The organism is Bradyrhizobium sp. CCBAU 51745 (assembly GCF_028128715.1).
Classification (GTDB): Bacteria; Pseudomonadota; Alphaproteobacteria; order Rhizobiales; family Xanthobacteraceae; genus Bradyrhizobium; species Bradyrhizobium manausense.
Window position 1 is genome coordinate 402,468 of record NZ_LBJP01000093.1, and the last position, 115,343, is coordinate 517,810.

Genomic DNA, 115,343 nt, shown 5'->3' on the forward strand with positions numbered 1-115,343 from the left:
GAGAAGCTCGAGGCAGCCTTCAACAAGGTCATCGAGGCAACCGGGCAGCGCGTTCAGTCCCTGGACATCGATGTGAAGAATCTCGAGCAGCTCATGGCCAAGGGCCTGACCACGCGAAAGACGCTGGAGGATCGTCGTCTCGAGTTGACCGAGGCGCAGCAGCGGCGAACGGATTCGCAGAACGAGATCCTCAAACTGCACGCGCAGCAATCCGATCTTGAAACTCAACGCGAGCACGAATTGCAACAAGCCGAATTCGCGGCCAACAATGCGCGCCGCGAGATGCAGGCACTCGCCGGGACGCTGGGGCGCAATTCGCAGGTTATCAGCCCGATCACGGGTCGCGTGCTGGAGATCAAGATATCGACCGGTTCGGTCCTCGCCGTCGGCACGCCGGTCGTTGCGATCGAAGATGAGGGCTCGAAGCTCGAGGCCGTCATCTATGTCCCCGCCGAGCAAGGCAAGAGCGTCAAGCCAGGCTCGCAGGTGCGCATTGCGCCCAGCACCGTCAAGCGGGAGGAGTTCGGCATGATGATCGGGACGGTCTCCAGCGTGTCGGAGTTTCCCGTGACTCCACAAGGAATGACCGCGGTGCTTCACAACGATCAACTGGTCAAGGTGTTCTCCCACGACGGCGCGCCCTATGCCGTCACCGTGTCCCTGGAACGGGACGACTCGACGACGAGCGGCTATCGGTGGGCTGTCGGCCAGGGACCTCCGGTTCACCTGACCAGCGGCACGCTGGCCCAGGCCGAGATCACCACCCGCAACCGGCGCCCGCTGGATCTCGTTGTTCCTCTTATCAGGAAGTTGACCGGGATCGATGGATAGTTTTGCCAAGCCTAGTACGGGAGTGAAGAAAACACCCACCGTCCTGCAGATGGAGGCGGCGGAATGCGGCGCGGCCTGCCTCGCCATGGTGCTGGCGCATTATGGCCGGTGGGTACCACTGGAGCAGTTGCGTGTCGAATGCGGCGTATCGCGAGATGGCAGCAAGGCCAGCAACGTCGTCAGGGCCGCGCGGCGCTTCGGCCTGTCCGCCAAGGGATTCCGTCAGGAAATAGCGACGCTGCCCACGACACCGACGCCCTGCATCATCCACTGGAACTTCAATCATTTCGTTGTTCTCGATGGGATCGATGGAAAGTTCGCCTACATCAACGACCCAGCCTTTGGGCGCAGGCGAATTGGCCTCGACGAGCTGGACAGGAGTTTTACCGGGGTCGTGCTCACTATGGAGCCGACGGCGGCGTTCGTCGCCCAAGGGAGCAAGCCTGGCGGACTGCGCCTATTGGTCCGCGAGCTGCGCGGCTCAAAGGCGGCAGTGGGCTTGCTCGTCCTGCTCAGCTTCGTGATGGTCCTTCCGGGCCTCGTCGCCGCGAGCTTCTCAAAAATCTTCATCGACGACGTGCTGATCCAGCATCTCGACGGGTGGCTGCGTCCGCTCCTGGTCGGCATGGCCGTCACCGCTCTGATCCGCACGATCCTGACGCTGCTCCAACAATCGCTGCTGCTGCGGTTGCAGACCAAGCTGTCGGTGGTCATGATCAGCCGATTTCTCTGGCGGGTGATGGCATTGCCGATGGAGTTCTTCACTCAACGCCACGCCGGCGATATCGCAACGCGTGTTGCGGCCAACGAACAGATTGCACGGCTGCTTGCGGGCGGCATTGCGGCCAACGTGCTCAACCTCACCTCGGTCGTGTTCTTTGCGTTCGCGATGGTGGTCTACGATCCGTGGCTTGCCGCGATCTGCGTCGCCCTGTCGATGCTCAACGTCCTGTCCTTGCGCCTGTCGCACCGGCGCCGGGAGGACCTCAGCCGCGGGCTCTCGCAAGAACGTGGAAAATCTTTGGGAGCGGTGGTCAGCATCGTCAGGACCATCGAGACGATCAAGGCAAGCGGTCTCGAGGACGAGGCATTCGGACAATGGGCCGGTGTCCATGCCAAGCTTCTCAATGCCGAGCGCGAGCTCGCCTCCTCGTCAATCCTGCTCGACATGATCCCGACTCTCATCTCGGGATTGAGCATGACGGCGATACTCATCCTCGGAGGCTTGCGGGTGATCGAGGGCTCGCTGACGCTTGGCAGCCTCGTCGCCTTCCAGTCGCTGATGGCAAGCTTCTCGGAGCCGGTCGCAACGCTGGTCAATCAGGCGAGCTCCTTTCAATTGATCCGGGGCGCCCTCGATCGCCTCGAGGATGTCTACAACTATCCGCTGGGCGATAAACCGAAGCGATGCGGATCTGAAGGACACCTTCCCGCCAAGCTTGCGGGGCGCATCGAACTCAAGAATGTGCAGTTCGGTTATTCACTGCTTGAGCCTCCCCTTATCTCCGAGCTTTCGATCGACATCCGTCCGGGATCACGCGTGGCGATTGTTGGCGCGTCCGGAAGCGGCAAATCGACGCTCGGACGCCTGATTTGCGGCCTCAACAAGCCGTGGGCCGGAGAGATCCTGATCGACGGGGCTCCGCTTGCGGACGTTCCACCCGAAATCCTCGCCAACTCCATCGCTTACGTGGATCAGGATATCTTCCTGTTCGAGGGCACCGTGCGCGACAATCTCACACTCTGGGATCGGACGACGCCGGACGCCGATCTCACCAGAGCGCTGAAAGACGGGCAGATCCAGGACGAGATCGCCATCAGGGCCGGCAATTACGACTCCTATGTGAGCGAGGGTGGAACGAATTTCAGCGGCGGGCAGCGACAGCGCATCGAGATCGCGCGCGCCCTCGTCGGCCGTCCCTCCGTTGTCGTTCTCGACGAGGCCACGGCTGCGCTCGACCCGGTCACCGAAAAGGCAATCGACGAAAATCTGCGCCGCACCGGCTGCACCTGCATCATCATCGCACATCGTCTCAGCACGATCAGGGATTGCGACGAGATCGTCGTGTTGAGGCAGGGCAAGATCGTGGAGCGCGGGAGGCATGAGAGCCTGCTGGCCCGGCAGGGCGAATATGCGAGGCTGGTGTCCCAGGAATGATCCCTTCGGCTGAAAACATTGTGTCCGGTGCGAGCCTCGTCAGGCCGGCGGAACGTCCGATCGAAGTGACGCTCGATGGTCGCAGGCCCATTTTGCTCGATCACCATGGCTACGTGTTCGAGGTCGTTGCCGGTCATCTCGATATCTTCGCGGTCGATGCCGACGAGGGCGAATACGGGAAGAGACACCATCTGTTTCGGATCGAAAGCGGCGACGTCGTCGCCGATCTCCCGGAGATCGCCGTATCGACAGGACGCAGCGCAAGCTTCATTGCGGTCGGGACCGAAGGCACGCGGGCGTCCGCACGGTCCAGATCCGATCTGACGCCAGTCCAGGTCACGCGCTGGATCGAACGGCTCGCGCGCTTCGTCGCGGGGCCGGCACCGCTGTGGCAAATGACCGAGCTGCCGGAAGGCAAGGCCGAACTTGCAGCGAACGAAGGCGGCCGCGGACCCATGCGTGGTCTGCTGTGGCTGACCGTGGAGCGCGGCGACCTCAGGCTGATGGGCGTTTCCGCTCCATACGCGGCCGGAAGCCAGCCTCTGCCGCTCACGTCAGGCTTGTGGATCGAGGCGGGCGCGGAAGGCTGCGGCGTAGTCGCCGACGGCGCAGCGCCGGCCGCGATCTGGCCGGCGGTCGATCAGTTTCACCGGAGCTTCGCTGCCTGCGTCGAACGCATCCTGGTTCACGAGAGGCAGAGCGAGAGCGAGCGGCTGAAGAGCCGGAGTGCGCTTGCGGCATCGCAGTCCATGGAAGCCTTCGATCGCCTCTCCGGCATTATCGTGCGGCGCTTCGATCATGACGCGGTCGATGCATCCTATTCCGATCGGCTGGCGGGCGCCTGCCAGCTCGTCGGAAGCGCGATGCGCATGCCGGTCGCGATTGCCGGTCGGGTCGATGGTAGCCGGCAGGAATTCACTGGGCTGACGCAGATCGCGCGGGATTCTCGGTTGCGGCTCCGGCAGGTGCTGCTCAGATCGGACTGGTGGAGAGCCGATGCAGGCCCGCTGGTCGGCTGGTTCGGCGAGAAGCGCGAGCCCGTCGCCCTGGTCTATGAGACACGGCGGGGCTACGTCATGATCGATCCACTGACGAAGGCGCGCCGGCTGGTCAATCGCACCGTGGCGGCACAGATCGCACCGGAAGCAGCGATGTTGTATCCGCCGCTGCCGTCAAGCTCGCTGAAGTTCAGGGAGCTTTTGCAATTTGCCTTGCGCTACGCACGTGGCAGCGGACTGCGCATCGCGCTAGTGGTCGTGGTGATCGGGCTTCTGTCTTTGGTGACGCCCTTCGTCACCAATCTACTGATCAGCTCGATCATCCCGAGATCGGAGCTCGACCAGCTCGTCTTCTGTGCCCTCGCGTTGGGCCTGACAGCCCTGGCGGTCGCCGGCGTCCAGGTCATGCAGGGCCTTGTCATGCTCCGCATGGAAGCCCTCATCGACTGGCGATTGCAGTCGGCGATGATCGATCGCATGCTCAGGCTGCCAACTGCCGTCTTCCGGAAATTCACGACGGGCGAGCTGGTCGACCGCGCGATGGGCATCGACGCCGCACGCCGTGCCCTGACGGGCCATGCGCTCCGCGGCATGATCGCCGGCCTTTTCTGCATCTTCAGCCTCGGCTTGATGATCTACTATAGTCCGAAGCTGGCGCTGCTCGCGATTGGGCTGACATTCGTCAGGGCGGTCGCCATCATCTCGACCAACCTGTTGCGGTTTTATTTTGAGAACAAGCACTTCAACCAGCAGGGCAAGGTCAGCGGTTTCGTCCTCCAATTGCTGACGGGCGTCGGCAAATTGCGGGTGTCGGGGGCAACCGGGCGTGCGCTCGGGATCTGGTCGAGGCAGTTCGCGACACAAAAGCAGTACTTCGTGTCGTCGCAGCTCGCCAGCAACGGCCTTGGCGCGTTCGAGACGGCTTTTCCGACGATCGCGACGCTGATCATCTTTGCCTATGCATCCTATTCGAACAGCAACCTGCTGACGGATCTCGGCAGATTCTTCGCCTTCTTTTCCGCCTTCGGGCAATCCATGGGTGCCGTCGGCTCATGGGCGGGCGGCGTCAGTGAAGCGCTGATCGCGATACCGCCACTGCTCCGGTTGCGCCCCCTCATCGCCAGCCCGACGGAGATCTCGGACGACCAAAAAGCGCCGGGAGAGCTGTCTGGATCGATCGAGCTTGCGCGCGTTTCGTTCCGGTATCTGTCAGGCGGCCCTCTGGTGCTCGACAATGTCTCATTGAAGATCACGCCGGGCGAATATGTTGCGATCGTCGGGCCGTCCGGAAGCGGCAAGTCGTCCTTGTTTCGGCTGCTGCTCGGCTTCGAGTGGCCGGAATCGGGTGCGGTGTTCTACGACGGAAAATCAATCGAGACGCTGGATGTGAGCGCTTTGCGGCGCCAGCTCGGCGTTGTCTTGCAGAGCGCGCGGCTCGCGAATGGGAACATCTACGAAAATATTTGTGGTGGACTTCGGCTTCCGCTCGACCAGGTGTGGGACGCCGCCCGACTTGCGGGAATTGAGGAAGACATCAAGGCCATGCCAATGGGCATGCTGACCCAGATAGCCGAAGGGGTCAGCACCCTCTCTGGAGGACAACGCCAGCGCATCATGATCGCACGCGCCATCGCGCGACGTCCGCGCGTCCTGCTGTTCGACGAGGCGACGAGCTCGCTCGACAACCGATCCCAAGCCATCGTCAGTGATGCGTTGGAGAATTTGAACGTCACCCGAATCGTCATCGCTCACAGGCTGAGCACCGTCAAGAATGCGGATCGGATCATCGTGCTGGTTGACGGCAAGATCGTCGAGGCCGGGACGTTCGAGGAATTGACCGCCGCGGCTGGCGCTTTTGCAGCGTTTGCGCAGCGGCAGATGCTTTGATCCGTCGCAGACCCGCTCTCCACTCACCCAAGAAGCGAGTCGAACCAGGGCGTAGGCCTCAGAGCCTGACTCACAGCGCGTCCTTCCGAGCCTTTACAGGACAGCATCCGCCGGAACTGCGTGAGGAACCGTGCCGTCATTGGCGCAGGAAAAGCCGGTCTCTGGCCTCTGTGACCCGTCTCACGGTCTAAGCGCACGGGCCGCGATACTCCTGTGGTCACGAGATGAGAGGGAATGGACCCTCCACAACAGCGGGAGACACAAATGACCGAGCGTAGCAATCGAGACCGTAAAGAGTTGGACGAGCGCGAACTGAGCTCCGTGTGCGGCGGCTTCATCAATGACGGTGGCTGCATCGGGCCCTGGATCGTGGATGGGAAGATCACGACCCACCAGCCCATGGGTCCGAACCCCTGGTTGCCTGGCGGCATCTTCCATCGCTGAGACCTGCGCCTTCGAACAATTCATCACATCCATCATTTGAAAAGGAGCGACTAACATGCTGAATCTGGAACGTGCGAAATCGGAAATCATCGAACTGAATGATGCAGAACTCGAGGCGGTTGTCGGCGGCAACTGGCTCGGAGACGCCTTCCGTGCCATTGGCAGCGCCATCAAGGATGCCGCCGAGTGGGTCGGCGGGTTTATCCTTGGCGCCTTGCAGGGCCCGGGCAACCTGCGCGGCCCGTTTGGCCCGGGCTCAGGACCGGGGCAGCCGCCCTTCTGAATTCTCCAGCCCAGAGCTGCTCGCGAGTGGAGGCCGCCTCAATTGGCGGCCTCTTTCACTTCGACAAAAACATTTCCGGCACATGACATGCACCGAGGCCTGCAACCAGGCTCGATTTAGGCCCCGCGGCGTAACGTTATTCAGATTGTCGCCTCTCAAACATGTCCCAACGGGAGCGGGATCACTGCGGATGGGTCTTGTTGGTTAGTCTGCCGAAGTGAAGCCACGCAAAGAATTCAAAGCGACTCTCGCACCTCGGCGGCGCTTAAGGCGATCCCAGATCAGGGTTATCCCAAAATAGGGTCGCATGAACTCCGCTCGACTTCCGGCGCGAGCAGAGCGAAGTGGGCCATTCATTGGCAAATAGGATGAGCTCCGGGCAGGGGATGAAGCTGGGGCCGATTAGGGGCGCCCTCTTGGGAAAGGCATCGGGAAAAATCGACAACTCCGCAAAGCGTTCCCGGTCTTCCGTGTCTTCCGCCGGCGTCTGCCATTGCTCGGGCTGAAGTTTCCAAATTGGATTTGTAATTGACCTGGAATGCTTGCTAGCATCCCGCTTGGCAACCCTCCCTTAAATGAGGGGTGGCTAACGGGGCTAGAAGCTATGCCCATCAATCGTCTATTGGGGAATGCCAGCTCGGCAGACGCTGAACGACTCCGTCAGGCGTTCGCTGTCACGTTGAAATCACTAGATTTGGTCAATCGCAACGATCCGGTCAGCGAGATAGTCGCGCGGAAGGTAATCGAGATCGACGCCGCGGGCACTCATGACCCGGACGAGATCGCGAAGAGGGCCGTGAAAGAATTTGGCCCAATTGATTGAGGCCGCCCTGCAAGGGGGCCTGTCCCTTCAGAAAGATTACCTGTCGCTAGTCGCGGTGCTGATGGTGTTCGTGGTGCTCGTGCCGGACGCCTCCGACTCCGGAGTGCGCAATTGCGTTTGACATGAGGGAGGTCGACAGCAGCATGGTCATGGCAGGCGGTGTGGCCGCTGCGAATTTTCCGCAAGTCTTCAAAAACTCACGCCGATCTTCGTCTTCCGAGGTCATGGGAACCACCCTATGATTGCTAGGCGACAGATATTAAATACCTCAGCTGCATAAATTAAAACAATTTAATTGGTTCCAATCGCGAAATATATCGCGTCTCGTCCTGCCGTATACCCTACAGATGCTTTGCCATGTCGAGGGTCGACACGATCCCTATTCCCGCCTCACAGGTTTCCTCGGCAATCGTACTCCGAGGGCAGCGACATTTAGCGCAGCGTCGATTGTCATAAGCTGCGTTTCTTTTTTGCCGCGCCTTGGTGTCGATGCTCTAGTGATTAGCCACAAGCTGCTAGCACAGCCGGCACATTCGTAGAGCTTTAGCTCGCATCCTTCAGCCACCGGAAAAAGCGCTATCAGCGTTCTGGCTTGGCAGCAAACGATGCATCCAGCTTCGCCGTGCACTTTGGCCCCCATTGAGACAATTCCGGCTGGATGAAGAAGCCTGAGTCTGGAATCGGAAGCAATGGTGTGCGGCTAGTAGTTCAGCGGCGTGCTCACCGTGCAACATCGAGAGGTTCCAAAATGGAACCGACCTGTGAGCCCGGTTAAACGCGAAATTTTTTGAAAGCGTCGTCCTAACGGGCAACCCATTCTTCGTCTTCCGCGGTATGTTCGAAGTATTTAGATCGCGACGGATATTTTTCATGGGCAGGATCGGATTTGCCATCATCATCGCCGCATTCCTTGCGTACGAGGCAGATACGCGTTGGAACGAGCGCCATTACACCGACAGCACCTTGTCGGTGCTTCGCCATCTACAGCGTACGATCGGATTGTAGACCTCTCGCCTCAGCTGCACGACCCAATGGTGATTTGCAAACACGGAGGCACAGCATGACTGCCGTCCTCGTTTTCAAAGTCGCTATCGTTGGATTAAGCGTTTTTTCGGCTGCTCTCGCTTATTCGGTCATTCAGAGGAGCTTCTAAGAAAACGGCCGCCTCAGTTGCCGACCTGTCTCGTTCTGCTCGACGCAATCTTGCAATGACGGAAAGCACGCTGGTCGCGTCCGCCTCCGGCGGCTTCCTATTCAGAATTGCGCTTCGTTGCGCGTCATCACCTTTGGCTTCATCTGCGATAGCACTGTGAACCACGTCACAGCATCGGCGCACAGATTGTCGTGGCGGCTGCGCCGGGTCAGCAGCGCGCTGTCGGACCCCGGCAATCAGGATCGCTGCTGGTAAAGGCGCCGTCTGGAAGGGGTTCGCGCCGAGCGTGCGCCGCGTCTTTTCGCTCTGCGAGAATGAAGCTCATCTTGAGGCGTTTAAAGGGAGGCCGCCGCGTCGAATATAATGGCCCGGCGGCCTCGCCAGTGGGACCGGACTAAGGGCAATGTCCGGTAATCGAAAGGCTACCGCCATCTAACTTCGGTGCAAATCGAAGACGCGGATTAAGCTTGATGTCGCCGCGAGAGGTTAAATCTGGAACAAGCGAACGAAAAGAAAAGGCCGCCCGGAGGCGGCTAATTGTGGCTTCTTTCTTCTTATTTCTTGAGGGCGTCAGCGGCGTCCCGCGCGGCGTCCTTCACATCTCCAGCGGCATTGTGGGCAGATCCCTTAGCCTTATCGATCTTACCTTCGGCCTCCATGTCCTTGTCGCCAGTGAGCTTACCGGCACCTTCCTTGATTGCGCCTTTTGCTTTGTCGGCAACGCCCTTTACATGTTCTCGGTCCATAATCGTCTCCTCTCGTGTACCTTAAGACGCAACAACAAATGCGTTGGCAGCCTGTTCCCAGGGGAACGGGCAATCTTGCTCACGAAAGCTTCTGATCTAACCCGTTCGGATATTGACAGCGCTGACACATCCGCTCAACAGGCTTGAGCGGAAGCGCGCGGTGTCAGGTCAAAACCGACGCGATTGACGCAGAGCCGACTGGAGGCGGATGGCCGGTCGAGGCTGGACTTCCGGTATCAGCTGGAATGACTCAGGCGGTTTCAGTCGCCCTTCGCAGGCGACGGGAGGTTGGCATGAAGCGTATCGGCCGGCTCGGCCTCGTGATATCGAGCGCAATGTTGTACCTGGTACCGTCGTCCTCGCCTTTGGCTCAGGACGTTCTCTCGAAAGGCGCAGAGCAACAGGTGTTCAACAACGCTTGTCGAACTTGCCATTCGATCCAAAAGGACGACAATCGTCTTGGTCCTAACTTGCACCAGATTATTGGAAGGAAAGCGGGATCGCTGCCGGAGTACAATTACTCGGCAGCGATGAGGAACAGTGATTTCATCTGGGATGAAGCAAAACTCGCGCGCTTCATAGCCAATCCAGATGAGGTCGTTCCCGGGAACAAAATGGTTCCCTACGGAGGTCTTTCGTCCGTTGAGGATCGAAAGAAGATCGTGCTTTTTCTGCGGTCGATGCGATCCCAATAGGGCTGTCACTCACGTGCAAGCGCAAAAAAAAGCCCGCCGAAAGCGGGCGCAAGATGCCACGTCATCCGCGGGATCACTCAGAGCCACACGGTGCCTCACCAACGCTTCTGCTCCGTCTCGCCACGCCAACGGTGAGCAGACTGGCATCTGCTGAAGCCTCGACAATTTTTCTTGTTTTTGGGGGCCTCGTCAGAATCTCGATCTGACTGGGAGAAGCCGGCATCCCGGCTAACATGAGCGTCGGTGTAGCCGCACTCTCCTCCACCTGGGCCGAGCCCAGCACCGCTACTTGATGCCCGGAGATCGGGAAACCTGTAACTTCAAAAGTTGGGCGCTGTAGTGCGCATCCGTTGGCGTGATTGACGGCCACGCTTCCAGTGATCGAAATGGCGGTCACCATCAGAAACATTCTCTTCATGGGATTTCCCCTCTCTCGGATTAGAAGATATTCCCACCACAAATTCCACATTCATCCTAATCTTGGTCTACTTGAAACCATGTGAACTGCTTAACTGTTGGTCCGAGGCATTCCGCAAAGGTTCAATTGCGTTGAGAAAGGTCAGCGTCGTTGCACTTTCACAGAAGGCCCGTAGCCGCGCCGAACTGACTTCAGGTTGAACTGGCGGAAAACCATTGCTACGTTTCGAGGCTCCATCGTTTCTTCTAGTTGTGATGGGGCAGGCGATCAGGCCTACTGACTGTCAACCCGTTCAGTTGGAATAGGGAATATTTGGGCCAGAGCGCCCCGTCTCCGGGAGATGTCGTTGATGCATTTCCCTCCGTTCCCATTGCCCCGGAGGCGAGTTTATTACTCGGCGTGATCGCGTTCAAACAATTGAATTTTGAGCAGGGGGGCTCTTATGAGAGCCCGGTTGCAGAATACCCACACCGTAAGATCGATGATGGTGGCATTGCTGCTGATGTCCACCCCCGTGGCGGCTCGCGATCCAGAGGGCAAATACGCGCAGGTCGATCCGGAAATGCACAAATGGTTCGAGCAATTGAAATCCGAAGGAGGGGAGGCCTGCTGCGCTCTTTCCGACGGAAATACTTTGCGGGACACAGATTGGCGAAGCCAGAACGGGCATTTCCAAGTCTTTCTTGCGAACGAGTGGATTGACGTTCCGGACGTTGCGGTCGTGAAGGGACCCAACCGCTTCGGGAGAACGGTTGTCTGGCCCTACTATGAGGACGGCCATCCCACTATTCGCTGTTTCATGCCAGGCAGTATGATTTAGAGGCGCGTGGTAGTCCGGAAATGGCCCTTCAGCGACTTGCGAAACGTCCGCTTTCTCGCAGCTGTTAGGACTCGAGCGGCCATCGGACATCCAGCGGCCAGCCGCTCAATGAGTACGCAGCCTCGATCGGAGTTAGCCCCGGCCGGCATTTCTCGCCGGCTTCGGCGCCGCCTCGACGCAGCAACGGTGATCCTCCAGACGCCCGGCTATTTCCTCGATGAGGGGGGCAACTAAATCGGACACGGCCCCGCAGCCGTGTTAAAGGCGGGGATGACAAAGCTCATTACCATCGTTGCGCTTCTCACCATGGCTCCGGCTTTGGCGCAGACGGGCGTGCCCTCCACCAAGCCGCCTCTGACCGATCGAGAGCAAGTCAAAGCCGATCGCGCAAAAGCCGCAGAGGACGACAAAGCCGCAACGACGGCCCGCCCCTGGGATCGTGATGCGGACGGCAGACGCCCCTGGGAGCGAAGCCGGTAAAGCCCTGACTGCAAAAGCGTCCCTATGACGAGCTCGATCGGCTGACTGCAGTTTGGGACGATAAGGGGTGAGGCTGGGTAGCAATCCCAACTGGCCGGCCCTCGATCGATCCCGAGTTGATGATCCGGATGCTTCTGATCGGCTATGCTTCGGGATCAGATCGGAGCGGCGTCCGTGCGATCTTAGTTTTGGCCTACCGATGGTTTTGCTGGCTCAGCCCGGGCGGCGCGGTGCCGGATCACTCGACGTTCTCCAAGAACAGGCATGATCGCTTCCGGGAGAGTGATCTCTCCGTCTCGGGTTTGTCTTGCCCCGCTGCATCGAGGAGCGGCTGGTCGGCGGTGAAGGATTTGCCGTCGATCCAAGCCTGATCAAGGCTGACCGCTAACCGAGTCGATTGGACTTTGCTGGCCGTATTTCCTGAAGAATGGGTTGGCTTCGCCTTAACGGAGCCATTCCAGCCGCTGATCTGACGAAGCCGCAACGCCCTGAGAGGAGCAGACACTCCCCTTGCAGCAACCTCTTCCGGTCTGCTCGTTGCCGATGGTAGCAAACGCGATGCCGCGAGGCATTGGCCGTCCTGCCTAGGCGAGCCACTTCACGCACGTCCAAGCCGTTGAGCTTGATAGCCTCTGTTCAGAATACTTTGCCACCATGGCTTGTTCTCGATGTACCAACATACAGTCTTTTGAATACCGCTTTCGAAAGACTCGCCGGCGCGCCAACCAAGTTCTCGCTCAAGCTTCGATGCGTCAATGGCGTAGCGACGATCGTGCCCGGGGCGATCGCTCACGAAGGAAATAAGCTGACGATGCGAGCCACTTTCACTCGGAGCAAGATCATCGAGTAGATCGCAAATTGTCCGGACGACATGCAGGTTAGTGCGCTCGTTGCGACCACCAATGTTGTACGTTTCGCCGACCTGGCCTTGTTCCAACACCAGCGTCAGCGCTTTGGCATGGTCCTCGACATAGAGCCAATCGCGGATATTTTGACCATCGCCATAAACGGGAAGAGGATCGCGGGCCAACCCCCTGATGATCATATGAGGGATCAGCTTTTCGGGAAAATGATAGGGCCCGTAATTGTTGGAGCAGTTGGTCACCAAGGTGGGCAGCTCATAGGTTTCCCGCCAGGCGCGCACCAGATGGTCCGACGATGCCTTGCTGGCTGAATAGGGCGAGTTCGGCGCGTAGGGGCTGGTTTCGGTGAACAAGCCGTCGGCGCCGAGCGAGCCGAACACCTCGTCGGTCGAGATGTGCAGGAAGCGAAAGCGCTCCCGCTTCTCGCCGGCGAGGCTGCGCCAGTGGCGCACCGCCTCCTGGAGCATGGTGAAGGTGCCGACGATGTTGGTCTGGATGAACTCGCCGGGGCCGTCGATCGAGCGGTCGACGTGGCTCTCGGCGGCGAGGTTCATCACCGCGTCGGGCTGGTACTTGTCGAACAGTTTTCGAAGACCCGCGCCGTCGCAGATGCACTGCTGCTCGAATGCGTAGTGCGGATTTCCTGTCGCGCCGGGCAGAGACTCGAGATTGGCAGCGTAGGTCAGCTTGTCGATGTTCACCACCCGCGCTTGGGTATCGCGCAAGAGGTGCCGCACCACGGCCGAGCCGATGAAGCCGGCGCCGCCAGTGACGAAGATCGTGGAGCCTTTGAACCGCATGCTCGGTCTCCGGTTATGGTTTAGCGCGCGAAGGAGCGCGCTGCCGATCCTGGAACGATCCGGCGATCGGGATCAAGTGGGGCGTCGAAAGCCCCTCGCTGTCGCCCAAGGATGCCGACGCGCCGCTGTTGTCGGAAGTCCAGAATCTTCCTGTGTATGGACAAGCTTGGCGCGAATCCTGACGGCTGCATTCCGCCCGGATCGGTGATCTCGTCATCCCCGAGATGCGATCTTGGTCATTACTTGAGATATGCACTCCCGCCCAACAGTGATGAACGAAATGCCGCAGAGACCTCCAGCCACTTTAACCAGCGCGTCCGTGAGCTGACCATGTCGATCAGGAGTGAGCAGCTGTAGGGCTTCCAGGATAATCGCGCTGCCGATCACGATCAGGGTGGCCAGCATCATGCGATTTGGGTAGGCCAGCACGAATACGAGCCCGAGCACGAAAAATGCGGCAAAGTGCTCGAAGTGAGCGGGCGCAATCGTCGGCCGATCGGAAATGGGGGCGAGCGTCACGAAAGCCACCAGAGCGAGAGCCAACCATCCCGCGGCGCGAAAGAACCTAACCATATCTTTCATTATCTAGAGTCGTGGTCGGGTGCAATGAGCAGAACGGTGCAAACATTTGGCCTTGTGTGCTGGCTGGGCGGGTGATGGCGCATGGTGGCAGCTACGGCGATCAGGCAAACCGCCCGCTAGTAAGCAATGTTAACGGCAGCCTCAGCGATACGTATCCGGCTTGCCGTTGGGACTGCCGTCCCCGCCGCCATTGCCCCAGCCGTTGTTGCCGTGCGCCAAGCCGCCGCCGGATTGCGCAAGGGCTGGGCTGGTTAGCGACGTCGACAGCAGCGCTGTGATAGCGGGCGGCGTAACAATCGCAAACTTGCCGCAGATCTTCAGAAATTCACGCCGGTCATCATCTTGTTGATCTATCATCGCGCCCTCCGCAACGAAATCAGCCGTATTCTATAGGCTATCTAATGATTAAACGAATTGGAATTCGATCGCGAAGTGCGACAGATGGCCGCCGCTAAGCCGACGCTCAGCGCAATTTCCCAAAGTTGAACACGGCGCACAGCGCGAGCGGGTGCTCCCTCCCAAGCACAGCTGAAGAGAACTCGATCAGTTCTTGAAAGTCAGGAAAACTATGCAATCTTGAGACAAGCGTAGGGACATTTGGCAGGGTTCAGCTCCGGCGCGGTGCATCAAGAGGTCGCTCGGCTGATCAGATATGCGCTCGGCCACACAATTAGCGATGCCGCGGGCGAAGGCCGCGACGGAGCCTAGCCGTACGGCAGTCACCTCATTCATAGGCTGAGACGACTCCTATCGGCTGGATTCGGCTGCTCTCGAAATCCGTGTGTTAGCGCCGGGGCAATCGGTCCTTCGTTTCTCCTCATCCTCTTCGTCTGCGCAATCGACCCCACCCTGTGCGCTTTGCATTCCCGAGCCGCCGGCTGTCGCGAACGGCCCTTTGGCGGTTGCGCCAGCACCGCCCCCCGCGCTACCGCCGGATCCGCCGCCACCACCAGCTGTCCCGGCATGAGATGACCCGGCAGGGCGACCGCCAGGTGCTCCCCCACCCCCTGATGACCCGCCGGCGGAGCTCCGCGGTCCTGCCGCAAAGGACCGATCGTTCTCGAAGAACGACCGGCCGCTATCGTTCTGCGTCGCTGCAGGCAGGCCGCCTGAATGTGCGATGGCTCGTGAAGTCACGGAAGTGGACAGAAGCAGCGTCATGGTAGGGGATGTCACGGCTGCAAATTTCCCGCAGGTTTTCAAGAACGCCCGCCGGTCATCATCTTCGTTGTCGACCCGCATCACGATCAGCCCTCTTTCATTTAAAATCTCGCTTATCGTATTATATATTAAATTGACATTCAATCGTCATTTTCTTGTCGTGCCGAAAGTGACCGAGCGCGCGCCACGGCAGGCTACCGGCAATTCCCTCGCCCTTCTCTTCACTTACTCAGCGTGCGTCTGTGCGATCCATGGCTTCGGGTTTGCATTCGATATTAAATATGGTTAATTTTATATTTAACGGGTCGAGCTGGGCCCGGCCGCAATGGATTATTGCGATGTCCCCGCAAGTGTCGGTCCATCCGCGACGTGGAGACCTGGAGGGCGAGCAGCCGGTCCCAACACCTAGCAGCTGCCCGCCGGCGGGTTACTTGAGACAGGAGATGAAAGAGCAGGGGTGGCGTCCCCACCTTAGCGCGGATAGACCCTCTGCCCCGTCTTGGCGAGATCAGCATTTAGATGGTCAGATGCAACTCCCGGCGCGCCAGTTTGTCCCTACCTCCTCACGGGCCAACATCGTTCGAATCTGCCTGCCGCGCATGCCGGTTATCGCCTCCACTTCAGCTCGCGCGTCACCGCCAGAACGTGATCCACAGCATCGCCGCGGGGTGCGCCGATTCTCCGATCTTGTGGCATCAAAGAGGCCGCCTGTGGGAAGGCGGCCTCTTGCAAGTCTAAGGCCGCCTAGTCGCGGTCCCGGTGATGATGGTGGTGCTCATTATCGCGGTGGTGGCCCCCTCCGCCTCCAGAATGCGCAATTGCCTTTGACGTGAGCGAGGTGGACAGCAGCATGGTCATGACTGGGGGCGTGACCGCAGCAAATTTTCCGCAGGTCTTCAAGAATTCCCGCCGGTCTTCTTCTTCCGAGGGCATGCTACATTCTCCCATGGTTGATATGAAAATACTAAACTCCTCACAAATTAAATACTTTAAACCATGTTACAGGTTCCAAACAAATTGGATGTCAGATGTAGCTTAGTCTCCAAGCCTGGCTCGTCGAGGATCGGGGCAGGGGCCCTATTCTCAGGGCGCGTCCGAGCCGAAGCTGTCTCAGCCACCCCAATTGGCGTCTGTCCCTTGACGTCATAGGCCGTTTGGACTGCGGTCTATGTTCTTGAAGGCGGAGCGAGGAAAATTCGGATGATCACAGCTCTCGACAAGGGTCCGCCAAGAACCGGTCATCGTGCAATGGTGTAGAGCGATGGATCAAGGAGGCCGTCGACGAGGCGGCTTCCCCGCGAGGACCAGGGCGCTTGCGCGGCTTTCCCTATAAGAATAGCCTGTAAAATCGCCGCACCGTCAAAATGCCGAATGGGGGAGGGCGCAGCCTCAGGAGCGCATGGCGTCGATCGCGTGGGCGATCAAGATCGCGACGCTAACGGTGATGAGGAAAGCTACCAGCAGCCAAGTGATCACGTTCGTCTCCAGCGATGGAGTTGAACGCGCTCATCCGCGCACAGTCAAAAACTCAAGCCGAAGTTTTTCAATTTCGGCCATTGGCTGAGGATTCAAAGCAACGGTTGTGGCCGCTGTCGGTCCTATAAGCGGAATGCCAGGAACAGAAGAACCCCAACAACGCATGCCGCCAGTAACAGCAAGTAAATACCCACGGCAACTCCCCGACTCATTTCAGATTAGGGATTTAAGTGAGAGCTTACGCCATCCCGGTGGCCAAGCTCAATTTTCCCCAGAAATAGCGCGGAACTGCCTCGGACCGTCGGCCCGGGACTAAAAACTTCAAACGGAGCCGACGGTCCGGTGGGCAGGGCGCGTCACGCGGAGTGCCTGCGCTCGCAACAGTACTTTACCTCTAAATGATCAAAATGAAAGAATTTTATTGCTGCATTAAATCGAATTAATCATGCTTAATTTCAGTTTCGAGCGGCTGAGTGCACGCGGGCGTGTAGCCAAGGCACTTGGCTCGTCGTCGCAACATTGGAGCATAGCCATTCAGGCTGAAAGCTTGGTTTCGCCGCCGGCGCGCTGCAGGGTGAAATATGGCGCCCGCCTAAACTTTGGACTTCGGCGCGTCCGTAGCTGGATCAGTCCGGGTCGGAGACCTTTATCTCTCATCGAGGGTAGCCAAGACTCCCCGAGGCTTACGCGCTCGACAGTGCATGGCGAGGCCCCGCCGCTTTATTCATTGGCGGATCCAAGCTCCCGAGAAATACCCAAGTCAAAAAGGCCTTCGCGTCGGGAGTAAGTCTTCCCCAGGATTGGCGACCTCAGACTCAAGCCGAGGCCGTTTGTCTTGGATGCAAAAGGCTCTCCAAAGCCGCTTGCCAAACCGACCCCGTGCTCCCCGCCTTCCCGGTTTTCCTAGTTGCGCATTAGTTCGGATACTTTGAGCGCAGCCAAGCTGTGGAAATTGGTACAGCGATCGACGGCCAGGTTCGCCACATCAACTTTGGTTGTTGACGGATAGGACGACAGCAAAAACGTCGCACCGAGACAGCCAGCGACCGCCACTGCGATCAAGATCGTGCGCATAGGAAACCTCCTGGTCCCCCGATTTGAGGGTTGGTCCAACCGCCCGGTGAAAGGTTCAATGGATGGGCGATCGATCGTGCTTCACCTTGTGGTGGAGGTATCGCGTACACGCCGCGGGACACAATTGTTCACCAGCAAGAGATGAAGGGAGTGCGTCAGAAGCCTCATTTGAAACTCAACAGACCGAGTTGACTGGTACAAACAACCATTCAATTTAGGTTATTGGTGAGCTGCATAAGCGGATTTTGCGCGTTCATAGCAAGTGATGAGGTGTTTGTGATACGGATACAGAAACACACCTCCCTGCGCGAATCGGCTTCCAAACCTGCTTTCATACGCTCGAAATGCTTCCTCATCGTCATGTAGAAACATGATGTCGTGTAACGTCATATTGCGGATTGCCACCAGAGGAACCGGAGATCGCGAGATTGCGTTCCACTCAGGATTGTGGATCGCTTCTTCCCGGCAGCTCGGATGAAACTGACCAATCATCAAACCAGACTTGACGATCTTCGGCTTGATGGTCCGGTGGCACTCGTCGAGCGCCCCTAGGAATTTCTCCTCGATATTCGGGAATACGATGAGCAGCGCTTTTAGCGCCCGCTCATGCCGCGCAAAGGGGGGCGCCTCCTTGAAGGGATTGACGTATCCCAGGATTACGTCGGCAATCGACGCGGCATCTTCTCCGTTCAATTCGTTATGAAACACCATGTAGAGGGAGTTCGCTTTAATCGAGGCCTCCACATAGGGACAAACCGTCTGAGGCGGATAAGGACGCCTGACCTTTTCTTCCTCCTGTGCAAGATAGTTCCTGGCCCAGGCAAGGACTCGACTGGCGGAGATAACGTCTTCAGTCGTCACAAAGCTCTGAATCTTCGGCATTTTCCTTCAATCCCCGCGTACGGTGCCCGGTCAGATTTAAAGCGCCCTACATTAATACCTGGGGGATTTATTAATTCAACAAAATCATATATTGAATTTTCTCTAGATTACATTTAATCGCGTGGAATGACAATTGAAGATCGCAAACCATCGGCAAGGCAATCCAGCCGGAAGGTTCAACACAGGTTCGCCAGCCTGTCCTCAGCTGCCAATGAGCATGATTGAAGACGTGTACGCGCTGTCGCCCCTACAGCAAGGCATGCTGTTCCACAGTTTGTCGGCTCCCGGAACAGGGGTCTACATCGAGCAACTGCTCTGCGACTTGCACGAAGCAGTTGATGAAGCCTCTCTGCGGCGCGCCTGGAGAATGGTGGTCGCTCGTCATCCGGTTTTGCGAAGCCAGTTTCGCTGGATCGACGTCAATGAACCGCAACAGCAGGTGCAAGCACAGGTCGAGATCCCCTGGCAGCAACAGGACTGGCGCGGAATTCCAGATTCCGAACAGGATCGACGAATGGCTGATCTATTGGAGACGGACCGTCGTCGAGAATTCAATCTAGCGCGAGCGCCGCTGCTTCGTCTAACCCTGGTACGTTGTGGCGAGGCGAAGAACCGCCTCATCTGGACGTTTCACCACGCGCTGTTGGACGGCAGATCATTCCCGGCAATTCTTGGCGAAGTCTTCTCCTACTACGAGGCTCTCCGCGCTGGCACAGCAATAACGCTAGAGTGCCCCAGACCTTATCGGGACTACATCAAGTGGCTGCAAACACGGGAGTTCTCCAAGTCCGAAACGTTTTGGAGGAGCACCCTTAAAGGCTTCACGGCGCCCACTCCGCTGGTGGTGGATCGCTTGCCGACCAACGAGCGGAACGTCGACGTCCAGGGCGGCAATAAGGAGATCTTGTTGTCGCGTGAGATCACCTCCGCACTTCGTTCGCTTGCTGAGCAGAATGAGCTGACTCTCAATACGATCATCCAGGGTGCCTGGTCGGTGCTGCTAGGCCGGTATAGCGGCGAGGCGGACGTCGTGTTCGGAGTGACCAGGAGTTGTCGCCGAAGCACGATCGAGGGCGCTGAAGCCATGATCGGCTTGTTCATCAACACATTGCCGTTGCGCGTGTACGTGGACCGCGACGCCGCACTCATTCCTTGGCTTAAGGAAGTACGCTCGGCAATTGTGGCGATGCGCGAACATGAGCATACGCCGCTTGAGAAGGTGCAGGCTTGGAGCGATGTGTCAGCGGGCAGGCCGTTGTTCGAAAGCATCGTTGTATTTGAGAATCATCAACTGAACTCCCTGCTGCAAATGCGGGGACGGTCTTGGTCCACTCGGAAATTCCATCTCTTTGAGCAATCCAATTATCCGATCACCTTGGCGGCTTACGACGGGACCGAGCTATGCCTGAAAATTGGATTCGATCGCGGTCGATTGAATAGCGCGACGGCTGGCCGAATGCTCGGCCACTTACAAACACTGCTTGAGGCGATGGCAGAGAAGCCGAAGCAACGGCTCGGTGATTTGCCGCTATTGGGAGCGGCTGAGCGTCACGATCTGCTGGTCGCGTGGAATGAAACACTGGCAGATTACCCGAAGGATGGGTGCATCCATGAACTCTTCGAGGCGCAAGTCGATCGAACTCCGGACGCCGTGGCAGTGGAATTCGGCGAGCAGCGCCTGACTTATAGCGCGCTCAACCATCATTCAAATCAGCTTGCCCATCATTTGCGCGAATTGGGGGTTGGTCCCGAGGTTTTGGTAGCTATCTGCTTGGAGCGGTCGCCGGAGTTGATCATCAGCTTGTTCGGCGTTCTCAAAGCTGGAGGCGCTTATGTGCCAATAGATCCATCCTATCCACCGGCACGCATCGCATTTATGCTGAAGGACGCCAACGCGCCCGTTCTACTCACGGAGCGCAAGCTGAGCCGAATTCTGCCCGATCTTAAAGCGAACGCCGTCATTTTCATGGATGACCCTGCAGTCTGTGCGGGGAGCGTCGGCAACCCCAGCCGCGCTGCGAGCGGCTCGAGCCTTGCCTACGTAAATTATACCTCGGGATCTACAGGCAATCCGAAGGGGGTCATGATTCCTCACCGAGCGGTCAGGAATCTGATGACCTGGATGCAATCGATGTTTCCCTTGAACGAGGGCGATCGCGTATTGCAGCAGATTTCATTTAGCTTCGATCCCGCGGTCCTGGAAATCCTGGCGCCGCTCTTTGTGGGCGCGCGTCTGGTCCTGGCGCAGCCGGGCGGACATCGTGACCCAGCGTATTTGGTCCAAACGATCATTCGATGCCGGATTACTGTCATGCACCTCGTGCCGTCGACGCTGCGCTTGCTTCTGAAGATACCGGAACTCAAGGCCTGCCGAAGCCTCCGGCATGTCTTCTGCGGGGGCGACGTATTGACTGGAGAACTCGCCGGAGAGTTTTTTGGAATGGTCGGCGCAGAGTTGCATTATTTTTACGGACCAACCGAGGCCACAATCACCTCACTGTTTTACTCAGTCCCGCGTCAGCACGCTGACGACGTTGTTCCCATTGGCTTGCCAGTAGCCAACACTCAGGCTCACGTGCTGGATGCTCATATGCGGCATGTCCCCGTCGGCGTCCCTGGCGAGTTATATCTGGGTGGCATTCAGATAGCTCGGGGCTACCACAATCAGCCAGAATTGACGCGTGATCGATTCATTGGCGATCCTTTCAGCAAGGCGCCTGGAGCGCGGTTGTACAAAACCGGTGATATGGTTCGACGACTGCCGAATGGCATGCTTCAGTTTCTTGGTCGAGTGGATCATCAGGTAAAAATTCGTGGCCATCGCATTGAACTGGGCGAGATTGAGACGGTCGTGACCATGCATCCAGCGGTGCAGGAAGCGACGGTTGTGGCGCGAGAGAACTCAGCGGGGGACAAGAGACTGATAGCGTATGTGAGGCCGGCGATCTCGTCGGCTGGCCTAGGCGCCGAACTACGGAGCCTGTGCCGAGATCAACTGCCGACTTATATGATTCCTGCGGACTTCGTCTTCCTGGATGCATTTCCCACGACCCCTAACGGTAAACTGGACCGCGGGGCATTGCCATTGCCCGGTGTGAGGTCATCTCAGTCCGAGGAATTGTATGTGCCGCCAAGCACTCCGATGGAAGAAGCGCTTATCAGCATATGGTGCGAATTACTCGAGCTGAAGAAAATCGGTATCAAGGACGATTTCTTCGAATTGGGTGGACATTCGTTAATGGCTGTGCGGATGATCAACCGTATCAAACAAGTAACGAACGTAACCCTTGGGATTTCGGATCTCTACAAAAGTCCGACAGTGGAAGAGCTATCAAAGGTCATTGCTACCCGAGGGCTAGCGACACGACCGCCGGTAGTTGAAATGCAGAAGGGCAAGGCGGAGCGCCCGGTGTATTTCGTTTACGCGGGGCCGGATGAATTCGGGCTCGCCGAATTGCTGGATAACCAGGTGTTCGGGATCGATATGCGTCCTTGGCCCCTGCAATGGCGTGCCGCGGTCGCAAACAACCGGAAATCCGCCTTCCCCACAATCGAACAATTGGTTGCGCCATATGCAGCAGCCCTGAGTGCCCATTTAGCTTCGTCATCGTGTGTGCTCGCGGGGCACTCCTTCGCAGGGATCATTGCCTTCGAAATGGCTCATCAATTGCAAAAGCAAGGTCGCCGGGTAGATCTGGTGATGTTGTTCGATACCTCTGCGACATATCCAACTACGCGTGAAGTTGCTTGGCGGAAATGCCGACAAATTTGGAAGCAAGCTCCGAACGAGCTGTCCTCGCCATCAATCGCATCGCGCTTGCAGCGCTCATGGCAGATCGTCCACTGGATGCTCGATGAGGAAGCGCGGAAGTGGTTTCGAGGCATCTGGAGAGGACGAAGCACTTTTACCACCATGGTGGACGAGGACGGGGCTCCGTTGCCCACGAGGCTCGTAGAACGATTGTATACGAGGATCCTGCGGTCTTATCGCCCGCGCCTCCTTGACACTCGGGGGGTTCTTTTTCGGTCAGAATCGGGGGGCGGTATGCGGGGTTTGGATGACAGCCTGGGCTGGAAGGATCTGTTTCTTTCGGGTCTGGAAATCATACCCGTGAATGGAGATCATTTGTCGATGTTCCGTGAGCACAATCGAACGCTAGCTCAGAGGATCAACGCAACGCTGAAGCGATTTGGCACGATCTCGGAATGTGCCCAGATTGGGCCTCTACGTACGGGCCGAGCAGCAAGCACACAAGAGGGTAGTGCCTTCGACAATTCGGAGCCTGACACCCATCTCATTGATCAACATCGACCGGAGCATCACGAGGGCTTCGCCGATTGCGGAGGCGCTGATAACAGCGACGCTGCACGCCAGATTGCGTCCCGGCGGCAGGAAGTGGAAAGAAGGGCTGGCTAGGACGTTGGCTGCAAGTGAGCTGTGGGCGTGTCACCATTGCGCGTAATCGCGCGTGGTGAATTGCGGATTGCCCTTATCGTCGACCGAGCAGCCGTCGTGCAGTCCGGGTTGATAACTTCCCTCTTCGCCGCATTGTCCTTGCCTCCGCTTGACGCAGCCGAAAACGAAGTCCTTCCAGTTCTGTAACAAGTGCGATTAGACCCTGTACTCGGTCTCTCAGAATGGCCGAATAGTTGTAAACCTGACTTCGACTACTCATCAGCAGTTCCTAGAAACAATGGCCGAAATGACCGCGGCGCTATCGGGAAAACTATGCAATCGCAAGTAGGCGCATGATGCAAGGCAAAAAGGTTAAAGAGGCCTACTAATGTAGTGTGAACGAGCGTGCGCTCCTTTCGCTTTGGTTTCGGATCGAGTTTCACCTGAACCCTGCAGTTACAGCGCTTGCCAATCAGCCCTCAGCGTTCCGGACGAGAAGCCAAAAGGGTCCGGATCGGTGGGGCGAAATGCGGCTCGGAAATCCTGCGCCGATAGGAGGGTGGAAAGACCGCGGGCGTTTCATGGCGGACCCGACGCGGCTCGGCATCGAAAGCCACGAGTTCAGGCGTCTATAGCGAAATGGCCACACGTACAAAGGTTCCGCAGCTGCTGAAATGGATTTGGTGCTGCATCAGGCAGCCATTCGATTAGGATGGCGGAGTCATTGGATGGGATCGCCATGCGGTACAAAGCCTTCCTGGTGGACAGTAGCCGGCACCCGATCTGTGCCGCAAAGCTTGATTGCATCGACGAGCAGAGCGCGAGATATCGGGCCGAGCAAATGTCTGGCGAGCACGATGTCGAGCTTTGGGAAGGCGATCGGCTCATTGCGGTCTTTCGAACCCCCGGGGGACGTCGGGACAATTAGACGCTGAGCGACATCGGCTACATTGTTCGTCTGGAACGTGAACTATGTACGCTCCTGCGAAATCAGCTGCTATGGTTGTCGCTTAGCCGTCGTCGGCCGGCAGCGCATCTTTAATCCATCCGTCGCAGGATCTGCGCGATGCGCGCGAATACCACATCTTCGTACCGATCTTAACTTTTTGCACCAACATCAAGCTTAACGAGCGGCTCTGGTTGCGCAACGGCAATGCCCTGTTACGCTTTGGGTGCATCATGGCTGCGTGTTTGCGATGATCAGATATTCATCCTACGGCACGACAAACTTCTCGAGGCGATCTCCTGCGGTCGAGGATTGCGATCCACTTCGAGCGGCGTATGACGAGCTGTTGAAGTTACGCGAGAGCGTCGCCATCGCCGAAGCTAAAGCGGCGAAGCAGTCTCATGCCGGCTGGAAGGCAAATTGATCAAAAATGGCGGCTAAGCCGTTCAGGCAAAATGGTTCAGGCTTGGTCTGAAGGCTGGTTTCGCCCCTTTCGTATCTTGCCGCGCGCGCTATCTGCTTCTCATCGTGCTTGTCGCCGGATCCGGCTGAGGGACAGTCATGATCCAGCGGGCAACAGCAGGACTGTAATTCCGACCTTGAGCACTCCAGCGGCTGCACACTACGCAAACGGCTACTCCGGTCATGGCGCTTCTCTCGAAGTCGCCTAGCGAACAAATACTGAGCAATCTGAGTCTCCGCCTAGAGTCGTGGCATCGGAAATGGCGCCCATTATTTATATTAATATGAGAAAATTTAAATTGATAATAATTAAAAATTAAACTATAAATTTAAAGGAAAAAGCGGACGGTGGGCTTGTCGGGGCAACGACACCTACCGGCAAGCAGCAGGCCTGGCCGTTGGATATGGTGCGGATGTCAGAAGCCAGCGGAGGAGGGCAGCATGAACCCGCAGCGACTGGAGGATTGGTCCATTGATTGAGTCGTGGACGCTGCACGTAGAGGTCGATGGAGCTCTGGCCGCGAGCCTAATTCTAGAGTGAACGAACTTGAGAATCGTCGCGCGAAACTTGGGACTTTGGTATCGCCAGTCGGACAAGAATACTGATTCCCTTCGGTGATTATGCTTTTCAGGCTCCTGCTTGTCATCTGACAGAACTCCAAATTATTCGAGGCAGGATCTTGGACTTCGAGGAGAACACCACGCGCTGAGATAAGGGTACGTGGACACGACGACGAGAGGCCAGCCTGCCGCGCGAACCTAACACTGAGCTTTCCCAATTGTGAATGGGGGCTTTCAATGTCAAACTTCGTCGAAGATCTACAGATGCTCCGCTTGATCAGAGCATTTCAGAAAGTAACGGACCCGGCTGCTCGGCGTACGATCGTGATATTCGTAGAGGAGCAGGTGCAGAAGCAGGGCGCGAAAAAACCCGAGGATCGCATGAGCGGGCCGGCCTAGCTGGCGGTGCCTTGCCGGACTGTCTGGTTCGTTCGGCCTCCGTCGGCCTCAAATGAATGTTCGCTCGATAGTTATGCGATTTCGTCTCGACCCGGGGATCCGGGCAGCGCGTCGCCAGTCTTTCGTCCGTGCGATGCGCATTTGCCTGACTGCCTTCGAAGACACATCGTCGAAGTTGCTCGGCTGGTCTCAATTATGCAGCGCGGCCTTTCGGAAAAATCCGCCCCCGCGCCTTGCCTCAAGCTGAGGCCCCGAAAACCTCAATGTCTCAACAAGGTCTAAGCCGCAGCCGCGCTGCGGTTCACGGTTCAGAAGAACGCGGGTTGCCTGAGGTGACGAAACCGACGCGCCCGACGATTCCGCTTAGAGGGCTCTGCTATCAGTCAGAGGGCGGAGCAGCTAAAGGTAAGCCCGGTCGCTCCCCAGCGGTCTCAAGGGAGCAACAGTCTTGCTACCGCCGATTGGTTGCACTTTCCATCGCATGCGCCCACCCTATCGACGTCGTGATTCGGGGAATCATGTATCAGGACCAGTTCGAGAGAATGTCGATGGACGAGCTGTGGGAGCTCCACAGCATGGTCAATGCCATTCTTGCGGAGAGGCTGATTGCCAAAAAGCGCGCGTTGGAGACGCGGCTCAAACAGCTTCGATCGGAGAGCGGTGCCGCAGGCAGTTCATCGCTGAGGCGGGATCAGTGAGTGACGATGCATGGACGTCCGATTGAGCTGTCCGTGTCGTTGAACGGTTCTTCATTCGATAGAGATGTCCGCGTGCGCTGCGATGGCGGACATCGCCGAATGTGAGAAGGGCTTTCGGTCGCGGCTATACAGTCGAGCAACGTGCATCCGCAACGCTAATATCCCGCCGCTGCGGTTTTGCTTTGATTTCGATACACTTGACGTTGCGGAATGATAAACGGGCCCTGTGCTGCCCGGCATATTGACGAGAACCACGATTCCATGGCCGTTCGGCGGCGCTTTGGTGTCGTGCGCTCAGGCTCGCCTGCAGGCGTGCTTAGCTCCGTCGGATGGGTCCGCCCACGAAACGGTAGTCTACGGTGCTGTTTTTGGTCCAACCCCTTTGAGTACTGCATGAAGAAAGGCGCTTGCGTGGTCATACTTCGCCGCGCGATCGACCGCCTGACCGCTTGGGCCAAACGCGCGGCCGCCACTTATTGGATCATACACCCCGGCGGGATCTGATGCGGGATCGAGGAGGTCTTCGCAAGTGCTTCGAGTGGGCACAAAAAGCTTGTGCAGTCGAGATGCGTCGTAATGGTTTTCGTTGTGGTCTACAGCCGATAAATATAGCGCAATAAAGTCACGGAAATCGGCGCGAAATGTTGCTCGCTGGGCCATGAGTATTCTCTCCGCCCCGATCGATAACTCGAAAATCAAATCAAACAATACATGATTTGAAATGGGAGGGCGACGAGAAAATTGCAGTCCGCTTCGCGCGGTCGAGCGTTCCGAAGCCGAGCGACAGGGCATCGGAGAAAAGATACCGCGGACCGGTCGCACTAGCGTTGCGCTGTGGATCCTAACGTGCCCTCGCAACTCACTCAGCGGCTTCAGAGCTGGTCAGCTCTACCCGATCACCTTCGCGGCTTGCGATGCCCCTTGCGACGAGCCGATCAACTACCGCGTCGCTGATCCGCTTGGTCCCGAACCGCCAGCCGCCGCGGACGCGCTTGTTAAAAGGTCCAAGTTGCAGCAGCCGAATGTAACTACGATCCTCTGGCGAGAAAGTCATATTTGGCCCCCGGAAATTTAACACCACCCGCAGCTCTCCCCTATATTAAGAATAATCAATCGATCGCGACAAGTCTTAGCGATCACGGCCGAGGGGTATTTAAATGCCGGATGCACGAACCGCCGAGCTAAGAAGCTGTAAATCGTGGTGTCTTGGCCGAATAGGGTGCACCGATTGACGCGGGCGAGTGCCGCCCCTTGGGGAGATCAACGGGGTGGCTCAAGGGTACAGATGCCGATGTTCGTGGTGCGCTGCGGCTTTGTCTTCCTCAAGTACCGCCAAGAGGCACTGTGGACAGACCGAGAATTGTTTTTCAGTCACCGCCCTACCCAACGCGGATCAAGCAGGTTTCGATGTGCCATGCGCGTTCGGGGCGTATCGCCTCGCTCGCGAGGCGGCACGTCACAGACCGAGCGATGTTCTTCCGGCTCGCTGTACCGAGAAGCAGCGCTACGATGAATGCTCCCGTCTATGGCTTAACATAGGTCCAGCCCTGCTCTTCCAACTCCATCACCCGCACGACGCCGGACTTGACCACTTCAGCCTGGGGGATAATCGGGATGTCCTTGTTCTCAGCCTTCCGCATGTTCTCTTGGGTGTTGCCGCAGGCCTTGAACGAGACCTCCGGCGTGCTGAGCGCCATCGTTTCGATCCGCGCTTTCACTGGCGAGGTGTCTTCGCGGAACATGTGCAGCCCGGGACCGAACGCGATCACTTCGATCTTCACCTTGTCGCCGACGTCCTTGTAATATTGCGTGACGTTCATTGCATTGTTGAGCGTGAGGTTCATTGCTGCGGGATCATTTGTATTCACCTGGAGGACCAGATGGTGCTGCTTGCTATTCGCCATGGCGTGGCGATCCGTCCGGGGAGACGCCGCTTGATGGCGCGTCCGCGCACTCGCGGGCGACGTCGCACGCGTGTTTATGGTGCTCATCCCTTCCGTAACTGCCTGCTTTGGCGCCAGCCACGGACGGGTGTACTCTTGCCCAGCAGAGAACGACGCGCCAAGCAGGAGTGCGGCGATGCAGACGATGGCTATTCTTAGCATGTATCGAAACTTGCTCATGTTCCAATCTCCTATCTGAAAAGAAGTCTTCTATCGCTCACTAGTTGTTGGGCTTCGCGATCGCTTGCGGCCATTTGCATGTAGCGGCGATCTTCGCGCGCACCCTGTCCAGTCCGGTCAAAAAGAAAGAGGCGTCTAGAAATGCTTGTGTCGACCGGGAAAGTTGCACGTCAAGCTGGCCCTGGCTAGGAAGCGATTGTATCAAGGCCGCCGCATCAGTCTTGAACGCGACACCGCCTCCAAATGCTGGAGCAGCCGCAGGCAGCTGTATGACCTGGCCGCCATTAACCCGATAGGAAATGGCGTAGTCCTCACCGCGACCCGAAACATCAGATCCTGCGACCACGAGTTCCGTGCGTCCAGCGCGGCATCGGATCGAGAGCCGCATCGCACTGCCCACATCTTGGCGCGATGATATCGTCGCGGTGGCGATCGGTGAGAAATCGACGGGTGATCTCGTCTGGCCGACAACCCAGCCATCCTCGTTGCGCCCCAGAGGAATAGCAGACCTGATGGCCTGGGAGAGCTCGTCAAAGCATTTCAGCCGCTGCGCGCCTGCCATCCCCGAGCAGGCGCGAAGCTGTGCCGTCGGATGGTCCTCCCCCTGCGCTAAGGCTACGCCGCTCACAAACACGAGAACGGCTGAGTCGAATACGACGGCCCGTTTCATTGCGATGCCTGTGTCGCGGGTGGATGGGCATCCAGCCATGCTTGTGCGGCGGGGAAACGTGAAAGCCCAGGAACCGTCGCCGCAAGATTGATCGATTTCCACTTCGGATCGAAACCCGCGACCTGCAAGCTCTCAATCCGCGAGAACAGTCGATCGACAAAGCGCGCGACGCGCCCGAAGCGGTTCGACTTCGGAGCCCAATTGAAGGCGACCAGCGCCGTCGGCACTGCGATCGTCGGCACGCGCTCGCCTGGCTTGATCAGGCTGGGATAATCGCTCGCGTCGAGAAAGGCAGGAACATAATAATCCTCCAGCTTGCCATCATAGAGGACGGGAAGGAACTTGAACCCTGGATCCCAGTGACCGCGCACGAACGCGTCGACCGGCTTCGATGTGATGAATACAACTGCGGCGATATCGCCCTTGCGCATCTGCTCCAGTGCAACCTGATGTGGAATGAATGTCTGCTCAACGTCGAGGCCGAGACGACTGAAGATCAGCGGACCCGAATAGGCCGCGGCGGTGCCCTGGGTATTGAAATTCACCTTCTTGCCGACCAGATCGCTCAGCTTGGAAACCTCCGGTCGCACGAAGATGTGTAGCTCGGATGGAAATAGGTTGAGAACGTAGGCCAGCCTGCGCTGGATGTCGGGCACCTGGCTTCTGTACTCTTCGAGTACGTCGGAATTGATGATCGCAGCGTCAACACCGCGAAGGTAGAGCAATGAATTGACGTTTTCGGTCGGCCCCCGCGTCACGATCGGCAGGACGTGGAGATTATCTCCGTCATCGACGACGCGGGCCATCTCGGCGGCGAGTCGGATGGGGGCGCCTTCGATGAGGCCTCCAGCAAGACCGATCGTCCAGGCGTTCATCGTATCTTGCGGTTTAGGCGCCTGATGCACGCTAACGCCCTGAGCCTTGAAGCTTTTGGTACGCGCCTCAACCCAAGCCGGCCGTACGGTCAGCAACAGGGAAATCGAGGCAGCGAAAGCAAACAGCGTCCATCGACCGAAAGAAGAGTTCATTTGCCAGGCCCTCCGATGGATCTCCAATTTCTGTCCGCGCCGCCCCTCCTCAATCGCGGGTCAGCGCCGCGACGCGTCGAGCCGCTCTTCCGCTTCCTTGATGCCGCCGGCCCGTGCTCTTGCGTAGAGATCTCGCGCTTTCGCCGCATCGCCGACCGTCCCATACGCGCCCCATTTGCGAAGGACGATCGGGTCATAGGTCTCCGCAAGTGCGAAGCTTGCGTGCGCATCCCCGATCTCGGCGGCACGCTCGAGCACCGCGCGCGCCGAGGCGATATCACCCTGACCAAGCAAGACACTTGCCCGGGCTACGAGTCTTGCCACCTCTGCAGCATTCCCCGAATCAGGCCTGGCGTTCGTTCGCGTGGCGCCTAGGGTTGTCTGGGACGTCGCAACAGGCCTGATCGCGTCAGCCTCGAGCCGTTTGTCCTGCACGCCCCGACGCTTCGTGGTATCCCCGGACGCAGCATTCCGCTGCGATGCAAGCTCCCGTTCCAGCTGTGCGGTCTTTTCGCGCTCCTGCTGAAGCAATCTCAAGGAGACCGCCGACGTGTCCGCGGCAACCTGCCTCAGCCGAGTAGCTTCGGCGCTCGCCTGGGCGGCCTGCAACTCAACTTCCTGCCGGGCCGCCTCGAGATCATGCGCCAGCCGCTCGCCGCGTTCTTGCTCGTGTTGCAAGGACCTCCGCAACTCTGCGGTGCCGTTCTCCGACGCCTCCTGGGGAGTAGCCGCCCGATCAGCGGCCCTGCGGGCCTGAGCCTCATACGCGTAGATTGTGGCGTGCGCCATCGACAGATCGTTCTCGAAGGCCTCGGCCCGCTCGTGCTCTTTCTCCAACGACAGCTTGAGCTCCGCAGAGCTCTGCTCCGCTGTCTGCTTCATCCGGTTTGCTTCATCGATCGCTTTGGTCGCCAGCGCCGTTTGAGCTTCCACCTCACGCCGGGCCGCTGCCAAGGCTGCCTCCAAGCGGCTTGCGCGCTCTTGTTCGTGTTGCAGGACTTTGCGGAGCTCCGCCGTGGTGTCGTCCATGACCTGCTTGGCTCCGCTGGCGTCGTCTATCCCCTTTGCGGATGATGCCGTCTGCCTCTCGGCGTTGCTGCTGGCCGTTGTCAAAGGCCGTTCCAGTGGCCCGACATGCTCCTGTTCTTGTGGTGGGGAATTGGAGGTGCCAGAGCCGCTGTCCCACGCCGCATCGTTTCCTCTTGGGACCTTTTCGGTCTCAACCCTGTTCTGTTTTTCACTCTGAGCGAGCACCTCTGTGAGCCGCTTCTGTTCTGCCGCCCCGGCCTTTGCAAGACATGCGCTTACTTTTTCGCTGACGCCTGCAAGAGCACACCAAGCCTCATCGGCCAATTCCCTACAAGATTTGAAGGCGCTCAATATGTTGCCACCGCACGAGGACCGGTAGAGCACGATGTCGTCGCTCTTGGCTGTTCGATTTTTTTCGGAGCACTCCCGGCTCTTCTGCGCTGCTGCATGGGCGTAGTCGATCTGCTGCCGCTGATAGGTGGTGCACTCTTGTTGTGATTTCGGCTCCGCCGGCGGAATTGGCTGGTCGTCGGCAAGCAAGTAAGAAGCAGGGACGACCAGCGCTGGCAGCAGAAGCGTTATTGCTAAAGGACTTGAGCGAAACATCTGAGGACCATCGGGACAGCAGGGCAGTTCCTGGATTGCGTGGGATAAGCCCGTGAAATGGGTCGCCTCATGCCAATGAAGCTCCATCGAAAGTGTGTGCAGTATGGACAGTTCATCGATCTGTCGTTCAATTGCTTCCCACTATCCCAGCCGTGAAAAATGGCTCCGGCTGGATGGGGCTGGGCCACAATGCCCGAGCCAGAAGAGGCGCGGCTGGCGCGTTTAAGGCCTTTCGAACCTTCAGCCGTAAAACCCAATCCAGATTTAATTATTATATACATATCGAATTAAAGCAATATTTAATTGTCATGCTGGATACGATCCTACTGATGATGGGAATTGGAGCGAACCCCCTTGCCGTTCGCGTTCTGGGGCGTGCACAATCAGATCGGACGGAACTAGGGCGTCCGAGGTTCCGAGCGAAACTGGTAGCTCTGGTTCTGAAAAGAGCTGCGGTTCACGCTTTCGCAGCGCTGCTGTTCCCACGCGCGCTCCGGCAGGGCCGTCGGCTTCCTTTCCAAACCCTTTCCATCCTCAGTGCTGACCGGGTGCCTTGAAACTGCGTTAACAGTCCGCTCGCCAGCAAGCGGATGATGCTGCGCAATGGACGCGCCGTTGGTCTTTTCTGCGAGGGCCCAGCGTAAGGCGAACTAGTTAGTCTTGATCCTGAATACTTCAGCGACCATGCGACTAACGATCCTTGTAAGCGATTTCACTCGCTTCTCCATGACGACGAAGAGAAGCATCAGCCAAGTCGCGAGAGCTGAGCACCACAGCAGGGCTTCTAATGTTCTGGGCATAGCGCGACTCCCAAGATGCTTCTGAAATCACAAACAGCGTTGGCCGGACCGGTGGTCCTGGCAAGTCCTCGTAAAAGTAGCGGCGCCTTGACCCACTCGGCAAACGACACAACGCGGCAAAGGCGGAAACGAGAGCGCCCGAGAGCCGACAGTTGGCAGGACCGGCGCCCGCTCAGAGCTAACGGTTGCTGCAACAAAGCCATCCCAGAACCGCCGATGCCCTCGAACTCCATACGTTCGAAGGAGTCCTTCGCAAGCTCTGTCCTGATCGACTGTGTCGGCGAAGGACCTCGAGATCGCCCTTCTCGCCAGAAATAATCCTTACCGAACCGATTGTGCTTAGCCGCGCTCAATCGCGCCGACAGCCGCTCCGCACGAGGCACCGAGCGGCAAGGAAACGGCCCGGCACCCTTGGGGGCGTAAGCAGGGGGGCAGGAGGATGCCGGGGCCGTTTCTCGCAGGTCCTTGGCGCGTCCATCCGGCGCCAGCGACCACCAATCCTACCTCAAATTAAAATCATGTCCACAAATAATGTCGATTTAAACTTGATTATAAATCGACCGCATGAGTAAATAGCGAAACAGTCGAAATGATGCAGTTATCGAAGTCCTTTAGAGGTTCTGGCATGACCCGCTCCCCATCCATAGTGCCTCTCGTGGCGGCAGATCAGGACGTCTATCTTGTGCTTGAGGATTTCGGGAGCCGACTTGGGAGAGCTTGGTGCGAGACGGCCGAAGAGGACACCTCCCGCGCGACACTGGTGCGACGTTTGATCGATGGTCAGTACGAGCATCCCAGCCGCATCGTGGCGTTCAACACGGCGGAAGGATGGTCCCGTGATGTCACCACGGACATCGCAGATGAGCTGCGTCGCCGCTTTGTCGAGATCGACGAAGTGACTCCGGCGCTGCTGGAATTCTTGGAGAGAGCGGCGAGACATTGAGGCGGAATCGCTTTCGTAAACACTCTCTGTGTGGGGTGATGCGCCATCATATGCGAGCCGAACTCGTCTCCTCGCGCCGAAGGTGGTGCGCTGCCAACAGCGGCCCGGGACCGACTGATCGCAGGCCTCGGCCTCGCCGCATCGATGATCCGCAAGGCCGACTGTCGCGTCAATGCAGAGGTTATTCTGCACCTCGAGCCGAACCAGCCCGCAATCTCTGCTCAGGTAAGCTAGCGAGGGTGTTGGCCCGCTGCCCCCTATCAGACCTAACCAGCGAGACGCCAAAATATGCCACGCCCTGAATGCCCGCCGAGTCACTCTCTTCCCGGTGGGCGGACCATCCCGAGGGAAGATTTGCTTCGAGCGGTCGCGTTGGCGACCCTTAAAGCGGCGTTCTCCAGCCGACTGCTATGCTCGCTGAAAACCAGAATAAAGTACCCTCTGCCTATATAAAATAGTTATTAAATGTAATCATAATGGCTTGGACGTAAAAATGGAATTAGACTTCGAGAAAATAATACCAAGGGAGGAGTGGATGGACACCGTACGCCGCTTGCGCGCGATGGCACAGCTGTGCCGACAAACTGCAGCTCATCATCCCGATCGAAGTTGGAAGCTGCTCGCTGAGGCCGAGTATTGGGAGCATTTGGCCGACGGCGTACTTCTTGCGCGATCAGAGCGATGCGAAACGGGGTGCGCCACCATCAATTGAGTATTCCGAACGTAGCGCCGCGGCAGCTTCATGCTTCGGCGCTAGTCTGATCTGCTCATTTTGACGAAATGATATTCAAACCGAGTGATTGTCGACTTTCGGGCTCATGAATGAGATTGAACACCCCTGCCTATCCTGGCGGCTGACCGTTTGTAACCTGCGCGCAGCCTTCAACCCGACATCGGATTATAGAGGCATTGCAATCGCGCTATTTGGAATGGGCATGCTCGCCCAGCTCGATCGCGCATTTTCGCGCGTCAGGGTGGGCGAATCCGGGAGCGGCGTACGTCATGCTGCGTGCGGATTGACCACTGTGTAGCCTCGCAGCGAACGCGCGTGAATCCTCGTCGCGTGGCCTCCCGAGTTTGCATCATACGCCAGCCAAATATCGCCACCGATGTGCTGTTCCAAGACGAAGACGTGTCCGTGTCGCGCTGCCACCATACCGGGCGCTGGCGACGTCCGCGGGAAGCGCAGCCAATTGGCTGCGAGATTCAGTTCTGGCACGATGCGGCCAAAGACACGCATAGCCGCACCGCAGCCGCAGAAGGATTGAGGACAGCCCGCAGGGCGACCTCCAACGATTCGAGCGACTGGGACGTCTACTCTGCCCGCAGACATAGCCAATCTGTCAAACGGCCTTCGCTCAAGAACATGCAGTCCATAGGAAGATCGAGACAATCGCGCCGCACCTGGCAGTGAATAGGAAAAATCGCACGGCATTGTCACATTACATTCTGGCGGCCGGCTCGTGCGGAACGGGCGAGCTTGCGAGGAGATGGGCTCAATTGAAACAAGCAGGGACACAACAATTATTTGCTTAAACATGCAAGACTCCGGGGTTTAATTGGTCCTGCCCCGGAGATAAAGACCAGTGCCATTTTGGCCAAATTTAGTCACGCAGTGCGAACCGGAAGGTGGAATTCGTCAGGATCGGACTGCGAATTAGGCCAAATTAAATGCGGATCTCATTGGCCCTGGTATTTGCGCAGGCGGGTAGTCGGAAGGGGGCAAGCGCATACCAAATGCAACTTGGATCTCCCGCTATGCGCGATTTGGCAGCTACGACTTCTTCCGTGGCTTCCCGTCCGCCAAGCCATATATCTGTGCTCGCTATGGTTAGGTTGTCAGCGACGTATGCTGCGGCAACAAGGGTGCGCCGCGGTCAGCCGCCTCAATCGGCGGCGTGCCAGCTGCGTTGTTGCAGGGAGTCGTTCTCGCCGTGAGTCTGATCAGCCGCGCCGTGACCTTCGTTTGAAGGCTTGGCGCTTTCGCCGGCGAGCAAAAGCAGTTTTTGCATTTCAGCAAGGCGGGCGCGGCAATATTCGCGATAGAGCAGGTCGAATATGACGAGCATGGTCGCCTCCATCTTTGGAGCGCGCACCTATAGGAAATTCCCGCAAGTGCGGCGACGCACCTTAGCGCTCTCGTTTCAATTCCGTTGTGACCCCGTTCACAGCGGCGGCTGCTTTCCCGCAGGCAAACCGATCGTCCTTACTGTTCATGAAAAAGAGCAGGGCCGGTGACCAAAGTTCGTTGCACGAGGCAATCGGCGAGAGGCCCCGCTCGACTCCGCGGAACCATCTAAACAATTGATTGAACGCTTTTCGCAGCACGAGAGCCTGCAATGGTCAGAGGATACACCAAGAGATCGCTGCATTGAATTCAGTTAATGGTCCGATGATAGACATTGACCTCCCATTTAAATGTGGTCTATTTAATATCATTTTGATCACGCCAATCGAAAGCTGCATGGCGACTCAAGAACTGTCCGCAGCCCTGGAGCTTAATGATGGCCGAGATACGCAGTTTCAGGTCTGGAGAGCGGGAGGGAGGTGGGGACAGTAGCGCGCCGCGCCGTCTCGCAGCGATCATCGTCGGTGATATCGCCTCCTATAGCCATCTCATGCAGTTGGACGAGGAGGGGACCCACAAGCGTGTCAAACGCATTCAGCGCGATTTGGTGGAGCCGAGCATAAGCGAACACGAGGGGAGGCTCGTTAAGACGACCGGAGACGGCTTTATCGCGATTTTTGACAGTCCGGTTGAAGCGGTGCGTTGCGCAATCGTGATTCAGCAGAACTTGCTTGGCCGCAACGTCCCTTTGCCGAAGCATTCAAGAATCGAGTATCGGATTGGCGTCAACCTGGGTGACGTCATCGTCGAGCCGGACGACATTTACGGCGACGGCGTCAACATCGCCACGCGCATCGAAGGTCTTGCTGAACCGGGGCAGGTCTTCATCTCCGGCGCAATCTACGAGCAGATCAAACACAAGCTGGTCTGCGGCTATGAAGCGTTGGGAGACCGGCGCGTCAAGAACATCACCGATCCTGTGACGATCTACCGGGTCCTCCCCGATGCACAGGCAGTTGCAGGTCGACGGAATCGTCGCGAGACGATCCTGATCTTGCTGCTGGGCGTCACAAGTCTGGTCTTGGCGAGCAGCGTGCTGTGGTACCTGGTCCAGCAGCCGAAGGGTGGAGAGGGGCGGCAAGTTTCGGTTCCGTCTTCGACCCCCGTCGCTCCACTCACGCCGACAACTCCCAGTCTGGCTCAGTCTCAGCAGAGCCCGGAGGCGCCGGCATCGTCAAGCGTCAACGCGCCAACCATCGTGGCGAAGTCGAGCACACCCGTTCCGCAGGCGTCTCATGAGCCTACTCCGCGCGAGCCCGAGATGGTCCCGATTCCCGGTGGTGCGTTTGCAATGGGCAGCAACGATGATCCGACCGAACGGCCGATCCATCAGGTGACGGTGCGACCCTTCTCAATTGGCAAATATCCAGTGACGGTTCGAGAATGGAATGAATGCGCCGCCGCCAAGGCGTGCACCGTTACCGCAGCGGGAGACGACGAGGCGCCAGCGGGCAACCTGAGTTGGACGGATGCACGACAATATGTGACATGGCTGGCCAAGGTGACCGGCAAGCCATATCGGCTGCCGAGTGAAGCGGAGTGGGAATATGCGGCGCGCGCAGGCACTCAGTCCAAGTATTGGTGGGGCGATCGGATGATGCCAGGGATGGCGGGATGCAAGGATTGCGAACCGTCCTCGTCCACGGCTCCGGTCAAGGTGGGAAACTATCCGCAAAATCGGTTCGGTCTGTACGACATGGGAGGGACGGTCGATCAATGGACCGATGACTGCTGGCATAAAAATTATCAGGGCGCGCCGACAGATGGCTCACCCTGGATTACAGGGGACTGCGCCTCGCGCGTTATTCGGTCCGGCTCTTGGAAAAACGATGCCAGATACGTGCGTCCCTCGAACCGAGACAGCTATGACACTGGTGTCAGATATCCGACGCACGGCCTGCGCGTGGCCCTAGGTTCCTGAGAACTGGCAAGGAGGTACCGGATGAGGATTGTGGGTATGGTTGTCCTTGTAGCGCCGCTCTTGCTGACAGAAATGGCGCATGGGCAAGGTAAATCGGCTCCGAATGACGCGAAGCTGTACTTTATCTCGCCCGTGGATGGCCAGAAAGTCAAAAGCGGCTTTTGGGCCCGGTTCGGGCTGCGAAACATGGGCGTGACGCACGCGGGCGACGACTACGCGAACAGCGGTCATCACCATCTTTTGGTGGACGTTGACGAGCCGGTCGATCCCAAGGAGCCAATCCCGCAAGACAAATCTCACTTGCACTTCGGCGCCGGACAGACCGAAACGTATCTCGAACTTCCGCCTGGAAGGCACACTCTCCAGCTCGTTCTGGGCGACGCCAAGCACTACCCATTCGATCCTCCGGTCGTATCGGACAAAGTCACCGTCCGGGTCGGAGAGGAGGCTATCAAGCGGCGTCGCTGGCGTCGTCTGCACTAGGCGGCTCCTGGCTCGTGGCCGAAAATCTCGCGATACAGGCTCGCAAATTGTCCACGAACGACCCAAGAAAGCGTGCAACCCCGCGAGCCAAACTCCGATCGTGAGCCTTGCTGTTGGCAAGCGGCGAGGTTTGTTAATTAAAACCGAGAGCGCTCAGTTCGTAATAATTCCAGAAGCCTGTCAGCTCCGGGCGGTTCGCCTGCTTCGACATCGCCTAAACCGCGCTATTTTCATTGTATGCGGCGCTCGAACGAATTTTTGGAAGTAGATTTTTTATTTAACCGAGTTGGAGACAGCGATGCGACGACACGTCGTGAGACCGTGGAGCTATCAAGATCTGGCCTTATTGAGGACGCTAGCGCGAGAATTGCCCACCCGAGAACTTGCGTTGAGGCTTGAACGCAGTCCAGCTGCCGTCATCTCGAAGGCGCGAGAACTTAAGCTTTCCCTAAAAATCCCGAGGATGAGAAAGGGCAGTCTAGTCTAGCTACTTTAAAAAAATACACAAAATTCCTTGGCTTGAAATATATCCGATTGAACCCTTGGATTGTTTTGCTAAACTGACGAATAATTTCTTTGAATACGTCTCTCGATCCGATCCTTGTATCTTTCATTCTCCGGGGGGCACGATGTTTGATGCCGCTACCACTGCCCTGCTACGTGCAGTTCTGAACGAAATCTGTGATGGCGTTTCGCCTCACGAAACCGGTGCCCGTGCACATGTGGCATCCAAAATTCTCGAGGCCGCGACGAAAGGCGAAACATCGGCCGATGGCCTGATGCAGGTCGGCCGGAAAGCGCTGAGTGACGCTCCTACTATGTGGCGGTAGCCCCGCCCACGGTGCAGGGTTAGCGCAGCCCGGAGAATGATGCCAAGGGCTTTGGGCCAATCATCAGTTGGTGTGGTCTCCCCGGCTCGAGAGTCCTTCGGCGTGAACTTGCCGGAGTTTGCCCGCATCTGTCACCGCTTCGTAGAAGCGGAGTTAGCAGCATCAACCGCGCAGGCCCGGGAATTTCCGCTGGAGATGCTCCGGCGCGGGAAGGGGGCCCTAAACTGGCGGTGCTCGTGCCAGGTCCCGCTCAAGTCCGGCTGTGAGCGCCAGGAGTCGGGGCTTGACGGCTATCGCGAACCTGAGAGGTTGGAGACTATAGGTGCTGCCATCGAGTTCTGCTCATCTCGTCCTATACGTCTGAGCAGACCAAGGCCTTCTCGGCCTCCGCAAACATCGTGAATGGGGATGCATCGAGCATCGAGCTCCATGGCGCCGCGCTTTCGTAAAGCGGCCTCCAACTCGCCATATAGCCAGGGCGATCATAAAACCTGGGACCATCGATGCTCTCGAGGCTGACCACAAAAGCAAGGCCGTGAGTGCTTGCACTCCATATGTCCATGTGCGTGACAGAGCGACGGAAATGCAGTGGCATCGCAGAAACTCCTCAGCAGTATGGATGGTGGTATTCAAAACGAGAATGCTGGCAAGATCATATTTAAAATTGAAGACCTGCATCCATTTGAATTGCGCTGCTCGATGATCTGTTCAAGGACGGTCGGCCTGACCATTGCTGACGATTGAACCACGCTGCAGATGGACCAGCCTGCATTCGGCGGCGAAAACCCAGGGTAATGATAATAATGTGGATTATATCGCCCAACTCTTGCCGGTCACCCGGAGTAGATTAGATTGCCGCTTGCAGCGCAAACACGGTGTCTTGCTTTGGGGAGCTCATGACAAGTGACGACTTTAGATCCATGTGCACAGATGATCTGTGGATTTTGTATCAAGAAATCACGGATGTTCTGGCTGAAAAGATAGTCACCAAGAAAGCCGCATTAGAATTGCGCCTTTGTGAACTCGACACTGCCGAGAGGATGAGGGGTGTGCGAAAACGCCGCTCGTACCCGCCAGTTTTCGCCAAGTATCACAATCCAGATAATCTGGTGCAAAGTTGGTCAGGCCGTGGCAAGACACCTCTGTGGCTCAAAGCACAGCTTATGGCTGGAAATAGGCTGGAGGACTTCCTGATCGACCGTCCACGCGGCGAAGGCCGACGCAGGAGCGGATAAGGCCTCGTGCCTTCCCTCGTCATCCTCACGCTTCGCGCCAAGCGCGGCCACGAGGGGCTGCTTGCTCGCGTATCAGCACTATCAACGGAGTCCTTCATTACTGCCGATGGTGCGCCCATCACTGTCCATTAGGACAGTACTCAACACGCCTCATTCGGCAAGGCGGCCTTCACCAGACGGATACAAGTGCATGCTGGTGCGGGTCGGAAGAACTGGCCGCATGAGAAGGCCCAGATTGTCGCGGAAAGCCTCGAAGCCGGGTGCGATTGTAACGTATCCATCAGGTATGGCGTTTCGCGGTCACTGCTGCTGCGATGGCGACGCTCGTTTCGGCCGGAGCCGAAGGATGCCGCCGATCAGCCTGGCTTCGTACCGGCGGTGGTGGTCGCGGAATCGGGGCCGACGCCTTGTCTAGCAGCGGCGGGGCGATCGAGATCGAGTTTGCGACCGGAGCTCGGATGCGGATCACGGGTGCGGTCGACGCGGCGACGCTAAAGGCTGCCGTGGCCGCGCTGGCAGATGGACGCCTCCGGTGATCCCCATTGCGTCGGGCGTGCGGGTGTGGATTGCGACCGGCCACACTGATATGCGTCGCGGCATGAACTCGCTGGGTTTGCTGGTGCAGGAAGCCTTCAAGCGAGACCCGCACGGTGGCGACCTCTATGTGTTCCGTGGCAAAAGCGGCAAGCTGATCAAGATCCTTTGGCATGATGGGCTGGGCATGTCGCTCTATGCCAAGCGGCTGGAGCGCGGCCGCTTTCTCTGGCCGTCGTCGGCTGATGGCGTGGTGACGATCACCCCAGCCCAGCTTGGCTACCTGCTTGAGGGCATTGACTGGCGGATGCCGCAACATACGTGGCGGCCGCAGACGGCCGGCTGATCGCTGTGATTTGAATCGACGGCGCGACCAGCAGTCCGGACTGAGAGCGTGTCCGTGGCGGTGTGCATCCGGAGCAGCATCTGGCGGGCTATGCCGGACTGATGCAGGCCGACGCCTACGCCGGCTTTGGCAGGCTCTATGAGGCCAATCGCAAAGGTGGCCCGATCATCGAGGCCGCGTGCTGGGCGCATGGCAGGCGCAAGTTCTTTGATCTCGCGCGGCTCAGCAAGGCGCCGATCGCGGCCGGGGCGGTCAAGCGCATCGATGTCCTGTTCGCCATCGAGCGCGAGATCAACGGCCTTGCTCCGCAGGAGCGTTTGCGTGTGCGCCAGAAGCGCGGCCGCCCGCTCGTCGTCGAGCTGGAGGCGTGGTTGCGCGAGCAGCGCGCCAAGCTCTCCAGGAACAATGACACGACCAAAGCGATCAATTATTGCCATCAGCCGATGGGATGCATTTAGCCGCTTCCTTGATGACGGACGGCTTTGCATGTCGAACAATGCTGCTGAGCGCGAGCTACGGGCGGTCGCCGTGGGTCGAAAAAATTGGACCTTTGCCGGGTCCGACGAGGGCGGCTGGTGTGCGGCCGCCATCTACAGTCTCATCGCCACCGCCAAGCTCAATGACATCGACCCGCAGGCCTGGCTTGCCGACGTGCTGGCGCGCCTACCAGATCACCCCGCCAAGCGCATTGACGAACTGCTGCCTTGGAATTGGCAGCCTCAAAGCGTCGCCCACGCCGCATAGCACGATCAGCCTTCCGCCAAAAGCAGCCTAGCGCATGTTGTTTTTTTCCGGAATCGGGATTCCCACCGGCGGCAATATCTGATTCAAACTCCATGCTGGGGAACCGGTGCCAGCATGGATGACGCGACCCTATTCGGAAGATCTTAGCGCACTCGCTCTGGCGAGGGCTGACGCGGGCGAGACGGTTCGTTCGATTGCAGAGGCACTTCAGATCAGTAGCCGGCGGCCCGACCGCAAGCTCACGTCCGGCATGCCAGCAGCAGCGAGCAGCGGGCGAGACGATGGAAGGCGCGAGCGGGATCAGGCGATTTCGAGCGAGTGCTTGAAGTAGGCAATGGTCTCCTTCAGCCCGTCTTCGAGCGCAACCTTCGGCTCCCAGTTCAGGACTGCCTTCGCCTTGGTGAGGTCGGGCTGGCGCTGGCGCGGATCGTCCTGCGGCAGCGGCTTGAATTCGAGCTTGGAGCGCGAGCCAGTGAGCTTGATGACATTCTCGGCGAGCTCGCGGATCGTGAACTCGGAATTGTTGCCGAGATTGATCGGGCCGGTGACCTCTTCCGCAGTCGCCATCAACCGCATGATGGCCTCGACGAGATCGTCGACATAGCAGAACGAGCGGGTCTGATCGCCGTCGCCGAACACGGTGATCGGCTCGCCCTTCAGCGCCTGGACGATGAAGGACGAGACCACGCGGCCGTCATTGGGCTGCATGCGCGGGCCATAGGTGTTGAAGATGCGCGCGACCTTGATCGGCAGGCCGTGCTGGCGCCAGTAGTCGAAGAACAGCGTCTCGGCGCAGCGCTTGCCCTCGTCGTAGCAGGAGCGGATGCCAATCGGATTGACGTTGCCCCAGTAATCTTCGGTCTGGGGATGAATCAGCGGATCGCCGTAAACCTCGCTGGTCGAGGCTTGGAAGATACGCGCCTTCAGCCGCTTGGCGAGGCCGAGCATGTTGATGGCACCATGCACCGAGGTCTTGGTGGTCTGCACGGGGTCGCGCTGGTAGTGGATCGGCGAGGCCGGGCAGGCCAGGTTGAAGATCGCGTCGACCTCGATGTAGAGCGGGAAGGTGACGTCGTGCCTGACCGCCTCGAATAGCGGATTTGCGATCAGATGGGCGATGTTGCGCCGGCTGCCGGTGAAATAATTGTCCGCCGACACCACCTCGGCGTCGGCATCGAGCAGTCGCTCGCAGATGTGCGATCCTATGAAGCCGGCGCCTCCCGTTACGAGGATGCGGCTATTCTTGTAGCTTTCAAACGGCATGATCGGTTCCATTGTCCGCGCGGCGGGGGCGGGCTGAGTGGTATCGGCAACGGTCGGACTGGCCAATAGCGAAGTGGGTTTGGGTTGAGGTATTTAATCACCCCTACTGTGCAGGGGTTGTTTTCGCATTTTCTTGCAGCCGGGGCGCGCGGCGATGCGCGGCTAGTCTAGCCGGGGCCTTCGCCGGATGCGTACATTGTAACCGATGTCGCCCGCCGCTATGGCTGCCCGGCCCAGCAGGTGCGTGACAGGCGGTGCCCGGCTGCGGTTGCGCGGCTCTTGAGCGCATCGCCCAACGTACGCAGTTGAAAAGCGCTCCGCGGCAGTCCCATCAGCGAAAAAGCTCGAGCTTGCAACGCAAACCGCCGCTGCTCGGTTGCCCCGATGTAGCGGCGGTCGTTGTTCGAGCGTGACTTGGCTTAGCTAATCACTCCGGTGCTTACCGAAACCAAAATGGCCACCAACCACGACGAGGGATCGGCTGGGCCTGTGCCTTCATGGCTTGGACCTCTTCGACGGGACGAAGCTGCGGGCCATAGACCGCGGGGGGATAGACGTCGTCCCAAAACACATAGCCGGTCTGGACGTAGGCCGCGCGATGGTGCGATGGGGCAAGCGCCAGTTCTGCGGCCGGAGCCATGGTTGTACTCATGGCGATGCCGAGTACGGAAAGGGCAATCGATGGAACAAGGGCACGGAGGCTCATTGCATGGAATCCCTATTAAAATGAGACGGGCAATAATGCTACGGGTTCCGAAAGGTTGCAAGGGCGCGCGGTCGCACCAAATGCCGCGGACAATCTGTCTTCGGGGCATGGAGCCCGTGCGCAGTCGTGATCGGCCGGATCAGAGCGCCGAGCGCCATATCAGGAATCGTCGTGCAACTCCGAAGGGATAAGTGCAGGTGTGCGGTGAAGATCGAGTCCGACGCTGCACACCAAAGATCTCACGTGATCAATCTTTCGGCGCCAGAAATCATGATGTCGACACACTACTCACTCTTGATGAGTGTCAGATTCCTCAGGACGCATTCAATGGTTTCTGCCTCTGTCTCCGCATCGTTCTTCTGCTCCGGGCTAGCGTTGGGATACGCATTACGCGCCTGGCGTGTCCGCCGTAAGTTGGCAAACTTGTTCCCCTCCGCCTCACGCTCATCAGCGAGACCTGCTCCGATTTCGACTTTCGGACATACGCGACGGGCTTTCTAGGATCGCCCAGTCACGCCGTAGACGCGTTTCGTATCAATCCAGGGGACGACGACATGAGCGAGCCAAAGAAGGATGCTCCGCGGCGCTACATCAAGGACGGTGCCGGCCAACGTGTTCTGGTCGGCCTGACGATTTCCGAGACAATCGAATTCGAGACTCTCGAGAGTGGGCAAGGCCGCCCGGGCGCTGATCTGCTCGCCAATGGGTCTGGGATTCGTGAGCACAAGCATAACGAGCGTTGGCTCGAGCTCTACGTCAAACACGAGCAGGCCTGGAGCCATTGGATGGCCGAGACCCGCACTCGGCTGACGACTCACTTGCTCAACTAGTCCATCGGCTCGTTCGCATCCGATGTCACACCGCCAGCATTCTGCTTCCCTGGATGCTCATCAAGGTCAGATTGCCCGTGGCATAGGCGCCCGTATCGATGTTGACGCGGTTCGCCAGAAATTCGGCGCTCCGGACCGGCGTGTGGCCATGGACGATATATTTTCCGAACTGCTCGTCGCTTCGCAGAAACTCCTCGCGGATCCAGAGCAAATCGCGCTCGGTCTGCTCGGCCAGCGGAACGCCCGGACGACCGCCGGCGTGGACGAAAAAGAAGTCTTCGCAACTGAAGCTCAACCGCAGATTGTCGAGAATTCCAGATGTTCGGTCGGCATCGCGCGAATCAAGTCGCGCAGGATCGATGCCGGCTCGTCGCGCTTGAGCGAGCCCGTAGGACATCAACGTCTGGGTCCCGCCGAAGGCAATCCAGTCCTCGAACTAAACGAGCGAGTTCGAGGCGCTGGACAGGCCGGACACACGTCCCGGCGCCGACCTGCTCGGCGAGGCGGCGCGCGTCCGCCAGGCCAGGCATGGCGAACGTTGGGTGGAGCTTTACGTCAAGCATGAACGCGCCTGGAGTGACTGGATCGCCCAGACACGTATGCGCCGGGAGAGAGCGCTGCGGCTTAACTAGAGGTTGATTGATGCGACCGCCAGCCGTTCCAACCTTGGAAGCCGTTTCCCGCGTGGCAAGCGCTTGTCGCCATGTCACACCGCGAGCATGCTGCTTCCCTGGATACTCATCAGAGTGAGATTGCCGGTAGCATAGGCGCCGGTGTCGATGTTGGCGCGGTTATACCGTACGTCGGCGCTGCGCACCGGCGTGTGACCATGCACGACATATTTTCCAAAATGCTTTTTGCTCTCCAAGAACTCCTTACGAATCCACAAAAGATCGTTCTCTTGCTGTTCGGATAGCGCCACGCCGGGTCGAACGCCCGCATGCACAAAGAAGAAATCCCCGCACGTAAAGCTAAGCCGCAGATTGTCCAGGAATTCCAGATGCTCAGTCGGCATTGCGCGAATCAAATCGCGCAGGATCGACGTCGGCTCCTCGCGCTTCAAATCCGGCGGGGCGAGCCCGTAAGACATCAATGTCTGCGCCCCCCCGACCGCAATCCAGTCCGCGAACAGTGAAGGGTCTTCGAACACGCTCACCAGAAATGCCTCGTGATTACCCTTGAGGAAGACCGCATTGCCCCGGCGACTACGCTCGACCAGGATGTCGAGGGTGGCGCGCGTGTCCGGGCCGCGATCGATGTAATCGCCCATGAAAACCTCGATCGCATAGTGCGGGCGGCTGCGAGCCACGTCGGCGTCGATCACCCGCAACATCGGCTGCAGCAGATGCGCACAGCCGTGAATATCCGAGATCGCATAGATGCGAATCCCGTCGGGCAAGTGCGGCTTGTGGATTGGCCGACGTGGTCGGGCGAGAGATATCATGGAGCAAAATCGATCAGGTGGTCGAGAAATTTCCCCAAGTCGCCGGCGCCTGAGAACTCCCCATCTGATACGAACAATGTGTGGTGGATGGAGTAGGTCCTCGTTCTCCGGCTTGATCACGCCAAAAGAAGGGCGGAACTTCTTGCCTACCCTTGCGACGGGTTCCAGCAGTCCGCGGAAATTGCAGCGCTGAACTGCATAGCAAAGATGCATGCCTCATTCCAAATCTCGTGATGCAGCCGCAGATTGAAATTCATCTGTATTCCCGCAAGTGACTCCTCGCGCTCTCGCGACAGATGAGCGCCTCAAACCTCAAAGATGAGCGAAGACGCGCTCGCGTGACCATTAAAGCACGCCGAGGATATGGAACTTGATTCAAAATGCGGCAGCGCGTCGCCGATATGTCAGCACCGTGACGAGATCTTCAGCGCGGGTCGAATTGTCGATGCGCATTTCGACGCGACACATCATTCGTGCATCGCAAAAGTTTTGCATGCAGCGCCACAATGTCGCTGCGATCACTTAACACCCTTCGTTTGGAAGCGGTAAATCTTCAGCATCACAATGACCGCCAGGCACTCTCCACACGTAGAGGATCGAATGGTTGTTGCCACTTATGGCTCCGATAGCACCTATGCCACGTCCTCCGCACGGGGCACGGCTCTTCAGAAGCCTTTTCAGCTCCTCGTCATCGCGGCCGACCTTTTGCTGATCTTGCTCTGCTATGCGCTGGCGTCGGAACTTTATAGCGTCGCCGCGCCGTCATCTGGAGACGGAGCGCCCATCGGCGCCGGACTGATCGTCAGCGCAGTGTTCGTTGCAATCGCCTATTTTCAGGGTGTGTATGCAACGCACCGTTTGCTCAGTCTGGTCTGGCAATTGCGCAAAGCGGTGATCATCTGGCTGGTGTCACTGACGATCCTTGCGGTCGCGGCGTTTCTATTGAAATCGTCGGACAATCTCTCCCGCGGCACGTTTCTCGTCTTCACCGGAATTGGCGGCCTTGGGTTGCTCAGCCTGCGCTTTGCGTGGCAGTGGGTGCTCGGCACGAACTTTGCCAAGGGCCGATTGGTCGATCGCAAGGTTGCCTTGCTCAGCTTGAAGCCGCTTGATTTCACCTCGAGCCGTTTCAAGGACCTGCGCAAGAACGGATTCGACGTGGTTCGCCATTTCGTGCTTCCCGCGAACAACCATGGGACCAACTGGGAGAGCCAAATTCGCGATGTCATTCTCCAATCCCGTGCAGCGGATGTCGAGGAGTACCTGTTGGCGGTTGATTGGAATGAGCTGCCGTTGTTGCAGCAACTCGAACTTCACTTGCGCGCTGTACCACAGCCGATCCGTCTCTTGCCGGATAATTCGATCGCTGATCTGGTATCGCGCCCGTTTTTGCCGGTCAGCGGCACGGTGGCAATCGAGATTCAGCGACCACCGCTCAGCGTGTTTGAACGTCTCCAAAAGCGCTGCCTCGACATCGGTCTGGCGTTGTTTTCGCTAGTGGCCCTGGCGCCGGTGCTGATCACCGTCTCCATTCTGATCAAGCTGGATTCGCCTGGAAGCGTGATCTTTCGACAGTCGCGCCGCGGCTTCAACGGCAAGCCGTTTGACATCTGGAAATTTCGCAGCATGTACGTGTGCGAGAATGGTAACTCGATTACTCAGGCAACCAAGAGGGACGCGCGCGTCACGAGGATTGGGCGCTTCCTGCGCATGACCAGCATTGACGAGTTGCCCCAGCTCTGGAACGTGCTGCGCGGCGACATGTCGTTGGTCGGACCACGCCCACATGCGCTTGCCCACGACAACTATTATGACGAGCTCATCAGCAATTACGTATACCGCCACCACATGAAGCCGGGCCTCACGGGCTGGGCTCAGGTTAACGGCTTCCGGGGCGAAACGCCGACCATCGACCTGATGGAAAAGCGGGTAGAATATGACGTTTGGTATGTAAGGAATTGGAGCATTTGGCTCGACCTGAAAATCATGGCGCGCACGGCGGCTACCGTCATTTCCCAGGAGGCGTACTAGGTCAGCGCGGGCGGCCTTGGCGGGGCGCGGCGCGGACTCATTCATATGCGCTGAGCTAGATGCGGATTGAGGCGAGAGCTCCTTTTGGAGCCTTTGAAGCAGGTCGTCGCGCTCATCACCAAGTTTTAGGCCTTATACCTACGCGTCCTGTTCCATAGCCGCACGATGACCTCCCGTATTGCGATCACCCGGGGCATCAGGACGAAAAAGACTCCCGTCGCGAGTGATCCGAGAGCGTGGCGAAGGGAGAATGTTTCGTTGCTATCGAGCTGGTCTTGATTCTTTTCGATCGGGACCGGCGCAAGGATTGTTCCCGACCTGTTGAGCCGCGATCGCGACCCGCGGGGAGGAACCACGATGAGCACGAATAAAACGTTGAGCAGCAGCCAGATGCTTAATATGGCAAGTATCGTCATCCAGTCCCACCGAAGTGCAGCAGTATGGGATCAAGTTAACCGTCGGAACCGCGGAAGGAAAGGGTACGCAGCGCTGTTGCAGCGTCAGCTGGCTCCTTTCAGCCGACGAGTTCCCGAGATTGTCTCGATCACCCCACGACCGCCCCACGACCGCCTTCGTCAATCCCCGCAAACATCGGTTACGACAATGACCGTCGTTTGTGGACTCGGTTGGCGCTGGACTTATGGATCGCGCGCGAGCGCTAGGTGAGTTCGCCGGCGGCGGGAACCGCCCCGTATAGCGCAAGAGAATTGATCGTGAAAAGAAAAACGCCCGGCAACGCGCGCTTTTCCTGAACGATCGAAGTTCTGTAACCTATGAACGAACCGGTCAACTACGGCATCACCCGGTGCCGATGGCTCCCCGCACTTCATCAGGAGTGCCCTGTCCGAATTCAACCGCGCAGTGTCGCCAGGAAGGACGGGTCGATCGATTCAACGGCATCCTCCAGGAAAGCTTTGCCCAGTTTTGATGCCCTCCGATAAGCGGACACGAGTGCCGATCTCGACCCAGATCGGCGTATCAGGATGAGCCGAATGTCATTGCGTACGAGGTCCTTGACATCGGGAAGGGCGAGTGCGTCGAAGTGGGCCACCATGTCGATCCGCACCGGCATCAATCGCGCGTCGTTTGGTGCGACGAAATATGCCATCTTCAGGGCCTCGACCACGACCGGATCGTGCGGGTCGCGCTGGACCTGAAGCAGCGCCAGCGCCAGCCATAGTTCAGGATTGTAAGGAGAAGTCGACAGCGTCCGCCGGACTCGGCTGAGAGCGTCGGTATGCGCTATTGATCGTAGGATCGTGGGCCCTAGCTGACCGGACTCAATTGTCTGCAGCGCGCCGATCAAGGAATGATTGCTCTCCAGCTCCGATCCAAACGGCGAGCGCGTTCCCAACACTGAGGTCGCATCTCCAGTCCACCGCGCCCCAATCTCGGCCGCATCTGCGGGAAATGTTGTCCGCCCTAGCGCCGTCACGGCCGACGCAATGGCATAGCATCCGACCGTCACGGCCAACGCCATCAAAAGAATGCGAAAGGAGCCCGATGAACTCATTGTCGATGCATTAGTTCAATATAAAGCTAGTGTTACGGTGCGCGGATGCCGCCGAGTGGTTGGCGCCACTGGTCCGTCCCACGGATTGTGCAAGTCCAACTCCAACCATCATCGCCACAATCGCTTGAATCGTGGGGTTTGAGAGGCTTGAGTCAAGAAAGCTCTCGCAGAGTACAACGACGACGCCGGCGGCCGCGGTGGCCGCGAAAAAGGAATCACGTCCTCGCCGGACGGCGCCGCGAAAGCTAACGAGTAAGAACTGGGCGGCGAACGCTGCCAGGAGGGCGCTCGGCAATCTTCCCGCCTCGACAGCCATCAAGACTGCGGTAGAGGGAGGGTCTGCCAGCGCAGCTCCGAACTCCTGATAGGCTCTCGAAGTCAACCTAAAGGTTCCGAGACCATTCCCCCACGTCGGTGCATCAGAGAGCAGGTGCCTTGCCGGCGCAACTGCTTCCGGGGGGAGGCCGACGAATCCAACGAGACCCAAGCCTCCGGATAGCGAGTGCGGCACAACCATCGCGCTGGCGATCGCTGCAAGGACCAAGAACAATAGAGCCGAGGGCCAAAAGCGAAATCCCAAGCGCCGGACAGCGGCTATGAACACGAGGACCATCAATCCGCAGCCAGTAACCGCCACCAATGTGTGTCGTTCGAGGGCCGCAAGTGCGGCGAAGGCTACGGTAATTCCTAACAGGCCGCAGAAAACGCCGACCCACAGTTGGGGCGAGGCCAGATTGTGGATGTTCTGCTGGTGCAGGTGGCGTTCGAGTGCCCGAGCGACCAGCGCGCCATTTGTCAATATCGCAAGGGCCGCAGCTGCCGGAAACAGATTCTTAGCTGCGCCGGACTGGGGAATGATTCCGGCGAATAAATCGAGCCGGCCGAGTAGGAACTCGACTGACATGAGAGTCGTCACTGCGCTCAATACGAACAGGATCGTTTCGGCCATACGGCGATCCCTTGTGATGATGACGGTCGACACCAGCAGCGACACATTGACCAGATAGAGGAACAGGCTTTGCAGCGTTGCGCCCGTATCAACGCTAATGCTGCCCTGCAGCGATGGCTGATTCAATGCGATCGAAGTCGCCGACCAGATCGGGTTCGCAAGCGAAGACATCGGAAAGATTTGCAACGTCATCCAGACGACCGGAAGCAAGAATATAATGAGAAACTGCTTCAGCAACTGCGCCGCAGACGCGATTTGCGCCTCCGGACCTCTTGTTGCCATTGCCATCATCAAGGCAGTAGCAAGTGAAATCACATGCTGTGCGAAGGAGCCACTTGTGATGGCCAAGATCGGAGTCGCGGCCAGCAATGTGATCAAAAGCCAGGAAGCGATAAGCAATCGGAGAACCGTGAGACGTGGAAGCGGGAATGGAGCGCAGCATTGCGCGAGTGAGACATTGATACGCGTCGCATAGCCGAGCACGCGACGCCACCGTCGTCTCGGTGATGGATGGCCGGATAGTTGCCACTATGACGCATCATCACAACGCGGCCTGTCAACTCGTCACATGCAGTCGATTTACGGGATTCGGCCGGCATGACAGTTTCCGTGACCAGCTAAACTATCGAGCATGGCAGTACTGCGACAAGTAACGGAGAGCCGTCGCCAGTCCCGCCATCGGCACCGCGCCGCGGATCGCGCTCGGTGTAGTCCCGATTTCGACCGCAAGTTCGTTTGCGGTTTGCCAGTCGCTGGCAGCAAGCTTCGAGGCGTCGGCGGGTAGTAGGAGCGCCACGCCGCCCTGGATTACAGATGCCTGGAACTCTGCGCGCTTATCTCCTGCCATGAGGGCTACGTTCGGTCGCGCCGAGCGGGACAGTGGCTCGAGTACAATGAGTACAATTTCGATGCCGCCCTTCCCGCATTGCAGGCTCAGACCAGCAAGGCGCGTATCCGACTTGGCACTATCGACGACATGCATCACTGAAATGGCATCGTCGCCGCCGTCTGGATTCTTGCTCTTCACTAGGCGCCATCCGCCCTCAAGCTGTGTCGATTGGCTGCCGGACTGGATCTGCTTGAATGCCTCTTCGTCGCAACGTCGACGCTGGTCGGCGCTGATGCCAGACCCGCAGTTCAGAATGCCCGGACGCACCGGCTCGGCTCGACCGGGAGTCGTCGTCATCAACAGACCGGTACCGAGCAGAACTGAGCGCGCCATGAGAAGCGCCGACCTGACATGCGCTAGCGCCAAATCATTCATGTTGTATCCAAGGGCCCTGTCAAAAATCGGGCAAGCGCTGCCCACCGGTCCGGATCAATCATCTGACGTCAATCGACGTAACCATACCTCTTGTAGTATCGATTGCGATAGTAGGCTGCGCCGTACGTATCGTAGCGGCTCATCACCGACACGTTCACCTTGTTAAGAACCGCACCGAGCATCCGCTCGCGCACAACCGGCGTTTCGTCTAGCACGCGCTCGACGATATCGATTTTCGACTTCGCCCATTCGATGACAAGGATATAGGAATCAGCCAACCCCCTGGTCGCTCGAACGTCGACGACCGGCGCCAGCGGGCTAAGATCGAGAACGATGCGATCAAAGTGCTGCCGTAGTTGCTGGAACAGGTCTTCCATCTGTTGCGAGGCCAGAAGGTCGCTCGAATTCGAGAAGCGGGATGTGATGGCACAAGGAAGAAAATGTAGATTCGTCTGCGGGTCTATCCACACCACGTTCCTCCAGTCGGCTTGGCCGATGACGACATGGATCAAGCCATCCTGAGCAGCCGGTGTAAGCCTTACGGTGAGGCTTGGGTTGCGGATGTCGCCATCGATCAGCAGCGTACGGCACCCGCTTTGCGCCAGGGTCTGCGCCAGCGCTTCGCTGACGGTTGACTTTCCCTCGTTCGGAAGTGCGGAGGTAATCCCCAGGACCTTGTTGGACCCTGCACCGAAATTTGCAAAATCGCTGGCTAGCTTGATTGACCGAAATCCCTCTGCGAAGCGTGAAAACGGGGCATTGATCACGTGCCGCCCGACGCTCTCCTCGGTTGAAAGCAGACGGTCGCGATACGACTGCTGGTGGCTGAACCCAGGCGCGGACCCATGTAGTGGCAACGTCGTGCCAGATGCTCCGTATCTCGGCGGTGCCTGCTGCGGTTTGGGCTTGTCGCGTTTACCGAATCTCCAGGCGGCCTTGCCGGATTCAGCGGAATTCGCTTTGACGGCACCCTGCTCGATGACCGGAATCGAAGCGAGACAGCGGGTATCCACGAACTGCTCGACCTGCGAAACGGTGCGGAAGACGCGATCCATCAAATCAAGTAGAATTGCGACGAGAGCCGCGAGAATCGACCCACCCACGATCGCCGCAAGCAGAATGAGGGTCGTTCTTGGCGACGTCTTGTTGGGAAGAGTCGACGCGGCCTGACTGATCACCCTCGCTTCAGTAACGGGAAACGATTGCTGCTGAACCGAGACCATGTACAGTTGCAGAAAGTTGTCCGACAATGCGCGAGCGCTCTGAGCGTTGCTTTCCAGATCTCTCAGGATGATCTGGGCCTGGCTGGTATTATTCGAGATCGCGATCGTATCGTTCAAGCTCTTCTGGCTGGACTCCTCGCGCGCCTTAGCAATTTCAAGGTCACTCTTGTAGACCTCGGCCGTGCGTCGCAGTTCGTCAATGATCGAGCGTCGAATTTCTCGCATCTGGTTGCGTAAATTGACAACCGCCAGATGTGTCGATCCATACCGGTTCGACCAATCGGCCTGCTTGGCCGCGTACTCGAGATAGGTCTGGCGCAACTTGGTGATGACCGGGTTGGCCATCGTCTCGCTCACAGTTGCCAGTTCATTCAGAATGACCTTGGAATCTTCGGTGTCCGCATTCAATATCGCGGTGATGCGTTCGAGCTTGGCTTGTGCCTCCGCACGTTGGCTACGCGCAGTCGTCAACGAAGTATTGATTTCAGCGAGTTGCTGCTCGGTGAGCAGTCGCCCGCCGGCGTCGACGATGTTGTTCTTGGCCTTGAAATCCGCAACGGTGCGTTCGGCGGAAGACGCCTGCGACCGCAATTCCTTCAATCGGTCCTGCAGCCAGACCGCCGCCCGTCTCGAGGCCTGATATTTCGATTCCAACGAGTCCACGATATAGCCGTCGGCGACCGCGTTGGCGATCCGCGCTGCCAGGTCCTGCGATAATGCCTGAAAGGATATCTCGATAACATAGCTCACGCCGACGCGCTTGATGCTGAGGCCGCTCGCAAAGCGAGCGAGTGCTGCGCGCAGTATTTGCTCTTCCGTGGGCGGGGTCGACTCGGAGAATATTCTGGTAATCGCGTTACTGATGCTGCTGAGCAATCCGCCACCGTCGCTCATGAAGTCTGCCGACTCCGCAAGTTTCAGGTCCTTGATGACTTTGGAGGCGATGGCTTCGGACTTGAGAAGTTCGACCTGACTGTCGACCATCGCCGAGTCGATCGGGTTGTCTGCGCCGCTCGCGGGCGCTTGCGTCTGCAGGCCCTGCATCTTGCGGCTGTCGATCATCAGGATGGCCGTTCCGGTATATCGCTTCGGTGCCGTGAACACGTAAAAGCCGGCAAGACAGATGCACAGGAGCAGCGTGAAAATCATTACTGGATACTGGCGGCTCACCAGCGCAAGCGCAGAGGAGATGGTCTGCTCCAGCGATGGAGCCTCCGGCGCGGTGGTTTCAATCTCGCGAGATGTGATCTTTTGAAGCATCCGGCCCGCCTACCTAAATCTCTGTGAATGCGGCATCAGGCTGGCCTTGCCGCCGCGTTGAATTCGTGAATTGCAAAGTACCGCGTAGAAGTTGCACATTGGTAGAATTCGACACGCCGGGTGATCGAGATCGCGGCGCTCGAGAGTTGAGCAATGGCATCGAGGCCTCGGCGAGAACACCTAGCCGGATAGTTCGGCACGTTGTTGGTCAGAGAAGTGTCGGCAACGCCGCCGGGCCATTGTCGGTGCCGCTTGCCGCAAAATCGTCATAATGCCATCTCCGTCAACTCCGCCAAAAAGCGACTTTCAAGATCGAGGCAATCTACGCGGCCTGAGAAGATCATTGTTCGCCCATGAATTGGGCAGGTTGCCCGAATCCCGCGTGCCGACCCGGTGGAACAGCGCCCGACCGGCCACGAATTCTGCGATGCAATATCGGCCTGAGTGTGACGGACAAGGATGGGGATCGAGCAGCTGCAGCAGGCAAGGCGAATCCGGTCTCAGGGTCACGACCGAATGAGGCACCGGAATGCGAACGAGTCTGGTTTCGTCCGCTATGGTGGCGAGGGTCGGCTTTGAAGTTCCGCCGGTGAATCTCCGATCTCCGGGCACTTGAATGATCAAGCCAACGAGACCTCAATCAAAATCTTTCATGGAGGATTCCCGATTCCAATCCACAAGCGAGCTTGCCAGATCGTAGTCGAATTTGAACCCGCTTGCGATCAGGTGCTTCGGCAGAATGTTCGTAGAAAACCACAACTTCTTGATCCGGTCACGATTGATGCCGGTCTTGATGCCGACAGCTTGCAGCACCTCGAATGGAAGCACGGCGAGATTCATGAGCCATACCGGAATCGTTATCGTCGGCTTTGGGTATTCGGCAGCTGCAGAGAAGGCGGAGCAAATCTCGCTGATGGTGTAACGGTGCTCATAGCAGAAATTGTAGATCGACAAACTGTCGTTGCGAGACGCCATGAAGAGCATCGACGAGACCAGGTCCTTCACGTAGCCGCACGACTTGATGGTGTCGGTTCGGCCGGGATAGATGAAGGCCCGCCTTTCGAGAAGCCTCGACAATCGCGTGAAATTGCCTCGCTCGTAGCGCCCGTAGATAACTGCGGGGCGCACGATGGTCAGCCGCCTGTCCGGGTCCTCCGACTGCCATAGGCGATGGATTGCTTCGGCCGAGAGTTTTGAACGCCCATAAGCACTGACGGGGACTGGCGTCGCATCTTCGGTTAGTGGGGTTTCCGTCGGACCGTAGACCGATATCGAGCTGGTAAAGATGACATTCCGGCTGCCAGTGTCTCTCGCAAATCGGCAGACGTGCACCGCACCCAGCACGTTTGTATAATAATAGTCGCCGTCCGGATGACCCGGGGTGACATGGATCGCGGCGAGGTTGAAGATATCGGCAGGCACCCCGCCACCGAGTTTCGGGTCGATTGGCTCACGGACATCATGATGGACATATTCGACGCCTTCGACGTGCGCCCTGGGCTTCGCGATATCCACTGAGACGATCCGGTCGTAGCGGCCGGAAGCGAGCATTCGCGTCATCAGATGTGTACCGATGAAGCCTGCGCCTCCAAATACAATAGCCTGGGTGGGATGGGACATGTGCGCGAGGTCAACGTGAGTGAATGTGCTGAATCAACTGCGACGAACTTTGGTTCAAGGCTTGCTGACGATCGAGCGCGCGCATTGGAAAACTGCACGACCGGCGTTGCAAGAGTTGTGCCTGCACAGACCAGGATCGCTTGACACGCAGTACGCCCGCTCGCGACCGCGAGCGCTTTCGCTGCTGGATATGCGAGCAAATCGGGGCAGCAATTGGTTAGTCGTGCGCTTTTGATGCGGCGATAACAAGATCGTTAGAGGCAGCGCGTGTGAACGCGGAAACTTCAGTTCCATCTTGGCGATCCCGAATGCGGTGGCGTTGCAAGCGGCAACGCGCACATTTCTTGAGCGTGCAACCAGGGGTTTTCGTCTGAATGGACGACTCAATAGAGCTCGCGATACTCAAATTGAAAGTTCGTTGATCCGGCCGCAATCCCCAATAGTCTCTGCAGTTTCTGGTAGCCTGCGAGCGGAACGACAATGCAGTCGGAACTTCCCGCGTAGCAGACCCGAACCCTGATCGACTGACCGCAAATGTTTTGAACCAGCACGATCTGCTCGATGATCTTGGGATTGTTGGCTTGGGGGTGCGTCAACGGATTGACCGATATGCAAAGCTTTCCGTCCGCTGTCGTGTGATTTGGAGCGAAAGTACCTTCCATCGGTCGAATCGAACTCGAAGGCCGAGTGGAAATGCCGGAGCCGCCATACATCGGAGGAGATGTGCGACCGAAGCCGGAAATTTGAGCGTTTGCCATCGTTGCGAGGAGCGATGAAGCGATAGCTACACATATCGCCGCATAACCGTCTGAGCGCCTAGATCGGTTATCATGTATCTTCACTGCTCTGCACATCCATGAGTTGGGACCAGCTCCCGAAAGAAGCCGCGATTGTCGGCGGCAGGATAGATTTGCAGTTGCGGCAACAGAATGACAGGCAAAATGGTTCCCGGATTGCGGAAGGAATCGTGCCTCTTCCTTGCGCTTGAAAACACGTGCTAGAGGCTGCACCTTCCTGGATTGGGTGTCTGACGTCCGTCGACGGTGATGTTCTGTCGGCGTCATGCGACGTACTTACAACGCGAGTATTCTGAGCGGCGAATGTTGAAGAAGATACCAGGACATGCTGAGTTGCCGGAAGTCGAACTGGCGACCCTGCCGCGCCTCTCGGTCGTCATTCCGAACTACAATTATGCAGCTTACGTGGGATCCGCGATCCGCAGCGCGCTGGACATACGATGGCCAAACATCGAAGTGATCGTCGTCGATGACGGGTCGACGGACCATTCACTCGACGTCATCAACGAATTTGCAGACGAAGTCACAATCATCAGCCAGGCGAACGCCGGGCAGATGATGTCCTGTGTGAACGGCTTTCGCAGGTCGTCCGGCGATATCATCATATTTCTCGACTCGGACGATGCCCTGCATCCTGATGTGATGACGGAGATCGTATCCGTCTGGTCCAAAGCCGCGAGCAAATATCAGTTTCAGATGCGCGTGATCGATGCCGAGGGGAAGCCGACCGGAAATGTCCTGCCGCAGTACTTCTCCTGTCCGTCCTCGGAGGACGTCCGCAAATGGATGGCAACAACCGGCGCTTATCCGACGCCGCCCGGGTCAGGAAATGCCTACCCGAAATGGTTTGTCGAGCGTGTCTTCGGCTTTGAGTCCGACTTCATTGATCGAGCTCCGGACAGTTATCTTTTGGCGGCCGCTCCTGCATGTGGCGAGATCGTGACGATCACCAAACCGTTGGCGGACTATCGCGTGCACGGCCTCAATCACGGGGCTTTCCTTCAACTCGACGATACCCGCTTTGCGAGAGAGATCGACCTCACGCGGAGGCGGTACAAGTTCTTTTCCGAGATCGCGCGCACGGAGAAGCTGCCGGTTGCACCCGATGCGCTCAGGAGCAATTTGATATTTCTTTGTTTGCGGATAGCGTCGTTCAAGCTGCGGCCGGACCTTCATCCAATCGCGGCGGATAGTTCATTGAGCATCGCTGTCGATGCGCTTGGAGCGGCTGCGTCGCCGCAAGGTTTCTCAAGATCGCAGCGCATATCGCTGCTGGCTTGGATCTTCTGCATCCTGATCAGTCCGCAGTACTTCCGTCGTGCCCTGGTGAGTTTGCGCTACGTGCCCGCCCAGCGGCCGAAATGGTTGCGCGCGTTGCTCGGCCGACTCCGGATCATTCGATGATCAGGGCAGGGCTGGGACACTTCGGTCAGACGCAGCTTTGGGACGGATCGACCTCAGGCCGGCGCTGCCTGGCGGCTGCGACCATACGCACAGCATTGCCATCATGATCAGGAATGGAGCCATCGCGAGGTTGCCGCCACCGAGCTGATAGCAGGCCAGCATTGTCAATGCGAGCATCGAGTTGTCTTTCCTGAATATCGAGAGGACGAGATAGAACAGGAAAATCAGTAGCCCGATAATTCCGTAATCCGCGACGAGCTTGAGAACGGGATTTCCGCTGCCGCCAAAGTAGGCGGGCGACCGTTCCAACCCGCCGGGCCCGGAGCCGATAAGCACTCTGTCGGTCTGAAAGAGATAGTCCCAGGTCTGTAGTTGTGCGACGTAGCGAGCATAGCCGCTCGACTTGGTTGAACTGAATTCATCAAGCCTACTAACGATGGGATCAAAAGGTTCCGGTGCAACGAGATACGTTGTGCCGATCACCAAGGCAACGGCCGCCCCGATGGCGATAACCCGCAGTGATTTGAGCGGAGCAATCAGGGGATAGGCACCGAGGGACACGACGAGCACCAGGAGGCCCGATCCGGACCGAGTGAGCACGTACGAGATGGCATATAGCGGAAGATAGGCAAGTCGCCGCAAAATGAACACATCGACAATCACACCTATAGCGAGCAATTGGGATAGTGCTCCTGGCTCCATCGGGAAAAAACCGTTCGCGCGCCGATTCAAAGACCCATAAAATTCCACCGCATTTTGATTGTAGGCGGACTCGACGAGGACCGGATCGAGCGCCGGGATGGCATCCTTGAACGAGAAGATGCGTATTCCGCCGAATTGAAGAACGATCTGGACGATTGCCAGAACGGCGCACAGGCGAACATAGAACAGGAAGACGGGAAGGACCGCCTCGTTCGAGAATCTCGTCGAGGGTCCGAACAGGAAGATCGAATTCGTGACAAGAACCATCGCAAGTGATGCCGCACTGGTCTCGACACCGCGATCGGGAGATTCGGCTGCGGCGACCGCGCTGAAGAGAAACCAGACGACGACGAGTCCGAATGCGAGAGTCTGCGGCCCGCGAATGCTCACCAGACCAACCCACCATCCCCACGCGACGAGCGCGAAGAATCCGAACAGCGAAAAGAAGATCTGTCCAGTTCCGATGAGGAGTCCGAAGCGCTGCATGCAAATGCACAGAATGAAGGCGATATGCGCGAAAATGACGCTGTTGCTCTCGTCGCTTGACGCTGCTGCAGGGCGCTTGTTAGACGAGGTTCTGGCTGGGAATGTGTCGAGGCTCACCATGTTAGGACTCGTCGATTACTGCTTCTTGGCGCCTCGGTTGGGGGGTACGTCTGAGCGCAGGGCAACGATCGCGGTCGATCTTGGCCTCGCTCGTGAGGCTGTTCACCCTCTATACTTGAGCCTGTAGTGACTTCCCACATGGAACACGACACGAGCGCAAGATTTAACCCTTACGTTCATGGTGCCAGAGGTTTGTTTTGCCTCATGGTATTCGTCTATCACGTCGTTCATTCCGGACTACCCACGTTCGATCTGTCTGCCAGGGGCCTGTTGGGAGAAGCCCTGCAGACCGGAAAATTCGGTGTCGAGTTCTTCTTCGGAATCAGTGGAATCGTGATTCTGCCAAGCCTGTATCGGGCATCCTCGGTCGTGACCTTTATTCTTGATCGCTATGCGAGGATTCTTCCTGTGCTCTGGGCGACCGTGTTCGCGATCGCGATTTTTGGCTGGCTTTCAGGAAAGGGTCCAAGTCTGCTGCTGGTTGGTGCAAATCTATTGGCGCCGCCTCCATTTATTGACATCATCCACATCAATCCCGCCGCGTGGTCGCTCGGATACGAATTCCTGTTCTATGCAGTATGTGCTGTCGTTTTCCTGACCAGCGGCGTCAGTCGGCCGCTGGCCCTGGCATTAGCCGTCAGTTCGCTGATCTTGCTCGTGTACTATCCACGCGCGCTCCTGATGATTGGTGGCGTGCTCATCGCGGAGAAGTACCTATCCTCGACCTTGTTGCAATCCCTGGCAAAGTACCCGGCGATCTTCTTCGTGCTGTTCCTGACGGTCTGGAGAGGCCTAGAGCTTGCCAGCGCAACAGACTACGTTGGCTTTGTCACGCCAGCATATTTGTCATTCCATGACTGGATTTCTGCTTTTCCATTTGTTGTTCTTGGTGGCGTCTTCGGGACTATTTTCCTGCTAGGCATGTCCCGAGGAAACGGTCTGTTCGGAAGAATGTTGCGTTGGCAGGTGATGCAGTGGCTGGGAACGGTCAGCTTCAGTTTTTATCTCTGGCCGCCGATCGTCATGGCCGGGGTCAAGCTGATCATGTATCGAACGGGCATGGTCGATGCATTGGGGAGCGGATCGCAACTGGTTTTCCTGCTGGTCTCGCTTCCGCCGTCGCTTATCGTTGCAACGATCAGCCATCGCGTCCTTGAAGTGAAGGTGACGGGACAGATTCGAAAACGGCTCGATAGGGCTTCGGAAGCGAAACCGGCCGTCCGGCCGATCATTCAAGCACTCAACGGCACTCAGGGAGGGAACCTGATCGGGGAACAGTCAAATGTTCTTGATTGTTCGACCAGTCAGCGCCCCAAAACGATCGCAAGTTGACTGTCTATTCGGGAAAAAGCCGCAGAGCCGTGCGCTTGATTGTGCCGGCTTGCGACGTGGCAGCGTCACCGTTGCCATCGTCTTTGTGCATTGGACCGGCACAGCGTTTCCCGGCCGGGCTAACAGCCGAACCGAAAGGACCTCGTTGATGATCGCAGCCGTGCGCAGGCAAGTCCTTTGTGCCGCCTCGATAGTCGTTGCACTCGGATCCGCGACGCCGGCCTGGTGCGCTGGCTGGGAGCTGGTCTTTTCGGATGAGTTCAACGGCGACAAGCTTGATCGAACCAAATGGGCTACCCGATACATCTACAACAACGAAACGATGGATCGTTTCAACGATGAAAAGCAGCGCTACCGCGACAACCACGTGGTGTCCGAAGGTGCGCTGAATCTTACTGCAAAAAAGAATGAGGGGGCGGACACGTTCGATTCCGCGATGATCCGGAGCCATCAGACATTCTACTACGGCTACTATGAAGCGCGGGTCTTTCTTCCGAATGCGCGGGGATCGTGGCCGGCATTCTGGCTCGAAGCCGATTACGACATCGATGGAAAGTTCTGGCATCCGCCGGAGATCGACATTTTCGAGTACGTCATCAATGGCGTGGAAGACAAGCCGAACATGCTGCACTCGAATGCCATGAGTAAAGATAAGTGGACGCCGCAGTCCTACACGTATCTGGACAGCTCGTTCGTGCTCAGGTTCCAGGATATGGTCAGCAAGGAGGATCTGAACAAGGACTGGCATATTGCTGGCTTCGTTTGGGCGCCTGACCGCATTTCGTTCTTCTGGGACGGCCGTCTCGTCTACACGCGCATGTATCAGTGGCTCAGGAAGGACGGCCAGTTGGGGCCGCCGGCGCACATCGATCTTAATTTCGCCATCGGCGGAGCAGCCTGGGCCGGCCGGCACGGGATCGATGACGCGGCTTTTCCGCAGACGTTCAAGATCGACTACGTTCGCGTCTGCCAGTTCACGTCCTCTGAGCGGGGAAGCCGAAAATGCGGCCCGAGCGACGTGACGCCGGATCCGAATGAATTTGGATATAGGGCGGCGCTCAACGACATGCCGAAGCCGACATTCCTTAATGTTACGAATGTGGTAGCGGATAAGAAGCCGGATGCTGGGGTACTGTCACTGAGCACAACCGATCCGCTCAAGATCGAAATTCCGATCAAGATTCCGAACGACTATCCGACAGATCGAACGCTTCATGCCTACGTCTTCGATGAAACAACCGGCGTCATGGTCGCATCGGCAAAGAAGCCGCTGCAACAGGTCTCTCGCAAGGAAGGGGAAGATGGCGTCAGCGTGATCGAATTTGCGCTGCCGGCCGTGCCGCGTGAAGGGAACTATCTGTTGGGCAGCAAACTGACGGCTGAAGTCGCGGGCGAGGTCGGCCCCAAAGAAGTCCCAGTTGCTTGCGACACCACGGTGATCCAACCAAAAAAAGCCAGATCTTGCCGTCTATTGTCGCTGCATGTGCGCCGCTGATCGGAGGGGTGCATCCAAAGGTGGCATTAAGCTCCGTCTGATCTGGATCAAGCCGAGTACCGCTGATTGCGATCGGCGCGCTGTCCGAAGGTCGGTCTGAATTTTGCTTTGGCACGTGGCAGGTGAGCCGTCATGCGGGCTTGCCTGTCACGGTCAGCGTCTCTTGCAATGGTAGTCGTCCATGAACTCAAAGGTTCGCGCCGTCAGGCAAATCCTCCGTGGTGCATTGCGCGGCAGCCCGAGCCGGCTTTGTGATCATCGCACGTGGCGAAGTGAACATCCGCATACTTGGCTGACTGCCGTCGAGGAAGAGGTACTGGCGCGGAAGGCGCCGGTTCGATTCGGCAGCCGCGACGCAGGTTTCGGTGAAAGCGTTGACAACAGAATGCCCGAGCTAGGCATTCTCCGCCTGGACAAGGCCCGCATCCTCGGTCCCGACGGCTGGCTCGTGACGGAGGATGGATCGCTGCTCTACGAGAGCACCTGGTACGGATCGTCGTTCTCGCGCCATCCGCGATCAATTGCCTACGGGACGCCGCTGCCGCTAAGCGGCACCTGTCTCTCGCTGGCGAGTGATTTCGCCGGAGGAAACTATGGGCACTTCCTGCTCGACTGCCTGGGACGCTTGGCGCTATTTCAGAAAAGTGGCCTGTCGCTCGATGATGTCGATTGGGTCTATTTGCCCAAGCCAGGGTCCGAAACGGCAGCCAAACTCGTTCGCCGGCTTGGAATTCCAATGCACAAGTGCGTGTGGGCAGCCAAGGAGGATATCCAGGCCGATCTCGTAATCGGCACTTCGTTTCCAGGCTTGCGACGGAACTATGCGCGATGGCTTACGGAGTTCTTCCGCTTACAGGTAGCCAAGTCGCCGCTTCGTCACGACAGGCGCGTATACGTTCCGCGCAAAGGACAAAGGAAGATTGCCAACGAAGAAGAGCTGATGCCTGCACTGAAAAAGTTCGGCTTCGAGATCTACGACTTTGATGACGTTGAGGATGAAGCGGCGTTTTTCTCGGAATGCTCGATTGTCGTTGGCCCACATGGTGCGGGGCTGACCAATCTCGTATTCTGCTCGCCTGGAACGAAAGTCCTGGAGCTGATCCCTTCAGACCACGTGCATCCCTACTACTACACGATCGCAACGTCCGCCGGCGCGGACTATTCTTACATCGTGGGGGATAGCCAGGGAACGCGCCCGCAGGGAGCGTTTGGGCCCAGTCCATTCGATTTCGAGGTTGCGCCTGACATCTTCGAGCGCGCACTGGAGGCCATCTGTCAATGAACGAGCATTGAAAATGGTCGCTAATGGTGCGCGTACGGCGCTCCCTTTGTCGAAAAATTCAATCGCCATCGGAGCTGCCTGGATCGGTGTGAGCCGGCTGGTGGTTGCCAGTCTCGGCTTCCTGAACATGCTCATATTGGCAAGGATGCTCACGCCGGAGGATTTCGGCCTGGTTGCCGTCGCGACGGCCATCATTGCTGTTCTGACGTCGATGACTGAACTGTCCCTGGCATCGGCGCTCATTCACCATAAGGATCCAAGTGAAGATCAATTCCACGCCGCATGGACGTTGAGCCTGGCTCGCGCCTGCTTGCTCGCACTCTTGCTGTCGTTGCTCGCTTATCCGCTGTCTTTGTCCTACGGCGATGGACGTTTGATTCCGATCCTGTTGGTCCTGAGCTGTTCGATCGTGATATCCGGCCTTCGAAATCCGATGCTAGCGATGATGCAGCGTCAACTCGTCTTCTGGCAGGAATTTGTGACGAGCAGCAGCCGGGCGCTCGCTACCATCCTCGTCTCCTCCGGGATCGCCATTTGCTTCAGGAGCTACTGGGCGCTGATCGCCGGGGCTGTCGTCGCCAACTTCATCGATGTCGTCGCCTCTTATCTGATCCAGCCGTTCCGACCGAAATTCCGGTTAAAGGGTAGCCGCTCTCTATTCTCGTTCTCTGTGTGGCTATCGCTCGGACAGGCCGTCAGCACGCTGAACTGGCGTTTCGACCAGATCATCATTGGATATTTTCTCGGGAAAGCCGCCCTGGGTGGATATGTGCTGGGCAGCGACCTGGCCGCGACGCCGACACGAGAAGCAACGAATCCGCTTGCCGGGACGCTGTTTCCCGCGTTCGTGAGGCTGAGGGACGAAAAAGCCGCCCTTCAACGAGCTTATCTGTCGGCGCAAGCAGTGCTGTGTGCGATCGCCTTTCCGGCCGGGTTCGGTTTCGCGTTGATCGCCGATCAATTCGTTCCGCTTGTGCTGGGTGAGGCCTGGGCAGGCGCGACAATCGTGATCCAGCTCCTCGGTGGTGCAATTGCGTTGCATACGCTCAGCGCGACCGTCCAACCCCTTGGTCTGGCTCTTGGGCAGACGCGCAGGTTATTTCATCGCGACGTTGCGATCCTGATCGTGAGGCTGCCTGTCATTGTTGCGGGCCTGTGGGTGGGAGGGTTACTTGGCCTGCTGGTGGCTCGCGTGGCGGTTACGCTCGGCGGTGTCGTCTACAACATGGTCCTGGTCCGCGAATTGATCGACACTTCTGTGTCCCGGCAATTTCTCGTGAATCTGAGGACCGCTTTGTCCACCTGCACGATGATCATTGTCGGTCTTCTGACCAATTTGGCCTTCATCACATCTGTTGGCCATGAGTCTCACGTCTATACTCGGTTGATCGCTGTTGTTCTCGTGAGCGCGCTTGCCTATGTCGGGTCACTCTTTGGAGTCTGGCGAGCGACAGGCTCGCCGGCCGGGCCCGAGCGTGAGATCCTGCGAATCCTCGGCGCAATCGCCAACAGGTTCGGGAAAATGGGAAAATCGTCGATGATAACTAAGCAGTCGGGTGAGCAATATGAATGAAAGGTCGAAGCGCCGCGTCGCGCTGATTACGGGCGTCACCGGTCAGGACGGTGCCTATCTCGCTGAGTATCTGGTTGGCCTGGGCTACATCGTCCACGGCATCAAGCGGCGATCGTCCTCCTTCAACACCGCCCGTGTCGATCATCTCTATCAGGATCCGCATGTCGGCGATGTGCCGTTCCTGATGCATTACGGCGACATGACGGATTCGACAAACCTGATCCGCCTGATGCACCAGACCCGGCCAACCGAGATCTACAATCTGGCTGCACAGAGCCATGTGGCGGTCAGTTTCGAGAGCCCGGAGTACACCGCAAATGCTGACGCGATCGGAACGCTGCGGCTATTGGAGGCGATCCGCATTCTTGGCATGGAAAAGGAGACGCGGTTCTATCAGGCGTCCACCTCCGAGCTCTACGGCCTCGTGCAGGAAGTGCCGCAGAAGGAAACGACTCCCTTTTACCCGCGCTCCCCTTACGCGGTGGCGAAGCTCTACGCCTATTGGATCACGGTGAACTACCGCGAGGCCTACGGCATGTTCGCCTCGAACGGCATTCTCTTCAACCACGAGAGCCCGATCCGCGGCGAAACCTTCGTCACCCGCAAGATCACGCGTGCCGTTGCCCGCATCGAGACGGGCCTCGAAGAGACGTTGTATCTCGGGAATCTCGAGGCCAAGCGCGACTGGGGCCACGCCAGGGATTATGTCGAAGGCATGCACATGGTCCTGCAGGCCGACCGGCCCGACGATTTCGTGCTGGCAACCGGGGAGACCCGCTCGGTGCGCGAGTTCGTGGAGCTCGCCTTTGCCGAAGTCGGCCGCAAAGTCGAATGGCGGGGCAAGGGCGTCGAGGAAACCGGTATCGACAAGAAGTCAGGCAGGATCGTCGTGCGAATCGATCCGACCTATTTCCGTCCTACCGAGGTCGATCTCCTGATCGGCGACCCCAGCAAGGCGCGCGAGAAGCTCGGCTGGAAATCCAGGACCCCGTTCGCGCAACTGGTCAAGGAAATGGTGGCTTCCGATTTGTTCGAGGCCAGGCGAGAGGTTGCCAATGGCAAGCAAGCCATTTGAACTTGCCGGCAAGACCGTCTTGGTCGCCGGCCATCGCGGCATGGTTGGCTCCGCGTTGGTGAGGCGGCTTGCGACGGAAAATGTCGAGCTGCTGACGGTGTCGCGGAGCGAGGTTGACCTGCGTGACCAGGCCGCCGTCGATAGATGGTTCGCTGCAAGGCGTCCGCAGGCAGTGTTCCTTGCTGCCGCCAAGGTCGGCGGCATCGTCGCCAACAATACGCTGCGCGCCGAGTTCCTCTACGAAAATCTCGCGATCGCGGCCAACGTCATTCACGCTGCGCATGTCAATCGATGCGAGAAGCTGATGTTCTTTGGCTCCTCCTGCATCTACCCCAAACTGGCAGTCCAGCCGCTGCGCGAAGAGTCGATGCTGACTGGCCCGCTGGAGCCAACCAACGAACCCTACGCGATCGCAAAGGTCGCCGGCATCAAGATGGTCGAGGCCTATCGCAACCAGTATGATTCAAACTTCATCAGTGTGATGCCGACCAACCTTTACGGTCGCGGCGACAACTATCATCCCGAATACAGCCACGTCGTCGCGGCGTTGATCCGCCGCTTCCATGAGGCCAAGACGTCGGGGGCGAAGAACGTCGTGGTGTGGGGCACCGGCACGCCGCGACGCGAATTCCTCTTTGTCGACGATCTGGCGGACGCCTGCATCCACCTGATGAAGACCTATTCGAGCGGCGAGCTCGTCAACATCGGCACCGGCGTGGACATTGCGATCGCCGAATTTGCACGCCTAGTCGCGGCGACCGTCGGCTATTCCGGCGAGATCAGCTTTGACACCTCGCGCCCCGACGGCACTCCACGCAAATTGCTCGACGTCAATCGGTTGGCGAAGCTGGGTTGGCGGGCCAAGACCTCGCTCGAGGATGGGCTCAAGTTGGCGTATCAGGCATATCTCAGCGAAAACCGTCAGGCGGGGGAGTAGGGACCGCGCCTCGCAATTGCGAGCCAACGGTCGCGCATCCGCGCGCCCGTTGTCAGCGGCTGGCGCGATTCATCGGCGCGGCCACGGGGGCGATCACTCCGGAGCGAACCAGCATTTCGGCAGCACGACATCATCCCTGTTTGCGACGTTTCTCCTATCGAGGTCGTGAGGAAACCTTCTCGCAGGCGTCCGGCGAGAAACGCGATCCTTGCGCAAGAATGAGAATTCCATGGTCGGCGGGACCTTGAAGTCCCTGTATTCGATGGGTTTGAAGTAATTGTTTGGATGAATGTGTACGACGTCGAAGTGCTTGGTGATCTTCTTGAAAACAGCGCCGATCAGCTTGAGTCCGATCGGATTGAGAATTCTGTCCAAGGAATGGAACTCGATGATTATGATCCTGAAGCGCTTCAAGTACTCCCAGCTCGTTTCAATGAGAACTTCGTACTCGCCGCCTTCAATGTCCATCTGGAGGATGAGGTCGCCGGTGTGAGGGCCCTTTCTCGACATCCAGTTCTCGAGAGTCATGAACTTGGCATTGTTTTCGTTTCCGAGGAATTTCTTTTCGAAATCGAGGAGGTCATTGTGGATCGCGGGTGCATCCACCGAGAAGTCAGCGAGGAAACATGGGATGCCGCGTTCGGCAAGGCCGAGCTCGAAGTCAGAGACGTTGTAGACGCCCGGTGAAAAGCAGCCGACGCATCCATCCAGGTCGTCCGGAACCAGATAGCCGCCATCAGCCAATCCGCCCAGTCGAATCAACTTCTTGTCCGTCACGACAGGGAAAAGGTCCCGGAAGAACTCCCTGAGCTCCTCCTCCTTTGAGGTGCCGGATATCATAAAGTCGTTATCGAGCAGGCGTGCCTTTACGTAGTCTTTCAACAAACCAATCATGCAGTTCACTCCGAACTCGCTAACGCACCTGGGTGCGGGCTTGCTGCAAGAAGCGGCGCTCCCGTAGGCTCGATGCCTATGTTCGTTGCGATGAACACATTTGCCTGCCTTAGGACTTCAATAGATTCGATTTTTGTCATGAATATGTGCGGTGTTGTCGCTAAGGCGGCGTTGCCGAGACTTGCCTTTTGGCTGCTAAGCCGATCTATTCCGTGCTCTGGAACCCGGTCAGCTTCCGCATCGGCAGGGACGCCGAGGGAGCACGCGTGTTAGAGGCAGAAGCCGGCTGAGTGCGAAAGATCGAATGACCGACGCGGGAAGCTCGGCAGCGCAAAAGTCCGGCGTTGCGGTCAAGTCTTTCGCGCAACCGTAGCGGGTGCCGCGCGCAATGGCAGAAGTGGGTTTGTCGAATGCGAAGTTTGGGTGATGCATCAGAAGCGGTTCGATGCTGTGATGCGACCGGTGGCGCCGAAGAGCTCAGAACGATGGCCGAAAAGCCCATGAAGGACTCTCGTTCCCTCATTACCGAGTTACAGAATGAAATCGACAGGGTCATCGGGCCTCATCTGGAGGGCGTCGAGGATTTTGCGCTGGTGGATTTCCCCAACCACTCGAATGTGGGCGACAGCGCCATATGGTTGGGTGAAGAGACCTATCTGCAGAAGAAGCTAGGCAGAGCACCGTCCTACGTCTGCACCTATGACACCTGGTCAAAGGAAGAGTTTGAAAGAGCCGTTCCTGCCGGACCTATCCTTATCCATGGTGGGGGCAATTTCGGCGACCTGTGGCCCAGCCATCAGGAGTTTCGGCTCAGGCTTCTATCGGAGTTTCCGGATCGCCAGATCATCCAATTGCCGCAAACCATACACTTCTCCTCGGCGGCAAGTCTCAAGCGCGCCGCGGACATCATCAACTCGCATAAAAAGTTCCGGATTCTAGTCCGCGATGTGCAAAGTTTGAATATCGCGACAAAGGAATTTACGGCGCCCGCCGATCTCTGTCCGGACATGGCGTTCTGTCTGGGGGCGCAGAGCTCGCCAGCAGCAATAACCAGGAAATTGTTGCTGCTGCTCCGAACCGATCACGAGAAGGTGGAGCGAAAAGGTTTCCCTCCGCTCCCAAACGTTGCAGTTGTCGAGGACTGGCTCGTCGAACAACGAGGCTTGGGAAAGTGGTTGTTTGTGAAGGCGCTGCTTGAGACGGCGCTCCTCGTGCTCAAGGGCAGGAAGCCGTCAGGGCTCGACGTGCGTATTCGCTGGTTTCACCTTCTGGCGTCGAACCGTGTAGCCCGCGGAATGAGACAAGTTGGATCGTCGGCCTATGTGATCACGGACCGGCTTCACACGCACATTTTTTGCGTGTTGTTGAATGTGCCGCACTCGGTCCTTGACAACAATTATGGGAAAATCAGCACCTTTGTCGATGCCTGGAGCAAGCCCTTCGAAAAGTTGAGCCGGCCATTGAGCACGAGTGTGGCCGAGGCCCTCGCAAAATTTCTTGGCGGTTCCGCCCCGGGGGATCAAGGTTGAAGGTCGAGCATCATCCTCCGTCCGGGCGGCTCGCCGCATCGCGCGCGTGGACGGTGAACGTCGTCGTCCTCTCTGTTGTCTGGCCCGCATTGTTTGCGCAGGATATTGTCAGCTTGCTGACCCCTGTTGCCGTTGGGCCGCCGCTGATCAGTCCGGTGGATCGGTCAAAGGAGAGCCCCCGCGGCAGTCCTTTGACGGACAAGATCTTCGGCATCATGACCCCGACATCGCACTCCCCATAGACATCGTGGTGGTAGCTGTCGCTTGCGGCGGCTGAAAGGGGGCCGGTCGTCACGCGCGGACCGCGATTGATGGAGAATCGCACTGGCTCCATCGTTGAGCCGTCAGGTTTGTAGCCATAAACGACGACATGAGACCGTCCGGCATTACCCTTGCCGGCGGTGAAGTCCGCCTTGATCGTGCGCGACACCGCATCGTAGGAAATTCCTTCCGGGAATTGCGTAAAGGTTGTCTGCTCCGTCATGTCCGGTTCGGAGCTGTCATAGGGTATGACTTGGACGAATTCGGTAACGCTTGCATCACCCCAGAGGACCCTCGCGTCCGGGAGCACAATCTTGCCATTGCCGTCGTAGTCAACATTGAGGTCTGCGACCGAAACCAGCGGCTTCCAATGCTTGACGCCTGTCGTCCGCCAGCCGCGGATCCAGTCGACATCGAGATAGGCGCCGGTCGCCGACCTGGCCCATGCTGCGGCGTCATACGCCTCGCCCGCGAACGTGTTATTGAATATGTGTGACGTCAGCAGCACAAATGAGGGCATATCCTTGGTATTGGAGTCCACGCCGGCAAACTGGGATCGAAGCGCGCCATCGATGTAGAGTTGGGTGTTTCCACCGTTTCGAAAGACAAAGCTGAAGACATGGAACGCGCCGTCCATATAGTCGAATGGTCCGGCGGTGTTGTCGGTCGAGATTGCCCCCGAGGTATGGACAATATTGCTGAAGTGCATCCCTTGGGAGTTGCATTCCAGATCCCACTCGTTGCCGGTTGGATTGAGCACGGGTGCGACCGAATAGGTCCAGAACGCGGGATGAAAGCCGGCCGGATTTGTAAGCCTGGGGCTGAACCGGGCACGCATCTCGATGATGACGGCGTTGGTGGTCGGGTAGTATGCAAACGCCCCGGCGGTATGAATCATCGCGGAGAGGTGCGGCCGCACGCCTCCGTTGATGGATCGGTCGGTCGGCGTAAGAAATGCCTGCTCGCGCGCTGTTGCATTGCGCGCGGCGAGGCGCAGGACCGAGCCGGAGACCGACATATTGTCGAAGCCAACCGCGACGCCGCGGTTGCGGTCCTTGTAGCCTGTGGTCAGCGGGTCGGCATCAAAAGCTGTCCCGAGCGACGTGGTATTGCCGCGGATACCCGGATGATAGGCGCCAGTCGGGAAGAACTTGCCGCGAGCGTTTGCCGGACCCACGATATCGAGAGAGTTGAATTCATCTCCCCACGACAGCGTATAGCCCGCATAGAACCCACTGCCATTCTGGCCGATGACCGCGCCGCCGACGATTTGGCTGCGTTCCTCAAACAGCAGGATGAATTGCAGGCGCTGTCGCAAACCATCGTTGCTCAGGCCAAGATAAAGGGCTGAGCCAATGACAGTCAATGATGCGACGAACAGTGCTGCAATAGTGCTGTTCATTCGACGCTTTGATGACATCCACGCCTCTCTTACTCGAGACCGCCGCGAGTTTCGGCAGGTACCTAGTCACTCGTCGCTGAGGAACCGTCGGTTCGGTGCAAGGCGTCCGAAATGCCGGTCGCTTTAGGTGTAGCCGCAGATTTCGCCGTGCGTTACGAAAATGACCGTTAAATGGCCACCAGGATGGCAGCCACTGGGCGCGTGCCGCGTCCTTGTCAGCAGCGACAAGTTCGCGGTAATCGTTTTGGAAATCACGTGCAATACAGTTCCCAATCAACGCGTCGGACTGATCAATCAATGGGCAGCAATCTCAAAATTGTGGCGATTAGCTTGGCCGGTTCCGCGCGCCGCCAGCGCGCGAGTGCAAATCTGGAGTCGCTTGAGATTCCCTGGACCTTCTTTGATGCCTTGCGTGTGCCCGCCAAGGGGCTCCCGCAATATGATGAGGCGCTGGCCATCCGCTTTTGGGGCAGGGGCCTTTCACGTGCCGAGATCGGCTGCGCAGCTAGTCATATGAGCATCATGGCGCAAGTGGCAGCGTCAGCTGCCGACAATTCATGGACACTTGTGATCGAAGACGACGTTATTCTCGATGCCGGGTTCAGCTTCCGATCGCTTCCGGACATCTGCAAGGCTGCCGAGATCGGCTATCTCCGGCTGTATGGGCGACACATGGCGCCGTGCAAGCACGTGGCCTGGCTGGATCAGCGGGAATTGGTGCGGTTTGAGCGTGCGCCAATGGGAACGCAGGCCTATCTGATCTCCGGCCATGCCGCGCGTCGGTTCATCGACAGCGTGACAACTATTCATCGGCCGATCGACTGGGAGATGGACCGCTTCTGGGCAAATGGCCTCCACAATTATGCCTTGTTTCCTTTTCCGTGCCTTGAGCTGACGCTGTCATCTTCGATCGCAAAGGCGGCGGAGTCGGTCCGCGAGCCTACTGCGTTTGACAGGGCGGCTCGGTTTGCGTGGAAATCAAAGGAATATGTTCTGCGCCTGTCGGAAAATATCCGCCTTCGACAGTCCGACAGGCGGATTCGCCTCCGCCTCGCCGGCGCAAGCAGTCTTTCCGCGCCAATGCCGGAGACAATTCGTACGATCGAAAGCATGTGATTGACGCCTTGAGGAAGCGGCACGAGATTTGACGAGCCGGACTACGTTTGCGCCGTGGCCCGCTCAGGCGGGCTTGCGCCGGACGACACTTCCGAACCTGGCGAGCGGCCTCAGGAGTTCTGCCCTGTTGAAGCGGAGCATGATCAGCTGGTACGCAAGCCAGGAAGGGCTCAAGAACAACCCTGTGAACCAGACGATATGAGAGGCGGCGGCGCGCCAATGTGTGGTCGTGGTCAGCGCAAGCCATATCCCACGGCGCAGAAGTGAACTCGACGTGTCCGCGTCCTGCCCAACATAGCGCAGTCCCAGTTTACGGGACGCGAGGCGATAGTTGACAAAGACGATCTCGTTATCGATCGGCCGTGCCGCTTGCACGTGCATGGACTTCCTGTCGCAATGTGCCTTCAGGATGTCGAACTCTGCAATGCGGAACCCGATCTGCCTGGGAAAATCCGGAAACCGCTGCGCCCGGCCCTTCGCGTCATTTCGGCTGATATTTCTGCCATGGAGCCGATATTGCCCGAGGGTTTCCTGCACCGTGACCACGTCTCCGTAAAGAGGGGCGATCGTGTTGAGGGCGCCGTCGTATCCCACGGGCGGATTGAGCGGGATGACCTGTCGAAGAAACTCTCGGAAGTACGCATTTCCCGACATGACTGGCCAGATGTACGTTCCCGACCGGGTAAATTCTGCGTGCACATCTTCCGACGCGTAGGATTTGGGAAACGCACAGAACGAACGCCCAAGTCGCCTGCCGGCGCCATCGATGATGTCCAGATTGAACTGAACTTTCGAAACACCTTCGCGGCAGTGCGCAGCAACGTTTTCGACCGCCGTCGGCATCAGGATGTCATCCGCATCGAGGAACAGCAGTACGTCGCCTGTCGCTGCGCGATACCCAACTTCGAATGCTGCGATGTTGCCCTGATTTGCCTGAAATATGGCTCGAATCCTGTCACCATAGCCGGCGATGATCCGGCGGGAACCGTCGATTGATCCGTCGTCGACGACGACGATCTCGTCCGCCGGACGGGTCTGATTCAACGCGCTGTCGATTGCCAATCCGACATACCGTTCGTAATTGTAGACTGTTATGACGATGCTGATCTTCAACGTGTGTCGCTCACAAATTTGCAGGTGGCAAAAGAGGCTATCAATCCATGCCTTGATGGGCCAGAAGTAATTTCACAGTCCGCAAAGCATGATTGGTGAGGCAATCGCATGAAAATCGCTCTGATTGATCCGTCACTGTTTACTTGGCCATATGATCTTAAATTAGCCAAAGGATTGACCGATATTGGGCATGCAGCCAGCATTGTCGGGCGCCAGCTTGGGCAGAAGCCTTCCGTTGATGAAGACCTGTTTCTTGACCGGCATTTTTACCCGGGATTGCAGTCGCGCTTTTTCAAGAAACTTCCGCGCAACGTGCAGCTGGGGCTGAAGGGACTCAGTCACGCTGAATCAATGACACGGCTGATCAGGCGCTTCAGGAAGACGCCGCCCGATGTGATCCATTTTCAATGGGCACCCCTGGCGATCGTCGACAGCCAGTTCATTCCCAAGTTCAGGAGGGTCGCGCCAACGGTTCTGACCGTTCATGACTCGAATCCGTTCAATAACAATCCGAGCTCGCGGATACAGCGAATCGGGGCGTTCAAGATTCTGCATTGCTTCGACCATCTTATCGTTCATACGACCGTTGCACGTGATCGCCTGCTGCGCGTTGGTATTCCGGGCGAGAAGATTTCAGTTATCGCGCACGGATTGCTGACGGATCATATCGCCCGACCTGCCGACGAGTCCGCGGCCGCGGACGGCCGCGTTCAAATACTCTTGTTCGGCAAGATAAAGCCCTACAAGGGCGTCGACGTCATGCTTCGCGCGCTTGCATTGCTTCCCCGAGAGGTCAGGGCACGTTGCGTGGTGAAGATCGTGGGCTGGCCGGAAATGCCGATGGAGCCGCTGTTTGCGATGGTGAAGGATCTGCAGCTCGAAGACCATGTCGAATTCGACCTCCGGTTCATTCCGGAAGACGAAGTGACCTCGCTGGTCGCGCGCGCTGACATCCTGGCTTTTCCGTACCGGGATATCGACGCATCCGGTGTGCTGATGCTGGCGATAGCGGCGGGACGTCCGATCGTCGCTTCGAACCTTGGAACGTTTTCGGAATGGCTGAGCGATCGGGCGGAGGGGACGCTCGTTCCTCCAGGTGATCCCGCCGCATTGTCCCGGTCGCTCGAGCGCTTGATCAGCGACCCCGACTATCGAAACGCCAAGGGTCAAGGAATGCTGGATCTGCGCGACTCCGTGCCGACGTGGACCTCGATTGCCCGCCTGACCGAGGCCGCCTATGCGAAGGCCGGCCGGCGTGTGGACGCGCCGGCCAGTGCCCAGGTTCTGCAGCGTTCAGGAAACTGAAGGGGTCATCTGCCAGGTGGTCTGGCGGATCGACAGGATGCCCCAGAAAAAGCCAAGTGCCCACGCGAAGTGCATCACGGCGGCGGCCGGCAGTGCAAGCAGCCCGCAAATTGAGCGATGTTTTACTGCAATCAACATTGCGGTCAGGGCCAGTATCGCCAGATAGGCCGCCGGCAAGGTCAACAGCAGCGGCGCAGCCGGCGACAGCACGATGGCGCCGAGCGTCAATGCAACATGAGTGGGCACCAGGAATTGACGCAGTCGCAACGATCCTGGATGCCGTCTCACCGTTCTCGATCGACCACGCCCGTAGTTGAAGTATTGCTTCGCCAGGCTCAGAAAGCTCGACCGCGGTCGATATGAAAGGCGGATGTCCGAATCCAGAAAAATCCGGCCGCCGAGTGCACGCAGCCTGCAGTCAAACTCTGCATCTTCATTGTGAGTGAAGGTTTCGTCGTAACCACCGGCCGTGCGAAACGCATCGATGGTCATCGCGGCATGATGCCCGTGATCGACAAAGCCGCTTTGCTTTCCGCCGCGATGTGCCGATCCGCCCGAACCGACCTTGGTGTCCGAGACCCAGGCGACGGCTTTCTGCAAGCAACCCTCGCCACGAGAGTCCATGGGGACCACGACCGAGTCGGCCTTGCGCTCGTCCAGAGTCTTGAGGAGGCTCGAAACATAATCCGCTGGATATTCGCAATGGGCGTCACACCGCACCAGGACCTGCGCCGCAGCACCATAGACTTGTACGGCCAGATTGATCCCGGCACTCTGCAGCCGCTGGGGATTGCGCAACAGATGGACGCCGCGAATCTCCTTGCCAAGCTGGCGAACAATGTCAGGCGTCCCATCGGTGCTGCCGCCATCTGCAACCACTATCATGCGATCTTCGTCGAGACCGTCCCGCGCCAGATTGCGGACAACGGTCTCGATATGGGAAGCCTCGTTCAAAACGGGTACGACGATCAGGACGTTTCTGGACACGGTTTAGCTGCCAATTGCCATTGTTTGCTCAATCCGTTGGCAAGCGCGGGAATGGTCGTTGATGCACGCCAAAGGACGTCCCGACGGTCCGTCAAAAGAATGGCCAACTCGTGACTGCTTCCTTTGATGCATCGGTTGCAAGTGGGCTTACCGATGGCGCCTTAAAATGGGCGATCTCTTCTGCGTGAATCGTGAATAGTGCGTGCACCGATCGCTCGAAGATCGGAAGCGAGACTGACCGGAGCAATATGTGAGAGCTGTTATTGTTGGCTTCCCTTTGTTGCTGGCGGCCTGTCATCCCGCATCGGCCGATCCGATGACGTTGGATTTTTCATGGAACGGGGCACGCGGCTGTGTCACGCTGTTCCCAAATCCTGAGATGCGTCTGCGCAATATTCCCGCCGGTGCCACATCGATGACGCTCACACTTGCAGAAGGCACTCGCGAAATGGGAGGCCAGAACGTTCCGGTTCCGAGCAATGGCGTCGTGCCATCGGGGACGATCCGGACATTTGGTCCTTGCAAGCCGGGTGTGTATGAATGGACCGCCCTCGTGAAATCATCGACGGGACAGGTTCTATCGGAAGCGCATCGGGCGCGTTTCTATCCCGCGGTCGAGACCGCAGCGAAGCAATAGTTTCGCAGCATCAATCCACGGATTGCACCGTTTCGGTCCTTTGCAACTGCGCGTGGCAGCTTCACGCGTCTGCGCGCCGCCGTTCGATCGTACGAATGAAGCCACAATCCATCTAGATATGAATTAATGGAGTTTGGAAGGTTGGAGATTGAGAACAAGTTCATGCTTCGTGACAAGGAGTTGAGTGTTGTTGGCGCGAAGGTTGATAAGGAAGCGTAGCGATTTCGCCGGCCCGACAAATATCGGTAGTGTCCCAGCTCCGATCGATGCGCAACGCGCGGGCGCGGCGAGATGAAAAAGACCGTTCTGGTCACCGGCGGTGCCGGCTACGTCGGCTCGCATTGCTGCAAGGCGTTTGCGATGGCGGGTTGGAATGTCGTGACGCTCGACGATCTTTCCCGAGGTTGGCGCGATGCGGTGCGCTGGGGACCGTTGGTCGAGTGCGATATTCGCAATTCAGCCGGCGTGCGCGCAGCGCTGGACACCTACAAGCCGGACCTTGTCGCGCACTTTGCGGCACTGGCTTATGTCGGCGAATCCGTGGCTGATCCCGCCATCTATTACGACAATAACACGAGAGGAACGCTTGCACTCCTGGAGGCAATGCGAGCGGCCGGTTGTTCGCGCGTGCTCTTTTCCAGCACGTGCGCCAGTTACGGAATTCCCCAGCACACGCCGATAGACGAAACACATCCGCAGGCGCCGATTAATCCCTATGGTTGGTCCAAGATGATCATCGAGCGCATGCTGGAGGACTTTGGCCGCGCGTACGAGATGTCGTCGGTTTCGCTGCGCTATTTCAACGCGGCGGGCTGTGATCCGGACGGAGAGATCGGCGAGCGCCACGAACCGGAAACGCATGCCATTCCGCTGGCGATCGAAGCTGTGCGCCGACCCGATCGGCCTTTCACCATTCTGGGAACGGACTTTCCGACGCCGGATGGCAGTGCAATCAGGGACTATATCCACGTCAACGACCTGGCGCAGGCGCACCTTCTCGCAGGTGACATGCTGGTGGCGCGAGGCGGTACTCATGTCTTCAATCTCGGTACAGGGGTTGGCACGAGTGTGCTCGAACTAATAAAGGCAGTGAGGCGTGTCTCCGGAAACGATCCGGTCGTCCGCCGCGGCCCACGCCGCGCGGGCGACCCGCCCACGCTCGTCGCTTCCTTTGCCAAAGCCAAGCGGGAGCTCGGTTGGAGCCCGCGGCAATCCGAGATCGACTTCATTATTGAGACTGCACTGAGGTGGAGCGATAGCAACCCGTCGGCATAATTTCGCACGAAAATGATCGATACCCCATTCGCAGGAATTGGACTGGGAAGAGGCGTGGCGCACGTCTCCGTGACGTCGGCGTCCGATGTTGCGGAAACGACATTGAACGAGGGCATGACGGTGTTCTGGCGCGCCGACCAGCCGATCGGCCATGTGCTGATGCATGAAGGCCAGATAACGGACGCCAGGATCGATCATATCGACAACACCTTCCTGTCAGCCGTCGATTCCAACGTGCGAACCTCGACGAAAATGATGCTCTCGGCGAGCGTGGTGATCTGCACGCGAGACCGTCCGGACGAGCTGAGCAAATGCTTGTCGTCGCTGCCGCAACAGACTCATCCTCCGCGAGAAATCATTGTCGTAGACAATGCATCGCGCGATCGGCGGACCCGGGATGTCGCGTTGGCCGCGGCAGTAACCTATATTCGGGAGGACCGACCTGGCCTGGACATTGCGCGCAATGCCGGCGCGCTCCAGGCGACTGGAGATATTGTCGCCTATACGGACGACGATGTGCTGCTTCACCCGCGCTGGCTGGAGCAACTGACATGTGCGTTTGACTCTCCCGAGGTCGGTGCGGTGACTGGGCTTGTGCTTCCCGCCGAGCTCGCGACCGAGGCGCAACGGCACTTCGAGACGTATTGGGGATTTGGCAAGGGCTATCGCGAACAGGATTACGACAGCGCAGCCTTCCGATCGCATCACGGCCAGGTCCTGCCCGCGTGGGACGTCGGCGCCGGAGCGAGCATGGCGTTCCGGCGCGAGGTGTTTCAGGCCGTCGGGCTCTTTGATGAGCGCCTGGACGTCGGTCAGGCCGGCTGCTCGGGCGACTCGGAGTACTGGTATCGATTGCTCGCGGGCGGCTACACGTGTCGTTACACCCCGGCGTCAGTCGCATTCCATTTTCACCGCAGGACAATGGATGGACTGGCCAGCCAGATCTATCATTACATGCGCGGTCATGCGGCCGCACTTTTGGTGCAGTATGAGCGAACGGGGATCTCGGCGAACCGGCGTCTGGCTTACTATCACAAGCCGCGTTGGTACCTCGCTCGGCTACTCCGAAAAGCAATGGAAGGAGACAGCATTCGCGACCGCTTCCTGAAGGAGGAAGTGACCGGATATCTCGCCGGATTGCTGTTCTATCATCGCCAAAGGTTTCGCAGATGACAGCCCATCCGCGTACGTCCATCGTGATCGCCGCCCGCGACGCTGCGGGAACCATTGCTGAAACGCTTGTCAGCCTGCTCGCGCAGAGCGCCCCCTCCTGGGAGGCGCTTGTCGTGGATGACGGTTCGATCGATGCCACGGCCGAGATCGTTGCTGAATATGCGGCGCGGGATTCCCGCTTTCGGGTTCTGCAGTCTGACGGAGTAGGCGCTTCCGGTGCCCGCAACAAGGGAATTGCAAGCGCGCGCGGCGAACGAATACTGTTCCTGGACAGTGACGATTGGATTGATCGATCCTTCCTTGCGCTGATGAATGCTGCGCTGGATCGCGATTCCTCGGCGGTGGCCGCCTACTGCAACTGTTGCCGGGTTATGCCTGACGGCAGTGAAATTTCCGTTCGCCGCGATCCGGCCATCCAGGACAACGCCTTCGAGCGTTTCGCTCGGACGTGTGCCACGTTCATCCATGGCGTGCTCGTCTTGAAGAGCGCGGTTGCAAAGGTCGGTGGCTTTGAGACCAGCCTCCGCACGTGCGAAGATTGGGACCTGTGGCAACGGATCGCCCGCTGCGGCGGCAGGTGGATCCATGTCGACGAGAAATTGAGCTATTACCGGACAAGCGACCGTTCACTGACGCAAGATGTCAAACGGATGCTGGCCGACGCGCGTGGGGTCATTGCGCGCGGATTTTCGAGTGACGACCGCGTCAGCGAGCCGGCACCCGCACACCAAGCTGGAGCGTCAACTGCATACGGCAGCGTCGCGGCGGCGTACGCGTATTTCGCCCTCTGGTGTGCCGGATTTGACTGCGGCCGCAGGAATGCCAGCGATCCATCGCCGGAAACGCTCAGCGACATTCCAAAGACCGAGACAACAGCGGACTTCGTTGCCTCTGTTTTGCTCGATGCCGTGATGGTCGGGGCAAGAACGGTGCCCGCCAAGCTGGCGGAACGGTGGCCGCAATACGGGAAGGGCGTAACCCACCTCATTTCAGCAATGGGGCACGCATGGAGCGACCCGGCGGCAGCGCGAAAGTGTCAATACCGCTTTGAGCGAAAAGTGCTCGATTATGACGACCTTTCGGCGCCCAGGGTCCTCACGTTGACGTTCGGCACGCGCGTTGACCTTCGCCGTATCGATACCATCAGGCCGATCGGGACTGTCGATCGATTGTATGTCTATCTCTGTGACGGGCCTCGCATCCTGACGCTGCTCGATATTGGTGCCCTCGGCACCGTCAACAACCGGTTTTGGATCGCGCTGGCCGCCCATGGCCTCGTTCATTTGCAGGTGAAAGACCAGATCGGAAGGCTGATTCGGGCAAAAATCGCACTCCACAAGCGGACAGAACGACTTCAATCCTTCATCCGAGACGGCCGAGATACTCACCGGGGGCGGCTACGCGAGTTGGCCTCGCGGGCCTCACGTGAGGCGCGGTCGCGAGCCATCTCGGGCATCTCCGCTTCGAGCAGTCCTATGCGATGTGCCAGAAGATCTCGAGACACCACACGCAAGAAATTTTGGGAGGGTTTCTTCGAGCAAGAGGATCCCTGGAACTACGGTTCGCCGTATGAACAGGAAAAGTATAGCCGGCAGCTCGAGCTCCTGCCGGACCAGCCAGTGGATCACGCGCTTGAGCTTGCGTGTGCGGAGGGACATTTCACACGGCAATTGGCACCCAGGGTCAAGCGCCTCAGAGCCGCCGATATCTCGACCAAGGCGCTCGATCGCGCCCGTGTCCGATGCAATGGGCATCAGAATATCGAATTCTCTCAATTGGATTTATCCGCCGATCCGCTCCCACAGGATATCGATCTGATCGTCTGCTCCGAGGTCCTTTACTACCTTAACGACGAGGCCGAACTGGAATCGGTCGCGAAGCGACTGGTGCAGGCGCTGCGTCCTGGCGGTCACCTGGTGGCGGCCCATGCCTTTGTGCTGAAGGACAACATATCGCGAACGGGCCTCGACTGGGAGAGTCCGTATGGGGCGGAGACGATTAGGCGGATTATCCAGGGCGTGCCCGGGCTCGCCCTGGATACATCGATCGAGACGGAGCTGTACCGTATCGATCGGTTCAAGCGGTTAGTCCCGGGCGAAGCCGCCCCTGACATACAGGTGAAATTCGCGACTATCGACGCGCCGATTGAGCTCGAGGGTGCGCGGTCCATCGTGTGGGGCGGGGCCGTGGCGCGCAGGTTTGACGTCGCGCAATCCGAAAGACGAGCGCACGCTCCGGTCCTGATGTATCACCGAATTGCGACAGAAGGACCAGACGAACTGGCGCGGTACCGCTTGTCTCCGGATGCGTTCGGGCAACAGATGCTGTGGCTTCGCCGCAATGGCTACCACACGATCAATTCGGATCAGCTCGCCTGGTTCGTAGCAAGCAATCATCCGTTCGTGGGCAGGCCGGTGCTGATCACGTTCGACGATGGCTACCAGGACTTTGCCGAGTATGCATGGCCGATCTTGCAGGCAAACGATTTCTCGGCAGAGGTGTTCATTGCGACCGATTTCGTGGGAAGGTGGGCTGAATGGGATGCGCCGTTTGGAGAGCCCGCTTCGCTGCTCGATGCGGCCGGGATCGCCGGGCTGGCCGCCGAGGGCGTATCCTTTGGCAGCCATTTGGCGAGCCACCCGCGCAGCCAGGAACTTGCGACCTGGACTCTCGCCGAGGAACTGACGCGATCTCGTGCACAGTTGGAGCGATGGCTTGGGCGATCGATAACGTCGCTTGCTGCGCCTTTTGGCTCTACCAATCAGCGGCTTGGAATTCTCGCAGCCGAATGCGGCTACAGGACCGTGTTCAACACGGTCAACCGGGCTGCAACACTGAAGGACGATCTGTTGGACCTGCCGCGAATTGAGGTCAGAGGCGATTTCACGCTGGACACATTCGCGCGCTGCCTGGAGCAGTATCAATGAGTAGCGGTGCGCTGCTGATCAGTGTGGTTATTCCCGCCTTCAACGCCAGTGCAACGATCGATGAGACGCTTCGCAGCGTAAGGTCCCAGTCGCACCGGGAGCTGGAAATCATTGTCGTGGACGACGGCTCCACAGACGACACGGTCGCAGTTGTCCAGCGGCATCTGGTTCAGGATTCTCGCGTAACAATCATAGAACAGCGTAATGCAGGGGTGGCGGCCGCCCGGAATGCGGGCTGGCAGGCCGCGCGCGCGGACTTCGTCGCGTTCATTGATGCCGATGATCTCTGGACGCCTCGCAAGATTGAGCAACAGCTTCAAGCCTTGCTTAAGGCAGGAGAGCGGACTGGTCTGGTCTACAGCTGGTATGACTGGATCGATGCCGATAGTCGCGTAAGTGCCAGGTCCGATCCCGTCTTTCATGCGGGCGAGGTGCTGGACTATCTCTGTCAGGGAAATTTCATAGGCAACGGCAGCTCGGCGCTGGTTCGCCGGGAAGCCCTCATAGCTGCAAAAGGTTTCGAGAGCGGCCTCAGGGCGTCGGGGGCAGAAGGCTGCGAAGATCTGCTGTTCTATTGCCGTGTCGCGGAGGCGTACCACTTCGCGGTCGTGCCCGAGTACCAGATCGGCTACCGCTATCTTCCGAACAACATGTCAAGCAACATGCCCCGGATGTTCCGGTCGTGGATGCTGGTCGCCGATGAGATCATGGCGCGGCACCCAGAGCGCACGGCGCTCCTCGACCTGGGCTTCAGAAACTATGCGCGTTGGCTGCTTCGGAGAGCTCTGACGGGCGGTCACTTGTGCTACTTCATCTCAATCCTTGGACAGCTTTTCAGACGGAATCCCTTGCTCGCGCTCAGGGTCGCCGTGCACGATGTGCCACGGGATACCGTGTTGGAAGTCCGGTGGAAATGGCGGCATCAGCGTCGCAAGGTGGTCCGACCACCGGCTTCGTTATTTGCCATCGGCGATCCGAGTCAATTGCAATGACAGAGCACGCGAACAACACACGAAGTCCGAGATCTGCTCGCCGCGCTGCATTGGTCGAACTGTTCAAGCTGCTCAAGCTTGCTCCACTGCCCGGCTGGGTGACGCCCGCGCTGATTGTCCTTGGCCTGGCGACATCGTTGGCGGAGACGGTCGGGATTACTCTCGTGCTCCTGTTCTTCTATTTCGCCATGGGTCAGGTAGAGCTTGCAACGTCGACCAGCGGCCTGCTGGGCGAAGCGCTTCGATATGCGGCGAACTGGTTTCACAGCTCGACCGAAACTGCTGTCGTGCTGCTCCTTCTCATCATTGCTCGCGGTGCTCTTTCCTTTATCAACACATTGATCAGTGCGCGTGTCGGAGAGAAGATCAATGAAGTCGCGCGCAACCGCGTTCATCTGCAGTATCTGTCAACTTCGTATTCGTTCTTCCAACGCCATGACGAAGCCTATCTCATGGAGGTGTTGGGAACCGAGACATGGGTGATCTCCGGGGCATATGCCAGTCTTACCCGCATTGTCGTGAGTTCGTGTTCGGTTTTTCTCTTCGCGTCCTTTCTGTTGGCGCTCTCGATCAAGGTAACGGTCGTCGCCCTCGTCGCCTCGATGATCATATCGGCGGGATTGCGCCATCTTTCGCTGCCAATGCAGCAGTTGGGCGCCGGCGTAAAGCTGGTTCATCAAAAGCTGGGTGAGCATATGCTGATGACACTCCAGGGCATGCGCACGATCCGCGCGTATGGCCAGGAGGAGAGTCACCAAAAGCGCTTCGAGCAGGCTTCGGCGCAGGCCCGACAGGTCGCGCTGCGCCTTGCGCGCCTATCCGCCCTGGTCTCGCCTCTGACGGAGGTGGGGTATCTTTTCGTGCTGTTTCTCGTAATCGCGTTCGCTGATCTATGGGGAATCGGCTTCGCGACGAGCCTGACCGCGGTCGCGTTGCTCTATCGATTGCAGCCGCATATGCGAGATCTCGAAGGGAACTTGCTGTATATGGCGCAGATCGAGCCGCAGCTTCGGTCCATCAGACACATGCTGTCGACAGATGACAAGGAGTACCCGAACGCCGGGCACGTGGCCGTGGCTAAACTGGAGAACGGCATCTCATTTCGCAACGTGACGTTCCGCTATGATGCCGGTACCGAGCCCGCTCTTTTGGATGCTTCGTTTGACATTCCTGCGGGCAAGACCACTGCGCTCATTGGAGCCAGTGGGGCGGGCAAGACCACGATCGTAAATCTATTGTTGCGACTCTATTCGGCCAACGAGGGTGTCATACGGGTTGATGGGCGATCCATCGAAGACGTTCGTCGAACCGATTGGCTCGGCATGCTCGCGATTGCGGGGCAGGATGTGGACCTGGTCGAAGGCACGGTGATCGAGAACGTTCGGATGGCCAAGAACGACGCCTCCGAGGAAGAGGTTCGGCAGGCGCTGCGGGTCGCGGGCATTTCAGAGGTCGTCGAGGCCTTGCCGGACAAATACGACACCTGGATCGGACAGCACGGCCTGCGCTTCTCAGGCGGTCAGCGGCAGCGCCTTGGTCTTGCCCGAGCGATCGTGCGCAATCCGAAGTTCCTCATCCTGGACGAAGCGATGAGCGCGCTCGATCTGACGCTCGAGGACAGCATTCGACGCGCGATCCAGCTACAATTCAAGAACCGAACTTTGTTGCTGATAACACATCGCCTGGATTCAGTGCGCGATGCGGACCACGCGGTGTGCATTGAAAACGGCCGGGTTCGCGCTGAGGGTCCTCCGGCGAAAGTCCTGGCGAGTCAAGGAGCCTGCGTAACGGGCACTTCGCAAGATCAAGTTGCCCTATATCGGATGCGGAACACGGTTCCCTAACCGGAACCTGCGTGTTCCGCACTCGCCCGGTGAATGACGGGTACTGCCTTGAGCGTCCTTGTTGCAGATCAGCGCGGACTTCACATGAGGCCGTAGCACTACGGTGTCTCCGCAGAAATCTCCAGCCGTCAGCTGATTCTCGCGTCATGCGTCAAATTGCGTCGAATCGATAAGGCTCTTTTGAACGTGTGCATAGTTGTGTACACGTAAAAGGAGCATGCAATCCATCATGACAATTATCAATGGAAGCGCCGGTACTGACGTTCTGTTTGGCGGTACCGGAAACGATGTTCTTACCGGAGGCCCAGGCAGCGATACTTTCGTCGTCTCGAAGGGATACGGCTCCGATACCGTCACGGACTTTCAGGCGGGCTTGGGCGGCGATGTGTTGCGATTGCAAAACTACGGCTTTGCGACGTTCGCCAGTTTCCTGGCAGCGGCCACCCAAGTGGGTTCCGATACAGTCGTAACGCTGTCTTCGACTGAAACCCTGACGCTGCAGAACGTCGCGCTTTCCACGTTGGTTCCAAGCAATGTCGCGCTGGACAATCCGCTGCCAGCGAGCGGAACGGCATGGAACTGGGCGGGTACCGTCGCCGCGGGCGGTACGCTGACGACCGGCGCGACAAATGACGGCATGGAGGCCGGCGGCACGGGCGTCACGCTGATCGGCGGAGCAGGGGACGACACCTACTATGTCTATGACCACAACACCAAGGTCGTCGAGCAGGCCGGAGAGGGTATCGATACGATCCGTGTCTGGAACATTAACGGATACAGCCTCGTCAATGCGCCGAACGTCGAAAATCTCGTCCTGACAGATAGCGTTCCGTCTCCCGCCACCGGCAATGATCTCAACAACTTCATTGCTGGCAATGCCGGCGACAACATGATCGACGGCGGGCGAGGCAACGATGTGCTGACCGGTGGGGCCGGTCGCGACACCTTTGTCGTGAAAGCGGGCAACGGCAACGACATTGTCACCGACTTTCAGGCGGGTGCAGGCGGGGACATCCTGCAGCTCAACAACACCGGCTTCAAGACGTTCGCCGACGTCACGGCGGCCATGAAGCAGGTGGGCACCGACCTTGTCCTGACGATCGCTAGCGGCGAAACGATAACGCTTGAAAACACCAGCCTCCAGAATCTCACTGCCGCCAATATAAACATCGTCAGTCCCTTGACCGGACTGGTCCAGACCTTCAACGACGACTTCAACACGCTCTCCGCGGGTCAGGATCCGAGCCTGACCTGGCGCACGAGCTATGCCTGGAGCGGAGCCGCAGGGTACGGGCTGGCCGGCGAACAGGAAGTGTATGTCGATCCCAGCTTTTCCGGGCTGCCGGCCACTCAGGCATCAACGTCGCTCGGGCTCAATCCGTTCTCGATTCAGGACGGTCACCTCGTCATCACGGCGCAAGCGTTGCCTGCGAGCGCAACGCCTTATACGGGCGGTGCCATATTTTCGTCGGGCATGATCTCGACCCAGAACAGCTTTACTCAGACCTACGGCTATTTCGAGATGACGGCCACGCTGCCCAGCACGAGCGGTGCGTGGCCGGCGTTCTGGATGCTGCCCAGCACGGCCAATAACCTCAACACTGAGATCGATGTGCTCGAAGCCTTTGGCCAGGATCCTGACCAGGCGCATTGGGCCATTCACTCGCCCTACGCGCCGGCGACGAATGGGGGCTGGGCAAATACAGCCAACCTGACCACTGGAGAACACACGTTCGCGCTCAAATGGACGCCTTACGACTTGACATTCCTCGTCGACGGGAACGAGGTCGCGCGGCAGGCCACGCCCGCCGACATGAATACGGCGATGTACATGATCGCCAATCTGGCGATGGGCGGGAGCTGGCCGGGCAATGCCGCTCCAGGATCGACGGCGACGATGACCATCGATTCGATCAAAGCCTATCAATTGCCGGAGTACACGCTTGCGAACTACACCCTGCTCACGAGTGGCACGCCGACCAACACGATCGCGGGAAGCGCGGCTGCGGACACGCTGAGCGGCACGTCCGGCAATGACCTGATCGGTGGTGCAGGAGGCGCCGATGTCATGACCGGCGGTGCCGGCGACGACACTTATGTCGTCACCGATTCCGGTGCGAAGGTTATCGAAGCCTATGGCGGAGGCATCGACACGGTAAACGCCTCGGTGACGTATACGCTTTCGAGCTACGTCGAGAATCTGACCCTCACCGGTTCGGCGGCCATCAACGCCACCGGCAATATTCAGTCCAACATCATCATCGGCAATGCCGCGGCAAACGTGATCACCGGCGGGCTCGGCAATGATATCCTGACCGGCGGCGGCGGTGTGGATAGCTTCGTGGTCAACTCCGGCGACGGTTCGGACATCATAACCGACTTTTCGCCGGGATCAGGCGCCGGACACGATGTCGTCCAGCTCAACGGCTTTGCCTTCACCTCATTCGCCGACGTGCGGGCGGCGATGACCCAGGTCGGAAGCGACGTCTACCTGAAGTTGACCAGCCAGGACACTCTGGTGTTCCGCAACACGACGGTCTCGGCATTCACCAGCGACGATTTCCAATTGCCAGCAACACTCCCGGTCGGCGGGACGATCACGTCGTGGATCAGCGGGAAGGCGAGCAGCCGCATGGTGTACGGCACCGCGGCCAACGACAAGCTATCGGCGGTCAATATCGATGATACGCTCGTCGGATGGAACGGCGACGATACCTACGTCATCGGAAGCGCGAACCAGAAAATCGTCGAAAATCCCGGCGGCGGCGTTGACAGCGTGGAGGCGTGGACGTCGTACACATTGTCGGCAAACGTCGAAAACCTGACGTTGATGATGGGCGGGCTCGCGGGCGTCGGCAACCAAACGGCAAACCGTATGGTCGGCTCGAGCGGTGACGATTTCCTGGATGGCGCAGGCGGGAATGACTGGCTCTCCGGAGGAGCCGGAAACGATACGTTCATCTACAATGTAGCCAGCGGCAACGATACGGTCGCCGATTTCCACGTGTTCACGAGCGCGACTGCCGAACATGACAAGCTTATTCTGAAAGGCTACGATAGCGGCGCCTACTTGACCCATGTGAACGATGTGTGGACCGTTCACTACGCGGATGGAGCAGACACGCTGCGCATCGCGGGCGTGACCAGCTTGACGTCGGCCGACTATTCATTCGTTTCCGCGACGAATTCGCCGATGACGATGACATCTATCGCCGTGCCGACGATCTCGGCTGTCAACGACAGCGGCTCGATCGTGTCGGGCCTCATCAATACAAATCATCTGGTCCTCACGGGTCGCGCGCAGGCAGGTGTGACCGTCAAGGTTTTCGACGGGACAACTCAGATCGGCACGGCGATCGCCGACGGCAACGGAAGCTGGAGCATGGCGACTGCAATGCTGGCCGAAGGCGGCCACACCTTTGCCGCCGCAGCGATGGACGGTGTCGGCAATCTCACCGCGCTCTCAGCCGGGGTGAATGTCACCATCGATACGATCGCCCCGAACGTGCCCAAGCTCGCGTCGTTCTCGCCCGACAGCAACGTCGCCGGCGATGGCGTCACCAATGTCAACCACGTGAATTTGACTGGAACCGCGGACGCCGGGAGCACGGTGCAGGTCTTCGACGGCGCGACGATGATCGGAACGGCGATCGCCGATACCAACGGAGCCTGGTCCTTTGCCACCGCAACGTTGGCGGACGGTAATCACACCTTTACCGGCAAGACCGCGGACACCGCCGGCAACGTCAGCGCTTCCTCCGGTGCACTGAACGTCACGGTCGATACGCGTGCCCCGGTTGCACCCATCCTGACCTCGGGCGCACCTGGAGCTTCAAGCGCGATAATCGTGTCCGGCACGGCAGAAGCCGGAAGCACTGTCCGGCTGTACGAAGGCTCGATCTTGATCGGCACGGGCGTCGCGGCGACGAGTGGGGCCTGGAGCGTCACCACCGGATCGCTCACGGCGGGGCAACACAGCTTCACCGCGACCGCCACCGACATCGCCGGCAATTTGAGCCAGCTTTCCAATGCTTTCAGTTCCGCGGTGGGTACGGTGATCGAAGCGACCGGCACGACATCGCTTATCAAGTCGGGAAGCAACTTCTACCTTTCGACGGCCGGCTCATCGGTGATCCTGAAGAATGGCGGAACGGCGGTTGTCGCAGGGCAGCTTGGCGCATGGGTGCCAGTGGCTGCGGAAGCGTCGTCGAACGGCTATCTCGTCGCGTGGAAGATCCCCTCGACCGGCCAGTTCGCGGTCTGGAGCACCGACAGCAACGGCAATTTCGTATCCAGCTATCTGAACAAGGTGTCCGGCACCGACCCGGCTCTTGAGTCGAGCGAGACCCTCTTTCACCAGGATCTCAACGGTGATGGCGTGATTGGTCTTCCACCAACGCCCCAGCAGGTTTCAGGCACGACAATCGAGGCGTCCGGCTCAACCAGCCTGGTTCTGGTCGGCTCGAATTACTTGCTCGACGGGATGGCCAGCGGCGCGGGGCCGACCTTGAAGTACGGTGGCGTAGCGGTTGTGTCGGGACAGTTCGGCGCTTGGACGCCGGTGGGCGTTGAGCAAACGACCAGCGGCTATGATGTCGCCTGGAAGATTCCGGCCACCGGCGAACTCTGTGTGTGGACCACGGACAGCAATGGCAACTATCTATCGAACCTTCTGAACAAGGTGTCCCCGACCGACTCTGCTCTTAAAGCGGTCGAGACGACGTTTTATCAGGACCTCAATGGCGATGGTGTAATCAATACGTCATCGACCATCCTCAAGATCGCCGGAAATGTCGTATTGAATCTGGGCAATATGTCACAGGCCGCGACGGTCGACCCCGGCGCCACGCTCGAATTGTCCGGCGCCGCTTCCGGGTCGATCACCTTCAAGGCGTCGACCGGCAATCTGGTGTTGGACCACGCGTCGCAATTTACGGGAACGCTCATCGGTCTAACGGGTGACGGCACCGCGTCAAATTCCAACCATATCGACCTGAAGGACATCGCCTACGGAGCGGGAACGACGGCGTCCTTTTCCGGCGATACAGCCGGTGGCGTGTTGACCGTGGTCGACGCTCAAAATCACACGGCACATATCTCGCTTGCTGGCGACTACACCAACTCGACCTTCAATCTCTCGAGCGACGGATCCGGGGGCACACTGGTCATCGATCCTCCGAAGGCTAGCTTTGATTTTTCGGCGGTTGCGCCGTCGCAGCCTCCTGCTACCGCACCGGCCGTCGGCACCGCGCGCCTGGGAGGCGAGGAGTTCGTGTTCGAGCAGTCCGCCACCTCCAACCCATATGACTTAGTTAAGGAGGCGTTTCATGAAACGACCAAGGTAGGGCTCCTCGCGGCCACCACTTATCCAGATGTTGACTCGAGCCTTCATCAGGTCGACGCCGTTCACGCGGTAGCCCCGATTGATGTCCATCTGGCGGAGTTGCATGACTTCATTCTTCGCTGAAGGTCTTTGCCTTTCGAATAACGTTGCGCAACGCGCGTTTCGCAAGTTCCCGTTTCCGCGTGAAGGAGATCATGGCGAGGAGATATGATGCATAGGCAAGCGCCAGCAGCGTAACCAGCCCAGCGAAAGAGTTTCCATCCAGCAATGAGATGTTCGAAATCCTTGTGACGGCCGCCGCAACGCCACAACCGATCCAATGCGGGACGGTCGTCTTGACCAGGCTCGTTGTCGTCACCGGGCCATGACGACCGATAGATATCGCGCAAAGCGGCAGCACGACGGTGCAGTTCACCAGCGTATACGCCGCGGCGATTCCAAGCGCACCCCAGGGAAGACCGACGAGGAATGAGGTCACGTTGATCAAGGCGGTCCAAACGCCAAGCCTGAAGTACTCCTGGCTACGGCCTTGACTGAGGAACAGCCAAGCTGCCGTCGCGGTCGCGACCTGGATCAAGCCGGCAACGCCGAGCCAGGAAAAAATCGGGGCTGCGCCCACCCAATGCTCGCCAAGGAGAACTCTGAAGAGCGGCTCCGAGAGTAGGATGGCAAACACGATGCCCGGCTGACATATGAGCATCACCATGGAAAGGGCATCATTGTAGGTACTGAGATATCTCTCCTTATCGAAACGAAGCCGCGAAAGCAGCGGGACAATCACGTGGCCGATCGGGTTGTGTAATTGGACGATCGGCAGCAGCAACAGCTTATAGGCCCGATCGTACAGGCCAAGTTCGTCGCCGCCTCGAAATTTGCCGATGAGAATGTTGTCCGCATTTCTCGAAAGATAGTTGACGAGGTTGAACCCTGACACGTGCAGGCCAAATCGCGCCATGTGGCGCGTCTCGCTGTCCAGACTGGGATATCCGGGGCGATAGCCGGAATAGGCCCAGATCCCGATTGTCGAAAAGAGCGTAAGAACGAACGTGGACAGGTAAAGTGCCCAATAGTTTCTCAAGATGATTACAGCGACGATCCCTGCGACAACGGAAGCGGTTGTCGCGGCGACATCCAGGATTGCTAGGGCCTTAAATCGGGATTCTCTGGCAAGGAGAGCCGCCGGAACGGTCGGAAGGCCAGCTATGAAACTTAGGCCGGCAATTGCGATCATGAGCTGCTGAAGCGTCGTATCGCCATAAAACAGCGCAACCGGATGCGCGCTCAACGCCAGAACGAGAGCAGATGCCGCGGAAGCGAGCACCGACAGCCAGAACAGCGCATCGATTTGGCCCTTGGCGATTTCCGTGCGTTGAATGATGGCCTGTCCAACGCCGACATCCTTGATGAGCCCGACGAACGTTGCGGCCGTCGCAGACATAGCCAGCAGGCCGAAGTCGGACGGGGCAAGATTTCGCGTCGAGAATATCGTCAGGACAAAACCGGCCGAGAGTTTCCAGGCTTGGGACCCGCCCGTTATGAGGATGTTGGTTACGGCCCGTGACTTGCTGTCCTTGTCCAACGGCTCACCCCCGCGATCTCAAACACCTCTTGCGCGGTCTCGCGCCTGCCAGCAAATTCCGCGGGAAATCCAGCGCGCTGCACGATGGCGGTTCCGATCGTCTCCGGCTTTTAGCTTGGCCTTGACACGAACGGAAGACGTGATCGGGCGATGTGGGATCGGCCTGGGCGAGCCTGCTCGAAACCGATCTCAAGCGATGGCTGGACGTCACCAGCGTCAATGCAGACACTTGTGGTCACATCAATGCCCGCAGTTTGTCATATTTCGATTCACAGTGCTGAGGTTCCCGTGAGATGATTTTGTGAGCACTCACACCAGGAGAAGGGCAAGCTGCGCTTGCAATATTTGCAGGCCGCTGGTCATTCTATAATGTTCATTTGATCTCGATGGCGAAGCTCCGGAGGTCCGAGACGGGATGACGTTGTACACTGTTGCATCACGGCAAGGAGCGCGGTCTGGCGTCGCGTCGCTTGCGGGACCTCTCTTCCTCCTTGCAGTAGCCGTCATTCTGTCTGCGATTTCGCGGCGGGCCGTCACGCATCTCGCGCGCTGGTCTGACATTTACGCTCTGGTGTTGGTTTGCTCGGCATTTGCCGGCGCGCTCGCCTTCAGCTCCATTCGCTACCGTGATTTCTCGCCGCCATTGCGGATCACCGCCTTCGCGATCGGAATGACGATCTTCGTGCAGTTGCTGTTCGATTCATTGGGGCCCTTCGCAGGGCCTCCCAACATCCTGTTCGGGGCGGGCGACAAGATTCTGTTCTTCCGCTACGGTGCGGTGCTTGCGGTTGTGGCGGGAATAGCCGCGATCTGGCGCCCTTCATTTCTGGTGCCGCTATTCTACTTCTATCATGCATGGCGCGAAATGGTGAGCGTCGTGTCCGGCATCTTCGTGACGGAGACCGATTATCTCGGTATGCTCGACGTCGGTAACTTCGCCGTGCTTGGCGTGCTCGGCACGATCGTTCTCACCAGCGCCTGGGTGATGGATCGCGTGCCGAGGCTGCGAACTCTGTTCGCTTCCGCAAATGACGTGAAGCAGCTTCGCGATCGCGCCTATGGCTTGATTTGGGCGTGCGCCGTCGGGGCGCATCTCGGCAGCTATTTCTGGTCGGGAATCGCAAAGCTGCAGGCTGGTGGCGAGAAGCCGTGGACCTGGCTGTTCGCAAATCCCACGCAAACCTCCATCCTGATGGGCCTCGAACGCGGCGACGCCCCGCTCGGCCTGTGGCCGGGCGCGTTGCAGACCATCTGGGACGCGATCGTGAGCAACCAGCTGATCTTCAACGTCTTCGTGCTGGGTGCCCAGCTCCTGTCGCCCCTGGCTGCGATCTCGACGCGCGCGCTGTCGTTCTTCTGCCTGCTGTTCGACGTCTTCCACATCGGCGTGTACTTCACGCTCGGGGCTCTTTTCTTCTTCTGGATTGCGCTCAACCTGTTCATCGTGGCCGCGGCACGCACGCTGCCGCGTGATGGGTTCACCCCGGCGATGAAGGTTGTGATGGTCGTGACCGTCATCTGTGGCCGGTTCTTCTTCTACACCAATCACCTGGGATGGCTGGACGGGCCGAAGCTGGCAAGCCCGCGGCTTTTCGTCGAGACCCGCGATGGTCGCCAGGTTCTCGCGCCTTCCACCTATTTCGGCATCTACTCGTACATGATCGGGACCGGAACCATGTACATCCCTGAGAATCATTTCCGGGCTCGCGTTGGCGGCAACAACCACGATCTTGCGACTTGGCACGACGCGGCCACCTGCGGCCCGGAGATCCTTCCGCGTCAAGACACAGGCGTATCCATGGAGGCCGTGGAAAAATTGGTCCGCGAGACGGATCGCTTTTTTCGTGTCTACCCCTGGGTGAAGCACAACAACAGCTTTTATGCCTATCCGCACCACATGCTGTCCAATCCATGGCTGTATGGCGAATTCAACGAGCTGACCATGGACGATATCGTCGCCTATCACTATGTGGTGGACTCAGTATGTCTCGGCCTGGCGGAGGGCAAGCTTGTGCGCGACGTTCGGAATCGAACGGACTATCGAATTGACCCATAGTGATGACGAGATCTGGGTGGTCTATGACGGCGAATGCCCGTTATGCAGCCGCTATGTTCTGCTGTACCAGTTGCGGGAGCATGGGCAGCGCATTCACCTGATCGACGCGCGTTCGGAACATCCGATCGTCGGCGATATCCGCGCCCGCAACCTCGATCTCAATGAAGGCATGGTGGTTCGCTGGCGTGGGCGGCACTACCATGGGGCCGATGCAATGCATCTGCTGGCAACGCTTGCCGCGGAGAAGACTGTCTTCAATCGTCTTAATCGGCTGGTGTTCTCCCGGCCACGCCTGGCAAGGGCACTTTATCCGGCACTGGTGCGTGGAAGGAAGCTTCTCCTTCGGCTTCTCGGCCGCAAGTTGATCGATGAGATCAATGCTCCGGAACAGCGGATACCGGTCGGTCCTTCCGACGAAAACATCAAGCACAACGAGGGAGTCCGATGACGATTGGAGGAAGGCTCCAGCGCGCCTCCTGTGTACAAGAAGCGGTGGGGCAGGTTATCGCGTCGCGGCCTGATAGGCCGGAGAGAGACGCATCAGGCCGCAACGGACAAGGTCGTCGGATGATTGGTAGATCAGGCTTTTCGGATAGATGAGCTCGAATGACCGATTTTGATCGAGTCGCTCCGCGTAGCGCTGATACTCGACCGATCCGAGATAGTAATTCCCTTCACGGACCGCGATTGCGACCTTATCGATGAAGTCGTGGAGAAATTTGAAATGGAGCAGGGCGCCTGTGACATCGCCAGGCTTGCCTGGTGGGGTCATCAGGTGACCGGCGGCGATATAGCGACGGCTGGGCAACCAGCGCGCGAGCGGCACTTTAGTGAGCAGCGGTGGCTGCCAGCGCGTGATGTTAACTGCAGGCAGCAGCCGCGCCAGCCCGTATGGCTCAAGCAACTGTACGAGTGCGTCATAAAGGGCGATCTTCGGCGGCATCGGTTCGTCATAAAACAGCCTCGCTCGCGCACCGCCCACCAGGTAGTTGGCCGGAAAGCCGCGACGACGGCGCTTCACATAGGTATCTGAATCGAAGTAGGGGCAGAACGCGACGAGGCTCTCACCGGCTTGGTAGCGCTCCGGGCCTCCGAGCCAGCGTGGATACATGTCGACCATCTCCGCGGTCATGCAATCGGCGCCGGTGCTCTCCAGATATCGGCACAGCCATCGAAGATCAAAATTTTCGCAACCGGGATAGACAAAGAGTTCGTCGGCGTCGAGCGTCAGCGCCCACCGTCCTGGCGCGAATTGGTCGAGCACGGCGCTGGTCCAACGCGCGCCGCCACTTGATTCTGCAAAGGACTCCCGGATCTCGAACACGTGAACGTCCGGCTGATCGAGCAGGAATGCTCGCGTGCCGTCATCCGAACGGTCATCGATCGCGAGGAAACGTCGGACCCCAAGCCGGCGATGATGGCGCAGGAATTCGGGTAATCGCAGCATTTCGTTGCGGAGCTTGCCGACAGCCACGATCTCATCGGCGCCGAAGTCGAGGGGCCGGGTATCAATCCGGTGAATGACCGGATCGGGACGCTGCTTGGCCCGTGATCGCGCTGGCGTCAAAAATGCGACAGCCGCTTGACCCCTTACGATCAACTTTTGTAACGCGTTCTGCGCGCCGTTGCCGCCCGCGGCTGTTCTCGCCAGCAATTCCATTTTTAATTTCCAGCCAACCGATCATATCTGCATTGTCTACATAAAGACGGCGAATATAGGTGCTATGGAGAGTCATGTTGTCTCAGCGGGTTGATCTAGCATCATAAACCCGTGGCAAGGCGCAAATGTGCGCTTCTTCTTTGCAATCGAGGAATATCGGCCGGCGGCTTCGCATCGGTTCCGAATAAATTGCATTGCCATTTATTCCCAAACGTCCTGAGCATTCGCGTCAGCTTGTCGCGGATTCGCCTCGTCTAAAAGCATTTGCCTCGACTTGGTGCAACACAGCCATTCCGCTGAAGTTTCAACGAGCCGAAATCAAAATCAAGAAGAAAGCCTGCGCCACGCATTCACACGCGTATTCAGTTGGGTGTAGGAGATATTGTCGTTGAGCAGATTGGAAGCTGCAGGCCAACAGCTTCAGCGGAGCGCCACGCGCGCAGGGGGATCATGCCGCGTAAACGACGCGTTCACAACACACGGGCAGGAATGCGGCCCTGCGGGATGGTCTGCATGAACTAAGCAGGTGCGGCGCTTCTACGGGAGGTTGTCACAGTGTACGGGCCCGCGACAACATTCTCGGTGGCCGCTCAGGATAGGTGTCTTAGGCTGCGATTTGCGATTCAGGCATCTGTGGCGATGCCTCCGACTGCACCTGGTCCAGCACCGAGAGGTTCGCGATGAGCAGATAGATCAGCAGGCTCGCGCAATAGACGACTTGCAAGACCACCGCGCTAGCGACGAATGCGATCGCGCCCGTCGCGAAACCCTGCTCGAGGCCCAAATACCATGCTGCAGCCAGGATTAGCATCGTTGCGGGAATAAGGGCATATGCGCGAAGAAAACGCCCCAGAAGAACACCCGCCACGGCGCTTGCGATCATCAGCACAACCAAATCTGCCCTCCTGCTCTCCGGACACGTGACGGGCCGTATTGTAGCCACAGAACCGCTAAAAACATACCATTTTTACGCGGCCCCGGCCAGTCTTTACCTGCCTGTGCTGCGGGCGGGCGGTTCCGTCGTAAAACGTGCTCTGTCATCGACCCGGTGCCCTGGATTCCCACCGGGATCCCGGAGCTCTCCTGCTGACAACCTGGTGCTTCTCGGTTCCAGGGGGTTACTTCCGCCCTGTTTTTTGCGCAGCAGGAGTCCGACCAGTTCTTCGAGGCTCTGCTCAATGTCCGCGGACTGCAAGGATCCGGTATCGGGCTTGGAGGAATGCGGCTCGATCAAACGCAAGCTTGCGCCGGCAGACCCGGATTTCACTGGCTTCGGCTCCCCAATTGATACGGGTCTAAATGACTCAAGCATGTCATAGTTCGCCTGCTCAGTTATTGCGGGTTGGGGTGTGCCGTATCGCGTCATGGTGCTTTCATCGGAAGATGGCCGCCCGGTTCTGAGCGCAGGCGAAACGTAGGGCTGCAAGTTCAAGTACTCGGCGTGGCGCTTACGAGAGATCAGCTCACGCGTGCCGTAGCCGGCCGCGAAGCCAATCGCCAGCAGAACAGACATGATGAGGAGCCCAGCCATCAAACTACCCGCGCCCACCCATAATTCTGCCTCAGAGTTAACCTGTTACCGTCTATATCCCGTAGTTGATAGATACCGTAATTGACGATTTGAAGGCACGTCGTTCGCCGTGTCCGGGGAGGGCTGCGCTCGCGTAAGGATCGCTTCCAACGAGTCCTGAGGTGTTCGCGATACGATACCCGCTGCATCCTAGCGATGCGGTGACTTGCCTATTTGCTGGTCAATGCACCTTCGGTTTGGCATCGCGCTGTCGTGGGTGTGACGGCCGTCAATTGACAGCTCGCTCAACGTAGCGAACATCGCAAACAGGAAATCACCATACCGAGATCGCCGCCTTGTCGTTACAATCTCCAGGTTCCGCCATCAAAGCCGATAGTCGCGCGGAGAAGATCGGCGCGGTCAACGGTTTTCGCGGACTCGCCATCTTGATGGTGATCCTCTTTCACTTGCTTGTTCCGTTTACATCCAGCGCGTCGGCGTTTCCCGGCGAACTTGATCCGAATGGTCTCCTGGCCATTGTCGCCAAGCACGGCTTCCTGGGTGTAAATATCTTTTTTGTGCTCTCCGGATTCGTTCTGTACCTGCCCTATCGCACAAAGAAGCGAGCCATCGGTCGGCTCGCCGACCTCCCGCATTTCTATTGGCATCGCGCAGCCCGGTTGCTTCCACTTTACTATACGGTAGTCCTCGTGACGGTTGCGCTCCATGCCAAGTCGCCCGCTGGATCGCACGCGTGGTACCTGGAGCTCGGCGGACTGTTATCTACGCTTTTCATTTTTGTACCGCACGGGTTTATGCCCCCCTCCAATCCCGTATTATGGTCCGTAGGCGTTGAGATCTGGTTCAGCCTTTTGTTTCCGCTTCTGATTCTTCTCACCGCGCGCTTTGGCCTCCGAAGGCTGTTGCTGTTGAGCGTCGTCATCTGCTCAGCTTTCGTGGTGGCTGGGCACCTTATCGCGGTGGATCGGATTGGGATGTTTCGCCCGTTTGTGGGCGGAATATTTGGGTCGTGTTACCAGTTCATTTTCGGAATGTTGGTCTGTGATCTCTACGTCAAGTCCAGGGACAGTGTATCACTTAGGAGATTTCAGGCGCGCGGGCTGCTGCCCGGACTGCTGGTGATGATTGCCGCCATATACCTCAAGGATAACGGCCCCTGGGCGGTGAGCATTCTCTACGCCACGATCTTTTGCGCCGGGTTTGCCATGGTGCTGCTGGCGGTGTTGTGCGGGGCATGGTCCGCAAATCGCTTGTTCGAGGCGTGGCCAATTCAAGTCGTCGGATGCATGTGCTACAGTATTTATGCGTGGCATTCGATCATCATGGTTGAAATGATCCCGCCCGATACGTCTCCCTTGCAAGACACGCTTCAACTTTCATTGCCCTATCTTGCAATAACGATCCTGCTAAGTGCCCTGAGCTACCGCTATATCGAATTTGGCCATCAGCGCGATTGGAGGTCGTTGTTCCTGTTGCGCAACGCCAATTCCGACGAACTCGCCGGCGCTGGGGTATCGCGTCAGGGTGGGTCTAAACCGGTTGCTTCGTCTTGAGAGAACTTCGGGGCTTCTCGCACTGTGAGTCGCAGGTATGTTCGGTGGTCCCGAGTCGGCGGCAAGCTTTTGGTGCGGCCACGCCTATCACGCCCTTCTCTCCTCGAACCTTTGCAGCTGACCATTGCGTCTCCGCAGAGCGCTGGGGCCCCGCGGAACGGCCGGTCACGGGGGGAGCCTTCAGGACTGAGGCGGGGGGGATGGCCTCACTTAAGAGGCCGGCGGCGCGCGGGCTTCTCAAGTAGAGAATCAAGCTGATCTGCAGAACAAAGCCAAATTCTTCGTTTGATTTTAGCGCCCTACACAAGCGAGGGAATCGATCCTTCGGTAGCGGCGGACGCATAAAGCAGACGTTGCGCCTCGGCCGCGTCGCCTTGCTGCATGCGAGTCCGCGGTGTAGAGGTTGGCAATGAACGACGACACCCACTCCTTTCGCAGCGGAACGCTCACCGCGACCGTCAAGGCGTACGGCGCCGAGCTCTGCTCGCTGAAGGGCGGCGACATCGAGTTCCTTTGGCAGGCCGAACCGGCCTGGCCGCGCCACGCGCCGTTGCTGTTTCCGATCGTCGGGCGTCTCGCCAATGACGAATTGCGGCACCGGGGCAAAACCTACCGGATGACCCAGCACGGTTTTGCGCGCGACAGCCGATTTGCATGGGGGACATGTGAAGAGAACAGGTGCACGTTGGTGCTAGAGGACAGCGAGGCGACGCGTGAGCGCTATCCGTTCGCGTTTCGCCTGACCGCGACCTATGCGCTCGATGATGCCGGTCTCGATCTCATCCTCGCGGTCGAGAACACCGGAGGCGAGACGCTGCCGGTGTCGCTCGGCGGCCATCCCGCTTTCAACTGGCCGCTTCAGGCTGGCGTGCCGAAGGAAAACTATACGCTGACGTTCACGCATGAGGAGCCGTCGCCGATCTGCCGTGTCGAGGGCGGGCTCCTGCTCGCGGCTGCGGATCCCAGCCCGGTCCAAGGCACTGTGCTCCCGCTGTCGGAGGCCCTGTTCAGCAACGACGCAGTGATCCTCAATCGCGTCAACAGCGCCGCGGTCCGCTATGCGGACGGGCAGGGCACCGGGCCCTGGCTCAAAATGTCCTGGCGCGGCTTTCGCGAGCTCGGCATCTGGTCGAAACCATCGGGGGCACCGTTCCTTTGCATCGAGCCCTGGCACGGCTATGCCAGCCCCAAAGACTTCGACGGCGAGTTCACCGACAAGCCAGGGCTGATGCATATTGCGCCCGGTGCGGAGGAGCAGCTCTCGTTCCGGATCGATGTGGGCATGTCCTAAAGCATGATCCGGAAAAGTGTGAAGAGGTTTTCCGAAAAGATCATGCTCAAACAAAGAGCTAAAGCGCGATGAAGATTCAACCCAATCTCATCGCGCTTTAGGCGCTCACCCCTCGATCCGCGTGAGATCCTCGCCGCGAGAGGCCATTGAGGACAAGACGGTCGTTCGCCCGAGGAACGATGCGCGGCTTGTTCGGCAATATGGGCCTGATGGCGATCCATTCATGATCGGCGAGCTCGTAGCGCATGATTCGAGCTCCCAGTTTGGAAGCTTGAATCCCAGGTGGCTGACCGGACGCAACGCTTCCGGGCAGGTTCCCTATTGGACGCATTCGCTGGCCTCGTCCAAAAGCCATGCCACGAATGCCTTCACCCGAGCATCGCTTGCCAAGACCGCCGGCCAGCGCACGAGGTGCACCTTCGACGACGGCATGTCCCAGGTCTCAGGCAGCACGCGCACGAGGCGGCCGTCGATGAGCGCGTCGCGCGCGAGGAGTGAGCGCGTGAGCACGACGCCGCTGCCTTGAAGTGCGGCACCGATCGCCGTCGCCATGTTGGCGTAGCGTAGTCCGACCGGCGGCGGCGCGTGGAGGCCAAGTCGCGCGAACCACGTCGACCAGGACCACTCGGTTCCCGCGTTCGCTTCTGCGCCGGCCCCTTTATGGATCAGCGGCAGCGCGGCGATCCACGTGGGGTCGTCGAGCGGCGCGGACGGCAATAGCCGCGCGTGGCAAACGGGGAAGACCTGCTCGCGGAACAACACGCGCTGCGTCGAGGTCTCGCGTGCCTCGCCCTCGAGCAGCCAATGGATCGTGATGTCGAGATCGAGGTGGATCGCTTGCGCCGTGCTTTCGACGATGATCAGTTCGATCGGCGTCGATGGCGCCTTGAACATCGGCAGGCGTGCGACGAGCCAATAGTCCGCAAGCGCGGCGCTGACACCGACGCGCAGTGGGCCATTGCTGGCCGCAGCGCGGCATCGTGCGCGTAGCTCTCCGAGGCCGGCAAGGAGTTCCGCGAGGCCGGATGCAAGCGCTTCACCCGCGGGGGTCGGCCGCATGCCGGCCGAAGTCCGCGTCAGCAGCGGCAAACCCATAAAGTCTTCCAGCCGGCGCAACCGGTGGCTCACTGCGCTCTGCGTTACGCCGAGGTCGCTTGCTGCGGCGGTGACGCTGCCGAGACGGTGTACGGCTTCGAAGGCAATCAGGGCATCGAATGGAGGTTGGGCGATCATGCCGGCAATATGAAGCAGATTCATGCCGAGTTGAACACTCGGCATAGGCCGGGAGCGCAAACCGATGATAACTAAAGCGCGATGCGATCAGGATGCATCGTCATCGCGCTTTGGGTTATTGTTTGAGCATGATCTTTCCGGAAAACCGCTGCGCACTTTTCCGGATCATGCTCTGCGAGCACCGCAGCGCTTCTGCGCGGCACTTTCCCGGTTCGACAGAGGATTTGTGAAGACCGCACCCTCCCTATGCGCTCGTGATCTTTCCGTTGCCCTGACACTCGGCTTCGGTGCGTTCTTCACGAATCTCGACGTCACCGCCGTCGTCGTCGCGCTGCCTGCGATGGCGCGTACACTCAGCTTCGGCGTGGCCGGAACGGCGTGGGTGATCGATGCGTATTCGCTCGCTTTCACGGGCATGCTGCTCGCGGCCGGGGCGATCGCCGATCGCTTCGGTCGCCGCCGCGCTTTGCTGTCCGGCAATCTGATCTTCCTTGTCGCTTCCCTCGCCTGCGGCCTTGCCTGGGACGGTCCGTCGTTGTGGCTCGCCCGTGGCCTGCAGGGCATTGGCGCAGCGTTCGTCGTCACAGGCGCCTTGGCGCTCGTCGCCAGCGCGTTCCCGGATGCCGCCGTCAGAGCACGTGTGTTCGCCTTGATGGGCGTCGTCTCCGGTGTCGGGATGGCCGTTGGGCCGACGCTCGGTGGCGTGATCACGGCTTGGATCGGGTGGCGCTGGATCTTCTTCATCAACGTCCCGTTCTGCGTGGTTCTGGCCATTGCGGTGCCGCAGTTCGTCGCCGAGAGCCAAGCCGCGGAGAAGCGCCCGCTCGATATTGTCGGCGTTGCCCTGTTGACGACGGCGCTCGCGATGCTGATTGACGCGACGATGCGCGTACGTGCCGACATGATCGGTGCCGCGTGCCTCGGCGGCGCGGCGCTGCTGCTGTTGGCAGGCTTTGCCCTTCAACAGCGTCGGCGCGCGGTGCCGCTCCTCCACCCGACCGTGTTCGCGACGCGCGCGACGACTGGCGTCGGCCTGCTGCTGATCGCCGTCTCCGTCAGCTACTGGGCCATCCTTGTTTATCTGCCGCCAGCGATGCAGCGCGCATTCGGCTGGCACGCCAATCGTACGGGCCTCGCGCTGATCGCTGCAACCGCACCGATGCTCATCGTGCCGCCAATTGGCGGCCATCTCGTGATGCGCATCGGTTGGCGCCGGCACTTCGCGCTTTCTCTCGCGATACTCGCGGTCGGTAATCTCCTTTTGCTTGCATCCCTTTGGCGCGCAGATGCGGCCGAGACCCTCGGACTTATGCTCGCGGGCATGGCAGCGATCGGCAGCGGCGCGGCGCTCGCCCACCCGCAACTTTCGGGCGCCCTGCTTGCGCTCGCCCCGCCGGACCGTTCCGGCATGGCCTCTGCCATGACGATCGTGGCGCGGCAGGGTGGCTTTGCGCTTGGGATCGCTGCGCTGGCCGTAGTTGGCGGCGGACAAGCCTTCGCGGCCATTTTCGCGACCGCAGCCTCAACAGCAGTCTTGGGCGTCCTTGCGGCGATTTTCCTGCTTCCCGCCGATCGGTGAGCGTGGTCCGGGTTGACCCGCGAGCGTCGGCGAGGCAAGCCGCATTGAATTGTGGACGTCGGCGAGCATCGATGCGCTGCATGAGAAGTGTGGGGCAATTCATATTAATACTTCAACACCGTGACCTATATTGTTCGGGCGACACAACGCGCCTAGTATTCCGGCAGGCAAATTTCGGGGGGCTCGAACAAGACGTGAATGTTCGTTCACAGGACAGCGCATCACGCGGCCACTCGAATCTTCAGGCCCAGTCGCAGGCACACAGGACATCCAACATCGTGGCTGATTCCGCACTTCAGGAATTGCGGCCGGTCGGGCGCGAGCGGCTGATCGTCGTCGAAGACGATCCCGTGACGCGAACGATGCTGGTCGGCTATTTCAGCGAGAATAATTTCGACGTGGTCGGCGCCGGCACCTGCGCCGAATGCCGCCAGGCGCTGCGCGCGCGCACCGACCTGGTCTTCCTCGACGTCCAATTGCCGGACGGCGATGGCTTCGAGCTCGCCAAGGAGATCCAGGCGACCAGCAATGCCGGCATCATCTTCGTGACCCGCCGCGACACCGACGTCGATCGCATCCTTGGCCTCGAGATCGCCGGCGATCATTACGTCACCAAGCCGATCAATCTGCGCGATCTCTTGGCGCGGGCGCGCAGCGTGTTGCGGCGGCGCTCGATCGACCGCAAGGCGGCGCGCAACCACAATTCGATCGCCTTCGGCGACTGGATCATCGACCTGACGCGGCGCGAGCTATTGGGCAGCGACGGCAAGCCGGTGGCGCTGACGCGTGCCGAGTTCGACCTGCTCGCGGCCCTCGTCGGCGCGGACGGACGGCCGCTCAGCCGCGACTATCTGATCGAGGTCGTCAGCAACCGCCAGGCCGAGGTCGACATCCGCACCGTCGATGCCCTGGTGGCGCGGCTGCGCCGCAAGCTCGTCGGCAGCGACACGCCCGTCATCGCCACCGTCACCGGCGTCGGTTACAAGCTCGCGCTCAGCGAGCGCCTCTAGGCGCGAGTGCCCGAGGGGGCGTCGCGCCGGCCGGGGCCTGGCCGGCACCGTCTGCTTCAGCCGCTGAACCCGACCAAAAACCGGATGGCGATGAAGGTCGAGGTGGCCACGGCCGCCGTTGCGACAATCGCAAACAAAACTCTCAAACCGTTGTGCATGGTCTCTATAGGGGTTACGCAAAAACACTATTGGCTTAATCGCTGCAGCTACCCCGAAAAGGGAGCATCCGCAGTATTCCATCGACCATGACGGTGTCGTCAAGGGCTGGTCCGGGTCGCGACGAACGATCGTTAACGCGAGGCCGTCCGCTTCCACCTGGCCTCGATGCGGGCCTTGATGCGGCTGACCCTGGCCTCATGCGCGGCCCAATAGGCCCGGCTTGCGGCGGCCGTGCCCCTGGTGTAGCGGGCATAGACGTCCTTGGGCTGGGCCAGCCTGGCCCGCGTCTGCGGCTTTTCAGCTCTGGCTGATGTCGTTGCCGGTGCTGGCGCCGTTGCGGATTCCGGCGCGGGCGCCGAGGGTGGGGCGGCTGCATCAGGGGTGACCGCTGCCGTCGACTTCATCGCGAGCAGCCGGTTGCGGGCGCGATTGCAATAGACCTGCGAGCGCGGGCTGATCTCTTCTTCGTCGTGGCTGGCCCGATATTTCATCAGCGTGCGGCAGAGGTCGCCGCCGGTGAGGCGCCAGGCGCGGCTGAGATGAAGCACGCCGTAGTGGATGTTGATATCAGGCTCCGCGAGCTCGGCGGCGTTTCCCCTGAACCCGAGCGCCGCCGCGGTCTCGAGCCGCAGCTGCATCAGGCCGAGCTCGCCGGCGCTGCCGACGACGGCCGGATTGTAGCCGCTCTCGACGAAGACGACGGCCTCCGCAATGTCGGCGGGCAGATTGGTCCTCGCCGTCTCATGCTCGATGATCTTTCGGATCCCGGTTCGCGACGTCGCGGTTTCGCCCGCGCCGAGGTCGGCATCTTGAGTGTGGATCGCCGCGGTCGTGCCGACGTCATCCGTGGCGCGCTCCCTGGCGGCATCCTGGGCCTGCACGCAGGTCGCCGCCGACAAAAGCGCCGCGACCGCGACGCCTCGCCACGTCGCGCTGGAATTCGATCGTACCCGGCTCCGCAACATGAGGTACGTCGTACATCTTCCGAGTTAACAACCGATGTGCTGCAGGTGGGTTGTGCTCAACAATTCTTGAAATGTAAGGTCGTTCACACGCCTCGCTCCGCGATCGGATCATCTTGCGCGTCGTCGGTACTGGCCGCATCCCGCGTCCGGATCGATCCACGGTGAGCAAGGAGCCAACATGAGCAACGCAGCAAACAGGGAAGAGATCGTCCGCAAGTTCCTGGGGTCGAAGGTGTTCGACTTCAATGCCTTCGGAAAATTCGTTGCCGAGAACGGCGCGAGCATTGCGAGTGCCAGCGAAAGCGAGTTCGGCTTCGTCGTCGGCAATCGCTTCATCCGTTACTGCATCCCGCCGGTGGTGGAAGTGGAACAGGGGATCAATCCGGCCGCTATCCGCAATGAGGTCACCGGCCGCTGACCCGGCCCTGAGGTGCGCTTCCGGCGCGGCCACGATCTCGCTTTGGTCCATCAGCTCCCGCATTTCCCTTCTCGTGAGGCGCCTATGCCAAATCTGCAGGATCGGACTGCCGCGCCGGCTTGCAACCGCATTGCGGCCGGCGCCGCGAACGCCGCGGACGTTGTCCAGGATCTCCGGCGACGCCTGCAGCTCGCCGTGCGCATCGCCGAACGGACGCTCCAGTTTCTCGGCAAGGACGGGTTCGACGGTGCGGAGGTGCCGGACGGAAATTTCGCCGCGGAAAAGCCGCTCGCCGAAACCGCGATGCTGCTCTATGTAGCCGAACGCTACGCGCCCGATGCCGGCACGGCGGCGCCGCTGCGAGATCTCGTGCCCTATGCGCGCTCGGAGCAGATGCGCTGGGACGTCGTACGCTATCCGTCGGTCTGCCTCCAGCTCGCGACGCCGCACATCCTGCTGAGTGCACTCGGCCATGTCGATCAGGACTTCGACGAACTGCTGGCGCGAAGCTGGTCCGCGTCGGCGCGAGCCGGGCACGAAGTGGTGCCGTACCGCGAGCTCGAAGTGCTCTGGTTGCATGCGCTGTGGCGCAGCGAGCGGCCAGGCCCCGTGTGTGAAGAGATCGCGCGCAAGACCGCGCTCGGAAATCCGATCGATCTATTGAACGGCACGCGCGATGACGCCTATGCGCACACGCATGCCCCGATGTATGCCACCAATTTCGGGGCGTGGCAGATGACGTTGCCGCGGCCGAGGGGCGAGTTTCTCGACGAGGCTGGGTCCGTGCTCGCCCGCGCGCTGGTCGTCGAGGACTATGACCTTGCAGGCGAAGCGCTGATGGCGTGGCCGCTCTTGTCGTCGCACTGGAGTCCGGCCGCTGCGTTCGGCTTTCGCGTTCTCGCCTCGCTGGAGGACAAGGTTGGATTTCTTCCCGCAGGACGCTCGGCGTCGGGCCGGATCCAGCGGTTGAACGGACACGACAAGACCAGATGCGCGCTCGCGACCTCCTATCACACGGCTTACGTGATGGGCATGTTGTGTGCGGTGTCGCTCAAGGACGGTATGGCGTCGCCCTTCGGCATCGCAGGTGCCGCATATCAGATGGATCTCATCGAGATGTTGTATGCCGCGATACCCCGGACAGGCGCGCATTGGGAGAACGTTTTCCAGTCGCTGGATGCGTGCGAGCAGATGGCGCTCGCGCCGTTTCTGCTCGATGTTGCGCTGATACGGTCGAGCCGCAGCGGTGACGCCGCACGGATGGTGCATCTGCTGCAGACCGCCATCACGCACGGCATGGCGCACACCGCGCTGTGCAGCCAATCGGCCGAGTATCTCTCGCGCCTGGGCGCGATGGTGGATGGCCGGCACACGGTCTCGCGCCTATCGTGAGCGTGAGACCTGGTCTGTCGCCGTCCCCTGCACGCTGCCGGAGGCGAGCTGGTCGTCGACGGCATAGAGTGTGCAGGTCGGCGACCATTTCATGCAGGCCGCGAGCGAATCGCGTTGCGCCCCGTCCACGGTGCTGCGCCCCGAACGCCAGCCGTAGCCGCCGTTCGGCGACACCGCGAAGGCCTTGTGCGGCACGGTGCTGTCGAGATAGCGCGCGAACTCGGCTTTCGCCGCGTCGTTGAAATGAGCAGGCGGCGGCAGCGGATCGGGCAGGCTCAGCACGTCGTGGCCAAGCCCGCGCTCGCGCAGGAAGGCGTCGATGTACGGCGTCCATTGCGGGCGGGCCACCACGGAATAGAGATAATGGCCGTCATCGCCGTAGGGCGGCGCCGCGACGAATTTGGCGTCGCCGCCGCCGGCGCGAAATCCGTCATAGAACCGGCGCGCGAGATCAGGTCCGAAGTATAGGTCGTTGGTTGCGTAGACCCACAGCATCGGCACGCGCGAGGTCTTGCCGAAGGTCGCGAAGGCCTGCACCAGCCCGTCCGGATTGCAGACATCGTCATCGTCGCGTGAGCCGCGGCCGCCGGCGAAGCTGATCGCGGCAACGAGGCCGCTTGGCGCCTGCGCGGTCAGCGCGACGGTGGCGAGTCCCCCGGCGGAATGGCCGGCCGCGATCATGCCCGTGGTGGTGACGTCGGCCCGGCGGCTCATCGCATCGATCGCCGCGCGCAAATCCGCAACCGCCACCGCCGCTGCCGGCAGATAGGCGGCCTTGGCGCAGCCGCCGACGCCGTCGACGCGTCCGCCGGGCGAGGAGCCGTAGCCGCGCCGCATCACGATCAGCGCGGCAAAACCGCGCCGGGCATATTCCAGCGCGATGCCGTAATATTTGTGCGCCGACATCGTTGCGCGGTCCTCGAAGCTGCGCGGCGAGCCGTGGCTGAGCAGCGCCAGCGGATAGCGCTTGCTGCCCGCTGGGCGGACCAGGAACGCCTCCAGCCCCTGCGGTCCGGCCTCCGCCATCGGGATGCGCAGGTCCTCGCTGTAGAACTGGCCGGCGTCGGCGCGAGCCCCAACCCCCGCGATGGCGAGCAGGACGAGCACGGGCAGATGCCGGCGCGCAAAGCCCATGGGGCGATGATTCTCCGTGGCCGTTGCGGATCATAACAGAACCCGCATAACCCGGCGAACCGGCCTCGTTCGGATCGCTCTCTAGCGTCCGCCCCGATCGATCACTTCAGCGTCTGGAGATAGGCGATGACATTGGCCCGATCTGCGGGATTCGCCAGCCCCTTGAAGAACATCTTGACGCCGTGGACGTCGCCGCGGGGATCGGCGAGATAGGCGTCCAGCGCTGTTGGCGTCCAAGCTTCCTTGTTGGCCTTCATGGCATCAGAATAGGCGAAGTCCGGGACAGCGGCAGGCTTGCGGCCGACGACATTCCAGAGGCTTGGGCCGACCTTGTTCACCCCGATCACTACAGCGTGGCAGTTCTCGCAGGTTTGCTGGAAGACGGCCTTCCCGGCCGCCGGATCGCCCTCCGCGGCGCAGGCCGACGACGCGGCGCTGGCCAGCATGAGCGTGAAAAACAGACGTCCAATCATGGTGATCGCCCCACTCACGGGATCTGCCGGTGTATCCCGCAGGTCCCCGCCTTCGTTCATCAAACGGGGAGCATCGTGCGCCGCACCGGGCAACGGCGTCCTTGTCCTGCATCAACCGATACCCGGCACCAAAGTACGAGATCGCCATGTGCCATTTCCGATGGATCGCTCCGTGGAGGATCGGCGTTGTCGATTGATCGTTGACCGGGGTGAGGCATCTGACCGGCCCGCGAGCCGGCTTGGCGCGCTCCCGGCCGATGCTATGGTGGGCTGCAATCCCTTCAAGGACAAGGACGAGGATATCCCAGTGGCAGATGTTCATCCCGCGGCGGGCAAGCTGGTTTCGCCGGACGCGCTCGCCAACATTCCGCGGCTCGTGACCGCCTATTTCGCCGGCAAGCCCGATGCGGCCGACCCGGCGCAGCGGGTGGCGTTCGGCACGTCGGGCCATCGCGGCACCTCGCTCAAGAACACCTTCAATGAAGGCCATATCCTGGCGACCACGCAGGCCATCTGTGACTACAGGAAAGAGAAGGGGCTGACCGGTCCGCTCTTCATCGGCATCGACACCCATGCGCTGGCCGAGCCGGCGCTCGCCAGCGCCGTTGAGGTGTTCGCGGCCAACGGCGTCGAGTTGATGATCGACAAGGATCACGGCTACACGCCGACGCCCGTCATCTCGCATGCGATCCTGACCTACAACAAGGGCCGCAGTCACGGCCTTGCCGACGGCGTCGTCGTCACGCCTTCGCACAATCCGCCTGAAGACGGCGGCTACAAATACAATCCGCCGCATGGCGGCCCGGCCGACACCGACGCGACCTCCGTCATCGAAAAGCGCGCCAACGCCTATCTTGCGGATGGGCTCAAGGGCATCAAGCGCATCGACTATGCCAGGGCGCTGAAATCGTGGACCGTGCATGGCTATGACTACATCACGCCTTACGTTGCCGATCTCGGCAGTGTCGTCGATCTCGAGCTGGTCAAATCCGCCGGCGTCAATATCGGCATCGATCCGCTCGGCGGCGCCGCGGTGCATTACTGGCATCCGATCATCGCGCGCTACGGCCTGAAAGCGAGCGTGGTGAACGAGGCGATCGACCCGACCTTCCGCTTCATGACGGTGGACTGGGACGGCAAGATCCGCATGGACTGCTCCTCGCCTTACGCGATGGCAAGCCTGATCGCGATGCGCGACCGCTTCGACGTCGCCTTTGCCAACGACACCGACGCCGACCGCCACGGCATCGTGACGCGCACCGGCGGCCTGATGAATCCGAACCATTATCTGGCGACCGCGATCTCCTATTTGTTCGCGCACCGCCCGAACTGGGGCAAGGATGCCGCGATCGGCAAGACCGTGGTGTCGAGCTCGATCATCGATCGCGTCGCCAGGAAGCTCGGCCGCAAGCTGGTGGAGACGCCGGTCGGCTTCAAATGGTTCGTCGATGGTCTGCTCACCGGCGGCTTCGGCTTCGGCGGCGAGGAGAGTGCAGGGGCCTCGTTCCTGCGCCGCGACGGCACGGTGTGGACCACCGACAAGGACGGCATCATCCTCGGCCTGCTCGCCGCCGAGATCATGGCCAGGACCGGCCGCGATCCGAGCCAGTTGTTCGGCGATCTCACCGCCGAGTTCGGCGTGCCCCACTACGCCCGCATCGACGTCGCCGCCACCGGGCCGCAGAAGACCATTTTGAAATCCGTCACGCCGGAGCAGCTTGGCCTGAAAGATCTCGCCGGCGATCCGGTTCGCGCCACGCTGAGCAAGGCGCCCGGCAACGGCCAGCCGTTCGGCGGCATCAAGGTCGAGACCGACTACGGCTGGTTCGCGGCGCGGCCGTCGGGCACCGAGGATGTGTACAAGATCTACGCCGAAAGCTTCCGCAGCACCGAGCACCTGAAGCGGATTCAGGACGAGGCCCAGGCCGGGCTCGCAAAGGTGTTCGGGGCTTAACTGCCGACGCGCACCGCTGTCGCCTCTCCGCCAGGGAGGGCCCGCCGTAGCAACAGGTGTCATCGCCCGCCTTGTGCGCGCTTGCGCACTGGGGCGGGCGATCCAGTACGCCGTGGCGGAAATTGTATGACCCCAATGTGCCGCGGCGTACTGGATTCCCCGCCTTCGCGGGGAATGACAGTTGTCTTCTAGATGTATACAGGGAACCCATTATAGGTATTATGATAAGCAAACTTCGAGCTTGAACAGCTTGGCCCTTCGGTTATTGTATACACAACGCATACAACAGCCCTGGGAGATCCGCCGTGACAAAACCCTTTCCCATGAACGCCTGGTACGCCGCCGCCTGGGACGCGGAGGTGAAGCCGGCGCTGTTGCCGCGGACGATCTGCGGCAAGCACGTCGTGATGTACCGCAAGGCCGATGGCTCGGTGGCCGCGCTGGAGGATGCCTGCTGGCATCGCCTGGTGCCGCTGTCCAAGGGCCGGCTCGAAGGCGACACCGTGGTCTGCGGCTATCACGGCCTGAAATACAATGCGCAAGGGCGCTGCACCTTCATGCCCTCGCAGGAGACCATCAATCCGTCCGCCTGCGTGCGCGCCTATCCCGTGGTCGAGCGTCACCGCTATGTCTGGCTCTGGATGGGCGATCCCGCACTCGCCGATCCCGCGCTGGTGCCCGACATGCACTGGAATCACGATCCCGCCTGGGCCGGTGACGGCAAGACCATCCGCGTTGCCTGCGACTACCGCCTCGTGCTCGACAATCTCATGGACCTCACCCACGAGACCTTCGTGCACGGCTCCTCCATCGGCAATGATGCCGTTGCCGAAGCGCCGTTCGACGTCACCCATGGCGAGAAGACGGTCACCGTGACGCGCTGGATGCGCGGCATCGAGGCGCCGCCGTTCTGGGCCAAGCAACTCGGCAAGCCCGGCCTGGTCGATCGCTGGCAGATCATCCGCTTCGAGGCGCCGTGCACCATCGCCATCGACGTTGGCGTCGCGCCTGCCGGCACCGGCGCGCCTGAGGGTGACCGCTCGAAAGGAGTCAACGGTTTCGTGCTCAACACCATCACGCCCGAGACCGAGAAGACCTGCCACTATTTCTGGGCCTTCGTGCGCAACTACCAGATCGGCGAGCAGCGCATCACCACCGAGATCCGCGAAGGCGTCTCCGGCATCTTCCGCGAGGACGAACTGATCCTGGAGGCGCAGCAGCGCGCCATGGACGAGAACCCGGACCGCATCTTCTACAATCTCAACATCGATGCCGGCGCGATGTGGATGCGCAAGCTGATCGACAGGATGATCGCGAAGGAAAACGGACCGCAGCATCTGCAGGCCGCGGAGTAGGGGGCATGGCCGAGGTCGACCGCTCCCTCTCGCAGACCGTGAAGGCGCAGCTCGCGCTGCGCGACCAGATCCTGTCCGGATCGTTGCGTCCAGGCGAGCGCATCTCCGAGCTTCAGGCGGTGGAAACCACCGGCGCCTCGCGCACGCCGGTGCGCATGGCGCTGGTGCGGCTGGAGGAGGAGGGCCTCCTGGAGGCGATCCCCTCCGGCGGCTTCATGGTGAAAGCGTTCTCCGAGCGCGACATCTCCGATTCCATCGAGCTGCGCGGCACGCTGGAAGGCCTCGCCGCCCGCTTTGCCGCCGAGCGCGGCGTTCCCGCGCGCGAGCTCGAGCCGCTGAAAGAGTGTCTGGCCGCGATCGACGAGCTGCTCGGCCAGGTGCCGATCTCGATCGAGGCCTTCTCGTCCTATGTCACGCTGAACGCGCGCTTCCACGCGCTGCTCACCGAATTGTCGCGCAGCCCGCCCCTGATCCGGCAGATCGATCGCGCCTCGGCGCTGCCGTTTGCCTCGCCCAGCGGCTTCGTGATGGCACAGTCGGCGCTGCCGGAGGCGCAGCAGATCCTGATCATCGGCCAGGAGCACCACCGCGTCGTGATCGACGCGATCGAGAACCGCGAAGGCGCGCGCGCCGAAGCCATCATGCGCGAGCACGCGCGGCTTGCGGTGCGAAACCTGCGGCTCGCGCTGCGCAACCGAACCCATCTCGACCTCTTGCCGGCGCTCGCGCTGATCAAGACCGCAACCGATTGAGGGCACCATGCGCTTCGTCGAAACCTGGATTCCCGCAACGCTGGTCGCGACCCGCGATCTGTCGCCCGGCATCCGCGAATTCCTGATTCTGCCCGACCGGTTCGAAGGCGCAGCCTATCCGGTCGGCAGCCACATCAATGTCAGCGTTACAATTGCTGGCCAGCCGGAGACGCGGTCCTATTCGCTGGTCGGCGAAGCGACCTCGCAAGGCTTCAAGATCGCGGTGCGCCGCGCTGAGGATTCGCGCGGCGGCTCGCGCTACATGTGGCAGCTCGCAGCCGGCGCGCGGCTCGACATCACCCGGCCGGCTTCGCTCGTTGCCGTCGACTGGGAGCGCGACAACTATTGCCTGATCGCCGGGGGCATCGGCGTCACCCCGATCGTCGGCGCAGCGCAAGCGCTCGCGCGCCGCGGCGCCAACGTCACCCTGCATTACGCCGTGCGCAGCCGCGCGGATGCCGCCTATCTCGACGAGCTCGCTGACATGCTCGGCGACCGCCTGGTCGTCCATGCCAGCGATGAAGGCAGGCGGCTCGATCTCGACGCGCTGTTCGCCTCGCTGCCCAAGGGCACGCTGACGCTGTTCTGCGGCCCGATGCGCATGCTCGATGCCGCGCGCCATGCCTGGATCGGTGCCGGCCAGCCGCTGTCAGATCTGCGCTACGAAACCTTCGGCTCCAGCGGCACGCTGCCGACAGAAGCGTTTCGCGTGCGCCTGAAGGATTCCGATGTGGAGCTCGAAATCCCGCGCGAGCGCTCGATGCTCGACGTCCTCAACGCCAGCGGCTTTGAGGTGATCTCCGACTGCAAGCGCGGCGAGTGCGGCCTCTGCGCCATCGACGTCGTCGCTGTCGAGGGCGAGATCGACCACCGCGACGTCTTCTTCAGCGAGCACCAGAAGCACAGCAACGCGAAGATCTGCACCTGCGTCTCGCGGGCGCGTGGCACCATCACCGTGGACACGCTGCTGCGGGCGGATGCGGTTTGAATCAACCCGCAACGGGATTCTGTTTGGAGGAATGGACGAGGCCGCGGGCTCCACCTCTCCCGCTTGCGGGAGAGGTCGCGCCCCGGGCGATGCGAAGCATCGTCCCGCGCGCGGGTGAGGGTTCTGTCCTCTGGGGGATTGTCCCGTTGCGGAGGCACCCTCTCCCCGGCCCTCCCCCGCGGGCGGGGGAGGGAGCGCACCGTCACCGCGCCAGCTGCTTCGGGTCGTAATAGAACCTTTCCTCAATCAGCTTGTCGCCGCGCCAGGTCTGCCAGGCGATCTCCTCCAGCGTGCGCGTGACTCCTTCGGCGTTGGTGAAGCTGAAGATCCAGCGGCTTGCAACATTGTCGCCCTCGATCAGGCTCGGCCCGACGCGCACCGCCTTGACCTCCTTGAACGCGGCGAGCACGCCGCGCTCCTTGGCGACGAGCTTGTCCCGTCCGGCCGTCGGCGCCGCGTTGTTCTCATAGGTCGTTGCATCGGGCGTGTAGTACCGCTCGATCGCCTCGACGAACTCCCCAGCCTCCAGATGCCTTGCAAAGGCTTCAACGACGTCACGGCTCGGCATGGCATACCTCACGAAGTAAAACCGACTGATAGTCGGTAATTACCGACCGGTAGTCGAAAAGTCAACTGGTGGTGTGGGACTAGTTCCGCTAGACCGGACCCATGGCCAAACAAGCAGAGCGGCGCGCAGCAACGATCGAAGCCATCCTCGCAGCGGCGCGGCGGCTGTTCGGGACGCAAGGCTTTGCCGCTACCACCATGGACGAGATCGCGGAGGCGGCCGACGTCGCCAAGGGCGCGGTCTATCATCACTTCAAGACCAAGGAAGCCGTATTCGAAGCGGTGTTCGATCTCGTCTCGCGCGACCTCGTCGCCGAGATCGACGGCGCCGCGCGGACCGAGAAGGACGTGCTCTCCGCCATGGTCGCCGGCACCCAGCATTATTTTGCCGCGACCGCCAAGGGTGCGACCGGCCAGATCATTTTGCGCGACGGTCCCGCCGTGCTCGGCTGGGAGCGCTGGCGCGAGATCGATGCAAAACACTTTGGCGGCAAGATGCCGCGCGCGATTGCTGCCGCGATGGAGGCCGGCCTGATCGCCAAACAGCCGGTCGAGCCGCTGGCGCGGCTGCTGCTCGGCGCGGTGACGGAGGCGGCAGTCGCCTGCGCCGGACGCACGGATATCGCAAGGGCGGGCGCGGAATATGCCCGTGCCTTCAAGTCGCTGGTCGAGGCGCTGCGTCTGCGGGATTGATTGTGCTAAGGTCTGCCGCAAACGCGGCAGCCGTCTATCATCCGGCCTGAACCTGTCGTATGGGCAATGACGCGCACGCGACACACGTGCTGGATGGAGAACGGCTTGGCTATGCGACTACGGATCGGCACCCGCAAGAGCGCGATGGCGCTGGCGCAGACGGAAGAGATTGCGCGCCGCCTGACATCGGCCGTATCAGGTCTCGACGTCGAGATCGTCAAGTTCGACACCACGGGAGATCTCGACCAGACCAGCAAGCTGCTGCCTCATGGCGGCAAGGGCGGCGCCTTCGTCGCCCAGATCCGCGCCGCCGTGCTTGCGGGCGAATTGCAGGCCGCGATGCATTCGCTGAAGGACATGCCCGGCAATGAGGACACGCCCGGCCTCGTCATCGGCGCCACCCTGTCGCGCGATCCGCCCGGCGATGCGCTGGTGCTGCGCGCGGGCGTGACGCTGCAAGCGCTGCGCCAGTCCCGCGGCAAAGGCTTCAAAATCGGCACCAATGCCGTACGTCGTGCCGCCTATGCGCGGCGGCTGTTTCCTGACGTCGAGGTGATCCACTTCCGCGGCGCCGCCGATACGCGTGTGCGAAAGCTCGATCATCGTGAGAAGCAGAAGCTGCCGGACGGCGGCGCGGTGGGACCCGCGGATGCGCTGATCATGGCGCGGTCGGGACTTGATCGCGTCGGTCTTTCCAGCCGCATCGCCTACGAATTCACCGTGGCGGAGATGCTGCCGGCCGCAGGGCAGGGCATCGTCGCGGTCGAATGCGCGGCGCAGGACTGGCAGACGCGACAAATCCTGTCATCGATCGACGATCCCTCAGCCCACGCCTCTGCCGATGCCGAACGCGAAGTGCTGTGGGTGCTCAACGGCCACTGCAATTCGCCGGTGGCGGGCTTCTCGACCATCGCGGGCGATCAGATGTCGCTGGCAGCGTCGGTCCTCGATCTCTCCGGCAACACCATCATCGAAGCCTCGCGCACGGGGCCGGCCAACCGGCCGCGCGAGCTTGGTCGTGCGGTGGGTCTCGATCTCCTGGCGAGGGGCGCCGCCGAGATCATCGAGCGCAGTCGGCCACGCTAGGCCATGTACCCACAGGTCGCGGGCTTACCTTGGATCGAGCTGCTTGCAGGCGATCTCGGCAAGCACCATAGCATTGGTCACGCCGCTTGAACCGATCTCAATGATCTTGCGGGCAACAAGATCGCAAATGGGATCACGGCGATCGACCAGATCGAGTTTGCGCAGGGTTGCGTTGAAGGCCCGTTCGTAGACGTGCCGTTGCTCTGGCGTAAGCCGGCTATCTTCAAGCAGGCGATTGATCGTCATGACCGCCTCCCGGTGTGCGGCGGGAGCGCGACAGGTCTCTCAGTCACCGATAGAAGCCTCGGATCGGACGGTGATGGTTCCAGCGTGCGCCGTTAGCTTGTGGCAGTC

89 protein-coding genes and 3 pseudogenes (1 of these 92 only partly in view) are annotated in these 115,343 nt (G+C 59.3%); 53 read left to right on the forward strand and 39 right to left on the reverse strand.

Going from position 1 to position 115,343, the window contains the following annotated elements; genetic code table 11:
- The 6 genes from XH98_RS38135 to XH98_RS38160 form a co-directional block, all read left to right on the forward strand.
- Window positions 1-831, forward strand: partial view of an NHLP bacteriocin system secretion protein gene (locus tag XH98_RS38135; RefSeq protein WP_271621633.1) — the 3' portion only. 435 nt of this gene lie to the left of the window's left edge; the window shows 831 of its 1,266 coding nt (coding positions 436-1,266); its start codon lies beyond the left edge, outside the window; the stop codon is at window positions 829-831.
- Window positions 824-2,989: an NHLP family bacteriocin export ABC transporter peptidase/permease/ATPase subunit gene (locus tag XH98_RS38140; RefSeq protein WP_271621634.1), complete on the forward strand. Its 2,166-nt coding sequence runs from the start codon at window positions 824-826 to the stop codon at window positions 2,987-2,989. The genes XH98_RS38135 and XH98_RS38140 overlap by 8 nt, the downstream gene beginning before the upstream one ends.
- A 20-nt stretch (window positions 2,990-3,009) precedes the next feature.
- Window positions 3,010-5,874 carry an NHLP bacteriocin export ABC transporter permease/ATPase subunit gene (locus XH98_RS38145; RefSeq protein ID WP_271621635.1) on the forward strand — a complete coding sequence of 955 codons (2,865 nt, stop codon included), beginning with the start codon at window positions 3,010-3,012 and terminating at the stop codon, window positions 5,872-5,874.
- A 264-nt stretch (window positions 5,875-6,138) separates the two neighbouring features.
- Window positions 6,139-6,318: a hypothetical protein gene (locus XH98_RS38150; RefSeq protein WP_157083336.1), complete on the forward strand. Its 180-nt coding sequence runs from the start codon at window positions 6,139-6,141 to the stop codon at window positions 6,316-6,318.
- A gap of 55 nt (window positions 6,319-6,373) precedes the next feature.
- Complete coding sequence (locus XH98_RS38155) at window positions 6,374-6,601, forward strand: hypothetical protein (protein ID WP_271621636.1); 228 nt, start codon at window positions 6,374-6,376, stop codon at window positions 6,599-6,601.
- A gap of 604 nt (window positions 6,602-7,205) precedes the next feature.
- Complete coding sequence (locus XH98_RS38160; RefSeq protein ID WP_271621637.1) at window positions 7,206-7,424, forward strand: hypothetical protein; 219 nt, start codon at window positions 7,206-7,208, stop codon at window positions 7,422-7,424.
- 1,707 nt (window positions 7,425-9,131) lie between these two features.
- Here XH98_RS38160 and XH98_RS38165 read toward each other — a convergent pair.
- Window positions 9,132-9,323 (reverse strand): CsbD family protein, encoded by a 192-nt coding sequence (locus XH98_RS38165; protein ID WP_057741240.1) that lies wholly within the window; start codon window positions 9,321-9,323, stop codon window positions 9,132-9,134.
- A 293-nt stretch (window positions 9,324-9,616) separates the two neighbouring features.
- Between XH98_RS38165 and XH98_RS38170 the strand changes: the two genes are divergently transcribed.
- Window positions 9,617-10,018 carry a c-type cytochrome gene (locus XH98_RS38170; RefSeq protein ID WP_271621638.1) on the forward strand — a complete coding sequence of 134 codons (402 nt, stop codon included), beginning with the start codon at window positions 9,617-9,619 and terminating at the stop codon, window positions 10,016-10,018.
- 73 nt (window positions 10,019-10,091) lie between these two features.
- Here the strand turns inward: XH98_RS38170 and XH98_RS38175 are convergent, their stop codons facing one another.
- Window positions 10,092-10,436 (reverse strand): hypothetical protein, encoded by a 345-nt coding sequence (locus XH98_RS38175; protein ID WP_271621639.1) that lies wholly within the window; start codon window positions 10,434-10,436, stop codon window positions 10,092-10,094.
- Window positions 10,437-10,890: 454 nt separating this feature from the next.
- On the opposite strand from XH98_RS38175, the gene XH98_RS38180 reads away from it, so the two are divergent.
- Together XH98_RS38180 and XH98_RS38185 are read left to right on the forward strand one after the other, a co-directional pair.
- Entirely contained in the window at window positions 10,891-11,256 is a 366-nt protein-coding gene (locus tag XH98_RS38180; RefSeq protein WP_228749895.1) for a hypothetical protein, read from the forward strand.
- 569 nt (window positions 11,257-11,825) lie between these two features.
- Window positions 11,826-12,118 (forward strand): annotated as a pseudogene (locus tag XH98_RS38185) (transposase); the annotation flags it as partial.
- Window positions 12,119-12,334: 216 nt separating this feature from the next.
- On the opposite strand, the gene rfbB reads toward XH98_RS38185, so the two are convergent.
- The 3 genes from rfbB to XH98_RS38205 form a co-directional block, all read right to left on the reverse strand.
- The gene (gene rfbB, locus XH98_RS38190; RefSeq protein ID WP_271621640.1) at window positions 12,335-13,399 is read right to left on the reverse strand and encodes a dTDP-glucose 4,6-dehydratase; all 1,065 of its coding nucleotides are present in this window, start codon (window positions 13,397-13,399) and stop codon (window positions 12,335-12,337) included.
- 213 nt (window positions 13,400-13,612) lie between these two features.
- Window positions 13,613-13,981, reverse strand: a complete 369-nt coding sequence (locus tag XH98_RS38200; protein ID WP_271621641.1) for a VanZ family protein — start codon at window positions 13,979-13,981, stop codon at window positions 13,613-13,615.
- Between the two features lie 141 nt (window positions 13,982-14,122).
- Window positions 14,123-14,338: a hypothetical protein gene (locus XH98_RS38205; protein WP_271597560.1), complete on the reverse strand. Its 216-nt coding sequence runs from the start codon at window positions 14,336-14,338 to the stop codon at window positions 14,123-14,125.
- A 763-nt stretch (window positions 14,339-15,101) separates the two neighbouring features.
- On the opposite strand from XH98_RS38205, the gene XH98_RS38215 reads away from it, so the two are divergent.
- Entirely contained in the window at window positions 15,102-15,431 is a 330-nt protein-coding gene (locus tag XH98_RS38215) for a hypothetical protein (RefSeq protein ID WP_271621961.1), read from the forward strand.
- Between the two features lie 455 nt (window positions 15,432-15,886).
- Here the strand turns inward: XH98_RS38215 and XH98_RS40975 are convergent, their stop codons facing one another.
- The 3 genes from XH98_RS40975 to XH98_RS38225 all read right to left on the reverse strand — a co-directional run bounded on the left by XH98_RS40975 (window position 15,887) and on the right by XH98_RS38225 (window position 18,574).
- Window positions 15,887-16,090 carry a hypothetical protein gene (locus tag XH98_RS40975; protein ID WP_083513872.1) on the reverse strand — a complete coding sequence of 68 codons (204 nt, stop codon included), beginning with the start codon at window positions 16,088-16,090 and terminating at the stop codon, window positions 15,887-15,889.
- Window positions 16,091-17,521: 1,431 nt separating this feature from the next.
- Window positions 17,522-17,692, reverse strand: coding sequence for a hypothetical protein (locus XH98_RS38220; RefSeq protein ID WP_271621642.1), 171 nt, complete (start codon window positions 17,690-17,692; stop codon window positions 17,522-17,524).
- 219 nt (window positions 17,693-17,911) lie between these two features.
- Window positions 17,912-18,574 carry a DUF6875 domain-containing protein gene (locus tag XH98_RS38225; protein WP_271621643.1) on the reverse strand — a complete coding sequence of 221 codons (663 nt, stop codon included), beginning with the start codon at window positions 18,572-18,574 and terminating at the stop codon, window positions 17,912-17,914.
- A 133-nt stretch (window positions 18,575-18,707) separates the two neighbouring features.
- Between XH98_RS38225 and XH98_RS38230 the strand changes: the two genes are divergently transcribed.
- Window positions 18,708-22,991, forward strand: coding sequence for an amino acid adenylation domain-containing protein (locus XH98_RS38230; RefSeq protein WP_271621644.1), 4,284 nt, complete (start codon window positions 18,708-18,710; stop codon window positions 22,989-22,991).
- Between the two features lie 2,895 nt (window positions 22,992-25,886).
- Complete coding sequence (locus XH98_RS38235; protein ID WP_271621645.1) at window positions 25,887-26,036, forward strand: hypothetical protein; 150 nt, start codon at window positions 25,887-25,889, stop codon at window positions 26,034-26,036.
- A gap of 354 nt (window positions 26,037-26,390) precedes the next feature.
- Here XH98_RS38235 and XH98_RS38240 read toward each other — a convergent pair whose 3' ends face one another.
- The 5 genes from XH98_RS38240 to XH98_RS38260 all read right to left on the reverse strand — a co-directional run bounded on the left by XH98_RS38240 (window position 26,391) and on the right by XH98_RS38260 (window position 31,492).
- Window positions 26,391-26,696: a hypothetical protein gene (locus XH98_RS38240; protein WP_271621646.1), complete on the reverse strand. Its 306-nt coding sequence runs from the start codon at window positions 26,694-26,696 to the stop codon at window positions 26,391-26,393.
- An 863-nt stretch (window positions 26,697-27,559) separates the two neighbouring features.
- A complete protein-coding gene (locus XH98_RS38245) occupies window positions 27,560-28,159 on the reverse strand; it encodes a DsrE family protein (RefSeq protein ID WP_271621647.1) in 600 nt (199 codons plus the stop codon).
- 40 nt (window positions 28,160-28,199) lie between these two features.
- Entirely contained in the window at window positions 28,200-28,829 is a 630-nt protein-coding gene (locus XH98_RS38250; protein ID WP_271621648.1) for a hypothetical protein, read from the reverse strand.
- Window positions 28,826-29,857: a TAXI family TRAP transporter solute-binding subunit gene (locus tag XH98_RS38255; RefSeq protein WP_271621649.1), complete on the reverse strand. Its 1,032-nt coding sequence runs from the start codon at window positions 29,855-29,857 to the stop codon at window positions 28,826-28,828. The genes XH98_RS38250 and XH98_RS38255 overlap by 4 nt, the downstream gene beginning before the upstream one ends.
- A 60-nt stretch (window positions 29,858-29,917) precedes the next feature.
- Window positions 29,918-31,492 (reverse strand): hypothetical protein, encoded by a 1,575-nt coding sequence (locus XH98_RS38260; RefSeq protein ID WP_271621650.1) that lies wholly within the window; start codon window positions 31,490-31,492, stop codon window positions 29,918-29,920.
- Between the two features lie 1,425 nt (window positions 31,493-32,917).
- Between XH98_RS38260 and XH98_RS38265 the strand changes: the two genes are divergently transcribed.
- Window positions 32,918-33,235: a hypothetical protein gene (locus XH98_RS38265; RefSeq protein ID WP_057747554.1), complete on the forward strand. Its 318-nt coding sequence runs from the start codon at window positions 32,918-32,920 to the stop codon at window positions 33,233-33,235.
- 1,000 nt (window positions 33,236-34,235) lie between these two features.
- Here the strand turns inward: XH98_RS38265 and XH98_RS41340 are convergent.
- Together XH98_RS41340 and XH98_RS38275 are read right to left on the reverse strand one after the other, a co-directional pair.
- A pseudogene (locus XH98_RS41340) lies at window positions 34,236-34,535 on the reverse strand (hypothetical protein); the annotation flags it as partial.
- Between the two features lie 586 nt (window positions 34,536-35,121).
- Window positions 35,122-35,304 carry a hypothetical protein gene (locus XH98_RS38275; protein ID WP_271621652.1) on the reverse strand — a complete coding sequence of 61 codons (183 nt, stop codon included), beginning with the start codon at window positions 35,302-35,304 and terminating at the stop codon, window positions 35,122-35,124.
- 435 nt (window positions 35,305-35,739) lie between these two features.
- Between XH98_RS38275 and XH98_RS38280 the strand changes: the two genes are divergently transcribed.
- From XH98_RS38280 to tnpC, 7 genes and pseudogenes are all read left to right on the forward strand, one after another.
- Window positions 35,740-37,284, forward strand: coding sequence for an SUMF1/EgtB/PvdO family nonheme iron enzyme (locus XH98_RS38280; RefSeq protein ID WP_271621653.1), 1,545 nt, complete (start codon window positions 35,740-35,742; stop codon window positions 37,282-37,284).
- A gap of 21 nt (window positions 37,285-37,305) precedes the next feature.
- Window positions 37,306-37,767 (forward strand): DUF4399 domain-containing protein, encoded by a 462-nt coding sequence (locus XH98_RS38285; protein WP_271621654.1) that lies wholly within the window; start codon window positions 37,306-37,308, stop codon window positions 37,765-37,767.
- 629 nt (window positions 37,768-38,396) lie between these two features.
- Window positions 38,397-38,597 carry a hypothetical protein gene (locus XH98_RS38290; RefSeq protein WP_220006295.1) on the forward strand — a complete coding sequence of 67 codons (201 nt, stop codon included), beginning with the start codon at window positions 38,397-38,399 and terminating at the stop codon, window positions 38,595-38,597.
- A 588-nt stretch (window positions 38,598-39,185) separates the two neighbouring features.
- Window positions 39,186-39,341, forward strand: a complete 156-nt coding sequence (locus XH98_RS38295; protein WP_271621655.1) for a hypothetical protein — start codon at window positions 39,186-39,188, stop codon at window positions 39,339-39,341.
- A gap of 152 nt (window positions 39,342-39,493) precedes the next feature.
- Window positions 39,494-39,832 carry an H-NS histone family protein gene (locus tag XH98_RS38300; RefSeq protein WP_271621656.1) on the forward strand — a complete coding sequence of 113 codons (339 nt, stop codon included), beginning with the start codon at window positions 39,494-39,496 and terminating at the stop codon, window positions 39,830-39,832.
- 532 nt (window positions 39,833-40,364) lie between these two features.
- Window positions 40,365-40,712 carry an IS66 family insertion sequence element accessory protein TnpB gene (tnpB, locus tag XH98_RS38305; protein ID WP_271621657.1) on the forward strand — a complete coding sequence of 116 codons (348 nt, stop codon included), beginning with the start codon at window positions 40,365-40,367 and terminating at the stop codon, window positions 40,710-40,712.
- A gap of 47 nt (window positions 40,713-40,759) precedes the next feature.
- A pseudogene (tnpC, locus tag XH98_RS38310) lies at window positions 40,760-41,456 on the forward strand (IS66 family transposase); the annotation flags it as partial.
- 300 nt (window positions 41,457-41,756) lie between these two features.
- Here the strand turns inward: tnpC and XH98_RS38315 are convergent.
- Entirely contained in the window at window positions 41,757-42,719 is a 963-nt protein-coding gene (locus tag XH98_RS38315) for a UDP-glucuronic acid decarboxylase family protein (RefSeq protein WP_220006279.1), read from the reverse strand.
- 439 nt (window positions 42,720-43,158) lie between these two features.
- Window positions 43,159-43,425, reverse strand: coding sequence for a hypothetical protein (locus XH98_RS38320; RefSeq protein ID WP_271621658.1), 267 nt, complete (start codon window positions 43,423-43,425; stop codon window positions 43,159-43,161).
- A gap of 554 nt (window positions 43,426-43,979) precedes the next feature.
- Here XH98_RS38320 and XH98_RS38325 point away from each other — a divergent pair.
- A complete protein-coding gene (locus XH98_RS38325) occupies window positions 43,980-44,255 on the forward strand; it encodes a hypothetical protein (protein WP_271621659.1) in 276 nt (91 codons plus the stop codon).
- Window positions 44,256-44,280: 25 nt separating this feature from the next.
- Here XH98_RS38325 and XH98_RS38330 read toward each other — a convergent pair whose 3' ends face one another.
- On the reverse strand, window positions 44,281-44,652 hold the full coding sequence (locus XH98_RS38330; protein WP_271621660.1) for a hypothetical protein: 372 nt from the start codon (window positions 44,650-44,652) through the stop codon (window positions 44,281-44,283).
- Window positions 44,653-44,961: 309 nt separating this feature from the next.
- Window positions 44,962-45,699, reverse strand: coding sequence for a metallophosphoesterase (locus XH98_RS38335; protein ID WP_271621661.1), 738 nt, complete (start codon window positions 45,697-45,699; stop codon window positions 44,962-44,964).
- A gap of 600 nt (window positions 45,700-46,299) precedes the next feature.
- On the opposite strand from XH98_RS38335, the gene XH98_RS38340 reads away from it, so the two are divergent.
- A complete protein-coding gene (locus tag XH98_RS38340; RefSeq protein WP_271621662.1) occupies window positions 46,300-47,730 on the forward strand; it encodes an undecaprenyl-phosphate glucose phosphotransferase in 1,431 nt (476 codons plus the stop codon).
- A gap of 850 nt (window positions 47,731-48,580) precedes the next feature.
- Here XH98_RS38340 and XH98_RS38345 read toward each other — a convergent pair.
- From XH98_RS38345 to XH98_RS38370, 6 genes are all read right to left on the reverse strand, one after another.
- The gene (locus XH98_RS38345; RefSeq protein WP_271621663.1) at window positions 48,581-49,243 is read right to left on the reverse strand and encodes a hypothetical protein; all 663 of its coding nucleotides are present in this window, start codon (window positions 49,241-49,243) and stop codon (window positions 48,581-48,583) included.
- A 10-nt stretch (window positions 49,244-49,253) separates the two neighbouring features.
- A complete protein-coding gene (locus XH98_RS38350; RefSeq protein ID WP_271621664.1) occupies window positions 49,254-50,675 on the reverse strand; it encodes a hypothetical protein in 1,422 nt (473 codons plus the stop codon).
- A 139-nt stretch (window positions 50,676-50,814) separates the two neighbouring features.
- A complete protein-coding gene (locus XH98_RS38355) occupies window positions 50,815-51,456 on the reverse strand; it encodes a hypothetical protein (protein ID WP_220006285.1) in 642 nt (213 codons plus the stop codon).
- Window positions 51,457-51,524: 68 nt separating this feature from the next.
- Complete coding sequence (locus XH98_RS38360; protein WP_271621665.1) at window positions 51,525-53,939, reverse strand: polysaccharide biosynthesis tyrosine autokinase; 2,415 nt, start codon at window positions 53,937-53,939, stop codon at window positions 51,525-51,527.
- Between the two features lie 636 nt (window positions 53,940-54,575).
- Complete coding sequence (locus tag XH98_RS38365; protein ID WP_220006287.1) at window positions 54,576-55,559, reverse strand: NAD-dependent epimerase/dehydratase family protein; 984 nt, start codon at window positions 55,557-55,559, stop codon at window positions 54,576-54,578.
- 383 nt (window positions 55,560-55,942) lie between these two features.
- Window positions 55,943-56,221, reverse strand: a complete 279-nt coding sequence (locus XH98_RS38370) for a hypothetical protein (protein WP_128935719.1) — start codon at window positions 56,219-56,221, stop codon at window positions 55,943-55,945.
- Window positions 56,222-56,659: 438 nt separating this feature from the next.
- Here XH98_RS38370 and XH98_RS38375 point away from each other — a divergent pair, with 438 nt between their 5' ends.
- Window positions 56,660-57,760: a glycosyltransferase family 2 protein gene (locus tag XH98_RS38375; protein WP_271621666.1), complete on the forward strand. Its 1,101-nt coding sequence runs from the start codon at window positions 56,660-56,662 to the stop codon at window positions 57,758-57,760.
- On the opposite strand, the gene XH98_RS38380 is transcribed toward XH98_RS38375, so the two are convergent.
- The gene (locus XH98_RS38380) at window positions 57,761-59,068 is read right to left on the reverse strand and encodes a hypothetical protein (protein ID WP_220006289.1); all 1,308 of its coding nucleotides are present in this window, start codon (window positions 59,066-59,068) and stop codon (window positions 57,761-57,763) included. It abuts the gene before it with no gap.
- Between the two features lie 138 nt (window positions 59,069-59,206).
- Between XH98_RS38380 and XH98_RS38385 the strand changes: the two genes are divergently transcribed.
- The 6 genes from XH98_RS38385 (at window position 59,207) to fcl (ending at window position 66,762) form a co-directional block, all read left to right on the forward strand.
- Complete coding sequence (locus tag XH98_RS38385) at window positions 59,207-60,400, forward strand: acyltransferase family protein (RefSeq protein WP_271621667.1); 1,194 nt, start codon at window positions 59,207-59,209, stop codon at window positions 60,398-60,400.
- A complete protein-coding gene (locus tag XH98_RS38390; RefSeq protein ID WP_271621668.1) occupies window positions 60,351-61,895 on the forward strand; it encodes a glycoside hydrolase family 16 protein in 1,545 nt (514 codons plus the stop codon). The genes XH98_RS38385 and XH98_RS38390 overlap by 50 nt, the downstream gene beginning before the upstream one ends.
- A gap of 181 nt (window positions 61,896-62,076) precedes the next feature.
- The gene (locus XH98_RS38395) at window positions 62,077-63,177 is read left to right on the forward strand and encodes a glycosyltransferase family 61 protein (protein ID WP_271621669.1); all 1,101 of its coding nucleotides are present in this window, start codon (window positions 62,077-62,079) and stop codon (window positions 63,175-63,177) included.
- Window positions 63,178-63,190: 13 nt separating this feature from the next.
- The gene (locus XH98_RS38400) at window positions 63,191-64,750 is read left to right on the forward strand and encodes a lipopolysaccharide biosynthesis protein (RefSeq protein ID WP_271621945.1); all 1,560 of its coding nucleotides are present in this window, start codon (window positions 63,191-63,193) and stop codon (window positions 64,748-64,750) included.
- On the forward strand, window positions 64,743-65,825 hold the full coding sequence (gmd, locus tag XH98_RS38405) for a GDP-mannose 4,6-dehydratase (protein ID WP_220004020.1): 1,083 nt from the start codon (window positions 64,743-64,745) through the stop codon (window positions 65,823-65,825). Before XH98_RS38400 ends, gmd begins: the two co-directional genes overlap by 8 nt.
- Window positions 65,806-66,762 carry a GDP-L-fucose synthase gene (gene fcl, locus XH98_RS38410; RefSeq protein WP_271621670.1) on the forward strand — a complete coding sequence of 319 codons (957 nt, stop codon included), beginning with the start codon at window positions 65,806-65,808 and terminating at the stop codon, window positions 66,760-66,762. Before gmd ends, fcl begins: the two co-directional genes overlap by 20 nt.
- Before the next feature lie 93 nt (window positions 66,763-66,855).
- Here the strand turns inward: fcl and XH98_RS38415 are convergent, their stop codons facing one another.
- Window positions 66,856-67,656, reverse strand: coding sequence for an FkbM family methyltransferase (locus XH98_RS38415; RefSeq protein WP_220004018.1), 801 nt, complete (start codon window positions 67,654-67,656; stop codon window positions 66,856-66,858).
- Between the two features lie 485 nt (window positions 67,657-68,141).
- On the opposite strand from XH98_RS38415, the gene XH98_RS38420 reads away from it, so the two are divergent.
- Window positions 68,142-69,185: a polysaccharide pyruvyl transferase family protein gene (locus XH98_RS38420; RefSeq protein ID WP_271621671.1), complete on the forward strand. Its 1,044-nt coding sequence runs from the start codon at window positions 68,142-68,144 to the stop codon at window positions 69,183-69,185.
- A 10-nt stretch (window positions 69,186-69,195) separates the two neighbouring features.
- On the opposite strand, the gene XH98_RS38425 is transcribed toward XH98_RS38420, so the two are convergent.
- Window positions 69,196-70,848, reverse strand: coding sequence for a putative Ig domain-containing protein (locus XH98_RS38425; protein ID WP_271621672.1), 1,653 nt, complete (start codon window positions 70,846-70,848; stop codon window positions 69,196-69,198).
- Between the two features lie 297 nt (window positions 70,849-71,145).
- On the opposite strand from XH98_RS38425, the gene XH98_RS38430 reads away from it, so the two are divergent.
- The gene (locus XH98_RS38430; RefSeq protein ID WP_271621673.1) at window positions 71,146-71,964 is read left to right on the forward strand and encodes a glycosyltransferase family 25 protein; all 819 of its coding nucleotides are present in this window, start codon (window positions 71,146-71,148) and stop codon (window positions 71,962-71,964) included.
- Window positions 71,965-72,027: 63 nt separating this feature from the next.
- On the opposite strand, the gene XH98_RS38435 is transcribed toward XH98_RS38430, so the two are convergent.
- Window positions 72,028-73,077: a glycosyltransferase family 2 protein gene (locus XH98_RS38435; protein WP_220004014.1), complete on the reverse strand. Its 1,050-nt coding sequence runs from the start codon at window positions 73,075-73,077 to the stop codon at window positions 72,028-72,030.
- Between the two features lie 108 nt (window positions 73,078-73,185).
- Between XH98_RS38435 and XH98_RS38440 the strand changes: the two genes are divergently transcribed.
- Complete coding sequence (locus tag XH98_RS38440; protein WP_271621674.1) at window positions 73,186-74,382, forward strand: glycosyltransferase; 1,197 nt, start codon at window positions 73,186-73,188, stop codon at window positions 74,380-74,382.
- Here XH98_RS38440 and XH98_RS38445 read toward each other — a convergent pair.
- Entirely contained in the window at window positions 74,371-75,369 is a 999-nt protein-coding gene (locus tag XH98_RS38445) for a glycosyltransferase family 2 protein (protein WP_220004012.1), read from the reverse strand. The two genes, XH98_RS38440 and XH98_RS38445, sit on opposite strands and share 12 nt — an antisense overlap.
- A 250-nt stretch (window positions 75,370-75,619) precedes the next feature.
- Here XH98_RS38445 and XH98_RS38450 point away from each other — a divergent pair, with 250 nt between their 5' ends.
- The 7 genes from XH98_RS38450 (at window position 75,620) to XH98_RS38480 (ending at window position 89,684) form a co-directional block, all read left to right on the forward strand.
- Entirely contained in the window at window positions 75,620-76,006 is a 387-nt protein-coding gene (locus tag XH98_RS38450) for a hypothetical protein (protein WP_271621675.1), read from the forward strand.
- Between the two features lie 291 nt (window positions 76,007-76,297).
- Window positions 76,298-77,281 carry a UDP-glucose 4-epimerase GalE gene (galE, locus tag XH98_RS38455; protein ID WP_220004010.1) on the forward strand — a complete coding sequence of 328 codons (984 nt, stop codon included), beginning with the start codon at window positions 76,298-76,300 and terminating at the stop codon, window positions 77,279-77,281.
- Window positions 77,282-77,335: 54 nt separating this feature from the next.
- Window positions 77,336-78,454: a glycosyltransferase family 2 protein gene (locus tag XH98_RS38460; RefSeq protein ID WP_271621676.1), complete on the forward strand. Its 1,119-nt coding sequence runs from the start codon at window positions 77,336-77,338 to the stop codon at window positions 78,452-78,454.
- A complete protein-coding gene (locus XH98_RS38465; protein WP_271621677.1) occupies window positions 78,451-81,381 on the forward strand; it encodes a trifunctional glycosyltransferase/class I SAM-dependent methyltransferase/polysaccharide deacetylase in 2,931 nt (976 codons plus the stop codon). Before XH98_RS38460 ends, XH98_RS38465 begins: the two co-directional genes overlap by 4 nt.
- Window positions 81,378-82,373, forward strand: a complete 996-nt coding sequence (locus XH98_RS38470) for a glycosyltransferase family 2 protein (protein WP_271621678.1) — start codon at window positions 81,378-81,380, stop codon at window positions 82,371-82,373. Before XH98_RS38465 ends, XH98_RS38470 begins: the two co-directional genes overlap by 4 nt.
- Window positions 82,370-84,217, forward strand: a complete 1,848-nt coding sequence (locus tag XH98_RS38475; RefSeq protein ID WP_271621679.1) for an ABC transporter ATP-binding protein — start codon at window positions 82,370-82,372, stop codon at window positions 84,215-84,217. The genes XH98_RS38470 and XH98_RS38475 overlap by 4 nt, the downstream gene beginning before the upstream one ends.
- A 217-nt stretch (window positions 84,218-84,434) precedes the next feature.
- Window positions 84,435-89,684 (forward strand): Ig-like domain-containing protein, encoded by a 5,250-nt coding sequence (locus XH98_RS38480; RefSeq protein ID WP_271621680.1) that lies wholly within the window; start codon window positions 84,435-84,437, stop codon window positions 89,682-89,684.
- Here XH98_RS38480 and XH98_RS38485 read toward each other — a convergent pair.
- Complete coding sequence (locus tag XH98_RS38485; protein WP_271621681.1) at window positions 89,671-91,140, reverse strand: lipopolysaccharide biosynthesis protein; 1,470 nt, start codon at window positions 91,138-91,140, stop codon at window positions 89,671-89,673. The two genes, XH98_RS38480 and XH98_RS38485, sit on opposite strands and share 14 nt — an antisense overlap.
- Before the next feature lie 415 nt (window positions 91,141-91,555).
- Between XH98_RS38485 and XH98_RS38490 the strand changes: the two genes are divergently transcribed.
- Both XH98_RS38490 and XH98_RS38495 read left to right on the forward strand, forming a co-directional pair.
- A complete protein-coding gene (locus tag XH98_RS38490) occupies window positions 91,556-93,196 on the forward strand; it encodes a hypothetical protein (RefSeq protein WP_271621682.1) in 1,641 nt (546 codons plus the stop codon).
- Complete coding sequence (locus XH98_RS38495) at window positions 93,186-93,644, forward strand: DCC1-like thiol-disulfide oxidoreductase family protein (protein ID WP_271621683.1); 459 nt, start codon at window positions 93,186-93,188, stop codon at window positions 93,642-93,644. Before XH98_RS38490 ends, XH98_RS38495 begins: the two co-directional genes overlap by 11 nt.
- Window positions 93,645-93,698: 54 nt before the next feature.
- Here the strand turns inward: XH98_RS38495 and XH98_RS38500 are convergent, their stop codons facing one another.
- Both XH98_RS38500 and XH98_RS38505 read right to left on the reverse strand, forming a co-directional pair.
- The gene (locus XH98_RS38500; protein ID WP_271621684.1) at window positions 93,699-94,856 is read right to left on the reverse strand and encodes a glycosyltransferase family 2 protein; all 1,158 of its coding nucleotides are present in this window, start codon (window positions 94,854-94,856) and stop codon (window positions 93,699-93,701) included.
- A gap of 604 nt (window positions 94,857-95,460) precedes the next feature.
- Entirely contained in the window at window positions 95,461-95,751 is a 291-nt protein-coding gene (locus XH98_RS38505; RefSeq protein WP_220004001.1) for a hypothetical protein, read from the reverse strand.
- A gap of 971 nt (window positions 95,752-96,722) precedes the next feature.
- Between XH98_RS38505 and XH98_RS38510 the strand changes: the two genes are divergently transcribed.
- Window positions 96,723-97,940 (forward strand): acyltransferase family protein, encoded by a 1,218-nt coding sequence (locus tag XH98_RS38510; RefSeq protein ID WP_271621685.1) that lies wholly within the window; start codon window positions 96,723-96,725, stop codon window positions 97,938-97,940.
- Window positions 97,941-98,349: 409 nt separating this feature from the next.
- Window positions 98,350-99,231, forward strand: coding sequence for an aldose 1-epimerase family protein (locus tag XH98_RS38515; RefSeq protein WP_271621686.1), 882 nt, complete (start codon window positions 98,350-98,352; stop codon window positions 99,229-99,231).
- Window positions 99,232-99,549: 318 nt separating this feature from the next.
- On the opposite strand, the gene XH98_RS38525 is transcribed toward XH98_RS38515, so the two are convergent.
- On the reverse strand, window positions 99,550-100,509 hold the full coding sequence (locus tag XH98_RS38525; protein ID WP_271621687.1) for a LysR family transcriptional regulator: 960 nt from the start codon (window positions 100,507-100,509) through the stop codon (window positions 99,550-99,552).
- A 181-nt stretch (window positions 100,510-100,690) separates the two neighbouring features.
- Between XH98_RS38525 and XH98_RS38530 the strand changes: the two genes are divergently transcribed.
- On the forward strand, window positions 100,691-102,043 hold the full coding sequence (locus XH98_RS38530) for an MFS transporter (RefSeq protein ID WP_271621688.1): 1,353 nt from the start codon (window positions 100,691-100,693) through the stop codon (window positions 102,041-102,043).
- A gap of 194 nt (window positions 102,044-102,237) precedes the next feature.
- On the forward strand, window positions 102,238-103,053 hold the full coding sequence (locus tag XH98_RS38535) for a response regulator transcription factor (RefSeq protein ID WP_271621689.1): 816 nt from the start codon (window positions 102,238-102,240) through the stop codon (window positions 103,051-103,053).
- A gap of 290 nt (window positions 103,054-103,343) precedes the next feature.
- Here the strand turns inward: XH98_RS38535 and XH98_RS38540 are convergent, their stop codons facing one another.
- Window positions 103,344-104,177: a transglycosylase SLT domain-containing protein gene (locus XH98_RS38540; protein WP_271621690.1), complete on the reverse strand. Its 834-nt coding sequence runs from the start codon at window positions 104,175-104,177 to the stop codon at window positions 103,344-103,346.
- 178 nt (window positions 104,178-104,355) lie between these two features.
- Between XH98_RS38540 and XH98_RS38545 the strand changes: the two genes are divergently transcribed.
- Both XH98_RS38545 and XH98_RS38550 read left to right on the forward strand, forming a co-directional pair.
- Window positions 104,356-104,595: a hypothetical protein gene (locus tag XH98_RS38545; RefSeq protein ID WP_057756882.1), complete on the forward strand. Its 240-nt coding sequence runs from the start codon at window positions 104,356-104,358 to the stop codon at window positions 104,593-104,595.
- Window positions 104,596-104,679: 84 nt separating this feature from the next.
- Window positions 104,680-105,987 (forward strand): DUF6895 family protein, encoded by a 1,308-nt coding sequence (locus XH98_RS38550; RefSeq protein WP_271621691.1) that lies wholly within the window; start codon window positions 104,680-104,682, stop codon window positions 105,985-105,987.
- Here the strand turns inward: XH98_RS38550 and XH98_RS38555 are convergent.
- Together XH98_RS38555 and XH98_RS38560 are read right to left on the reverse strand one after the other, a co-directional pair.
- Window positions 105,979-107,121: an alpha/beta hydrolase family protein gene (locus tag XH98_RS38555; protein ID WP_271621692.1), complete on the reverse strand. Its 1,143-nt coding sequence runs from the start codon at window positions 107,119-107,121 to the stop codon at window positions 105,979-105,981. The two genes, XH98_RS38550 and XH98_RS38555, sit on opposite strands and share 9 nt — an antisense overlap.
- 101 nt (window positions 107,122-107,222) lie before the next feature.
- Window positions 107,223-107,687: a c-type cytochrome gene (locus XH98_RS38560; protein WP_271621693.1), complete on the reverse strand. Its 465-nt coding sequence runs from the start codon at window positions 107,685-107,687 to the stop codon at window positions 107,223-107,225.
- A gap of 214 nt (window positions 107,688-107,901) precedes the next feature.
- Between XH98_RS38560 and pgm the strand changes: the two genes are divergently transcribed.
- From pgm to XH98_RS38580, 4 genes are all read left to right on the forward strand, one after another.
- Entirely contained in the window at window positions 107,902-109,548 is a 1,647-nt protein-coding gene (gene pgm / locus XH98_RS38565) for a phosphoglucomutase (alpha-D-glucose-1,6-bisphosphate-dependent) (RefSeq protein ID WP_271621694.1), read from the forward strand.
- 305 nt (window positions 109,549-109,853) lie between these two features.
- Window positions 109,854-110,903: an aromatic ring-hydroxylating dioxygenase subunit alpha gene (locus XH98_RS38570; RefSeq protein ID WP_271621695.1), complete on the forward strand. Its 1,050-nt coding sequence runs from the start codon at window positions 109,854-109,856 to the stop codon at window positions 110,901-110,903.
- Between the two features lie 5 nt (window positions 110,904-110,908).
- Window positions 110,909-111,655: a GntR family transcriptional regulator gene (locus XH98_RS38575; RefSeq protein ID WP_271621696.1), complete on the forward strand. Its 747-nt coding sequence runs from the start codon at window positions 110,909-110,911 to the stop codon at window positions 111,653-111,655.
- A 7-nt stretch (window positions 111,656-111,662) separates the two neighbouring features.
- Window positions 111,663-112,643 (forward strand): PDR/VanB family oxidoreductase, encoded by a 981-nt coding sequence (locus XH98_RS38580; RefSeq protein ID WP_271621697.1) that lies wholly within the window; start codon window positions 111,663-111,665, stop codon window positions 112,641-112,643.
- Window positions 112,644-112,845: 202 nt separating this feature from the next.
- On the opposite strand, the gene XH98_RS38585 is transcribed toward XH98_RS38580, so the two are convergent.
- Window positions 112,846-113,211, reverse strand: coding sequence for a nuclear transport factor 2 family protein (locus XH98_RS38585; protein WP_271621698.1), 366 nt, complete (start codon window positions 113,209-113,211; stop codon window positions 112,846-112,848).
- 101 nt (window positions 113,212-113,312) lie between these two features.
- On the opposite strand from XH98_RS38585, the gene XH98_RS38590 reads away from it, so the two are divergent.
- Together XH98_RS38590 and hemC are read left to right on the forward strand one after the other, a co-directional pair.
- Complete coding sequence (locus XH98_RS38590; RefSeq protein ID WP_271621699.1) at window positions 113,313-113,903, forward strand: TetR/AcrR family transcriptional regulator; 591 nt, start codon at window positions 113,313-113,315, stop codon at window positions 113,901-113,903.
- Window positions 113,904-114,008: 105 nt separating this feature from the next.
- Complete coding sequence (gene hemC / locus XH98_RS38595) at window positions 114,009-114,989, forward strand: hydroxymethylbilane synthase (protein WP_271621700.1); 981 nt, start codon at window positions 114,009-114,011, stop codon at window positions 114,987-114,989.
- 24 nt (window positions 114,990-115,013) lie between these two features.
- Here the strand turns inward: hemC and XH98_RS38600 are convergent, their stop codons facing one another.
- Window positions 115,014-115,235 carry a hypothetical protein gene (locus tag XH98_RS38600; RefSeq protein WP_271621701.1) on the reverse strand — a complete coding sequence of 74 codons (222 nt, stop codon included), beginning with the start codon at window positions 115,233-115,235 and terminating at the stop codon, window positions 115,014-115,016.
- Window positions 115,236-115,343: the final 108 nt, after the last annotated feature.

What these genes read in the sequence shown, in the direction of transcription:
- XH98_RS38380 (WP_220006289.1), bottom strand. Translation starts at nt 59,068, where the DNA reads ATGGTGAGCCTCGACACATTCCCAGCCAGAACCTCGTCTAACAAGCGC.
- XH98_RS38170 (WP_271621638.1), top strand. Translation starts at nt 9,617, where the DNA reads ATGAAGCGTATCGGCCGGCTCGGCCTCGTGATATCGAGCGCAATGTTG.
- XH98_RS38175 (WP_271621639.1), bottom strand. Translation starts at nt 10,436, where the DNA reads ATGAAGAGAATGTTTCTGATGGTGACCGCCATTTCGATCACTGGAAGC.
- XH98_RS38325 (WP_271621659.1), top strand. Translation starts at nt 43,980, where the DNA reads ATGAGCGAGCCAAAGAAGGATGCTCCGCGGCGCTACATCAAGGACGGT.
- XH98_RS38240 (WP_271621646.1), bottom strand. Translation starts at nt 26,696, where the DNA reads ATGGCCCAGCGAGCAACATTTCGCGCCGATTTCCGTGACTTTATTGCG.
- XH98_RS38335 (WP_271621661.1), bottom strand. Translation starts at nt 45,699, where the DNA reads ATGATATCTCTCGCCCGACCACGTCGGCCAATCCACAAGCCGCACTTG.
- XH98_RS38540 (WP_271621690.1), bottom strand. Translation starts at nt 104,177, where the DNA reads ATGTTGCGGAGCCGGGTACGATCGAATTCCAGCGCGACGTGGCGAGGC.
- XH98_RS38255 (WP_271621649.1), bottom strand. Translation starts at nt 29,857, where the DNA reads ATGAACTCTTCTTTCGGTCGATGGACGCTGTTTGCTTTCGCTGCCTCG.
- XH98_RS38515 (WP_271621686.1), top strand. Translation starts at nt 98,350, where the DNA reads ATGAACGACGACACCCACTCCTTTCGCAGCGGAACGCTCACCGCGACC.
- XH98_RS38155 (WP_271621636.1), top strand. Translation starts at nt 6,374, where the DNA reads ATGCTGAATCTGGAACGTGCGAAATCGGAAATCATCGAACTGAATGAT.
- XH98_RS38440 (WP_271621674.1), top strand. Translation starts at nt 73,186, where the DNA reads ATGAAAATCGCTCTGATTGATCCGTCACTGTTTACTTGGCCATATGAT.
- XH98_RS40975 (WP_083513872.1), bottom strand. Translation starts at nt 16,090, where the DNA reads ATGGGAGAATGTAGCATGCCCTCGGAAGAAGAAGACCGGCGGGAATTC.
- XH98_RS38500 (WP_271621684.1), bottom strand. Translation starts at nt 94,856, where the DNA reads ATGGAATTGCTGGCGAGAACAGCCGCGGGCGGCAACGGCGCGCAGAAC.
- XH98_RS38420 (WP_271621671.1), top strand. Translation starts at nt 68,142, where the DNA reads ATGGCCGAAAAGCCCATGAAGGACTCTCGTTCCCTCATTACCGAGTTA.
- XH98_RS38320 (WP_271621658.1), bottom strand. Translation starts at nt 43,425, where the DNA reads ATGAGCCTCCGTGCCCTTGTTCCATCGATTGCCCTTTCCGTACTCGGC.
- fcl (WP_271621670.1), top strand. Translation starts at nt 65,806, where the DNA reads ATGGCAAGCAAGCCATTTGAACTTGCCGGCAAGACCGTCTTGGTCGCC.
- XH98_RS38480 (WP_271621680.1), top strand. Translation starts at nt 84,435, where the DNA reads ATGCAATCCATCATGACAATTATCAATGGAAGCGCCGGTACTGACGTT.
- XH98_RS38430 (WP_271621673.1), top strand. Translation starts at nt 71,146, where the DNA reads ATGGGCAGCAATCTCAAAATTGTGGCGATTAGCTTGGCCGGTTCCGCG.
- XH98_RS38205 (WP_271597560.1), bottom strand. Translation starts at nt 14,338, where the DNA reads ATGATAGATCAACAAGATGATGACCGGCGTGAATTTCTGAAGATCTGC.
- XH98_RS38555 (WP_271621692.1), bottom strand. Translation starts at nt 107,121, where the DNA reads ATGGGCTTTGCGCGCCGGCATCTGCCCGTGCTCGTCCTGCTCGCCATC.
- XH98_RS38345 (WP_271621663.1), bottom strand. Translation starts at nt 49,243, where the DNA reads ATGAGTTCATCGGGCTCCTTTCGCATTCTTTTGATGGCGTTGGCCGTG.
- XH98_RS38360 (WP_271621665.1), bottom strand. Translation starts at nt 53,939, where the DNA reads ATGCTTCAAAAGATCACATCTCGCGAGATTGAAACCACCGCGCCGGAG.
- XH98_RS38340 (WP_271621662.1), top strand. Translation starts at nt 46,300, where the DNA reads ATGGTTGTTGCCACTTATGGCTCCGATAGCACCTATGCCACGTCCTCC.
- XH98_RS38470 (WP_271621678.1), top strand. Translation starts at nt 81,378, where the DNA reads ATGAGTAGCGGTGCGCTGCTGATCAGTGTGGTTATTCCCGCCTTCAAC.
- XH98_RS38400 (WP_271621945.1), top strand. Translation starts at nt 63,191, where the DNA reads ATGGTCGCTAATGGTGCGCGTACGGCGCTCCCTTTGTCGAAAAATTCA.
- XH98_RS38365 (WP_220006287.1), bottom strand. Translation starts at nt 55,559, where the DNA reads ATGTCCCATCCCACCCAGGCTATTGTATTTGGAGGCGCAGGCTTCATC.
- XH98_RS38580 (WP_271621697.1), top strand. Translation starts at nt 111,663, where the DNA reads ATGCGCTTCGTCGAAACCTGGATTCCCGCAACGCTGGTCGCGACCCGC.
- XH98_RS38150 (WP_157083336.1), top strand. Translation starts at nt 6,139, where the DNA reads ATGACCGAGCGTAGCAATCGAGACCGTAAAGAGTTGGACGAGCGCGAA.
- XH98_RS38475 (WP_271621679.1), top strand. Translation starts at nt 82,370, where the DNA reads ATGACAGAGCACGCGAACAACACACGAAGTCCGAGATCTGCTCGCCGC.
- XH98_RS38375 (WP_271621666.1), top strand. Translation starts at nt 56,660, where the DNA reads ATGTTGAAGAAGATACCAGGACATGCTGAGTTGCCGGAAGTCGAACTG.
- XH98_RS38585 (WP_271621698.1), bottom strand. Translation starts at nt 113,211, where the DNA reads ATGCCGAGCCGTGACGTCGTTGAAGCCTTTGCAAGGCATCTGGAGGCT.
- XH98_RS38245 (WP_271621647.1), bottom strand. Translation starts at nt 28,159, where the DNA reads ATGAGCAAGTTTCGATACATGCTAAGAATAGCCATCGTCTGCATCGCC.
- XH98_RS38160 (WP_271621637.1), top strand. Translation starts at nt 7,206, where the DNA reads ATGCCCATCAATCGTCTATTGGGGAATGCCAGCTCGGCAGACGCTGAA.
- rfbB (WP_271621640.1), bottom strand. Translation starts at nt 13,399, where the DNA reads ATGCGGTTCAAAGGCTCCACGATCTTCGTCACTGGCGGCGCCGGCTTC.
- gmd (WP_220004020.1), top strand. Translation starts at nt 64,743, where the DNA reads ATGAATGAAAGGTCGAAGCGCCGCGTCGCGCTGATTACGGGCGTCACC.
- XH98_RS38465 (WP_271621677.1), top strand. Translation starts at nt 78,451, where the DNA reads ATGACAGCCCATCCGCGTACGTCCATCGTGATCGCCGCCCGCGACGCT.
- XH98_RS38200 (WP_271621641.1), bottom strand. Translation starts at nt 13,981, where the DNA reads ATGAAAGATATGGTTAGGTTCTTTCGCGCCGCGGGATGGTTGGCTCTC.
- XH98_RS38425 (WP_271621672.1), bottom strand. Translation starts at nt 70,848, where the DNA reads ATGAACAGCACTATTGCAGCACTGTTCGTCGCATCATTGACTGTCATT.
- XH98_RS38140 (WP_271621634.1), top strand. Translation starts at nt 824, where the DNA reads ATGGATAGTTTTGCCAAGCCTAGTACGGGAGTGAAGAAAACACCCACC.
- XH98_RS38290 (WP_220006295.1), top strand. Translation starts at nt 38,397, where the DNA reads ATGTTTGATGCCGCTACCACTGCCCTGCTACGTGCAGTTCTGAACGAA.
- XH98_RS38525 (WP_271621687.1), bottom strand. Translation starts at nt 100,509, where the DNA reads ATGCCGAGTGTTCAACTCGGCATGAATCTGCTTCATATTGCCGGCATG.
- XH98_RS38235 (WP_271621645.1), top strand. Translation starts at nt 25,887, where the DNA reads ATGGACGAGCTGTGGGAGCTCCACAGCATGGTCAATGCCATTCTTGCG.
- XH98_RS38385 (WP_271621667.1), top strand. Translation starts at nt 59,207, where the DNA reads ATGGAACACGACACGAGCGCAAGATTTAACCCTTACGTTCATGGTGCC.
- XH98_RS38260 (WP_271621650.1), bottom strand. Translation starts at nt 31,492, where the DNA reads ATGTTTCGCTCAAGTCCTTTAGCAATAACGCTTCTGCTGCCAGCGCTG.
- XH98_RS38165 (WP_057741240.1), bottom strand. Translation starts at nt 9,323, where the DNA reads ATGGACCGAGAACATGTAAAGGGCGTTGCCGACAAAGCAAAAGGCGCA.
- XH98_RS38370 (WP_128935719.1), bottom strand. Translation starts at nt 56,221, where the DNA reads ATGGAAGGTACTTTCGCTCCAAATCACACGACAGCGGACGGAAAGCTT.
- XH98_RS38390 (WP_271621668.1), top strand. Translation starts at nt 60,351, where the DNA reads ATGTTCTTGATTGTTCGACCAGTCAGCGCCCCAAAACGATCGCAAGTT.
- XH98_RS38395 (WP_271621669.1), top strand. Translation starts at nt 62,077, where the DNA reads ATGAACTCAAAGGTTCGCGCCGTCAGGCAAATCCTCCGTGGTGCATTG.
- XH98_RS38415 (WP_220004018.1), bottom strand. Translation starts at nt 67,656, where the DNA reads ATGATTGGTTTGTTGAAAGACTACGTAAAGGCACGCCTGCTCGATAAC.
- galE (WP_220004010.1), top strand. Translation starts at nt 76,298, where the DNA reads ATGAAAAAGACCGTTCTGGTCACCGGCGGTGCCGGCTACGTCGGCTCG.
- XH98_RS38215 (WP_271621961.1), top strand. Translation starts at nt 15,102, where the DNA reads ATGGCTCGTGAAGTCACGGAAGTGGACAGAAGCAGCGTCATGGTAGGG.
- XH98_RS38550 (WP_271621691.1), top strand. Translation starts at nt 104,680, where the DNA reads ATGCCAAATCTGCAGGATCGGACTGCCGCGCCGGCTTGCAACCGCATT.
- XH98_RS38575 (WP_271621696.1), top strand. Translation starts at nt 110,909, where the DNA reads ATGGCCGAGGTCGACCGCTCCCTCTCGCAGACCGTGAAGGCGCAGCTC.
- XH98_RS38250 (WP_271621648.1), bottom strand. Translation starts at nt 28,829, where the DNA reads ATGAAACGGGCCGTCGTATTCGACTCAGCCGTTCTCGTGTTTGTGAGC.
- XH98_RS38315 (WP_220006279.1), bottom strand. Translation starts at nt 42,719, where the DNA reads ATGCCGTTTGAAAGCTACAAGAATAGCCGCATCCTCGTAACGGGAGGC.
- XH98_RS38330 (WP_271621660.1), bottom strand. Translation starts at nt 44,652, where the DNA reads ATGTCCTACGGGCTCGCTCAAGCGCGACGAGCCGGCATCGATCCTGCG.
- XH98_RS38545 (WP_057756882.1), top strand. Translation starts at nt 104,356, where the DNA reads ATGAGCAACGCAGCAAACAGGGAAGAGATCGTCCGCAAGTTCCTGGGG.
- XH98_RS38285 (WP_271621654.1), top strand. Translation starts at nt 37,306, where the DNA reads ATGAGGATTGTGGGTATGGTTGTCCTTGTAGCGCCGCTCTTGCTGACA.
- XH98_RS38225 (WP_271621643.1), bottom strand. Translation starts at nt 18,574, where the DNA reads ATGCCGAAGATTCAGAGCTTTGTGACGACTGAAGACGTTATCTCCGCC.
- XH98_RS38265 (WP_057747554.1), top strand. Translation starts at nt 32,918, where the DNA reads ATGACCCGCTCCCCATCCATAGTGCCTCTCGTGGCGGCAGATCAGGAC.
- XH98_RS38275 (WP_271621652.1), bottom strand. Translation starts at nt 35,304, where the DNA reads ATGCTCGTCATATTCGACCTGCTCTATCGCGAATATTGCCGCGCCCGC.
- XH98_RS38490 (WP_271621682.1), top strand. Translation starts at nt 91,556, where the DNA reads ATGACGTTGTACACTGTTGCATCACGGCAAGGAGCGCGGTCTGGCGTC.
- XH98_RS38280 (WP_271621653.1), top strand. Translation starts at nt 35,740, where the DNA reads ATGGCCGAGATACGCAGTTTCAGGTCTGGAGAGCGGGAGGGAGGTGGG.
- XH98_RS38590 (WP_271621699.1), top strand. Translation starts at nt 113,313, where the DNA reads ATGGCCAAACAAGCAGAGCGGCGCGCAGCAACGATCGAAGCCATCCTC.
- XH98_RS38355 (WP_220006285.1), bottom strand. Translation starts at nt 51,456, where the DNA reads ATGAATGATTTGGCGCTAGCGCATGTCAGGTCGGCGCTTCTCATGGCG.
- XH98_RS38220 (WP_271621642.1), bottom strand. Translation starts at nt 17,692, where the DNA reads ATGCGCACGATCTTGATCGCAGTGGCGGTCGCTGGCTGTCTCGGTGCG.
- XH98_RS38300 (WP_271621656.1), top strand. Translation starts at nt 39,494, where the DNA reads ATGACAAGTGACGACTTTAGATCCATGTGCACAGATGATCTGTGGATT.
- XH98_RS38600 (WP_271621701.1), bottom strand. Translation starts at nt 115,235, where the DNA reads ATGACGATCAATCGCCTGCTTGAAGATAGCCGGCTTACGCCAGAGCAA.